This window comes from Nocardiopsis codii (assembly GCF_036327455.1).
Lineage (GTDB): Bacteria > Actinomycetota > Actinomycetes > Streptosporangiales > Streptosporangiaceae > Nocardiopsis > Nocardiopsis codii.
Window position 1 is genome coordinate 1 of the sequence record NZ_JAUZMY010000015.1, and the last position, 115,343, is coordinate 115,343.

The window sequence follows — 115,343 nt, forward strand, 5'->3', positions numbered from 1 at the left end:
CGATTTCGCAGGTCAGTGGTTTGCACTGCTGGTCCTGGTCGCGGGGGTCGTCGGTCTACTCGCCCCTGGGCAGGCCGCCCCGTTGGCCCCGTACACACCGATAATGCTCGGCGTCATCATGTTCGGGATGGGCCTGACGATGCGCCCGGTGGACTTCGCCATCGTCGCGAAGCACCCCAAGGCCGTCCTCCTCGGCGTCCTCGCCCAGTACACGGTCATGCCGCTCCTGGGCTGGGGCATCGCCCACGCGCTCGGCCTGCCGCCCCTCCTCGTCGTCGGCATGGTCCTGGTGGGCTCGTCGCCCGGTGGCACGTCCTCCAACGTCATCGTCTACCTCGCCCGCGGCGACGTGGCCCTCTCCGTGGCGATGACCTCCATCTCCACCATGCTCGCCCCGCTGGTGACCCCGCTCCTCGTGCTGGGACTCGCCGGGTCGTCCCTGCCCGTCTCCGCGTCCGACCTGTTCCTGTCGATCCTCCAGGTGGTCCTGTTCCCGGTCGTGGCGGGCCTGCTGCTGCGCATGGCGGCGAAGAGGTTCGTGGAGAGCATCCTGCCGGTGCTGCCGCTGGTGTCGGTCGTGGGCATCGTCCTCGTCGTCGCCGCGGTGGTCGGGGCCAACGCCGACGCGGTGCTGTCCACCGGACTCCTCGTCGCCCTGGCCGTGGTGCTGCACAACTCCCTCGGCCTGGGCCTGGGATACCTGGTCGGCGTGGTCGGCGGGATGCCCGAGAGCGCCCGGCGCGCGGTCAGCGTCGAGGTGGGCATGCAGAACTCCGGTCTCGCCGCCGCCCTCGCCACCGCGCACTTCGCCCCGCTCGCGGCCCTGCCCGCCGCGCTGTTCTCCGTCTGGCACAACCTGTCCGGCGCGGCCATGGCGACCTACTGGGCCCGCAGCGCCCCCCGGGACGAGACCGGGAGCGAGGCCGGTGCCGCATCCCCGGAGGCCTCCCCCCGGGACTGACCCGCCCCAGGACGGAGATGCCGTCGGCTATCCGGGTCCGAACGCTGTGCCCCGCAGGTCCTCACCTGCGGGGCACAGCGTCGTCAGCGGGTGCGGTGCGCCGGCGGGTGCGCGCCCGAGCCGCACCCGCGTCCCTGTGGGGCCTCGAGGAAGCCGACCGGGCCGCGCGCCGGGGCGGGACTTCCGGCCAGGGCCCTCCGCCCGGGCAGGGCCGCTACGACGCGGCGGCGTGGGCGATGGCCTGGGCGCCGGCCCGCAACATGTTCCGGCTGATCCACCTGAGAGCACGGTTGGCGATCCTGCCCCGCACGGCGTTGGGCCAGTCCATGCGCAGGTGCAGCCCGGCGTGGTCGCCGACCGGCTCGATGACGATCCGCACCGTACGGGAGGCCTCGGAATCCGGGTCCCGCGTCCAGGTGACCTCGCGGTCGGGGACACTGTGCGTGATCGTCTCCCGGACCGTCTCTCCCGACGCCGTGGTCAGCTCCACGACACCGCCGCCGAGCCGCCGCGACGACACGGCGGACGGCTCCCACTCACTCCGGCGCTCCGGGTCGCTGACCAGCTGCCAGACCCGTTGCGCCGACACGGGCGCCTCGAGGTCGTAGGTCGTGTACTCCCGCCCCTCGGGCGGCTGGCCGTCGGCGGGGGAGCCGTTCGCCGGGGACGGCTCGGGGGCCCGGGGAGTTGCCGACGGCTCACCGAGGCCACGCCGGATCTCGTCGGTGTCCACGTCCAGCCGGTCGAGCAGCCGCCGCACCCGACCTCCCTCGTCGTCGATCAGCGCCGCGAGCAGGGCTGCGTCGCCCCCGGCCCACGGGCAGTCGAACTCGATCTCCTCCAGGCGGGGAGTGAGCGGAAGGAACCCCGGCGGCTGCCCGTCGGAGGGAGCCGGCACGGGCGCGTCGATGCCGAGCAGGGAGAGATCCTCCCGGAGGAGCTCGCCGATCGCCGAGCGCACCTCGGACAGACTCACCCCGGCGTTCATGAGCAGACGGGCGCCCGGGCCGCCGTTGACGAGAATCCCCAGGAGCAGGTGCTCGAAGCCGACTTCGTGCCGGCCCGCGCGCGCTGCTTCGCGGCTCGCGGCCCCCTGGATCGCGGCCCGGTCGTATCCCCTGCTGAGCAGGCCCTGCTTCGACGGGTTCGTCATCGTTGTCCTCTTTCGATCGCTTCGACGTGACGCAGCCGTTTTCCGTACTTCTTGTGGACGGCCTGACGGGTCACCCCGAGCGCGGCGGCGATGGAGGTCCACGACTCGCCCGCTCGCAGGGCCTCCTCGACCTGCCGCAGTTCCAGGGAGTCGACCACCGTGCGCAACGAGGCGACGGCACGCAGGCCCTGTACAGGGGTCGACGTGTCCGAGGCGACGGCTGCCAGTTCTACCGCGTCCATGCCGTCAACCTAGGTTGCGCGACCTTCGCTGTCAACCTGGGTTGCGCGTGTGTGTCGGTGCGGGCTCGCGCGGCAGACGGACTCCGCGCCGGTGGCGGGGCATGGTGCTCCGGGTGGCATCGTTTCTGGAAAACACCCATGAGGACGGTTTCGTCGCCTTCGGTGCCTGAGCGCTACCCGTGTGGGGCGAGGTTCATGTGTTGTCCCCATGGCCTGAACCGGTCGCCGCTCTTGCTGTGATCAGTGCGCGACCCAGGGTGATTGTTGGCAGGCTGCTGTGTATGCCTGAGCAACGTCGTCCGCATTCCCTCCCCTGCTCCGGGTTCCTCGCGCTCGCGCTCACAGCGGCCCTGGGAAACCCCCACATGCTCCTCGCACCCTGCGCCCCTCCAGCCCAGATCGCCACCAGCGCCCCCGCGGAGGAGAGGGACACGCCAGCCCGTCGCAAGACCCCCGGCGGGCACGACCGCGTCCGTGCGCGGGGACGCTGTCCGCGGCCCCCGAAGCGGCCCCTGGGGCTGGTCCCGCACCCCCGCTGCCACTTCGACTGACCACTCCCCGATGAGAGGCCGGCGCCCGGGCTTCCAGCCGACCCGGGCGCCGGTCCGTCAGACACCCGGTTCCGGCACCGTGCGGACGTCGCTGATGGCGGCCGTGCCCGGTAGAAGGGGCGGATCTCGCGCCCGAGACCGTTCTCCGCGAGGCGACGTGTACGTCCCCCCGGGGATGTCGAGTTCCGCGGATGCTGAGCGCGTCGGGTATTCGCGCACTGTAAGACGTGGCTCGGGTTGAGTCGCCACACATGGGCCCCGAGGCCACCGCCCGCCCTCTCGTTGTCCGCGCGACGATCGATGACGGGCGGTGGCCGTTGTCGTGAACCTGCTGAGACCGGTGCTTGCCTGAGCGCCGGGTCTGCCGGGGCCGACCGCCCTCGCCGGTGGCTACATCAGGCAGTCCAACGCCGCCAGGGCGTCCTGGCGGCGCAGGAGGTCGTGGAAGTTCTGGTTGCGGTAGTTGCGCAGACATCCGTAACAGGACGTCTCCACCCCGCAGTCGCATTCGTCGACCCGTGCCCGGGCCGCTGTGAGCACGTCCGGGAACGCCGCGGCGATCCGTTCGGCGCCGCCCGCGCCGCCGGGCACCGTGTCGAACAGCACCAGCGCCGTGGTTCCCCCCGCACGCCGGAACATCGCTCCCTCGATGTCGTCCCGACTGATGTCCAGTGCCGAGGAGGCCCCTTCGAGCAGCGCGTACAGCAGTGAGTGGCGGCTCTGCGGTGAGGCCCTGCCGACGTCGAGCCTTCCGCCGAAGGAGATGTCAATGATGTCGGTCTCGTACCGGTGCGCTAGGGAGAGGTGGCTGAGGGGCCCGGCGCACTCCGTCCCCTTCATGGGGTTGATGTGCTCGGTGGGGGGCTTGCCTGCGGCCGTCCCCCTGCCCCAGCCGCACCAGCCGCAGATCCGGTACCCCTGACCGGCCGGACCGTCGGAGATGGCCACGAGCTCTCCCCTGCTGCCCGCACGGCAGTGCACCTCGCCCCCACCCGGCAGCGGCCAGAGGTAGTCCCTGGGCTCGGCGGCCAGCCTGAGAACGTGGGTGGCTCCGTGCCACGAACGCTCGGGTGCTTTCGTCCCGGCGGGCTCCACACGGGCGTCGGCCACGAATCCGAACTCGGGAACGATGTACTTGGTCGGCACACCCCGGGCCATCGCGCCGCAGGAGCGGCACACGGCCTCCAGTGGGTCCTTGGACTCGCTGTAGTAGCCGCACTCCTCACAGGCCCGGTAGTGGTAGGCGTGCAGGTTCCGCCCGGGCAGGCGGTACACGCCCGCCGAGGTCCACTTCTTGCCGCCCGCGATGATGGAACCGCCGGGCGCGTACTCGTAGATGGCCGAACGCCGGTCGCGTGCCAGTTCCAGCTTTCCTCCGACGGCCTCCTTGGAATGGTGGGTCCGCAGTTCGACCGTGTCCACGGGAAAGCCGTACTTGGGCAGGACGTTGCGGGTGGCCAGGAAACCCAGTAGCGAACGCTTCAGGACCGTGTTGATGGTCTCGCCGAAACGCGCGGCCAACCTGTCCTTGCCTGCTTCGAAGGCTTCCAGGCGCCGACGCCTGAAATCGGTCACGTCCTCGACGACCTCCTCCCGTAGGACCTCCAGAAGGTCGCACAGCTCGCCGACCCACCTGCCTTCGTCGACACCCATCTCCCGCGCGACATCCTCGGGCAGGACGCGCCGCAGCGCACCGGTGACGCCCTCCGGAACGGGGGACAGGAAATCCCGTACCCGGGCGACAGGCGCGGGTGCTCCCTCGTCATCGGACAGGAAGAACTCACCGGCGCGCTTCCAGGACTCCCCGGTCTCCTGGAACCAGTGGCGGAAGAACGCCGCCAGGGCCACGGAGTGAGCGTGGCGCCGGTCGATGCGGACGTTGCCGAGCGGTACGTAGGGGGCACGCACCTGACCCGCGATCATCTTCTCCGGCTCCTGGTAGCGGAACAGGTCGTGGGAACGGCGCTGGGCGTAGGTGACGACCAGCGCTGCGGAGTCGCTGCGCCGCCCCGCCCGGCCCGCCCGCTGCACGTAGTTCGCCGTGGTGGGGGGCATGTTGCGCATGAACACCGACTGGAGCTCACCCACGTCCACACCCAACTCGAACGTGGTCGAACAGGACAGGGCGTTCACCCTCCCTCCGATGAAGTCCTGCTGGATCTGAGCGGCGACCTTGCTCCTCCACTGGGCGGTGTGCTCACTGGCGGAGAGGGCGACCGGGTTCAGGGTGCGGTACAGGTGGCGGTAGTGGTCGGTGTCCTTGTCGGGGTCGGGGATGTCGTAGGGACGCAGGGTCCCGGGGCAGTTCATGGTCGGGCACACTCCGCGCACCGACACCGGGTGCAGGCGCCGGCAGCTGTCGCACTGGTGGGGGGCCGTGTCCGGTCCGACCTGTGAGACCTCCAGATCCCGGTGGCTGACCTGGAAGACCGTGCCCAGACCGCGCACGTCCGACGACACCAGCCACCCGTCCGGTGTCGAGCGCAGGAAATCCCAGATCTTCGCGAGCACCGTCCTCGGCTCCTCGGCCGAACCCAACCGCTTCAGGACCCGGTCCAGGTAGTTCAGACGACGGTTCTGCCCCGAGGTGGGCAGCCAGCTGATCACCTTCCTCCTGCGGTCGGCCCCGGTCTGCCGGACGTAGATGGGGCCTCGCCGCGGCGCGAACACCTCGTCGTCGGCGGCCACGTCCTCGGGCATGGTCAGAGCGCCCTGTTGGCGCAGCGTGCGCGCCAGTTCCCCGAACAGGTCCCACACCTCCTGCTCCTCCAGCCCCAGGAGCCTGGTGAAGGCGGGGGGAAGCCTCACCCCGCGGGGGCGCGTCAGCCCGACCCGGAGCAGTCCCCGGCCCTCCAGCGACTGCCGGTCGTCGATGCTGACCAGTTCGCCCATCACCCAGGGGGCGACGGTGGCGGTCCGCTTCAGCTTGGACACCTTGTGGTCGAACTCGCCCGCGCGCTTCGCGGTCCGCGCGGTCGCGTCCACCAGGTCGTCCACCCGCAGCTCGTCGTCGGGGTCGTGAATGGCCGCCATCCCGTCGAGGATGAGGCGGCGGCGCTGGTACAGCCGGTAGCTGCTCTCCAGGTAGGGGGCGAAGAACGCGGCGGACTGGCGGCTGTCACTGAACATCAGCAGTTTGCGGCCGCCCCCGGGACGGTCGGCTACCTGGGCGTCGGTGTCCTCCGGCAGCGCCTGGTACAGGGCCGTGGCCACCACGGCCGGGGAGGCGTCGTGTCCGCTCTCGAACCGGCGCAGGGTACTGCTTCCCAGAGCGCCGCAGTTCAGGCAGCGGTCGGCCCGGTCGCCGCGCGTCCTGATCAGGCGTACCTCGCGCAGGGAGCGGTCGGGGCACGTGACCGCGCACGCCCCGCCCGGCGAGTCCGACAGCGTTCCGCACCCGGCGCACAGGTAGCGGCTCTGAGGGTTGGGCTTGTGTCCGATCTCGAGGGTGTCGTCATCGTCGTCGAGGGTGATGGGCGCGGTCCCCATGTGCAGCCACTCGGGAGTCTTCTGGCGTGAACCGGGCGGCAGCAGCCTCAAGCCGGTCCCCGCAGCCTCGAGGCTGCCGACCAGGTAGAGGTCGCCGCAGCGCTTGCACGCCCCGAACTCGAACGCGGGGGCCGAGCAGTCGGCACAGGTCTCGTGCCGGGCCAGTGACACGTGGGGCCCGCTCTCGGACAGACAGGTGAAAGCTCCGTCGGTGGCCCGGGTGAACAGGTGGTAGCGGGTGGACAGGAGCGGACTGCCGTCCGCGTCGCTGATCGCGCCCGCCAGGGCCACCAGGTCGGCCAGCGCGCGAACCCGGTCGCCCGCGGTCAGGTCCGCGGCCGCGCCGGAGGTGTCCGGCACGGCCGAGAACAGGTCCTCGGCCAGCTCGTCCAGGGGCCTGGGACCGCCGCTGGCCAGCAGGACCCGCAGGTGCTGGAACCGCCTCTCCCCGGCCAGCAGGTGGAACGCGTCGGGTCCGTCCGCACCGTGGAGGGAGGCTGCCTCCCGCAGGGCCTGTCCCGGGTCGGATGCGCGACGCGCGGCGTGGTAGTCGACCGCGGGCAGCGGCCCCCACACGGTGTCGGGCATGGTGTCGCGGCGGGTGGCCCGGATCAGGTCCTGCCGGTCGGGGTCGCCGTCATCCCACGTGAAGGGTGCGTCGAAGAGCCGTTCGGCGAAGGTGGTGACCGCACCTGGGTCGTCGCCCACGGTCGCACTGGTCGCGATGCACTGGAGCTGCTGCTCCGGTGCGACGCGGTCGCGCAGCCTGCGCAGCAACATCGCCAGTTCGGCGGCCTTGGCCCCGTCGTAGACGTGCGCTTCGTCCAGGGCGATGAACCGCCAGTGGCCGGAGTGCTCGCCCTCGAACAGGTCCAGGTCGGCCGGCCGGAGCAGTAGATATTCCAGCATCGCGTAGTTGGTCAGCAGCAGGTGGGGCGGGTCGCGGCGCATCCGCTCCCGGCTGAGCAGTTCGTTGGGAAGCGGAGCCAGGCCCGGGTGCAGGTCGCGGAAGGAGTCCAGGGCCTCCTCCTCGCTCTCCTTTGTCTCGCCCGTGTAGCGGCCGAAGGTGATGTGGGGGCTGCTCGCCAACAGCTCCTCCCGCAGCCGCTTGAGCTGGTCGTTGGCGAGCGCGTTCATCGGGTAGAGCAGGATCGCCCGCACCCCGGGTCCCAGCTCGCCGCGTTCGTGCTCGGCCTGGATCTCGTTGAGGATGGGCAGCAGGAAGCTCTCGGTCTTGCCTGAACCGGTGCCGGTGGCCACCACCAGGTTGCGTCCGGCGCCGGCCTTGCGGACGGCCTCCTCCTGGTGGGTGTAGAGCGGGCGGTCCAGGTGGATCGCGGGTCCGTCGGGCGCGGCGAACCCGGGTGCCAGGACCCCCTCGGCGATGAGCTCGCGCGGGGTGCGGCCTGTCTCGTAGGCGGGGGTTGCCTCCAACAGCGGCCCCTTGCTGAGCAGCGGGCTTTCGGCGATCTGCTCGTGCAGGGCCTCCGCCAGCACCGGGTCCCGGAGGGGGAGGAGCGAACGCAGGTAGCGGCGGTAGGCGCCGCTGATCATCGTGCTGACGTCGATGGGGTCGATCTGGGAGGTCATCGGGTCTGCTCCTTGGCGAGGCGGGCACGTTCGGCTCCGGCGAGAGCCAGTTCGGCCAGGACTATGTCGATGCGGACGAGGTCGGGCGCGGTGCGGGCGAGGTCGCCCCACAGCGTCCGCTGACCCCGGGCGAGCGAGGCGAAGGCGGGCACGCCGCGGGCGGCCAGTCGTGCGGTCAGGGCCATGGCCAGTGAGGCCGCCGGAAGGTTGCGCCAGGGGGAGGCCCCGGCGGTGTGGCGGGGCTCCAACAGCGCGGTGGTCGGACCCCGGTAGGTCTGTGACAGCCCTCTGGCCAGGCGGAGGACGCTGTCGGTGATATCGGTGGCGGCCCGCCGCACCCGGTACAGTTCGGACCGGTTGCGCGCGGTGAACAGCCCGAGCGCCGCCTGGGTGCGTGAGTCCTGGTCCAGCAGGGCTCGGGGCACGACCCGGGCCTCCCTCCAGATCGCGGTGACCTGTTCCTCGGGCATGAGTGCCAGCTGCTCGGCGGTGGCGTCGAACCTCCCCGATCCGCGCGCCGGGTCCGGGTCGCCCCTCAGCAGGTCGGTGGCGATCGGGCCGCACCGCTGCTCCAACTGCTCCAGGAGGTCGGCGTGCTCGGGCGCGGGGGAGGCGGTGTCGACCAGGGGCAGGAGGTCGCTGGTGGCCAGGACGGCCGCGACCGGCAGGCGGTGCCACAGTTCCGCCGCCTGGTCGGCTGGGACACGGCTGCCCGCGGGCACCGTGACGATCCCTCCGGCGACCAGCGCCCACACGCTCTCGTCGGCGTCGGGCCGGGCGGTCCCGTGCGCGAGGAGGGCGGGGACGGGGGAGCGGCCGAGCGCGGTGGCGCAGGCGTCGATCCGGTCGGCGGCCACATCGGTGAGCAGCGAGGCCGAGGCACCCAGCACCCGCCACAGCCGGGCGGCGTTGTCGTGCGTCAGGGGAAGCGTGTCCAGGCCCTCGCCGGTGGCGAAGGCCGAACACAGCAGCTCCTCCTCCGGATCGCCGCCCTCGGGCCGTCCGGAGAGGTCGCAGGTCAGGGAGTTGGGGTCACCCGCTCCGGGCCAGCGCGGCCAGTCGGTGAACGACCACGGGTCGTCCACGGCGAGCAGGATCCGGACCGGTCCGGCGAGCCCGGGTGGCAGGGCGATACGGCCTTGCGCGGAGACGGGCAGGACCGTCGGCGGACGCCACGGGGCACCACACGTGTACACGGCCGCGCTGACCTCGTCGATGCCGGGGAATCCGTCGAGCTCCACGGCGCCCTCACGGAGTTCGGCCCCGTTCGCCAAGCGGCGGGGACGGACGAGGGCGACGGGGACCACCGCGCCGTCGTGGCCGAGGACCAGGCGCAGGTGCCGCCGGGCCGCGGCGGTCTCCACGATCTGGCCGAGGGGGTAGCGATGGGTTCCCGGTCCCACGGCCGAGCCCGCGTCCACGCGCTGAACGACCTCGTCGCCGTGCAGGACGTGCAGGGGGGCGGGGTGGGCGCCGTCCCCGGGAAGCCGGACGAGGAGGTCCCCGTAGTCCGCGACGGTCTCACAGTCCAGCCGCAGCGGCTCGGCACGCCACTGCGGGGCGTGCCCGCCCGTGGTCAGCAGGCGGATGTGCGGAGGACTGACGGTCACGGGCAGGGCCGACGTTCCCGACCGGAGCGTCGCGGGGAGAGCGGATTCGCCAGGGGTGAAGGACAGGCGTTCCGGATCTGCGTCGGCGCCCTCGGGGGAGGACAGGCACGTCTGGGCGGGGACCAGCCCGCGGGCCTCCAGGACACGGACACCGGGGCTGTGCCGAACCCCGAACCCCTCGGCCAGCGTGATCTGGCGGTTGATACCGCGGCCCAGGGGGCCGCGCACGTTCACCGTGAAGGAGCCCACGACAGGGGAGGCGCCCTCGAAGAGGCGCACGTGTTCACCCGAGTGGGCCCGCACGCGGGAGACCAGGCGCCCCTCCTCTGCCGAACGCACCTCCACCTGCCACTCCACCAGGGCGCCTTCCGCGTCGGGGAGCACGACGGTGGGGCGTTCGGCGTGAACGGGGACGCCGTGCGGCGTGTTCACTCCGGGGAGGGGCGCCGACACCTCCAGTCGTGGCCGCTCACGGCCCCGCACCCAGTGCTCGCGGTGGTTCTCCAGGCCCATCCGCGCGTTGCGCTCCAGGCGCAGCCGGAGCAGGGTCCAGCCCTCCCAGCCGTAGGGCACGTCGAACCGGCCGAGTCGTCCGACGCCCTCGGAGAGGTCGAGGGTCTGGGCGGTCGGGTGCAGCACCCACACCGGCCCCGGTGGCAGCGCCGTGTCGGATTCCACCAGGGAGCCGGCGTCGTCGAAGACCAGCAGGGGGTCGTCGGGGTCGATCAGGGTCAGCTGCTCGCGTACACCGAGCCCCTTCGGGGTGACGCTCACCGACCTGGTGGGCCGGGGCAGGGCGAACACGGTCTGTTCGCCCGCCCCCGCACCCCACCGGGGACGGTCGCGCACGGTACGGGTGCCGTCGTCCGTCGTGATCTCCCACAGGACGTCGAGGTTGGCGCTGTCCTCGATCGAGGGCAGGACGAGGTGGACGCCGTGGACGGAGGGGTCCAGCCGCAGGCGGGGCCGGGTCGTGCGCGGTCGGGAGGCCGTGGAGAGGGTGTGCCGGGGAAGCGCCCCTCGGCTCCCGGCGCGTTCCAGGGCCTCCAGCGCGGGTGCGTGGAAGCGTGGGAGCAGTCCCGCCTCGCGGGTCTTCGACGCGGGGTCCTCACGCAGCAGGTCCAGCAGTTGCAGGCACCGCTCGATGGTCTCCAGGGCGTAGTCGCCGCCGGAGGAGAGGAACCTGCGGGCGGGGATGTCCAGGTCCTTGAGCCGGTGACGGCCCGAGACCGCCCACAGGTGGAGTCCGTGCGCGTCCACGCCGGGATCGACGGAGCCGCGGTGCAGCAGCAGGTCGAAGAGGTCGCCCAGGCAGTAGGTGGGGATGCCCGAGTGCATCAGGATCGGGTCGACGTACCGGTGGTTCATGCCGGGGAAGGTGTCGACGCCCAAAATCTCGAGGGACCGCAGGAAGTTGGTCCCCCACGCGTCGCGGTCCTGGCGGGACGCGCTCACCCGGGTGGTCTCCCACAGGGACGGCCAGAAGGTGCCGCTCGCGTAGCGATGGGTGGCGATGCCCACGGTGACCGCAGCCGTGCACGCGGGCCAGCGGTGCAGCTTGGCACGCTGGTACACGTCGAGTTCCTCGGTGAGGACGGAGCCCAGCGCCCGCGCGGCCTGGTCGAGCTGCTGCTGCCGGAAGGGGGCCTCGGAGACGAGGGAGACCGACTCCAGGTGCGGACGCCACTCGGACTCGCGGATGTCGAGCAGCTGCCGGGGCGTGACCTTCTGGGCACGGGCCGGAACGTCCTCCTGTTCGAAGGGCAGGGGAAGGGGCATGGACATGGCCGACTCCAGGGGGGTGTGTCGTTGGCACGGCGTAGGATCACCAATGTCATCAACATAGAGAGTGCGTGAAAACATTGTCAACCAGTATTTGGCTGTGGTGTACTGTCCTCAGTTCTGGAAGGGAGGGCCTCGATGGCGGAACACGCACACGTGACCGCGGCAGACATCGCGCGGATCGCGCGGGTGAGCCGAACCACGGTCAGTAACTGGCGCAGACGCCACAAGGACTTCCCGCAAGCGGTCGGGGGCACGGGCAACCGCTCGCTGTTCGACCGGGACGGGGTCGAGGAGTGGCTTCGACGCGGCGGGCGGCTTCCCGAGCGCGCGCCCCACGAGGACGTCTGGGAGCGGGTGCGCGCACTCGCCTCCGAGGGCGGCGGCCTGGAGGACACGGTCGCCGATGTCCAAGCCCTTCTGCTCGGCCTGGTCCGGGAGGGGGGAGATGAGGATTCCTTCGTCGTAGCGGCGCGGGAGCGCTTGGCCGTGAGCCAGGGGGGGAGCGGGCTGGCCGAGGAACTGCTGCGGTCGGCGCCCACCCAGGCCCTGGCCCGTGAACTCTCCGATCATGTGCATGACGCCTACCAGGACGCTCTGGGTGGCAAGGCCCACGTAACGCCTGGGCCACTGGCGGAGTTGATGGCCGACCTGGCCGGTGTGCGGGGCGCCGACGTACTCGATCCCGCGTGCGGCACCGGAACACTGCTCCGGGCCGCCTCGGCGCGGGGGGCCTCGGACCTGTCCGGCCAGGAGGTGCTCGTGTCCCTGGCGGCCCTGGCCCGCGCGCGCACGGCGATCGTGTCCGGCGACGTACCCGCGGAGATCGTGCCGGGCGACTCGCTGACCCACGACGGATTCCAGGGCCGCCGCTTCGACGCGGTGCTGTGCAACCCGCCCTTCAACCAGCGGGACTGGGGGGCGGAACAACTCGCCTACGACGAGCGCTGGGCCTACGGCGTGCCCCCCCGGGCCGAGTCCGAACTGGCCTGGATCCAGCACTGCCTGGCACACACCCGGCCCGGCGGCCGCGTGGTCGTGCTCATGCCCCCGGCCGCGGCCTCCCGCCCCTCGGGGCGGCGCATCCGCAGCGAACTGCTGCGCCGCGGGGCGCTGCGTGCGGTCATCGGCCTGCCCGTGGGCGCCGCGGCGCCGGTCCACGTGGCCCTGCAGCTGTGGGTGCTGTCCCCACCCGAGGCGGAGGCGGCGCCGACCCCCGTGGTGCTCTTCGTCGAAGCAGCCGCCGGCGCGGTCGCCGGTTCCGACGGGAGCGAGCGCCGCCCCGTCGAGTGGGAGAAGGTCAACCGGGCCGTCACCGACACCTGGCGCGGCTTCCTCAGGACCCCCGGGACGACGGCGGACGTCCCCGGCTTCTGCCGTGCCGTGCCGGCGATCGAGCTGTTGGACGACACCGTGGACCTGACCCCCGACCGCCACCTTCCCGTGGCCGCACCGCAGGCGGATCCCGCCGAGGCCCGCACGCGTGCCGGGAAGGTCCGGCGCAGGCTCCTCCTCGCCCTGGACAGCACCCGCTCGTCGGTTCCCGGAGAGGGATGGGGCGCCCAGGACGGGGAGCGGTGGCAGATGGTCACGATCGCCGACCTGGGCCGGTCCGGTGCCCTGGTCGTGTACCAGGCGGTGTCCTCACCCCTCGTCGAGCCCGACGAGGGGAACGGCCCGAGGGTACTGACACCGGGCGACGTCAACAGGAACGTTGCGCCGAGCAAGCGTCTGCCCGAGCCCGTGGATCCCGAGGAGACGGGCGACCGGACCATCCGGGCCGGCGACGTGATCGTCCCCGCCAACATGGCCAGGGGAAGGCACTCCCGGGTCAGGGTGGCCGCGGACACCGACGCCGGGGCCCTTCTGGGGCACCAGCTGTACCTGCTGCGCTCGGATCCCGCGCACGTCGACCCCTGGTTCCTGGCAGGGTTCCTCGAGGACGAGGACAACCTGCGCCGGGCGGGGCACGGGTCGACGGTCCTGCGCGTGGACTTCCGCCGACTGCGCGTCCCCCTGCTGCCGCTGGAGGACCAGCGGCGCTACGGCGCCGCGTTCCGCGAGCTCCACGAGTTCCGGACCGAACTCGACCGCGCCCGCGAGGCCGCGTCCGATCTGGGGGAGCGCCTCGCAGGCGGGCTCCGGTCCGGGCTTCTCGCGCCTCCCGCCCCTCTCCCGGGAGGGGCCGCGGACGCTCCCTGAACCCGCCAGACTGAGAATCCTCCACCCCACTACGACCCCTCAGCCGCACACCCCTTCGGAAGGACCCCCGGTGAATTCGAGTACCCACCAGGAGCTGGTGAGCTTCATCTGGTCGGTCGCGGACCTGCTCCGCGGCGACTACAGGCAGTCCGAGTACGGCAAGGTGATCCTGCCGTTCGTCGTGCTGCGCCGCCTGGACTGCGTCCTGGAGCCCACGAAGAAGCAGGTCCTGGAGGCACACGAGAAGTTCAAGGACAAGTCCGTCCACCACGAGTTCGTGCTCAGGGCCGCCGGTCACAGCTTCTACAACACCAGCCCGCTGACCTTCGAGCGCATCGCCGCCGACCCCTCCCAGGCGGCGAACAACCTCACCCACTTCATCAACGCCTTCTCCCACAACGCCCACGAGGTACTGGAGAAGTACGAGTTCGAGGGCCAGGTCCGCAAGCTGGACAACTCCGGTCTGCTCTACCAGGTGGTGGGCAGGTTCGCCGACCTGGACCTGTCACCGGACCGGGTCTCCAACGTGCAGATGGGCTATGTCTTCGAGGAGCTCCTCCGCAAGTTCTCGGAGATGTCCAACGAGACCGCGGGTGAGCACTTCACCCCCAGAGAGGTCATCAAGCTGATGGCCAACCTCCTCCTGGCCCCGGACGAGGACGCCCTGCGGGTCCCCGGCATCATCCGCCAGATCCTGGACCCGGCGTGCGGCACCGGCGGCATGCTCACCGAGATGCACGACCACATCAAGGCCCTCAACCCGGACGCCAAGGCGGTCGTGTTCGGCCAGGAGCTCAACCCCGAGTCGTGGGCGATCTCCCGTTCGGACCTGATGATCAAGGGCCAGGACCCCGAGCGCATCAAGTTCGGCAACTCCTTCAGCCACGACCGGCACAAGAGCCGCACGTTCGACTACATGCTCGCCAACCCGCCGTTCGGGGTGGAGTGGAAGAAGGTCAAGGACGACGTGGAGGCCGAGCACGAGCTCGGCTTCTCGGGCCGGTTCGGCGCCGGACTGCCGCGCATCAACGACGGGTCGCTGCTGTTCCTCCAGCACATGGTCTCCAAGATGAAGCCGGTCACCGTCGGCACCGACGGAGAGCGGAGCGGCGGCAGCCGCATCGCGATCGTCTTCAACGGGTCCCCGCTGTTCACCGGCGCCGCCGGGTCCGGCGAGTCCGAGATCCGCCGCTGGATCCTGGAGAACGACTGGCTGGAGGCCATCGTGGCCCTGCCCGACCAGCTGTTCTACAACACCGGCATCTCCACCTACTTCTGGATCCTCACCAACCGCAAGGACCGTGCCCACCGGGGTCGTGTGAAGCTGATCGACGCCCGCGAGCACTGGGTGAAGATGCGCAAGTCCCTGGGGGACAAGCGCAAGCAGATCAGCGACGAGCAGATCACCGAGCTGACGCAGCTGTACGCGGACGCGCACGGTGTCGCGGAGGACCCCGGGCACCCGCTGCACGGCAAGGTGAAGGTGTTCCGCAACGAGGACTTCGGCTACCGGCGCATCACCGTGGAGCGCCCGCTGAAGCTGCGCTTCGAGGTCACCGAGGAGATCCTGGACGGGTTGGCCGCCGCCCTGGACAAGGGAAAGACCACGGCCAAGTACGAGCAGCGCGCTGAGCTGATCGACGCAGTGCGGGCTCTGGAGGGCGGTGAACCGTGCTTCAAGCGGACCGAGTTCGCCGACCGAGTTCAGCAGGCGCTCGCCGAAGGCGGAGTGGACAAACCGCCGACGGCTGTGACCAAGGCCGTGTGGAGCGCGGTGTCGGTACGTGACCCCGAGGGCGAGGTGCAGCTGAAGAAGGGTCAGCCGGAGCCGGACGCGGATCTGCGCGATTTCGAGAACATCCCCTTGGATGCGGACATCGACGCCTACATGGAGCGCGAGGTCCTGCCGCACGTGCCCGATGCCTGGGTGGACCATACGAAGACGAAGATCGGCTACGAGATCCCCTTCACCCGGCACTTCTACGTGTACACGCCCCCACGGCCACTGGAGGAGATCGACGCGGAGTTGAAGGAGCTTGAGGCCGAGATCCAGCGACTCTTGGGAGAGGTGACGAAGTGACCCGGACATCACTTCCTCTGCGCAGGTTGTTCAAGATTTTTAATGGTGGTACGCCGACAGCTTCGGAAGAGAACTGGGGAGGTTCCATCCCATGGGCCACTCCTGTTGATCTTGCCAATGGTGCGATAGGTGTATCAGAAACGCAGCGAACTCTGACCCAAGTTGGTGTGAAAAGTAGTTCGTCTGTAGTTCCCAGAGGATCTATTCTTCTTTCGACCCGTGCTCCGATCGGCTACACGGCCATCGCCGAAATTCCTATTGCCTTCAATCAGGGGTGTCGTGCGCTCGTTCCGCTTGGTGAATCGGATGTGAGGTTTTTCAGGTACCAACTAGAGGCGCGCAAAAATGATCTTCGCGCAGCCGGAATGGGAACTACTTTCTCCGAACTGTCCTCTGGTGCTCTTGCGGATTTTGAGGTGGAATGTCCAAGTTTCTCTGAACAGCGGATCATTGCTGACTTTCTCGATATTGAGGTTTCTCGACTAGAAGCCCTTGTCTCCGCTTCTGAAAGAATCCGTGCACTCTTGAATGATAAGCGCGCGGAGTTGATTTACTCCGAGGCCTTGGGTTCTCGGGTCCGAGGTCGGCATAAAGATGTTGCTCTTGGGTGGGTCTCTGGGGTGCCTGAATCTTGGGAGGTGGTCCCACTTAAGTATATTGCCCGACTGGGGACCGGGCATACGCCAAGTAGAACAAATTCGAAATATTGGGAGAATTGCGATATTCCTTGGATTTCCCTGTTTGATGTTGGGAGGATGAGGGACCCTCGTCAGGAGGTCATAGGTAGTACCACTCAAATGATCAGCCAGTTGGGACTCGATGGTTCTTCCGCAGTCCTGCATCCGGCTGGAACGGTCGTCCTGTCGAGGACTGCCTCGGTGGGTTTTTCTACTATAATGGGCAAAGAAATGGCAGTGAGTCAACACTTTGTCACTTGGACGTGCGGCGATCGCATTAATCCTACTTATCTTCTTTATCTATTGAGGTCGATGAAGCAATATTTTGAGAGCGTTCAAGTTGGCACCACAAACGTGACCGTCTTCATGCCAGACCTTTATTCTATTCGCGTCCCCTTGCCGCCAATTCTTACGCAGGAAGAAATTGTCAATGAAATACAATCGCGAGTTGGAGAAATTGACCATTTGGCGTGTAAGGTGGATCGAAAAATTAGTCTATTGAAGGAGCGCAAGCATGCCCTGATCACTGCAGCTGTCACCGGTCAGATCGACGTCACTACCGCGCGAGGAGCCGACCTGTCATGAGCCCCGTGTACGACGAGAGAACTTTCGAGGACCACATCGTCGCCTCGATGACAGGGCGCGGCTGGACCCAGGGCGACAACTCCGGCTACCGTCGCGAACTCGGCCTGGATACCGCTCAGCTCTTCACCTTCCTCGGCGCAACCCAGATCGACACCTTCAACGAGCTCGTCGCGCGCTGTGGCGGCAGCCAGGACCAGGCGCAGGCCACCTTCGCCAAGACGCTCGCCAAGCGCGTCGACACCGAGGGAACCCTCCACGTCCTGCGTAAGGGCGCCACCGTCGAGGGCCTGAAGTTCGACCTCGCCTACTTCAAGCCCTCGCACACCATCGCCGAGGGCGCCCTCGACGACTACGAGCGCAACCGGCTCACTGTCACCCGCCAGCTCCGCTATGCCGCGAAGGACGACGACCAGGGCAACGCCCTGGACCTGGTGCTGTTCGTCAACGGGCTTCCCGTGGCCACCGCCGAGCTGAAGAACCCGCTCACCGGGCAGAATGTCAACCACGCCAAGCACCAGTACGCCCGCGACCGTGACCCGCGCGAACTCCTTTTCGCCAAACGCGCCCTCGTGCACTTCGCCGTCGACCCCGACCTGGTCTTCCTCACCACCAGGCTCGCCGGCAAGGACACCCGCTTCCTCCCCTTCAACACGGGCTCGAACGGAGCGGGCCGCACCGGCGGGGCGGGCAACCCCCTCCCGGCCTCCGACAGCTCTGGGTACCGCACCGCCTACCTGTGGGAGCAGGTCTGGGACGTCGACAACTGGATGGACCTGCTGGAGAGGTTCGTCCACGTCAAGCGGGACAAGGACGGCAAGGGCCGACGCCGCGACACCGTCGTCTTCCCCCGGTACCACCAGTGGCACGCCGTGCGCCGCATGGTCGACCACGCCTCCCGCCACGGGGCCGGGAACAACTACCTGGTCATGCACTCGGCCGGGTCGGGCAAGTCCAACACCATCGCCTGGCTCGCCCACCGGCTCTCCTCCCTGCACACCCCCGCCGACCGTGCTCTCATGGACCCGGCCGCCGCTGACGCGGGCCTGGAGCCCAACACCCCCGTCTTCGACAAGACCGTGATCATCACCGACCGGTCGGTCCTGGACAAGCAGCTCAAAGACACCGTCGGCGACTTCTCCCAGGTGGCCGGCCTCGTTCGCTGGGTCGGAGGCAAGGGCGGCTCCAAGTCCGCGCAGCTCGCCGAGGCACTGGCCACCTCCAGTGAGCGCATCGTCGTCGTCACTCTCCAGACCTTCCCGGCCCTGCTGGACTACCTGAAACGGGAACCCACCGAGATCCGTGGCGGGCGCTTCGCGATCGTCGTCGACGAGGCCCACTCCTCGCAGAGCGGCGAGGCAGCCAAGGACGTCAAGAAGGCTCTGCGCGAACTGGGCCTGGACACCGACGACGACGGTGAGGACACGGACGACGCCGAGAACACCGGAGGCACCGGCGCCACCAGTGTCCTGGGCCCCGAGTCCACCGAGGAGGCGCTCCTGAAGTCGGCCGCCTACCGGGGACGCAGCGCCAACCTGTCCTACTTCGCCTTCACCGCCACCCCCAAGCACAAGACCCTCAACCTGTTCGGGGTGCGCAACGAGGCCACCGGCGACTTCGAGCCCTTCCACACCTACTCGATGCGCCAGGCCATCGAGGAGGGGTTCATCCTCGACCCGTTGCGCAGCTACATCACCTACGCCACCCAGTACCGGCTGCTCAACGGCAACACCGAGGACTCCGAGGTCGACGCGGGCAAGGCCAAGTCGCAGCTGGCCAGGTTCGCCCTGCTGCACGACTCGACGCTCGCCCAGCACGCCGAGATCATCGTGGAGAACTTCAACGCCGTCACCCGCAAGCAGATGGGCGGACGGGCCAAGGCCATGGTGGTCACCAGCTCCCGTGCCGCGGCCCTGCGGATGTACCTCGCCGTGAAGAGCTACCTGGCGGACAGCGGCGCCCCCGACCCGGGGGCCCTGGTCGCCTTCTCCGGTTCCCTCACGCACCCCATATCAGGTGAGGACGTCACCGAGTCCTCCCTCAACGGCTTCCCCGAGGCGGAACTGCCCAAGCGCTTCGGCTACACCCGGGCCGACGACGCCAACGCGGCAGCGCGCGGCGCCCAGGAGTACCGGCTCCTCATCGTCGCCGACAAGTACCAGACCGGTTTCGACCAGCCGCTGCTCACCACCATGTTCGTGGAGAAGTCCCTCAAGGGCGTGGCCGCCGTGCAGACCCTGTCCCGGCTCAACCGCACACACCCGCTCAAGAGCCAAAGTGACCTGCGGGTCCTGGACTTCGCCAACGACGCGGAGGAGATCCGGCAGTCGTTCCTGCCCTACTACGAGCGAGCCGTCACCAGTGAGGCCGACCCGGACATCCTGCACACCATCCAGTACCGGGTCATGCACGACGTGGACGTCGTCCACGAACCCGACCTCCAGGGGTTCGCGGAGGCCTTCCACGGACTCGACGCCGGGATCGGGGACGAGGCGGTGCGCAACCACCCCGAACTCAACCGGTTCATCGCCTCGGCCGTGGACCGCTACGCCGCCCTCCTGGACAGCGAGGAGGAGGACGACCGCGACGGCGCCGACCGGTTCCGCGCGGACCTGAACGACTACGTCACCAAGTACGCGTTCCTCTCGCAGGTGATGCGCTACCCGGACGCCGCACTCGAACGCCTCTACCTGTACGGCCGGTTCCTGCTGCGCAGGCTGCCCGCCCGCACCGACGGCGGCGTCGACATCGGCGAGGTGGATCTCAGCCACCTGAAGATGTTCCGCACCGGCGAGCACGACCTCAAGCTCAGCCCCGAGGGAGACCAGGAGCTGCCCGGCTTCTCCGACGGCGCCGGCGGGGCCTACGACCCCAAGAAGGAGCTGCTGTCGGAGCTCATCGAGCTCTTCAACGAGCACTTCGGCCACGACCTCAACGAGGCCGACCGGCTCATGATGGAGGAGCGCTTCCAGACGGTCGTCGACAACCCCGACGTGGAGATGGCCGCCGTCCGCAACGACGAGGAGGCCTTCCGCCACGCCTTCGAGCCGGCGATGAAGGACGCCGTCATGGACCGCTACGAGAGCGGGGTGGAGTTCACCGAGCGCTACATCGGTGAGCCGGACTTCCAGAGCTCCATCAACCGGGCGATGAGCCGGGCCGCCTACCGGCTCCTGCGCCAGCGCAACGGCCTCAGCACTGTCTGAGCCACACTCCATCGGTCCGCTAAGACCTCGGCCCCGCCTGCTGACTCACAGCAGGCGGGGCCGAGTGTTCTTCGCTGTGCGTCAGAGCGGAGCGCCCTTAGCGGTGTCGAGGAAGGCCTGCCACTCCTCCGGTTTGAAGAAGAGGGCTCCGAGCTCGCGGTGCTTGGTGTCCCGGACCCCGGTGACCGGCCCCTCGGAGACCTCCACACATTCGCCTCGCTCAACGCTGTAGCTGGCTGTGTGCCATGGGGAAAAGGGAACCGACGTCGCCTCGGTGGCTTCGTGCTCAGTCATCAGGGCTTCTCCAGATCGTCCGCCAAGCGGCGAATGAAGTGTTGCGTGTCGTCCAACGGAAGGGCAGCGGCCTGCATGTACTCGAACCCGTGTTCATGGTCGGCCAGTTCGTGGCCACCCTCGAAGAAGTGTCCGCTCGGAGGGACATCGATGTAGCCCACGCGGTCGGTTTCGCCGAGATGCAGCAGGGTGTAGCCGCAGGATTGCGCCATGCCCTTGGACAGTAGCAGGACCTGAATGTCGATATTCGGCCGGTTGTTCAGCTCTATCAGATGCTGGAACTGGGTCCGCATCACCTCCGGGCCGCCGACGAGGCAGCGGAGCGCCGACTCGTCGATGACCGCCCAGATCCGCGGCGAGGCGTCGCGATCCAGGATGCTGGTGCAGCGTTCGATCCGGGCGGCAATACGCTTCTGGCGCTCTTCCGGATCTGTCAGGAGACCTCGGGACATCAGAGCCTCGATGTAGTCCGGGTGCTGGAGTAGGCCGGGGACAACTCCCATGGCGTACTGCTGGATCTTGGTGGCCTCGTTCTCCAGGCTGTAGAAGGCGTTGCCAGCCACGTCCTCGTGCTGGAACCACCAGGGCTTCTGCTTACGGGCCGCCTTGGCGATCTCCACCAGTTCTTCCCGGAGCGCGTCGCTCGCCCCGTACAGGCGGCAGAGCGCTGCCACAGCCTCCGTCGTAAGTCGGACGAACCGCCCGTTCTCGATTCTGTAGAGCTTGCTGGTGTCCCATCCCAGCTCGTTGGCGACCTGCTCCTGGGACAGCTTGGCCTGGGACCTGAGTCGCTTGAGCTGACTCACCAGGTAGTGCCTGCGTACGGGGGAGCCCTGGGCCACGGAGGCCTCCTTCGTTCGGTCGTCGTCACATCGGATGGCGGAGGCCCACATCATCGCATCGCATCAAAAAGGACATGTGTCAATAATGCAGGCCAGTTTAAATGCAGGCCTTGTAACTTGTAAGGCTGGTCTCTAGCTTAGGGGGTGGGGTGAGATCCCCGCATGGTTCTTCGGAAGAGGGCTTCCTGCCTCGGTGAACTCTGTGCGTAGCACGAGGCGGCGCGGGAAGAGCACCGGGGATCTTGCCAGGCCCTGGCGGGGTTCACTCACCGCCAGGATGGCCGCCTACTGAGGGCAGCTACATGAAAACGGGCTCTGGGGGCGATTGCAGCGCCTCCAGAGCCCAAGCCGACAACCACCCACAGCTTTGAAGAAGAAGGAGCCATCGACATGGCCATTGTGCCGCACCCCTGTGCGCTGATCCACACCCCGACCCCGCCCCTCGCGGAGCGTCGCTGGCCCTCCCGCGTCTACCCCGGTGAGCTCTCCCAGGCCTCCTGGGTCCGGGAGGACCTGTGCGCCGACCTGTTCCGCCTGCAGGGCCTGTGCCCGGATCTGGCCCACACGGTGGTGCTGTGCGCCAGCGAGATGTTCGCGAACGGGGTCGCCCACTCCCGTTCCGGCGAGGAGGGTGGCAGGGTCGTCCGGACCCTTTCCATGCCGACCGCAGCCACCCTGTACCTGGCGGTCGTCGACGACGGGGTTCGGGCCGGGGCTCCGTCCCTCCCGGAGATCCCGCGTCAGCGCACGGCGACCGAGTGGGAGGAGGCCGAGCGCGGCCGGGGGCTGCTGCTCATCGACTCCCTGGCCGCCCGGTGGGGGAGCCAGGCCGTGGTGGACTTCCCGTCCTTCGCGGGGGCGGGCACTGCGGTGTGGGCCGAGTTCACCCTCACCCCAGCTACCCCGACCGCCGCGACCGGGGCCGTGCGATGAGCGCCGAGCCGGTGTCCGCGGGAGTGCGAGCTGTGTTGGGGGCGCCCAGGGGCGGCCGCTTCTCGCGCCCTGGCCATTCGATGTCGCTTACCCGTGAGCAGCGCCTGCTGTCCCAGATGCAGGGCAACCCCCGGGTGGCGTACCGACAGGCTCACGGCGTTCTGCCCGCCTGGATGGAGATCCAGGCAGCCAGGTTGGCCGAACGCGACCCGCGGACTCCCGAGATCCCACGCAAGCCCTCGCCGCCACCACAGCGCTCGCCGGTGCCGGTGGTTCCCGGGCCCCGACCGGCTCCCGACGACGGGCCGCTCCCGCTGCCTCGTCCACAGCGTCCGCCGCTGCCGCGCCGCTCCCGGCGCCCGAACAGTCACCGCAAACCACGCCGCCCGGGTAGGACCGTCTGGCGCCTGGCCGGTTACACCCTGGCCGCCTTCGCGGGCGCACTGGCCCACCACCTCACCGCGGTCCTGTTCTGAGAACCCCGGCCCTCGTACACCGACGGCCCCTGGAAGTCCCGCGGTAGTGCGTCCATGACCACCTCACCGCAACGGCGCCCCTTCCAGACGCCTGCGCTGCGCATCGTGCCCACCTCCCGGAAACCCGCCTTCGCGTAGGCGTTGCGGCCCGCGGTGTTGGGCTCCAACACCTTGAGCCAGACCATCTCCAGGCCGATGACGTGGAAGGCGTAGTCCAGCGTCAACCGCGTCGCCGTGGTGCCCACACCGCGCCCCCGGGCCTCAGGAGCCACGACCAGGATGAACTCGGCGGTACGCACCTGGTGGTCGACGAGCAGGCTGGCCAGCCCGCACGGGGCCGGGTCGGTCCCGCGGACGTCGTAGACGGTGAACCGTGCCTGGTCGGGGGCTCCGCGCAGCTGGTGCTCCAACCCCTCGGCCCGGGACTCGGGGCTCTCGGGAACCTGCCGCCCGTACCCGAGCACGGCGCCGGGATCGCTCTCCCACCGCCAGTACTCCCGGGCCAGGTCGGCTCGCAGCGCCCCCAGGGCGATGCCCTCGGCCTCGGCCCACAGGACCGGTTCGGCGATGTCACTCATCAGGCTCCTCGAAAGGTGTGTAGTCGGTGATGTCGTCGGACTCGGCGACCGGTCGGCCGCCGACCTCGACCCAGGCGTGCAGCCGGACCGGATCGGTGGCCACCCCGTGCCGGAAGTCGGCGCGACAGCCCGCCCAGCGCAGGGCGACGGCGGTCGACGCGGCCTCCTCCCAACATGCCACGCGGAACGGCAGCAGACGGCCCACCCTCCTCACGGAGTACGCGACTCGGGTCGCCGCGGCATGGTCGGCGGTGCCCGCTGATCTCCGCCGTGCGAGGCGCCCGGTACGCGCGAACGCGCCTCCCCGGCCCCTCAGCCCGCAGCCCAGCACAAGGAGGAGCGCGAGGGCTCCGAGGGCGTACCAGCGCAGCGGAACCCGGGGGATCGGCGCGAGCGCGGCAGGGCTGTCCCGCGTGCCCCAGTTCGGAGAGGAGGCGACCCCCGGCCTGACCCTCGCCCATGCACGCGCCTCCTCCCCTCGGATGAGCACCCCCGCGTCCATCAGAGCGACAAGTGCCCGTTTCTGGGCCGGACACGGGGAGAGGGACGAGGTCGCGCCCCCTGTGCCGCGCAGTTGCGTGAGGACCAAGCCTGCTTCCTCGGAGAGCAGCAGAACAGAACCCTTCTCCGCGTCCAGGGCGACGCATGCGGAGGGGAAGCAGACCAACCGCAGGTGCGGGGCGGGGGAGAGCGACGGCGGAAGAGTCATCCCCCCGCCTCCTGCCGCACAGGGGTTCGCGTCCACCGGGGCGGGGGGTGAGCTTCGACCGCGCGCCCCCACACCTCGGCGGCGAGCACCGGCTCCAGCAGCCCCCACGGCGTGTCCCTGCCCGAGGCCGCCATGCGCAGCTCTTCGCGTACCGCCCGAGGGTCGATCAGGCCGTGGCCCGCCAACCAGCCGTCGAGAAGGGCCGACACCTCCGGCAGGTGCGCGCGCAACCCCAGGTGGTGGTCGGCGTCCGTGCCGCCCTTGGTGCGGCGCCGCGCGATCGCCTCGGGCAGGAGGTCGCTCATCGCCTCCGTCAGTTGCGGCTTGTAGCTCCAGGGCGATCCCCGGTCCCCGACGCGGAAGGCCAGGGCGGCCTCCAGCACGGCCCGGTCCAGGAACGGGGACTCCAGGCGGACGCCGAAGGACGCGGCGAACTGCGCGTCCGCGTGCGCGGTGCGTCCGATGCCGTGCAGCCCCAGCAGTTCCGCGTCGCCGCGCAACAGGCCCGCAGCTCCACGGTCGGGGCCCGACGCGGCCATGTCCCGGGCCTTCGGAGTGAGCCAGCGCGGGGAAGGCCCGCGCTCTCCCCGGGCCAGGCGTGACAGCAGGCGTAGCGGACTCCCGCGGTCGAGTTTGGCCCAGCCGTGCAGGTCCCGCAGAGCACGGAGCACACGTCCGCGCGCCGCCAGTCTGGGAACGAGGTCGGGAGACTGCATCAGCAGTGCGTCGCCTCCGTCACCGGTCATGTGGAGTGTGGATCCGGACGAGTGGATCCGCTCGTAGGCGAACACGTGCCGGGCACTGGTGATGGTGGCCGGAGCCGGTTCGTCGGTCGGCGGTACCCGCTCCAGGCCGCCGTAGGGGAGTTCCGCCTCGCCCAGGGGAAGCAGCACGTGGTTCACGTCGGGCCGCTCGCGCACGGCCTCGCGTGCGTGATCCAGGTCCCCGCCGTGGTTCCTGGAGGCGGGGTGGACCGTCCAGGCCGTGAGGGGTCGCTCTCCCGCGACCTGCTTCGAGGCCAGAAGGCACAGTGTGGTCGAGTCCAGGCCTCCACTCAGGTCGCAGGAGAGGTGCTCGGCCTGCGCGTGCCGTACCGCGACGGCCTCTCCCAGGGCTTTCCCGAACAGCCGCACGGCCTCCGCCCGCGGGACGCTCCCGGGCGGTGACCACCACCGGGCAACCGTGGCCCGCCCTCCTGCGCTCACGTCCAGGCGGTGCCCCGGAGGAACGCTGCGCACCCGCTGGAAAGCACTCTGCTCCATCCCGTGTGTTCCCGCCGGATCCATGAGCAGGCTCGACACCCATGCCAGGCCCACCCCGCCACCGATGGCACCCGCCAGGGCACGGCTGGAGGAGGCCCAGACCACCGCGCCCTCCAGTTCACAGAAGTAGAGGGGAAGCGCGTGTGCCGGATCGGCGAACACGGCAGCCCCTCCCGGGCGCGCGACAACGACCGCGTAGGCGCCCGGCCAGACGGGCGGACCGGAGCGCCGACCCGCCGACAGCCACGCCCGCAGACAGTCGGCGGACACCGTGTGGCTGCCGAGTACCGCTCCGCGCACCGGACCGGCCTCGGCGACGGTCACGGCGGACCCGGTGCCTGGCCCCACCCTCCACACCTCCCCGCAGGGAAGCGCCCAGGACCATGAGGGGGACGCGGGCCGCAGGGGGGAAGAACCGGTGGCCGCGACCACCCCGCCGAACCATTCCATGTCTCTCCTGTTCTCCGGGGCGGAGCACGGCCACCGGTCCCGCGTCGGCCTACCGGTACTTGTAGCGCTTGTCCTCGCTACCGCTCCTGCTGCTGGTTCCCTCGGTCAGTTCCACGGCGTCACCGATCTCGACGACGACAGAGTGGGTGGCTTCCGACTCGATCGCGTCTGTCGGTTGGGCGCGGTCCTGCGTTGCCGTTCGGTTCTGCATCGCTGTGCGCTCCTTCTCTCGTGCTGCCTGTGGAGCCACCAGTCTGTCCGTGCCTTCAGGGACGCCTCTACCGCACGAAGGACGCCTCGAAAGACGTCCCGGTGCGGTAGAAACGTCCCCATGCCCCCCAACGAACGGCTTCGAGTTCGCCTGGAACAGTCCGGACACACGGCGGCGTCCCTCGCCGCGCACGTGGGAACCGACCCCAAGACCGTGGCCCGCTGGATCAGCACCGGACGTGTGCCCCACCGCCGCAACGCCCACGCGGTGGCGCGCCTGCTCGGCGCGGACGCCGACGAACTCTGGCCCTCCCGGGAGCGGCCGAGCAGGAGCACGAGAGAAACAGACACGGACGAGGACCTGGTGGCCGTCCACCGCCAACGCTCCGACGTGCCGGTCGAACAGTGGCGGGGCATGTTCGCGGCTGCTGAGAGGTCGATCGACGTCCTGGTCTACGCTGCCGTGTTCCTCCACGAACAGATCCCCGACTGGAACGACCTGCTCAGAGCCAGGGCCGAAGCCGGTGTCCGTGTGCGCGTACTCATCGGGGACCCCGGGTGCGAGGCCGTGCGCGTGCGCGGTGAGGAGGAGAGCTTCGGCCACGGCATCCAGTCCCGATGCCACCTGGCCGCGATGCACTACCGGCCCCTGGCGGCAGCTCCGGGAGTCTCGGTGATGGTGCACTCCACGACGTTGTACAACTCGCTCTACCGGGCCGACGACCACATGTACGTCAACACCCACCTGTACGGGGTCAACGCCTACGGCAATCCGCTGCTGAGGCTCAGACGCACCGCTCCCAAGGGGCTCTTCGACGCCTATGCCGACAGTGTGGACGCCGTATGGCGCACAGCCCGCCCTCTCGAGGAGTGAACCAGCACATGACTCGTACCGAGTACTACGACGATCCGTCGGCTCCCGTTCCCAACAGCCTGGTGGTCGCTGCCGGCGCGGCCGTCGTCGACGACACCGGCCGCCTGTTGTTGCAACGACGGGTGGACAACGGTTTGTGGGCGATGCCGGGCGGGGCGATGGAGATGACCGAGAGTCTGCCCGAGGCCGCCGTCCGCGAGGTATGGGAGGAGACCGGCTACCGGGTGGAAGTGACCGGGCTGGTGGGCACCTACACCGACGCCAGGCACGTGATCGCCTACAGCGACGGGGAGGTGCGCCGCCAGTTCAACGTGTGTTTTCGTGCCAAGGTCGTCGGGGGAGAGCTGTCGATCAGCGACGAGTCCCACGAGGTGCGATGGTTCACACCCTCCGAACTGGTCGATCTGCCGATGCACCACACCCAGCGACTGCGAGTGGAGCACGCGCTGGGGCGCGGTGAACCGTACCCCGGGTAGACGACCGAACCGGTGCCGGTGCGGCCACCCCGGTGGCCACAGCCGGCGCCCTGGCGCACCACCCCGCAGCGGGCATGCTCTGAGCTCCGCCCCGGCGATCACCCCGCCCTCTCCCCGGCCGACCGCCCGCCACCGCCGACACGCCGTCGACGGGCCGCGCACGCCTCCGAGCACCGCCGCTGTCTTCCGGCCTGAGGGCGAGCGCCCCCCGGCCGACGGACAGCAGCGGCCGCACGCGCAGACACCCGGTGCGAGGGTCGGCGGGGTAGGACCTGCTCGCCGGCCAGGGGCCGGCCACACCCCACCAGCAACGAGCCGATCGCCCAGCGGAGGGGGCCGTCCCGCTCGGCGGTGACCGAAATCGGAGGTGTATGCGGCCCGGACCGCGTGCCACCGGCCATCACCCGCTTCCCGTTCGCCACCGACCGGTGGCCACGGACGGACCGGCGCCGCCGAGGGGCAGCCGGTGCCGCGGCGGCGCGCAGCCCGAAACCAGACTGTCCACAGCCGAGTCGGCCTCCGTGACGACGTCCAGGACGGTGACGCCTTGGGTCCGCCCAGTGGTGTGCTTCTGCCCGGCGGACCCTCGCCCTCCACAGGAGAGCACCAGTTCGGAGCCGCCTCCCTGGCCGCGGGGCCATACACGCCTACCATCGGCGTCGGCATGGAGTCACCCAACGGGTGATACCGCGTTCCACCACCACCGTGAACAGTGGGGACGGCCTGCCGCACCGGTAGGCCTTCGACCCCCCGGAGACCACGTGGCGCACAACCTCTCCTGCGCGAACGCCAAGAAGCCCGGATGTGCGTGCTCCGGCTGCGGCGGCAGCCTGCACGGCTGGCCCGGGCACCTCGACCTGGCGGACGGCTCCGCCGAGGAGCGCGCGAGCCGTCGCGAAGACGCCGTACAGGACTGGTACGTCGCCGTGGGATCCGACGAAGAGACCAGGTGCAAGCACCTGTCCGCCCCGACCCCGCAGATGCTCGGCCACGCCATCGACGCCGCCAGGGTCGACCTGGCCGAGTACCTTGCCGCGCACCCGTCCACCGCGGAGAGGATCAGGGAGTTCGGCGGCCTGCTCAACTCCCAGGCGTTCGGCAGGGTCAAGGCCGAGGCGGTTCGCCGCACCGCACGCCACCCCGAACTGGCACACGTCTCCGAGGCCCTGCCCGGCCACTTCTGGTGTTCCCTGTTGGCTGCTCTGGTGGGCGCCGCCGACAGGGTGGAACGGGTCGTCGACAAGATTCCGGCACAGGCCCGCGATCTGCTCGAAGAGGCGCCACCGCCGGACTGGGGCGGGGCCCAGGAACTGATCGCCGACACCGCCGTGGAAGCGGTGTGGGAGTGCGCCGCAGCGTTCCTCCTCCTCTGGCGGCCGGACGAACTCTTCCTGGTCATGCGGATACTCGCGGTCTTCATCTGCCCCGCTCCGGGCCGACACCCGGAAGTCGCCCGCCTGTGCCTGCTCTCCCTGGGCCGCGGCATCCTCCAGGACGCTGCCACCCACATGCTCCGGCAGAGCCTCACCCCGAGGTAGGCCGGTGTTCCAGCGGCCCGTCCGCACCACACGGCCCGATCAGAAGGGCTTCCTGCCCTCGGCCCAGGCCCTCTCCCAGTCCCCGGACACCCCGGTGGCCTCGAGCCCTCCGATGTCGGCCAGCCGCACCCAGATCCGCCTGTCTCCTGCCCCGCCCCGGTGGATCTGCCCCCCGTAAGGCGTGTGCTCGGACCACCACCGGCTCGTGCACTTGAGGATAAACTTCTTCCCGCCTCTCCTCTTCGCCTTTGCGGTCTCCCTCTCGCCCTCCTCTCCCCCACGTGCGCAGAAGGTCGTATGAACCGAGAAGAACGCCGGGATCTGGAAGCCCTCGTCACCAGGGTCGACGCCTGGATCACACAGGCCCGATCCATCCGGTCCCAGCGCGGCACGGCGAGCGACGTGGTGCAGGAATCAGTGGAGCACCTCCAACGCTCCACGCTCGCCCTCCACCGCGGGGGCAGGATCGCCTGGCAGGTCCTGCCCATCAACCCCGAGGCCGATGTCCGACTGGGAGACCTCCTGGCCTGGAGCAGGATGCCAAAGGCCACGAGTGAGGACACGCGCGTCCTGCGTTTCCTGGCCGAGGAGCTGCCCACACAGGTTCGGGCGGCGCGCTCTCTACTGGGGTTGCGGAGGTTCCTCTCATCGAACCGGAGGAAGGAGGGGGCTTTTGCGGCCGCCTCCCACCTCGCGGACTTCCGTGCCCTGTCCGAACGCGGCCAGTTGGCTCCGCGGCTGGAGGCGCTCGACGTCCCCTTCCTCCGGGGCGGGGTGGACGCTTCTCGCAGCCTGGGCCAGGGACTGATCCCCCTTGAGACGTACCTTCCGGAGCTGATAGGCCGTCCCTTCTTCCTCGACCAGCGTCGGGTCAAGGAACTGGACGTGGCAGTCAGCCGGATTCGGCGGGCCCGGGGCCAGGAGGCCTCCTACCGTGACGCCGCGCTGAAAGCCGGAAACGGCGTCCGTGAGGCGGAGGCCCGAAAGCTGCTCGCGGAGATGCCCCTGGACCGCTTGCGGGAGGCCACCCGTGATCGGCTGCGCACGGCCCCGTTGGCGAACGCGGGGGTCACAACCGTGCTCGACGTCCTGAACCTGGGCGGGCGCATCACGAGTCTGCCCGGTATCGGGGAGAAATCGGCTCCCCAGCTCCTGGGGGCGGCGCGGACGCTGTGGCAGACCACGTTCGACGAGACGCCCGCCCGGATCGACATCCGCGGGCGCACCGACGAAGCCACGGCACTCCTGCGGGCCCTGCGTGCCTGGGACGCCGCACGTAGCCTGGCCGGCGGTTCGGCCCTGCTGTCGCGGGCGGACGAACTGGCCCCCCTCGCCGACCGCGCCAGGTCCACCGGCGCCACGTCCATGGCCCTTTACCCCACCGTGCACGCCCCCGACCCCGACATGCTGCGCCAGGACATCAGAACCGTGTGCGACGGAGCCGCGCGTCTGTCCACGACCGCCCCCCGAGGGAGGGGCGGGGGAAACGTGTGGGACGACTTCGCGTCGCGTCCCGCGGACTACTTCTCCCTCCTGTCCGAACTCGGAATCAATCCCGAGGACGAGGCCAAGTCCACCGGGGGCCTGCCCGAGGAGATCGTCCGCGCCATCCGCGACCTCGGTCTGAAAACCGACCACCTCAAGGTCGCGTCCCTGCGCGGCTACCAGAGTTTCGCCGCACGCTTCGCCCTGGTCCGCCGCAAGGTCATCATCGGAGACGAGATGGGGTTGGGCAAGACCGTCGAGGCCCTCGCGGCCCTGGCACATCTGAGCGCGGTCGGGAAGAGCCACTTCCTGGTGATCTGTCCAGCGGCTGTGGTCACCAACTGGACGCGTGAGATCAGCGCCAAGTCCACGCTGATCGCCCACCGTGTGCACGGCCCCGAACGTGACCAGGCGATGCGTTCCTGGATCCGTCGGGGCGGGATCGCCGTGACCACCTTCGAGACGCTCGCCCGCTTCCAGGACCGGTTGTCCAACGTCCAGGACCTGGCGTGCGTGGTGGTCGACGAGGCCCACTACGTCAAGAACCCGGCTGCTCAACGCTCCCGCCGCACCGCGGAGCTGATCGAGCGCTCCCCGCGCGCGATTCTGCTGACCGGCACCCCGCTCGAGAACAGGATCGAGGAGTTCGCCAGCCTGGTGGGCTACTTGCAGCCCGGTCTCCTCGAAGACGTCGCGGAGCGGAACCCGCACCGGTTCCGCAGGCAAGTCGCCCCGGCCTACCTGCGACGCAACCAGGAGGACGTGCTCGACGAACTCCCGGAACTCGTCGAGGTCGACGAGTTCGTCCCTCTGACCGCCGCCGATCGGACCGCCTATCGGAAGGCGGTCGCCGAGGGGAACTTCTCGGCCATGCGCCGGTCCGCAATTGGGGAGGGACGCGGTTCCGGCAAGGTTCAGCGGCTGCTGGAGATCGTGGGGGAGGCCGAGGACAACGGCCGACGCGTGATCGTCTTCTCCCACTTCCTGGATGTTCTGGAGCAGGTGGCCGATGTGCTTCCCGGGGAGGTCATCGGGCCTCTGACCGGTTCCGTGCCCGCAGCGCGCAGGCAAGACATGGTGGACGACTTCTCCGCGGCCCGCGGCGGTGCCGTCCTGGTCTCCCAGATCCAGGCGGGCGGCGTGGGCCTCAACATCCAGGCGGCATCGGTGGTCGTCATCTGCGAGCCCCAGCTGAAGCCCACCGTCGAATGGCAGGCCGTCGCCCGCGCACACCGCATGGGCCAACTCGAATCCGTGCAGGTACACCGGCTCCTGAACGAAGAGGGAGTCGATCAGCGCATCCGGCAGATCCTGCAACGCAAGAAGGCCCTGTTCGACGACTTCGCCCGCCGGTCCGCGACCGCGGAGAGCGCCCCTGAGGCCTTCGACGTGTCCGAGGCGGAGCTCGCACGCGAGATCGTCGCCGAGGAACGCGAGCGCCTGCTCAGCGACCAGCAGGGGACGCCCGGGCCGCCCCCGAAGGAGCGCGCCGGTCCCTGACCCTCCCGTCGGCGCTGCCCTGCGACCGGCGTGTGCTCGTGCCTCCCGCGGGTCGACACAGAGTGCCTCGACAGGTGGCGGGTGTGCGCTACCGAGGGCGAGCACACCGGGCCGGGCGTTGCCGCGACGTTCCCCGGGCGAGGCAGACCACTCGATCGCCGGTGGCGCACCGCCGCGGTGGAGCTCGGCAGACGCTGCTGGACCAGGTGCCGCCGCGTCGGCACCCGTCATGCCCGGAGCCCGGCCCCTGACCGGGTGCCGTGCCTCCTACCCGTCCTCCCGCACCCCGCTGTCACGCAGACGGTTCGCCGGACCGCCCCGACCCGCCAGCTGCGGAGGAGCCCGTCAAGGGACAAAAGTCCTGGCTCATTCCCCGGCCAGGCCCCGTAGGATCGCCCCGCAGAGAAGAGGACCACGACCCGTGCGGGCCCGGGCCACCCCGCCGCCGCCCGTCCGCACCCGACCTAAGGGGCCCGGTGCACGCCACACCCGAGCGGATCGCCGACCGGTACGAACTCGTCAGCACCATCAGCACTGGTGGCATGGGGCGGGTGTGGCGCGGCTACGACACCGTCCTGGACCGCCCGGTCGCCGTCAAGGTGATCCGTCCCGACGCGGTCGCCGACCCCGAGAGGTACGACGAGTACGCGGACCGCTTCAAGCGAGAGGCCCGCGTCACCGCGCGGATCGAGCACCCCGGGGTGCCCGCCGTCTACGACGCCGCCGTCGACAAGGACCTGGGGTCGCTGTACCTGGTGATGCAGCTGGTGCGCGGGGTCTCCCTGGCCGACACCATCGCCGAGGCGGCGCCGCTGACGGTTCCCGCCGCGGCCTCGGTCGCCGCGCAGGTGTGCGCGGTGCTCTCCCAGGCCCATGCTGTGCCCGTGGTCCACCGGGACCTCAAGCCAGGCAACATCATGGTGGCCGACGACGGCACCGTGAAGGTCCTGGACTTCGGGATCGCCGCCGTGCTGCGCACCGACGTCACCCGCCTCACCCACACCGGAAGCATCCTGGGAACCTACGCCTACATGCCGCCGGAGCAGGTCCACGGCCTACCCGCCACCCCCGGCAGCGACCTGTACTCCCTGGGCTGCGTCCTGTACGAGCTGCTCACCCGCAGGACTGTCTTCTCCGGCGACTACAACCACTTCCAGTTGCAGGTCGCGCACGTGCAGGAGCAGCCCGTGCCGCCGTCCGAGCACGTCGCCGACCTGCCCGAGGACCTGGAGCGGCTCGTCCTGGAGCTGCTCGACAAGGACCCCGAGCACCGCCCGGCCTCCGCGCAGGACGTGTACGACCGACTCGTCCCCCACCTGCCCCAGCCCGACCCCTCGGCCCCGGACAGGCCCCTGGCGCCCGGAGCGCTGCCCGACCCCACCCGGCCCTACCGGCGGCCCATGGCACCCAGGCCCAAGGCCCCCGTCCCCGCCCCCACCAAGCCACTGCCGTCCACCCCCGGCGACACCGTCGCCCAGGCGTTCCCGGTGCCCGGGTTGGCCCCCGGAGAACTCGTCGAAGCAGACGAGCACGCCCAGGAACTACTGGCCGAGGGCCGCTTCGCGCAGGCCGTCGGTGTACTGGACGACGTCATCGACCCGGCTGCCGCAGCCCTGGGGGGCGAGTCCGCCCAGGTGGTGGAACTGCGCCTGTTGCGAGCCAACGCGCTGGCCATCAGCGGGGACGCGCGCCGAGCCCTACCGGAGTTCACCGCCCTGGCCGACATTCTCGAACGCCGGGCGGGACACGACGACGAGCGCGCCCTCATCTGCCGCCAGCAGGCCGCGTACTGCATGGCCCAGCTGGGCGAGACCACCCGCGCCCTGAGAGCGGCTGAGGATGTTTTCGACCGGTTCCGCCGGGTCAGCGGGGAACGCTCCGAAGACGCCCTCGACCTGCGCCGTGAGATAGCCATGTGGCGGTTGAGGTCGGGAGAGACCGAACACGCGGCGCGCGAGCTGCACGAACTGTACGCTGACCTGCGCGCGGAGTACGGCCCCGGCGCCCCAGAGGCCATCCAGGTGGCCGAGATCCTGAACCGGTTGCGCCGCGGCCGCGACGCCCGCTGACACACCCTCTCAGATCGACGACAACCCCCTCCGGTTGCAGAAGGAGTCCCTTCCCCATGCCACAGCTCGCCCTGGGAAAACAGTTCTTCGAGAGCGGTGAGTACGACGAACTCCCTCCGGTCGCCCGCAAGAACATTCGGATCGCGATGGAGAAGTTCCGCAACTTCACCTCGGGTGAGCTCAAGGCCGATCGAGGACTCAACTTCAAACCGCCCCAGGGGCGCCGCAGCCGCAACATCTTCACCTTCAAGGTCGACAACTTCTACCGGGGTGTGGTCCTGGCACCGGAGAAGGGCGACAGCTACCTGCTGTTGAAGGTCATGGCACACGACCCCGCCTATGACTGGGCCAACAAGCAGGACGCCGGAGTCAACCGGCTCACGGGTGCGGTGGAGATCTGGGACGCGGACGGGTTGGAGCGCCTGACCCCCGATCTGGAGGAGCGCGCGGCCCCGACCGCACCCGAACAACGGCTCTTCGCCCAGGTCTCCGACGGGGACCTGGCCACCCTGGGCATCGACGACAGGGTCCTGCGTGCCGCGCGCACTGTCGTGGACTCCGATCAGCTCGCGACGCTGGTGCCGTTCCTGCCCGAGGACCAGTGCGAGGTGCTCCAGTACCTCGCCGCCCAGTTCTCCGTGGAGGAGATCTGGCGCGAGGTCGTGGCCCACCGGCCCGTCGGCGCGGTCAAGAACGACCTGGACACCGCCATCCGCAACACCCCGACCCGGGTCAAGCTCGTCTCCGGCCTGGACGAGCTGGAGGAGATCCTCTCCCAGCCCTTCGCCTCCTGGCGGACCTTCCTGCACCCCGCACAGCGCAAGGTCGCCTACAAGGCCAGCTATCCCGGCAGCTACCAGGTCACCGGAGGCCCAGGCACCGGCAAGACCGTGGTGGCCATGCACCGGATCCGACACCTGCTCTCCTACCTGCGCCCGGACGAGCGGGTACTGCTGACCACCTTCACCAACACCCTGGCCTCTGCGCTGCGTGCGGGTATCGGCCAGCTGGTGGAGGACCCGGCCCGTTTGGACCGGTTGGACGTCACCACGGTCAACACCCAGGCCAGCGAGGTGCTCACCGAGGCAGCCGCGGGCACCAAGCCGTCCTACGTCAACGACAGCCAGGAGCTGGAGCGCTGGCGCGACCTCGTGGCAAGGCTCGACCTGCCATGGACCGCGGAGTTCCTGGCCCAGGAGTACCGCCACGTCGTCCTCGCCCAGCGTTTGGACAACCTGGAGGACTACCGAACCGCCACCCGGCGCGGGCGCGGCCACCCGCTGAACGACGGCCAGCGCGCCCGAGTGTGGGAGGCGGTGACCGCGTTCACCGACGAGATGACAGCCGACGGGGTGCGCACCCAGCTACAGGCATGTGACGAGGCAGCACGCATCCTGGAGGAGAAAGGGCCCAGGTACCGTCATGTGGTGGTGGACGAGGCCCAGGACCTGCACCCTGCCCAATGGCGGCTACTGCGAGCCCTCGTCGCCCCGCGCCCGGACGACCTCTTCATCGCGGGTGATCCCCATCAGCGCATCTACGACGCCAGGGTCTCCCTCAAGACGCTCGGCGTGAACGTGGTGGGCCGCTCGCAGCGGTTGCGCCGCAACTACCGCAGTACCCAGCAGATCCTCACCTGGGCCAGCCCGCTGCTGGCGGGGGAGAAGGTCGAGGCCCTCGCAGACGGGGGTACCGAGTCCCTTGCCGGCTACCGTTCGGCGCTCCAGGGGCCCAGGCCCACCACGCACGCCGCCGACGAGACGGGCGGCGAGCTCGATGCGCTCGTGGACAGGGTGCGCGAGTGGATCGACGCGGGGATCGAACCCGCCTCGATCGCTGTCGCCGCGCGGTTCAACTGGGTGGCGAAGAAGGCCGTCAACGCGCTCACCGGGGCCGGGATCGACGCGCGGGCGCTGCGCACGGCCGGTGAGAAGGAATCCGGAGTGCGTGTGGGGACGATGCACTCGCTCAAGGGGCTGGAGTTTCGCTGTGTCGCCGCCATCGGCGTCAACGACGGGGCGCTGCCCTTCACGAAGGCGGTCACACCCGAGGAGGTGGACCCCCTGCAGCACCGGACCGACCTGATTGCCGAGCGGTGCCTGCTCTTCGTTGCCTGTACCCGGGCGCGCGACCACCTGTACGTGTCGTGGACGGGGAAGCCGAGCCCCTTCCTGGCAGAGGCGGGCATCGCCTGACGTTGATCGAAGGGCGCACACGAGAGAGAGGCGAACAGACGTTTCCGAAGCACTCCGTTGGGCTGGAGATGACGCATTAGACCAGTTCGCAGGGGTCGCGGTACGCTTAAATTGCTCTCTGTCGAGCAGTTGTGATCGAGGTGCGCCATGGACGACGGGACGACGGCGGCACCAACCGCCGCGATCGACCTGAGGTCTCGCGTGAAGGGACCCGTGACCGCCCCCGGGGACGAGGGCTACGACGCCGCCCGCAGTGTGTGGAACGGGATCATCGACAAGTATCCCGCCGCGGTGGTGCGGGTGGCGGACGAGAACGACATCGCCGCGGTGATCGCCTACGCGCGTGACCACGACCTCCCACTCGCCGTGCGGGGCGGTGGCCACGGGGTCTCCGGGAACGGCACGGTCGACCGCGGCGTCGTCGTGGACCTGGGTGATATGAGAGCCGTGGAGGTCGACGACGCGCAGACCGTCCGGGTCGGCGGCGGTGCCACACTCGGCGACGTCGACACCGCCACGGCCCCACACGGTCTCGCGGTGCCCCTCGGTGTCGTCTCGCGGACCGGTGTCGGCGGCCTGACGCTCGGCGGCGGCATCGGCTGGCTCACCCGCTCCCACGGTCTCTCGGCTGACAACCTTCTGGCCGCGGACCTGGTGACGGCCACGGGTGAGCGGGTCCGCGCGAGCGACACCGAGAACCCCGACCTGTTGTGGGGCCTGCGGGGAGGCGGCGGCAACTTCGGCGTGGTCACGCAGTTCACCTTTCGGGTCCACCGCCTGCCGGCGGAACTCTGCGCGGTGAACTTCGTCTACGCGGAACCGCGGTGGCCGGAGGCGGTGCGTGCGTGGGAGGAGTGGACCCGCGACCTGCCGGACCCGATGCAGTCGATCATGACGTTCATCGTTCCGCCCGCAGTGCTGGAGGCCGGCGACGAGCCGCTGCTCATACTCTCCGCGTTCTGGTCCGACCCCGACGACCGCGCCACCGGTGAACGGCTCCTGGAGGACCTGCGACGCGCCGTCCCACCCGACGTGGAGATGCCCCAGACCGACTGGACGGCCTGGCAGTCGGCGTTCGACGTGCTGGGACGCAAGGGACTGCGCGGCTACTGGAAGAACACCTCGTTCGACACCCTGGACGACGCGGTGCTCGAGGTCCTGCTGCAGCGGGCGCGCGAGCAGCGCTGGGTGGGGACGGGTATCGACGTTCACCACATGGGCGGGGCGTTCGCCCGCGTCCCCGAGGACGCGACGCCGTTCCCGGTACGCACCTCGCGCTTCTGGCTCAACGTCTACGGGGCCTGGCCCGATCCCGCCGACGACGCGGCCCGCACCGCCTGGGTGCGCGGCTTCGCCCACGACATGGAACCGTTCTCCTCGGGCGGGCTGTACGTGAACTTCCTCGGCCGCGAGGAGGGGACCGACCGGCACGAGGCGGCGCGGGCCGTCTACGGATCCGAGAAGCTCGACCGGCTCGTCGCGCTCAAGCGGCGGTACGACCCGCAGAACCTCTTCCACCTGAACCACAACATCCCGGTGGAGTGACCAGGGCCCGGCCCTCGTCATCAGGGGAGGCCCGGTCCGCAGCGTCAACAGGCCGAGGAAGGGCTGACGACACGCTCCTCCTGATGGCCCCCGTGTGGTGTGTGCTCGGAGGCGTCGTGACCCGGCGACCCGGCTTCGTGCGAGCTCCGACCGGGATCCGGACGAGAGAGCCCGCGTACTCCGAGTCGTCGTCACATCCGCCCGTCTCCTACTCGCCCTTCCTTCACCCGGCGGCGGCATCCTTCACGTACTTCCGCAGCCCCTGCGGGGGGAGGGGAACGCCGGTTTCGCTCTCTCCGACGTCGGATCCGGCTGCGGTCGGGACTCCGGACCACCTGGGCTGATCGCTCCGCGGACGGAGGATCGTGCACCGCGCGGCCCCCAAGGACGTGAAGCCGTCCAAGCGCCTGAGACGGCACCTTCGGCAGATCGAGCGCGCCATGCCTGGCTGCAGGGACGCCGCCGCTACGACACAAGGCCGACCACTTGTCGATCTGGTCCGGTATCGCATGGAAACTGATCCATTTCCACAGAATTACCGAATGAGATGATCTCTGGATCTCGATACTGTGGGCCGGGATCGAAGGGTTCCAGGGATCCCCCTTTCTCCCTTGGGAGGCACAAGTGAGCTTTTTGCCCGACCGTGTTCCGAGTGAATCGCATGACCGGAGGCCCGTACACCGGCACAATCCACAGAACCACGTGGTTCAGCGGTACGAACCGAATGTGCACGCCCCCGGTGAGATGAGCTTCGTCTCCGGGGCCGGCCGCGACGAACAATGGATGCGGATGCCCGAGGCCGCGCGCGAGCGGATGTGGCGGTATGCCGGGGCGAACCCCCTTGTGTGGTGGTCCTCCGCCGAAGCCGGGCGGCGTCCGAGAGCCGTTCTGTTCGGTGATCAGGCCCTGTGCTTCGCCGACCCGCGGTTGAACACCGACCACAGACCGGTGTACTCGATATCCGTCTACCACGTGGACCCCGCTTCGCTGCACCGGACGGAAGTGCGACACCGGCCCAGACCGCACGGTCGGCTCGGCCGGGTGAGAGTCAACGACTCGACGCGGACGGCGGGCCCTCCGGACGCACGCCGCGAGGCCTCCTCGATCCAGTCGCACGTCCTGGAGGTGCTCGGCCATCTGCCTCCGCAGGCCCAGGAGTTCCTGCAGTTTCCGTTCGCCTCCGGGCAGGAGATCCTGCGGCAGGACTACCATTACTTCGGAGAGTCCGGAGGTGACCTGAGTGTCTTCTGCCTGGTCCTCGCGGGCCCACGGGACATCACCGCCGTCGACGGCACCCGTACCATCCCGGTCGGCCACACCGAAGCCGACGCCCACTGGGACCTGCGGTGCTACCGGGCCAAGGTGGTCAAGCGGAGAGGCCGCTGAGAGCTCGTGTCTTCGAGGGGATCATCCCCTGGCACACGTCCGCCCGAAAGCCGTGCGCATCGAGGCGGACGGCACCCTCCAAGTACGCGTCGATGACGCACAGAGCTGTTGCGGCACAGCCTCGGCCCTGCATCCAGCCTCCTCGCCGGTCGAGTCCTCTACCACCCCTCACCGCGAACCTGCAGTCGGTCCCGAGCATCGCAGGCCGCTATGGCTCAGGGGACCGGCGCAACCGGCAGTGCAACTGCCCCGGCAGCCGCCCCACCCCGGTGTGCCCGACTTCGCGGCCCTTCGCCCCCACCGGGCAGAAGGCCAGGTCCGGGCATGGGGCCGCCCCGGGAAACCGCTCATCCTTGGGAGCCTGACACGCGGGGTTTGGTACTGAATATGGTCTGATGGGGTCAGATATCTTTTTCAGGTGCACTGGACCAGGTGAAGGGGTGTCCGGGGTGGACGTCCTCCGTAGGAACAACGTGACGATCACCGGGGCGGACGAGGGACCCACGGTGGTCCTCGCCCACGGGTTCGGCTGCGACCAGAACATGTGGCGCCTGGTCGTGCCGGCCCTCGCCGAGCGGTACAGGGTGGTGCTCTTCGACTACGTCGGCTCCGGCGGGTCGGACCTGTCCTCCTGGAGCGAGGAGAGGTACTCCTCGTTGGAGGGGTACGCCCAGGACGTGGTGGAGGTGTGCCGGGCACTGGGCCTTGAAGGAGCCGTGTTCGTGGGCCACTCGGTCAGCGCCATGGTCGGTGTCCTCGCAGCCCGGGCGGTGCCGGAGCGCATCGGGGCCCTGGTGATGGTGACCCCCTCGCCCCGCTACATCGACGACGCGGGCTACCGCGGGGGCTTCACCACCCAGGACATCCACGAACTGCTGGCCTCGCTGGAGTCCAACTACCTGGGCTGGTCCTCGGCCATGGCGCCGATGATCATGGGCAACCCCGATCGGCCCGAGCTGGGACAGGAGTTGACCGACAGCTTCTGCGCCACCGACCCCGACATCGCCCGGGTCTTCGCCCGCACCACCTTCCTGTCCGACAACCGCGCGGACCTGAAGAGCGTGGACGTCCCGACCCTCGTCCTGGAGTGCTCCCAGGACCTCATCGCCCCCCGCGGGGTCGGCGCCTTCGTCCACGAGTCGATCCCCTCTTCCCGGCTGGTCACGCTGGACGCCACCGGCCACTGCCCGCAGCTGAGCGCACCGCAGGCCACCGCGGAGGCGGTGCTGGACTTCCTGGACACCCTCTGGCGCAGAGCGCGGAGGAACTCTACGATTTCGCGCCCTGCGGGTACCTGTCGACGCTCATGGACGGCACGATCGTCCGGATCAACGCCACACTGCTGCAGTGGCTCGGCCTGGAGCGCGACGCCGTGGTGGACCGTATGCGCTTCAGCGACCTCCTCACCGTGGGCGGCAGGCTCTACCACGAGACGCACTTCTCGCCGCTGCTGTACATGCGGGGCCAGGTCAGCGGTATCGCCCTGGAGATGAGGGCGGCCGAGGGCACCCGTCTCCCCGTGCTGGTCTCCTCCGCCGTCAAGCACGACAGCGGGGGCGAGCCGCTGCTGATCAACACCAACGTCTTCGACGCCACCGAACGACGCGCCTACGAGGAAGAACTGCTGCACCGCCGCAAGGAGGCCGAACGGGCCCGTATCGAGGCCGAGCGGGCGCGTCAGCAGGCCGATACCGACCGGGCCCGCCTGCGGGAGACGCTCGCCGTCCTGCAAAGGGCGCTCCTGCCCGGCAAGCTGCCCACCGTGCCGGGCATGGAAGCGGCCTCCTACTACTACCCGGCCTCTCCCCACCAGTTGAGCGGTGACTTCTACGACCTCGTCCGCCTGGACGAAACGCGCTGGGCGTTCTTCCTCGGCGACGTGCGCGGCAAGGGCCCCGAGGCCGCGACCCTGACCGCCAGGGCGCGGTACGCCCTGCGCGCCGCCGCCCTGCACGCCTCCGATCCCGCCGAGGCCCTGCGTACGCTGAACACCGTCCTCGTGGAGGGCCAGGCCCTCGACGAGGAGCCCCGGCACTGCACCGTCGTCTTCGGCCTCCTCGAACCCGGCGGCGACGGCGGACCCGCCCGGGTCCGGCTGGCCTCGGGAGGCCATCCACCGGCCATGGTCCTGCGCGCCGACGGCCGGGTCGACCTTCTGACCACCCTCGGAGGGATGCTCGTCGGCGTACTGCCCGGGGCCGACTTCGTCTCGGCCGAGACCACCCTGGCCCCCGGTGACACCCTCCTGCTCTACACCGACGGCCTGACGGAGGCCCGCACGGGTCCCCGGCGCGACACCCTCTACGGCGAGGAGGCCCTTCTCGCCTTCGTCGCGGACCACGCTCCTTCCAGCCCTACCAAGGCGATCACGGTTCTGAGCGATCTGCTGAGGAGCTTCGGTGACGGCCTCGACGACGACACCGCGCTCCTCGCGCTCGGTGTTCCCGCATCCCGTGCGTCTGCCGGGAGGGCGGACACCGCATGAGCCCTCGCCGACCACGCCCGTAGCACGCCAGCACCAGGGGGCTTGGTCGCCGGCGGGCGCGCCGCCGCCCGGGCCGTCCGGTCCCGGCTGCGCCGGTGACCGTGCCGGATACTGGTGTCCATGGCGATCATCCACAGGGCTACCCTCACACCGAGCAAACCGACCCTGATCGGGGCCTGGCTGGACACCCGGCCGTGGGCGGGTCGGGGGCCCGACGAGGTGCTGGGCGCGTACCGGTTCGACGATCCGGACGGAGAGGTCGGAGTGGAGGCGTTCCTGGTCCGCCGCGGGAACCGTCTGCTCCACGTGCCGCTGACCTACCGCGCCGCACCCCTCGCCGGACACGAGAGCCATCTCGTCGCGACCCTGGAACACTCCGTCCTCGGACCACGCTGGGTCTACGACGGTGCCGTGGACGAGGTGGCGGTCGCGTGTTTCCGGCGGGCTCTGGAAGGCGAGCAGGAACAGGCGGAGCTGGAGATCTGGGAGGACGGCCGCGTCGTGGGGCACAGGCCGCAGCAGGTTCTGGTCACCAGGGAATCCGGCGAGGAGAAGGCCGGTGACGGCCCGGCTCAGGGCGGGCAGGTGCTGATCCCACATGTGCTGGACGCCGAGCCCGAGGGAAGGTCACGGCTCCGCGCCAGGTGCGGAAACCTGCGGATGGTGGTCGCGGCACTGATCTGACTCCAGGCCTTCCGGCCCTCGGTATCCGCCGTGCGGTCCCTCGGATCCCGCGGCGGATCGCGGATGACGCGGGCGGCTCCGGGAGACCCCGAACCCACCCCTCGGCGGAACGCGACTCGTCCGCCCGTCTCCTGCCGCCCCGGCTCGCCGGGTTCGCCGCGGACAACGTCCACGGACTGCTCGCCCTGATCTACCAGGACGAACGGGGGAGCGGAGCACTGTGAGTCGCCGGCCTCGGCCGTTCCGTCCTCCCGCCCCGGGCGGAGCACCCGAGCGCAACCCGCAGACGCCTCCCGCGAACCGGATCGGACGTCGCAGACTACCGGGACCGTTCTCTCCCCGCCGCTCGGGCGGGGAGAGAACGGTCCCTGCGGCTCAGGCCGGGGAGGGTTCCAGGCCCAGTTCCCCGGTCAGGAACCGGCGCAGGTGGGCGCGGGCCTGCTCGATGCTCAGCGGCGGGGCGCCGCGCAGGCGGCGCAGGGCCAGACCGTCGACCAGGGCGTTGAAGCGGGTCGTGGTCTCGGCGACGTCGGGGCAGCGGAACTCCCCCCGGTCGCGGCCACGGGCGATCAGCTCGGCGACCCGGTCCGACCACTCCTCGTACCGGCGGTGCTGGCGCGAGTCCGGTTCCAGGCTGGCGTCGGCCGCCCAGTTGTCGAACCACAGCCGCCAGTGCCGGTCGGTCTCCGCGCTGAACACGCCCTCGATGAGCGTGGTCATCCCCTCCGCGGCGGTGGGGCAGGCCAGCATCCGCTCGCCGAGCGGGCGGTAGTAGGCGTCGATCTCGATCGACACCGCCTCGCTGAGGATCTCCCGCACACCGCCGAAGTGGTACGTGATCGTGCCGACGGACACCCCCGCCGCGCGGGCGATGTCGCGCACGCCCACCCGGCTCGCCCCGTGCTCGATCACCAGCGGTACCACCGCCTCCAGGATGAGCCGCCGCCGCACCTCGGTGGGTTGGCGGGTCCGCTTGTCCGGCGCGACCGCGCGGCGCCGGGCCCCCGCCGTCCCGGTGGCCGGCGCCCCCTCGTCCGGGCCGGTCATCCCGCGGTCCTGGGGATCTCGCGCTGCCAGCGCCGGGTGGCGACGACCTCGCCGCCGGAGCGGGCCTCCACCGTGCTGTGCACGACGAAGTGGTCCGCGGTGGCGGTCAGCTCGCTCGACGTCCGCACGGAAACGTCCCAGTCCTCCCGGCGCATGGTGATCTCCCACTCGGATCCTGCCATGGCCGACAACGGGTCGTCGACCCGGATCCGGTACCGTTCCCGCGCCTTCTCCGTGTACACGAGCCCGTTCGGGTAGGTGCGCGACCCCCCGTAGTTGGGGTCGACGTCGAGCACCCACTCGCCGGTCCCGACATCGTGCGACACCAGGCGTTCCGGCCGGGCCTCCGACGCGCCCAGTTCCACCGCCAGCGGCGGCGCCTGCTCCGGCTCCTCGAACTCCACCGGCGCACGCCCCTCGTCCGTGCCCGCGGGCCGCACCGGGAGCAGCAGCGCGCTCCGGTCGGGCCACATGGTCAGGGCCGGGTCGTCGGGCTGCGGCCACACCCAGGGCCAGTACGCGGTCGACACCGCCACGCGGATCCGGTGCCCGGCGGGGAACGCGTACCCCGTCCCGGTGAGCTCCACCTCCACGTCCTCGGGGTTTCCGGGCTCCCACGGCACCGACCGGTCCCGGCAGTACCGGCTGCCCAGGTTCAGCACGCCACGGGTGACGAGGGTCGAGGCCCCGTCGGGGGCCACGTCGCACACGCGCACGATCACCGTGCCCCTGGGCCTGTCGGCGTCCAGGCGCAGGCGGACCCGCGCCCGGCCCAGGACCTCGACGCGTTCGGCCAGCGGCTCGCCGTCGAAGCACGTCGACCGGCCGTCCTCCTCCCGCTGGTCGGGTGGCAGGTCGGTGGCGTTGCCGTAGGGGAAGAAGCGGCCCGCGTCGACGCCCGTGTGCTGGGGGCTGTGCACCGTCACCGGCGCGTCGCCCGCCGCGCCGAGGGCCTGTTCGGACCAGCGGGTCGCCGGGGAGGGCCAGGCGTCGTCGGTGGCCCAGCGGCCGGGCCGCTCCGTGTAGGCGGTCGCGGGAGGCACCGGATCCTGGATCCACGACCTGAGCCGCGGGGTGTCCATGGCGCCGTTGTCCGCGTCCTTGAGCCAGTGGTCCCACCAGCGCAGGGTCTCCTGGAGGAAGCCGATGTGCGGGCCGGGCGGCCGTGCGATGTCGGGGTACTGGTGTGCCCAGGGCCCCAGCAGCCCGCGCACCGGGCCGGGCAGGTGCTCCACCAGCCGCAGCACGGTGTCCCGGTAGGGGTCGGCCCAGCCGCCGACGGCCAGTACCGCGGCGTCGATCGCCGAGTAGTCCTCGCACACGCTGCCGTGCCGCCAGTACTCGTCCCGGGTCTGGTGGTCCAGCCAGGTGTGGACGAACGGCTCCAGCGCGTCGAGGCGCTCCTTCCACATCGGCAGCCACGCGTCGCCGACCGTGATCGGGTCCGGAGGCCGGGCCGTGAACGCCAGCATCGTGCCGGACCAGCCGACCATGTCGATGCCCAGCACCGAGCCGCCGATGTAGTGCACGTCGTTGTCGTAGCGGTCGTCGGCCGAGCACACCGTGACGATCGCCTTGAGCGGCTCCGGGCGCCGGGCGGCGATCTGGAGCGAGTTGAACCCGCCCCAGGAGATGCCGAACATCCCCACCCGGCCGGTGCACCAGGGCTGTGCGGCCAGCCACTCCACGACCGCGACCCCGTCGGCGGTCTCCTGCTCGGCGTACTCGTCGAGCATCACGCCCTCGGAGTCCCCGGACCCCCGCAGGTCCACCCGCACCGACGCGTACCCGTGGCCCGCGTAGTACGGGTGGCGCTGGGCGTCGCGCGGCGACGTCCAGTCGCCCTTGCGGTAGGGCAGGTACTCCAGCAGCGCCGGGACGGGGTCCGCCAGGGCGTCCGCCGGCAGCCACACGCGCGCGTGCAGCCGCGTGCCGTCGGCCATCGGGATCCAGTCCTCGCGGACCTCGACCTCGCGCGCGAAGTCCTCTCGGTAGCGCATGCTCCCCCGTTCGTCTCTCGTGTGGGCCCGTGCGTGACGGGACCGTTCGTGTGCCAGGAACCGTGTGTCAGGACCCGCGTTTCAGGAGCGCGGGTCGGAGCCGTCGGCGTCCCACCGGCGGATCCGGTGGCCGCCGCCCAGGTCGATCCACTCCGGGTCGGGAACCTCCGCCAGGTCCTCGGGCGGGGCGGCAGTGACCCCGGTCGGCGCGGAGGCCCGCGCGGTCGCGCCGCCGCCCTCCCCGACCGGCCGCGGTTCCAGGACCGCGTCCAGCAGCCGCCGGGTGTAGGGGTGGTTGGGGCCGGAGAAGACCGCTGCGACCGGGCCCTCCTCCACGACCAGTCCGTCCCGCATCACCGCGACCCGGTCGGCGATCCCGCGCACCACCGCCAGGTCGTGGCTGATGAAGACGAGCGCCAGGTCCCGCTCGGTGCGCAGGTCGTCCAGCAGGGCGAGCACGGCCGCCTGGACCGACACGTCGAGCGCCGTGGTGACCTCGTCGGCGACCACCACGCGCGGGTCCCCGGCCAGGGCGCGGGCGATGCCGACCCGCTGGCGCTGCCCGCCGGAGAGCTGCCCGGGCAGCCGGTCCGACAGCGCCGGGTCCAGGGCGACGTCCGCGATCAGCTCGCGTGCCCGGTCGTCGGCGCGGGCCCGCTCGGCCAGGCCGAAGAACCGCAGCGGCCGGCGCACGGCCTCGCGGACGATCCGTCGAGGGTTGAGGGAGGTGTCGGCGTTCTGGAACACGAGCTGGACGCGGCGGCGGACGCCGGGCGGACGCCGGCGCGCCAGCACGGCCAGGTCGCCGTCGCCGTCCCGGCTTCCGTCCCCGGGGCGGTCGTCGCCTCCGGTGGCCGCGTCGAGCAGCCGCATGGTTCCGGAGGACGGCGCGCGCAGGCCCGCCAGGGACCAGGCCAGCGTCGACTTCCCGCTGCCCGACTCCCCGACCAGGGCCAGCACCTCGCCCCGGCGCAGCCCGAGCGAGACGCCGCCGACGGCCCGGTGCGCGCCGTAGTCGATCGTGACGTCGTGCAGGGACACCACCTCGGGCGCGTCGTCGGGGACCGGCACGCGCTCGCGCACGGTCCGAGCCCCGTCCTCGGCGACCTCGGCCAGCCCCCGGTCGCCGATCCTGGGCACGCTCGCGAGCAGGCGGCGCGTGTACGGGTGGCGCGGCGCGTCGAACAGCTCGGCCGCGCCGGCCGACTCCACGACCTCGCCCTCCCTCATGACCACGACGCGTCCGGCCATCCGGGCGACGACCCCCAGGTCATGGCTGACCAGGACCGACGCCAAGCCGAACTCCTCGCCCAGCCCGGACACCAGGTCCAGGATCCGCGCCTGGGTGACCACGTCCAGAGCGGTCGTGGGCTCGTCCAGCACCAGCACCTTGGGCCGCGCCGCCAGCGCCATGGCGATCGCCACCCGCTGCTGCTGCCCGCCGGAGAGCTGGTGCGGGTACCGGCGCACGATCTCCCCGGGGGCGGGCAGGCCGACCTTCTCCACCAGGGAGCGGACCCGCTCCCGCCGTTGCGCGCGCGTCAGTCCCTGCGAGAGCAGGGACTCCCCGATCTGGGTGCCGACGCGCATCGACGGCGTGAGCGCGTGCCCCGCGTTCTGCCCCACCATCGCGATGTCGCGGGTGCGCAGCTCACGCAGGCCCCGCCGGTCCAGGGACAGCACGTCCTTGCCGTCGACCAGGACCCGGCCGCCGGTGACCCGGGAACCGTGCCGCAGGTGGCCGAGCAGGGCCCCGGCGACGGTGGACTTGCCGCTGCCGGACTCCCCGACCACGGCCACCGTCTCGCCGGCCGCCGCCTCGAAGGACACCTCGCGGGCCACGGTCACGTCGGCGCCGCCGGAACGGTAGGCCACGGACAGCCCCTCGACCCGCACCAGGGGGCCGGACTCGGTGCCGCTCATGAGCTCTCCTTCGCGCGGTCGACGCCCCAGGCCCGGGACAGGCCGTCGGCGGACAGGTTCAGCCCGACGACCAGGGTCGCCAGGGCGATGATCGGGGCGAGCGTCGCCCACGGCACCACGACCATGGCGGTGCGGTTCTCGGAGACCATCAGCCCCCAGTCCGGGGTGGGCGGGTTGGCGCCGAACCCGAGGAAGGACAGCGAGCTGATCAGCAGCACGACCCACGAGGCGCGCATCGCGAACTCCACCGACACCACGTGGGCGATGTTCGGCAGGACCTCGCGGACCAGGATGGAGACGGTGCGCTCACCGCGCGCCCGCGCGGCGGTCACGTAGTCGAGCGGGGCCACGCCCAGCGCCGCGGCGCGCACCACGCGCACCACCTGGGGCGCGTACACCACGGTCACGGCGAGGACGATCACCGCAGGGCCCGCACCGAGCACAGTCACCACGACCAGCAGCGCCAGAATCGGCGGGATGGCCAGGATCGCGTCCAGCACGCGCATCAGCGCGTCGTCCAGCCGTCCGCCCTTGAGCGCGGCCGCGCAACCCACGACGGTTCCCAGCGCCACCGCGCAGGCGGTCGCGGCGAAGGACACCGTCAGCGCGTAGCGGCCGCCGTACAGCACCCGGCTCACCACGTCGCGGCCGTAGGCGTCGGTGCCCGCCCAGTGGTCGGCGCCCGGCCCGAGCAGCGCGCTGCCGGGGTCGTTGGCGGTGGGGGAGTAGGAGGTGAGCAGCGGGGCGAACAGCGCCAGCAGCACGTGCAGGGCGACCAGGGACAGGCCGACCACGGCGGGGGTGGACCGCGCCAGCGAGCGCAGCGTCGTGCGGACCGTTCCGGTCGTTCCGGTCTCTTGGGCGGGCCCGGAGGCCCCGTGCGGGGACCCGGTCATCGGGCGCTCCTCTCTCCGGTGCGCAGGCGCGGGTTGAGCGCCATCGCCCCCAGGTCGGCGGCGAGGTTGCACAGCACGTACACGGCCGCGCTGACCACGGCGATGGCCTGCAGGACCGGCAGGTCGCGGTTGTGCACGGCCTCCAGCAGCATCCGGCCGACGCCCGGGTAGTTGAAGACGTTCTCGACCACGGCCACGCCGCCGACCAGCCACGCCACGTTCATCGCGATCACGTTCAGCGTGGGCAGCAGCGCGCTGGGCAGGGCGTGGCGCACCACGACCCGGCCCGTGCCGAGGCCCTTGAGCCGTGCGGTGGTCACGAACTCGCTCTCCATGACGTCGATGACGCTGGTCCTGGTCATCCGCACGATGTAGGCGGTCATCACCACCGACAGCGCGATGGTGGGCAGGACGATCGCGGGCAGCAGGTCGGCGACCGGCGCGGACGCCTCGTCCAGGACCACGGCGGGCAGGACCGGCACGGTGATGGACAGCGCCAGCACGAGCAGGGTCGCCACGACGAACTCCGGCACGCTCATCCCGATCAGCGTCAGGGTGGAGATCACCGTGTCCGGCCAGCGGTCCCGGTACAGGCCGGCGACGACGCCCAGCACGATCGAGGAGGTGACCGCGACGGCGATGGTGGCGACGGCGATGAGCATGGTGTTGCGCAGGTGCAGCCACAGGGTCGCGGAGACGGGCTCGCCGGAGACCAGGGACACCCCGAAGTCGCCGCGCACCGCACCGGTGATCCAGTCGAGGAACCGCAGGACGGCCGGGCGGTTCAGGCCCATCTGCTCGCGCAGCGCGGCCACGGCGTCGGGGGTGGCGTCCTGGCCGAGCACCTGCGTGGCCACGTCGCCCGGGAGCAGCTGCACGGCGGCGAACACGATCACCGACGCCAGGAGCACGGTGACGACCGCGGACAGCAGCCGCCTGGAGATGTAGACGATCATCAGGGCCTCAATCCGATGTTGAGGTAGTCGAACTCGAAACCGGACTCGTGGTAGTTGAGGACGTCCCGGGACAGGCCCACCAGCCGGTCGGCGAACATCGGGGTCATCGCGCCGCCCTCGTCCACGACCATCCGCTGGGCGTCCTGGTACAGGGTGCGGCGGCGGTCCTCGTCGGCCGTGGCTCGGGCGGCGTCGAGCAGGTCGTCGAAGGCGCCGTCGGACCAGGCGGTCTCGTTGTAGGAGGAGCCGCTGCGGAAGACCTGGTTGAGCAGCTGGTCGGCCGGGCGTCCCGTGTACCAGTACGTCGCCATCAGCGGCTTCTGCATCCAGATCTGGGTGTAGTAGGAGTCCGCCGAGGTGTTGCGGACGGTGATGTCGATCCCCGCCTCGGCCGCGGAGTCGCGGTAGGCCAGCGCCATCGGGGTGAACACCGGGTCGTAGGCGGAGGTGTAGAGCTCCAGGCTCAGCCCCTCGTGCCCGGCCTCCGCGAGCAGGGCACGGGCCCGGTCCGGGTCGCGTTCGACCGCGTAGTCGGTCCAGTAGGGCGTGTCGGGCGGGACCGGGTTGTCGTTGCCCGGTACGCCGGTGCCCTGGAGGGCCACGTCGATGACGTGCCCGGGGTCGTAGGCCAGCTTCATCGCCCGGCGCACGCGCGCGTCGGTGAACGGCTCGGCCGTGGTGAGCATCGGCAGCACGTACCACTGGGCGTTGACCGAGCGCGCGATGGTCGCACGCTCGGAGGCCTCGACGACGCGGGCGGTGGCGAAGTCCAGGTTGGTCTGCGAGATCAGGTCGACCTGGCCTGCCAGCAGCGCGTTGGTCCGCGCCTGGATGTCGGTCATCGAGAACATCTCGATGGCGTCCAGGGCGGGCGGACCCTCCCAGTGGTCGTCGTAGGCGACGATGCGGCCCCTGCCGCCGGGGGAGAAGGAGTCCAGCCGGAAGGGCCCGGTGCCGATGCCGGTCGCGCCGATCGTGTCGCCGTCCCCGTCGGGGACGACGTAGCAGTGGTAGTTGGTGAGCAGCGCCGGGAACTCGAAGTTGGGCGTGGTGAGCTCGACCACCAGCACGCCCGGCTCGGGGGTGTGCACCCGGCCCGGGTCGATCAGCGGGCCCAGCACCGTCCCCTGCGGCGAGGCGAGGCCAGGGTCGACGATCCGGCGGAGCGTGTAGGCGGCGTCCGCGGACGTGAAGCCGCGGCCGTCGTGGAAGCGGACCCCGTCGCGCAGCCGGAAGGTCCACACCAGGCCGGCGTCGTCCGACTCCCACTCCGTGGCCAGGTCGGGCGCGGTCTGTCCCTCCGCGTCCATCCGGACCAGTCGGCTGTACAGGGCCCCGAGGTACTCGTAGGCCGACAGGGAACTGGCCGGGTCCAGGGTCTCGGCCTGCGACGCCGGCGGCCGGGCCATGCGCAGCACGCCGCCGTCGGCGGTGGCGCCCGTGGCGGCGGCCTCGGGGAGCGCCGGCGCCGCCTGCGGTCCGGACGCGGCGCAGCCGGGGAGAAGGACCGCGGCCCCGAGCGCCCCGGCTCCCCCCAGGAGAGCCGTCCTGCGCGGGATCCGCGGCGGGGCGCCCTCGGCCCCCGGTGAACGCGGCATGTCTTCCCCTCCGTGATGTGCTGCGAACGGATCAATCGTTCAGTGAACGATTGATACGACTCATGCACGATAGAGGTCAGAAGTCGATGGTTCAACGGGTGGTAAAGCGGGTAAACGCGAGGGGTCACGTGTGTCCGCCGCGGATCACCGCAGGTCGGGCGTGTCATCGGACGGTCAGCGGTTCCGGGCTTCCTCGAAACCGACACGCCATGCGTCGGCTGCCCGCACCCACACCTGCGGGAACCTACAGTCGGTGACAGTCCGGCCGACGGCCGACGGGTACGGCGAGTGGTCAGGGGCAGGGGAACGCGTGGCCTGTGACAGGAGCGACCAGGAGCGGGCCTACGCCCTGCTCGACCTGGGGGACGAGATCGTCCACGCCCGGGCGCTGCAGATCGCGGCCGAACTGGGCATCGCCGACCTGCTCGTCCCGGGGCCCCGCCCGTTCGAGGACCTGGCTCGGCAGACCGGCTCCGACCCGGGAGCCCTCCACCGCCTGATGCGGCTGCTGGCCTCCCGCGGCCTCTTCCACGAGACCGGGCCCGGCGTCTTCGAGCTCACCGAGAGGGGCGGTCCGCTTCGCTCCGACCACCCGGCCACCGTGCGTTCCGTACTGGCTCTGGCGGGAACGGTGGCCCCTCTCGTCCTGGGGGGAGTCCGACACAGCCTGAGTACGGGTGAGGCCACCTTTCCGGTGGTCGCGGGAGAGCACATCTACGACTACATGGCGCACCACCCCGAACAGGGCCGCCTCTTCGACGAGGCGATGCTGGAGCTGACCCGTGTCATGGTGCCCGCGGTGCTCGACGCCTACGACTTCGCGGGCGCCTCCCGCATCGTCGACGTCGGTGGCGGTTCGGGGACCCTGCTGAGCGCGGTCCTGCACCGCGAGCCCGGTACGGGCGGGGTCCTCTTCGACACCCCCAGGGTCGCGGACTCCGCTCGCGGGAGGATCCGGGACGAGGGTCTGGCCGACCGGTGCTCGGTGGTCGGCGGGGACTTCTTCCGCGAGGTGCCGGAGGGCGGCGACCTCTACGTACTGAAGTGGGTCCTGCACAACTGGTCCGATGAACGCGCGACCGCCATCCTGCGCAGCTGCCGCAGAGCCATGAGAGAGGACGCGAAGCTCCTCGTCATCGAGTCGGTGCTGCCGTCGGACGGCGCCTCCCACCCGGGAAAGGCGATGGACCTGTCCATGCTCGTCCTCACCGGCGGGCGGGAACGCACCGAGGAGCAGTTCACCGAACTGCTGACCGGAGCCGGCCTGCGGCTGGAACGTGTGGTCCCGACCTCTTCGCCGCACAGCCTCGTCGAGGCCGCTCCCCGGTGAACCGCCCCTGGCGCGCCTGCCCCGTCTGGGAGGGCGGGCCGGGGTCAGGGCCCTTCGCCCACCCAGACCGGAGTGATGTCGACCGTGCGGATCAGCCAGGTCGTGTCCACACACCGGTAGGTGTGGTCGTACCGACCACCGACCGACCACCAGTCCGTGGGGTCCGCGCTGCGAAGGTGGACCGCGTACATGGAGGAACGGGATGTGGCACGGTCCCCGTCGACCCGCACCTGGTGGTTGGCGCTCAGATGATGGGTCCGGTGGTAGCGCCCCAGGTCGGCCGCCACGAACTCGGCGAGACCGGCACGGCCCCGGTGCTCCGCTCCCGGCCTCCGGAGAACCCCGTCCTCGGTGAACAGCGCGGCGTATCCGGTGAAGTCCTTGTCATCGAGGCAGTGGACGAACTCGGCCAGCAGGTCGCAGATGGCGGCGCGGTCGAGCAGCCGACGCAGGCGCGGGGCCTCCTCGTGCATGGTCCCTCCTGGATTCCGGTCCGATGGCGCGGTTCAGCCACCCAGCAGCAAGGCGGTGTCGAGGGTCAGGCCGGGACCGAAGGTCATGGCGACCCCGTACTTCCCGGAAGCCAGCGGCGTGGTGTCCTGGAGTTCGGCGATGACGAGCGGCAGCCCGGCGGAGGAGCAGTTCCCGTACTCCTGGAGGACGTGCCGGGAGGCGCGGGTCGCCGAAGGTCCGAGGGCGAGGCTCTCTTCGGCGGCGTCGATGATGCGCCGCCCCCCGGGGTGGACCGCCCACCAGCCGACATCCCCTGGAACCAGTCCGTGCGGGGAGAGCAGACCGGCGACCAGGTCGGGCAGACAGGCAGCGATCAGGTCGGGTATCGCTGCGGAGAGCCCCATCTTGAAGCCGTGGTCTCCCACCTCCCACGTCATGTGCTCCTCGTGTTCGTGGGCGGTGTGGGAGGCCAGACCCAGCACGACCGGTGCGGACCGGACATCCGCCGAACGGCCTGTGTCCCCCTCGACGACCAGGGCCACGGCCGCGTCGCTGAACAGGGAGTTGATGACGAACTGCTCCGTGTCCCACGGCGGGGGCTGCAGGTGCAGCGAGGACAGTTCGAGGCTGAGCAGCACCGCGGGCTCCGGATGGGATCTCGCGAAGTCCACACACGCGGCCAGACCGGGAAGCGCGGCGAAGCACCCCATGTGGCCGATCACGAGTCTGCGTGTGGAGGGGCGCATCCCCAGGTCCCGGATCAGCCGGGAGTCGACCCCGGGGGTCCCGTAGCCGGTCGAGGAGACGAGGCACAGCAGGCCGACCCCGTCTGCCGGCACCCCGGCCCGGTCGAGTGCTCCCCGGACCGCTTCCGTCGCCAGGGGCAGCCCCTCGTCCTGGAACCGGCGCATGCGGGGGGCCGTGGACCAGAGGGAGACGTCCTCGACCCGGGGGTCGATCACCAGATGGCGTTTCCGTATGCCGGAACCAGCCAGGATCCTGCGCAGAAGCCGCTCCCCGGGGTGGTCGGCGGGCAGCAGCCCGGGCAGGTCCGCCTGCTCCAGGGCAGTGGGCGGCAGGGCTGTACTGATACTGCTGATCCGAACCGCTTCCATGCCAGAAGCCCCCTCGCCGCACCGGTGCACGCCCTACCAGCGCGTCCACCGGGCACCCGCCACTCGCCCCGGCCGGGGAGATCACCCCGGTTCTTCCTGCCCGTGTACACCCTTACCCAGAATCACGAAGCGGCCCGCGACCAGGGCAGGGAGTTCGGGAATCGGAGCGCGCCGTGAGGCGCGTTGCGCCGGCGGGCTTTCCGGGACCCTTCCTCCACAGGAACCCCAGCGCGGAGGGGCGGCCGGCTCCTCCCCGGTGGCGTTTCGCGAGACCTACCGGAAGCCCGCGACATCCTCCGGGCGCAGAGTCTGCAACTCCGTCACGCCGGGGGACTCCCCGGCTACGGCGGCTGCCTCGATCCGCCTCGCCTGCCGGGTCACGCTCTCCTCGAACAACTTGCGGACCTCGCGTCCGTTGCCGTCGGCGAACAGCCCAGCCTGTTCGGCCACCAGCGCTCCCAGCGCTTCCCGGGTCCGCTCCGGCACGAGGAAGTCGTTTCCCTCGGCCATCCCGACGAAGATCCGCACCAACTCCTCCGGTGCGTACGGAGCGAAGTCCACCGTTCGCGAGAACCGCGACTCCAGTCCCGGGTTGCTCGACAGGAACTCGCGCATCTCCTCGGTGTAACCGGCGGCGATCACCACCACCTCGTCACGGTGGTCCTCCATCAGTTTCAGGAGCGTGTCGACAGCCTCCTGCCCGTAGTCCGAGTTTCCGCCGGCACGTACGAGTGCGTACGCCTCATCGATGAACAGCACACCGCCACGCGCACGGTCGAACACCTCGCGCGTGCGCTGGGCCGTGTGGCCCACGTAGGAGCCCACCAGGTCGGCGCGGCTGGCCTCCACCACCTGGCCCTGGGAGAGCACCCCCAGAGCGGCCAGCAGCTCCCCGTAGACCCGTGCGACCGTGGTCTTGCCCGTGCCCGGAGCTCCGGCGAAGACCAGGTGCCGGGACGGCAGAGGGGCCGCCAATCCGGCTGCCTGACGCCGACGGCCGGCCGAGATCAGGTTCGTGAGGTCGGTGACTTCCCGCTTCACCGCCGCGAGCCCCACCATGGCGTCCAGGCGCTCCAGCAGCGCCTCGACCTGACCGGCGTCTCTCGGACTCCCCCCGGACCGGGCGGAGAGACTGCTCTCCACGACTCCGGAGAGGTCCTCGGGCAGGATCAGCGACAGGTCCTCCGCCGAGGAGAAGTCCCCGTCGACGATCCGGGTGGCCTGGGCCCGGACGGTCTCCTCGAACATGCGGCGCGCCTCGCGCCCGTTGCCGAACGACTCGTCGCGCTTCTGCGACTGGAAGTGCCGGGTGACCAGGTCCCGCACGCCTTCCCCCAGTGTGTAACCCTGCCTCTCCGCCGCACCCGTGAAGATCGTGGTGAGCTGCCCGGGCGAGTAGTTCTCGAACTCGATGGTCCGGGCGACCCGGGAGCGCAGCCCCGGGTTCGCGTCGAGGAAGCCGCGCATCTCGCTCGAGTACCCGGCGAAGACGATGACGATCTCCTCCCGCAGGTCCTCCATCAGCTTGATGAGGGTGTCGATGGCCTCCTGGCCGAAGTCGGAACCGCTGCCGAACTTGCGTGAGAGCGCGTACGCCTCGTCGACGAACAGGACACCGCCCCGCGCCCGTTCGACCACCTCGGCGACCTTCGCGCTGGTGCCACCCAGGTGCTCGGCCACGAGGTCGGGGCGCGCGGCCTCCACGAACTGCCCGCTCTCCAGCACGCCGAGTGAGCGCAGGATCTGTCCGTAGAGCCGGGCCACGGTGGTCTTGCCTGTTCCGGGCGGCCCCGAGAAGACGAGGTGGCGGCTGACGTTGAACGCGGGCAGCCCCGCCGCCGCACGTTTGACGCTGACCTGTTGGAAGTTGGCGAGGGAGCGAACCTCCTTCTTCACGCCGTCCAGCCCCGTCATCGCGTCCAGTTCGGCCAGCAACTCCTCCAACGGCCGGGCCTGGCCCTCGGGCACGTCCGGTGGGACCGTGTCCGCGCTGCCAGAGACCTGGGCCCTGACCTGTTCCTCACCTCCGTTCCCGGTGATCTCCGTGTCCTCGAGCTGCACGATCGCGGTCGTCGCGGAGTCCACACCGTCGTCCGCGTTTCCGGAGACCGTGCACCTCACCAGGCGCACACGGCTGGTGTCGTGCACGGTCAGACCGGAACTGTCCCCGTTCCGGACGGTGGTGTCCTCCAGCGTGACCACGGCCCTCTCCGTCGCAGCGATCCCGGCCGACGCGCACCCGTTCACCGTCGACGAACGCAGGATCAGCCGCGAATCCCCCTTCACGTAGGCCCCGTGTGACGTGCAGTCCGAGATCCGGGCCGTGTCGACCTCGGCCGCGGACCCGTCCGTGAGGAACAGCGCGTTGCCCCTGCAGTTGGTGACCTCCATGGAGTGCACCGTGACCGTGCTGTCCTCGGTGAGCGCGATACCGCCCTCGACGCCGTCCCCGTTCAGATCGGTCAAGCTGCCCCGCGCGTCCACGATGTACGCCACCGTCGCCGCCTGCGAGGCGCGCAGCCCGGTGATCTCGAACCGTCCCTGGTGTGCGAAGAACACGCCGGCGTTCCTCAGCGCCTCCGGAGGGCTCTCACGCAGTTCGACATCCGACAGGGCGGTCCGGCACCCGTGGAGATAGATCCCGTGTCCCGAGACGCGGGCAAGGGACAGCCTTTCGCCGCTGATCTTCGCTTTCTCCCCGTAGAGGCCGATCTGGTCCGTGTCCTCGACGACCAGGTCGCGGACGGTCAGCGATCCCTCGCGTACCGACAGGGCGTGGCCCCTGGCGTTGGTGATGCGAACGTCGGAGACCGTCATCTCGGAATCGTCCCAGGCGAACACGGAGTCGCCACCGGCACGACCACCGTCCACCCGCAGGCGGGTGAACTCCGCTTTGGAGCGCCCGGTCACCCGCACCGGCCAGCCCCGGTCTCCGGTGACCGTCAGATCCGTGAACCTCGGAGCAGCGGAGTCCTGCACGTGGACGGCATGGGCCGTGTCCCCGCCGCAGTCGGTCAGCGCACAGTTGGTGATCGAGGGGGAGGCATTGGCGATGTACAGGGTGTGCCACGTGTCGTGGCCGCCGGCGAAGGTGCTTCTCGCGACGTCGGGTGCCCCGGGGCCCGTGAGGGTGAGCACTGCCCTGGTGAACCCGCAGTCGTCGATCCTCCCCGTGGACCTGGTCATCTGGACGCCTCCGCCCTCGAACGAGCAGTTGGTGAACTCGACTCTCGCCTCCTCCGTCTCTATCCGGGAGTCCGACGAGAAGGAGCAGTCGACGGCCTTGAGCGAGACCTTCGGGTGTGCGTACACGGGCGGGTACTCGGTTGAGGTGTTGCGTACGCGCACACCGTGCAGTTCCAGCCTCCCCGTGTGCACGTTGAACACGTTCGTGTCACCCGCCGAGACCGTCACGGTGCCGGGTCCGTGGGTGGGCACCACGATGACGTGCTGGTTCACTCCGATCACGGTGGACTCCACGTAGTGGCCCGGCTCGACGTGCAGGTACAGGTCGCGGTTGGCGTACCTCGGGTCCCGCAGTACCGCACCCAGGGTGGAGAAGGTGTGGGGGTTGGTCTGCGAGACCTGGACCGTGTACATCCATCGGCTCCCGGGGGTGTGGCCCGGCGGTGCGGGCTGTGCGGAGGGCGTGCGACATGTACCGTATCGGCCGCTGTGCGCTCCGTCCCGCCAATCACGTTCCCGGGTCCACACGCTCCGGCGGGCGCCGGCGCGGCCTGGACGTGGCGCAGCCACCGCCCTCTCGGGTTCAGTGGTCGGGACGGGAACGATCCCCGTGATGGCTGGGTCGGACGCGAAGGGGCCGTAGAGGGTGCCTCCGCTGCGCGGAAGGGCCTTCTTCGGGACGCGGTGTCGGTGGGATGTGGTTGTCTCACCCCATGGGTGTTGAGATCGAGCGGTTTCTGCGGTTGGTGCGAGCGCTGCCGGGATGCGAGCACAAGGAGTCGGACAGGTACACGACGTTCCGGGTGCGCGGCAAGCCGTTCGGCTACCTGTGGCCGGACACCGCCACCGTGGGGCTGAAGCAGACCCTGCTGGAGCAGGCCGCGCTCGTGGCCATGCGGCCCGAGGTGTTCGAGGTGCAGTTCACCGCGGGCGGGTTCGGCTGGGTGGTCGTCCACCTCGACGGGATCGACCTGGACGAGCTCAGCGAGCTCACCCTGGAGGCCTGGTACCTGACCGCCCCCGAGGAGTTGCTGGCCGTCCCGCCGACCCCCGCGGCCATGGTGGAGGCCTGACCCGGATCACGGGAGCCCCTCGTGTACCCGGAGGCCGCCCGCCTGCGCCTGCTCCCACTGGGCCAGGGCAGCAACCGGGAGACCGCCACCCGCGTGTTCCATGGGCGCACCGGCCCAGCGGGCTGTTCTCCGCCGGGCCGGTCCCGCGAAGGTCAGCAGAGGTAGGGGAGCAGTTCGCGGAGGACATGGGCAGCGTTGCGTGCGGCCAGGTCGTGGCTGTCGTCGTTCTTGGCCTGGTCGGCATTGTCGGAGACCCCCCGGACGACGAGCCAACTCGGGTTGGTGCCGCCGCCCACGGAGTTCTCCTGCCAGTACTGGCTGAGGCCCCCGGACTCCATGTCCACGGCCAGGACCTTGTCGTTGTAGTGCTTCAGGTATCCGCGAACCTCGCTGTCGCGGGCCGCGATCACCGCCTCTCCGGAGCCGATGAGGCCGGGGAGGGCCGCGTAGGGCTCGGTCTCGTACCCGGCTGCCTGACCTCGCAGGGGAGCGGGGGAGCCCCGGTCACTGAAGTAGGCGTTGACCGCGTGGACGATCTCGGCCGGTGCCTCCCTGTCCTCTCCGCGATGCTGCACGGACTCGCCTTCGGTGATCTTGCGCTGGTCGTAGTACACGACGCGGGTGGACACGATGACGTTGCCGATACGGGCGTCGACAGGGTCGAGGCCGCCTCCGATCCCCAGCAGGACCCACCGCCGGGGAGCGAATCGGCGGCACAGGTGCCCGAGGGTCGACATCACCGAGCGCTGCCCGGGACTGTGGGCCTGCATGGCGGCGATGCGCAGGACCTGGTCGCCTTTCCGCACCGTTCCGGTCCTGGAGTAGAGGCCCGTGCTGTCGCGCTCCGAGCGCAGTGCGAAGGTGTCGACCACGGCCCGTGTTTCCACCGGCAGGATCGTCACCACACCCAGGTCCCAGCGGTCCGTCGCTGGGGAGTCGGCATCCTCGGTGGGTGTGAGGAGTGCCGTGGACGGGAGCGTGTTGGTGACGCTGGCCCCGTGGCCCATGGCGCTGTTGCTGATGTGCGCGTTGTCACCGAGGTTGAAGTCTCCGCTGTTCACTGCTCTGCCTCGCCGTTCTGTGGTGCGTGGGGGTGAGGTCCCCCGCCGATGTTGTTCGCGTGAGCTCCGTGGCCCATGGCGCTGTTGCTGATCCGGGCGTTGGGGCCGATGTTGAAGAAACTGTTCTGGATGATGTGGTCAGCGCGTTTCTTGAACTCGGAGATGTCGACGCCCCTTTCTTCGAGGAAGTCCTGGGTGGTGTCGAGCAGGCGCTGCTCGACGATCTTCATGTGACTGAGGATGCGCGTCTTGTCGAACTGGTCCGTGCTCCACGCCTGGGTGTGCTCCTCGCGGATGCTGATCTTGGTGGCGACGCCCAGGTTCCTGATCGGGGTCCGGGTCATGTCGTGCGGCAGGAGGGCCCTGAGCAGGAAGTAGGGGTAGAGGGCGAGGCGCACGCACTCTGCCGCCTCCCTGGGGAGGCCGAGCAGGCCCCGGAACGCCGAGGAGAGGACGGCGCGTTTGCCGTTCTGGCCGTAATCCTCGGCCCGTTGAAACTCCTCTGGGGTTCGTGTGAGGGCGCAAGCGGCGAAGAACAGGCTCAGGGTGTTCCCCTGGGACCTGACGTGCAGGAGCGCGGTGGCCACGAGTTCCGAACCGTAGTCGGGCACACTCACCTCGAGGAAGTGCAGTCCACGGGCCTTGTCGCCGTCGATGATCCGACGCATCTCCGCTGCGGGGATCCCTTCCGGCGACAGGTAGCTCCTGTCCTGGGACACCTCGGTCTCGGCCATGTACACCCGGTCGCGCACCTCGACGGGCAACCGGGTCTGTGTCCTGTCCTTGTTCAGGTCCCCGACCGCTGTCAGCAGCCGTTCCACGAGCTCGTGTGCGTCGAAGGGCGCGTCCTTGTACTCGCGTTCGCCCAGTGGCTTGCCGCTCCCACGTGGACGGCGAAGCCTGATGATCATGGGGTTCCACTCGTGGATGAGCTCGCCCGCTCCGACGAAGGGGGACTCCTTGTCGAACATCCTGGAAGAAGACGGCTCGTACTTGTCGGCGTCGCTGTGCTTGGGCCGCCGGTAGACGACGCAGGGGTGGCTCTGCTGTTCGCTCACTTCCCGTTCGCGTTTGGAGAACCTGCTGGGGGTCAGCGTCACCGCCCGTTGGATGCTGTTGATCCGCGCCTGGCGAGCTGCTCCGGCCAGCATGAACATCGCTGCTGTCGAACCGAGGAGAAGTGCCGCGGCCCGGCCCTGTTCGGGCTGTGCCAGGCCGACGACGAGGAGCACTACGGAGATCCCCGTCATCCACTTCCCTGTGGTCCGCAGGCTCTTCGCCTCGGGGCGCCAGGCCCAGGAACGCACGGGGAACGGCCTCCACCGCTGTTCGCGCTGCATCTGGGGCCTGGTCCGTCGCTCCTGGCGGGCGATGTCGCGAAGGAGAGTGGCGGACAGGTGGAGCAGCGCGAGCAGGGCTCCGGCCCCGCCCAACAGCAGACTTGCCCACGGACTGCCGAGGAACAGGGGCGTGGCGGTGGCTGCGACGGCTGTCAGACGGGTGGCAGCGCTCAGGTGGGTCGCCCACCACGCGTGGCGCATCACGGGGACGAGGTCGAACCCGTAGGAGGGGGCGACCCTGCGGTGGGGGGACGTGCACACCTGTTTCAGAACCAGGTTGCGGAGCTTCTCGTTGGTGTAGACGCCCGCACACAGGTGACGAGTGGCACCGGTCGGGCTGTCCTGTACGGCTTCCCGGTCAGGGGATGTACGGATGGCGCTCATGTGTCTCCCACGGGGCTCGTTGTGGTCGCACTGACCTTAATGGATGAAACTCTTTAAGGTTAAAAAGACCCTAAAGAAGTCTGTCGAATTGGGACAAAAGGGCGCGGGCCTCTCCGCGTCCTGGATGCCGACATCATTGCCACGGGGTGTGACAGTTCAGTGCCTCACCGTGCTGACCTGTGTGCGTTCTGGGGCGGAGATGTCTGCCTCGGTACGTCATACCGGGGGCGGAGGGGGTGCGGGCCTGATCGGGGCGGGCGGCTTCAGCTCGGCCGGGAGGCACGGGGTGTCGTACGCCGGTACCGTTCCCGGCGGCTGCTCCTGGAGTGTCGCTGCTGTGGCTGCTCACAGCGCTGTGGGGGCAGCCTCGCCCCCGAGAGCTCGATTCCGCCCGCCTCGGGGCCGCAACTCTGGAAAGGGAATCTCCCGGGGAATCCGTGCTCCTCCGACACGAACCCGTGTAATCCACCTGGTCGTCCGGAGCGTCGCAGAGGTGTGCGTCTGTCCGGTGGGTACACCTTTCGGTTCGGACGCAGCGCCGTGTTCGCCGTCTCAGGGGGCGCGGCGTCTCCTCAATTCATCCCCCGGAGGTGCGCGTGCTCTCCCAGAGGCGCCTGCGGCAAGACCAGAACTCCGCACCGCCCCGGACATGGTCCGCGGTCCCGGCCGTTGTGAGCGGTGGGGCCGCCGCGGTGGTGTCGGCTCTCGGCTGACGAGGCGCTGCCGCACGTGTGCGGCGGTCCCTGGTTCTTTCTTGTTGTTTCCCTTGTTCGGGATTTCACGAAGGGTGTGTCATGCAGTTCGAAGAGAAGGTGTCGGCGCTCGCCTCCAAGGTGCAGAAGCAGCGTGACATGACCCAGACGGAGGAGGCGGCGAAGAACGCCTTCGTCATGCCCTTCATCGCGACCATTCTCGGCTACGACGTCTTCGATCCGCGTGAGGTGGTTCCCGAATTCACCGCGGACGTCGGTATGAAGAAGGGCGAGAAGGTCGACTACGCCATCGTGCGCGACAACGAGGTGCAGATCCTCATCGAGTGCAAGAAGGCGAACGGCGAGCTGAAGGTGGAACACGCCTCCCAGCTCTACCGCTACTTCTCCGTCACCAACGCCCGGATCGCGGTCCTCACCAACGGTGTGGAGTACCAGTTCTACACCGACCTCGAAGCGCCCAACCGCATGGACTCCAAGCCGTTCATGGTGCTCGATTTCAGTGATATCGACGAGAGCCTGCTTCCCGAACTGCGCAAGCTGACGAGGGAGACCTTCGACCTGAACTCCGTGATCGACGCCGCGGAGAAACTCAAGTACCTCGGTGCGATCAAGCGCACCCTGGCCGAGGAGTTCCAGGACCCGGAGGACGAATGGGTGAAGTTCTTCGCCAGTCGCGTCTACGACAAGTCCTTCACCAAGCGGGCGCGTGAGCAGTTCACCCCGCTTGTTCGGGAGGCCGCGTCGGCATTCCTCGACGACCAGGTCAACCTGCGGTTGAAGAAGGCACTGGAGTCCACCCGCCCGCAGGCGGAGACCGAGGCGGAGGCGGTCAGCGGCCAGGAGGCCGCGACCGAGGACCTGGAGCGCGGCACCGGTATCGAGACCACTCTGGAGGAGCTGGAGGGGTACCAGGTCGTCAAGGCGATCGCGTGCAGCGAGGTCAAGCCGCAGCGGATCGCCCACCGGGACTCCAAGAGCTACTTCGCCATCCTCCTGGACGACAACAACCGCAGGCCGATCGCCCGCCTGCACTTCAACGCGCGGTCGAAGAAGTACCTCGGTGTCTTCGACGCGGACAAGAACGAGACGCGTCACCTGCTCGGGTCGATCGACGACATCTACCTCCACGCGGACAAGATCCGCGAGGTGGTGCGGAGCTACCTGGCCTGACGCCGCACGGACGGCTCCCGCGTCGGCTTCGTACCGCTGTGCCCGCCGGACCGCCAGGGGCGTCCGGCGGTCTTTTCCTGTGCGGATCTGGAGGCCCTGTCCGTCAGGCCCGCAAGGCCGGGGCGGCCTGACGCGGACAGGTACCCCAGGGGTCGACGCCCCGCCCGCCCGGGGCCTGTGCCGTGGCCCGGGGCTGTACTCGTCTGCCGTCGGTGAGCCACAGCCCGGGCGCTCCTCTCCTTTCCCTTCTGTGCCCGAACCGCCCGGCCGATGGAGTCGGAACGGTTTCGAAAACTTTCGGAAAAACGGTCCTGAGTTCCGATTCGATGTGGTGGCAAGCCGTGAGGCCGACTTGGATCTCACCCCATTCACTCTTCTGATCTGGGCTTTTGGAGTTTCTTGGCTCGTCCAGTTTTACGAAACATTTCGGAAACTATTGACAGCCCTGAGGAGGCGGACGAATACTGCCGGTCACGGCAATCCGCCGTTTCCCCCGCGCCGTACGGGACCGACGTGCGGCGACCCCGGTCGCCGCCCTCCCCACCGGTTCGTTCCGCGCCGCCCGGCCCCGCGCCGGCCTCACGAAGAGGAGAGCGACCATGACCGACACCCCCGCCCGCCCGTTCGACCGCAGAAGATTCATCGGCATAGGCGGCGCCGGCGCCCTGGCGATGGTGGCACCCGCGATGACGGCCGGCCCCGCCCACGCCCTGACGACCATCACCGAGAACCAGACCGGCACCCACAACGGGTTCTACTACTCCTTCTGGACCGACGGCGGCGGCTCGGTCTCCATGACGCTGGGGTCAGGCGGCAGCTACAGCACCTCGTGGAGGAACACGGGGAACTTCGTCTGCGGCAAGGGCTGGGGCAACGGCAGCCGCAGGAACGTGAACTACTCGGGCAGCTTCAACCCGTCCGGCAACGGCTACCTCTGCCTGTACGGGTGGACGTCCAACCCGCTGGTGGAGTACTACGTCGTCGACAACTACGGGACGTACCGGCCCACGGGGGAGTACCGGGGCACGGTCACCACCGACGGCGGTACGTACGACCTCTACCGCACGATGCGGTACAACGCCCCCTCCGTCGAGGGCACCCGGACGTTCCCGCAGTACTGGAGCGTGCGGCAGGCCAGGAGGACGGGCGGGACGATCACCAGCGGCAACCACTTCGACGCGTGGAACCGCGCGGGCATGGGGCTGGGCGCCTTCAACTACTACATGATCCTCGCGACGGAGGGGTACCAGAGCAGCGGCAACTCCAACCTCGCGGTCAGCGGCTGAGCCGGCCCGGGGCGCGGCGGCCCCGGCCGCCGTGCCCCACCCGGTGGCGCGGCTCAGCGCGACGCGCCGCCCAGGAGGTTCTTCTGGATCTTGCCCATCGCGTTGCGCGGGAGCGTGTCCACCACCCGCACCTCGCGCGGGCGCTTGTGCACCGACAGCTGGGCGGCTACGTAGTCGATGACGGCCCCCGGGTCGACGCCGTCGCCCACCAGGTAGGCGACGATCCGCTGCCCGAGGTCGTCGTCGGCCTCGCCCACCACGGCTGCTTCACGCACCCCGGGGTGGCCGAGCAGAGCGGACTCGACCTCTCCGGCGCCCACCCGGTAGCCGCCGGTCTTGATCATGTCGACGGACATCCGCCCCACCACCCGGTGCCAGCCGTCCCCGTCGAGGACGGCCGCGTCGCCGGTGCGGAACCAGCCGTCGTCGGTCCAGGCCGCCGCGGTGGCCTCCGGAAGGCCGAGGTAGCGGTCGAACAGGGTGGCGCCGCGGACCTGGAGCTCACCGATGGCCTCCCCGTCCGACGCGACCGTCTCGCCGTGCTCGCCGCGCAGCCGGGACTCCACACCGGGAAGTGCCGTGCCCACCCAGCCGGTGCGGCGGGGGGCGTCGGCGCGCGCGGCCAGGGTGATCAGGGTTTCCGTCATCCCGTACCGTTCCACGGGGCTGTGGCCGCAGGTGGCGCGCAGGCCCTCGGCCACCGGGTCGGGGAGCGCGGCGCTGCCCGACACGAGCAGCCGCGCCCCGGCCATCGCGCGGGCGCACTCCTGGTCGCGGGCGATCCGCGACCACACGGTCGGCACGCCGAAGAACAGGGTTCCGCGCGTGAGTCCTCCCGCACCGTGCCCCGCGAGCGTCCCCGGCCCCCGGTGGCCGCCGCTCGCCGCGGCGGCGTAGGCGGCGGGCGTGGGGCGGACGGTGTGCAGCAGCGGACTGCCCACGCGCAGGGCGCCCAGTACGCCCAGGACCAGGCCGTGCACGTGGAACAGCGGGAGCCCGTGGACCAGGACGTCGTCGGAGGTCCAGTCCCAGGCGTCGGCGAGCGCGTCCACGTCGGCGGCGACGGCCCGCCGCGACAGGACGGCGCCCTTGGGGCGACCGGTGGTCCCGGAGGTGTACATGATCAGCGCCGCGGACTCGGGCGGGGCCTCCGGGGCCGTGTACGAGGAGCGCTCGGCCGGGTCGACGGGGACGACCGGAAGGTCGATCCCGTCCTGCGCGGCGCCCAACCACAGGGCCGCACCGGAGTCGCGCACGATGTGGCGGCGCTCGGCGGTTCCGGCGTCCGCCGGGACGGGGACCACCGGGACACCGGCCAGCAGGCCGCCGACGATCGCGACGACCGTCGACAGGGCGGCCTCACCGTGCACGGCGACGGCGTCGGCCCCGGAGATCCGCTCGGCCACGGCCGCCGCCGCGGACCACAGTCCCTCGCGGTCGAGTTCGGCCTCGCCGACCCGCACCGCGGACCCCTCGCCTGCACTGGGGTTCAGCAGCATGCCCCGCTCCCGTCCGTCGTTCCCGATCCGGTCGCGAGCCAGTACACCACAGGACGTGGCCCCCCACAGCTCCGGTGGGGGATCACGGCCGCGACGGGGCCGTCTGGAGGAGGGGTGTGTGCACGCGGCCCCGGCTACCGGTCGGGCCGGGCGGCCCGACCGCAGTGCCGTGCGACGCCCCGCTCCGGGGCCGCGGAGGCGTGGGGACCCTCACCGCGCCGGGCGGCGGACACCTGTCGGGTGAGGTGGGAGGCCGCTTCTAGCATGGAACCCATGAACGAACTCTCACCCGAGCAGACCGCACGGGTCGTCGCCCTGGCCATGGACCTCGCCCGGGAGGGCGGGACGGAGGAGCTGCTGGAGTTCCTCGACCACGGCCTGCCCGTCGACACCCGCGACGAACAGGGCAACTCCCTGGTGATGCTCGCCGCCTACCACGGCCACGAGACGACGGTCGGCGCCCTCGTCGACCGCGGCGCCGACGTGAACCTGCGCAACGACAAGGACCAGACACCCGTGGCCGGGGCCCTGTTCAAGGGGGAGGAGGGCGTCGTCCGGGCGCTCGTCGCCGCCGGGGCCGACCTCGACGCGGGCACGCCCAGCGCCCGTGCCGCCGCCGAGATGTTCGGCCGCACCGGTCTGCTGCCCTGATCCCCGTCCCGACCCCGCGCACCCCGCGCCTCCGCCCGTGGAGGCCTGACTCCGGCCCCTGGGCCCGGGACCCCTGACACAGGAGCCCGGGCCCAGGGGCCGGATGCCGGAGACCCGCCCTCCGCGCCCCTGCCACGGACCGTGGACCGCGTCCTCATCTCGCCCCCTGCCCGGTCCGGAACCGGGCGGCCCCGGAACGGGCCGAGCCGACGCGGTCTGGACCGCGTCGGCTCGGTGTCCGGGCACCCGGGCGCCCGGGTGCTCAGGCGTGTGGGTCAGGCCGGAGCGTTGTTCGGGTTCGGCTCGGTCTGCGAGACCTTGCCGGCCTGCAGGGCCTCGATGGCCTTGCGCACACCCTCGCCGTAGGCGGCGTCGGCCTGCGTGCAGTTGCCGATGTGACGCTCGATGGTCGCCGCGGAGGCGCCGTCGATCGCACGGGCGGTGTTCTCGAACAGGACCTGCTGCTGCTCCGGCGTCATCTGGCGGAACAGGTCGCCGGGCTGCTCGAAGTAGTTGGCGTCGTCCTCGCGGTAGTCGAACCGGTCGGCGGTCGCGCCCACGGCCAGCGCCGGCTCGGCGAACTGGGGCTGCTCCTGCCAGCGGCCGTAGGAGTTCGGCTCGATGCCGGGAACGCCGCCCTGGTTGCCGTCCACGCGCATGGCGCCGTCACGGTGGTAGGTGTTGACGAGCTTGGCGCCGCGCGGGTAGTTCACCGGGATCTGGTGGTGGTTGACGCCCAGGCGGTAGCGGGCGGCGTCACCGTAGGAGAACAGGCGGCCCTGGAGCATGCGGTCGGGAGAGATGCCGATACCCGGGACGATGTTCGCCGGGGTGAAGGCGGCCTGCTCGACGTCCGCGTGGTAGTTCTCGGGGTTGCGGTTGAGCTCGAACTCGCCGACCTCGATCAGCGGGTAGTCCTTCTTGGACCAGACCTTGGTCAGGTCGAAGGGGTGGAAGCGGTAGTCCGCGGCGTCGGCCTCGGGCATGATCTGGACGTAGAACGTCCACTTGGGGTTGTTGCCCTGCTCGATGGCCTCGAACAGGTCGCGCTGCGAGGACTCGCGGTCCTCGGCGACGACCTTGGCGGCCTCTTCGTCGGTGAGGTTCTTGATGCCCTGCTGGGTGCGGAAGTGGAACTTGGCCCAGAAGCGCTCGCCGGCCTCGTTGACGAACGAGAAGGTGTGCGAGCCGAAGCCGTGCATGTGGCGGTAGCCGTCGGGGATGCCGCGGTCCGACATGACGATGGTGACCTGGTGCAGGGCCTCGGGGAGGTTGGTCCAGAAGTCCCAGTTGTTCTCGGCCGAGCGCATGTTGGTGCGCGGGTCGCGCTTGACGGCGCGGTTGAGGTCGGGGAACTTCAGCGGGTCGCGGAAGAAGAAGACCGGGGTGTTGTTGCCGACGACGTCCCAGTTGCCCTCTTCGGTGTAGAAGCGCAGGGCGAAGCCGCGGATGTCGCGCTCGGCGTCGGCCGCGCCGCGCTCACCGGCGACCGTGGAGAAGCGGGCGAACATCTCGGTCTGCTTGCCGACCTCGGAGAAGATCGAGGCCTTGCTGTACCGGCTGATGTCGTGGGTGACCGTGAAGGTGCCGAAGGCTCCGGAACCCTTGGCGTGCATCCGGCGCTCGGGGATGACCTCGCGGTCGAAGTGGGCGAGCTTCTCCAGGAACCACAGGTCCTGGAGCAGCATCGGGCCGCGCGGACCCGCGGTGAGGCTGTTCTGGTTGTCCGCGACGGGGGCGCCGTTGGCCGTAGTCAGCGGCTGGGTGTTGTCGTGCGACATTGGTTCCTCGGTCCTAAGGTGGGATCTCTTGGTGCTGCGGTGGAGCACCGGTCGTGTGTCAGGCCTCTTGGCAGGCGGGGCAAACGCCCCAGTAGGTGACCTCGACCTCGTCGATGGCGAAGCCGTGGTCCTGCGAACCCGTCATGCAGGGGGCGGCTCCGGTGGCGCAGTCCACGTCGGCGATCTCGCCGCAGCTGCGGCAGACCACATGGTGGTGGTTGTCCCCCACCCTCCGCTCGTAGCGCGCCGCCGACCCCTCCGGCTCGATCCGCCTGACGAGCCCGGCGTCTGTCAGAGCCCTGAGCACGTCGTACACCGCTTGTGTGGACACCGCACCGAGCTGGCCGCGGACCGCCTGGAGGACGGTGCTGGCGTCGGCGTGCGGATGAGCCCCGACGGCCTCCAGAACCGCCACCCGTGGCCGGGTCACGCGTAGCGAGGCCTCCCGGAGGAGAGCCTCCGTCTCCGTCTGGTGCATGCGCCCATTGAAGCACTTTTCTGGAATGATTCCAACAAAGGCGAACCTAAGTGTCCAGGAACACCGAGGCCGTGGTCGGCGCGACAAGGAGCTGCACGACCAGGGCGGAGGCGCTGCCGTAGCGGCGGTCGACCGCGCCACCGGCGGGGCGGAGGCGCCGGTTTGCCCGGGTGAGGCCCCGGCTGGCAGCCCGGTGCCGTGCCCGGCGTCCCGGCGGCCGCGTCGGGGGCGTTCCGGCCGTGTCGCGGACACGGCGCGCGGGCGATGGGTGGAATCACCACGAAGGCAGCCGAGGGCCCCGACAGCGGGTCTCCCGACCCTCGCCGGCGGGGTCCCCGGGCCGGATACGGCTGTATCGGTGGATCGACCGGTCCTGGCGAAGCGCGATTGACATCCGATTTCCGGTGTCGAATATTCGGTGGACAGCGCGCTGGAGACCGTCACCCCTCACCCCCTGAGGAGCCCCGAGATGGAACCACGAGCACCGGGTCGCCGGACGGCCGCCGTCCTCGTCGGACTGCTGGCCGCAGCCCTCGTACCCCTGGCACCCGGAACGGCCGCCGCCGACCGTGTGGAGGCCGCCGGCGGAACAGGGCCCTACGACGCCGGGTACGTCACCACCGTCCGCCTGCGCGACCACACGGTCTACCGTCCCCTCGACCTGCCCGGGAACGAGCTGCTGCCCGTCGTCGCCTGGGGCAACGGCGCCTGCCGCGCGGACGGGACGTGGTTCGAGAACATCCTCACCGAGTTCGCCTCGCACGGCTTCCTGGTCATCGCCAACGGGCGCCCCGGCGGAACGGGGCGCACCGACCCCGAGATGCTCACCGAGGCCGTCGACTGGGCGGTCGAGGAGAACGACCGCCTGTTCAGCGAGTACCGGGGGAGGATCGACACCGACAACATCGCCGTCATGGGCCAGTCGTGCGGCGGCCTGGAGACCTACGAGGTGGCCGACGACCCCCGGATCACCACCACCGTGCTCTGGAACAGCGGACTGCTGGACGACTCCGACAACCACCTCCTCGACGACCTGCACGCCCCGATCGCCTACTTCGCCGGCGGACCGACCGACATCGCCTACGAGAACGCCCTCGACGACTGGGAGCGGATCCCCTCGGACCTGCCCGCGTTCATGGGCAACCTGGACGTCGGACACTTCGGGACCTTCGCCGAACCCGACGGCGGCGAGTACGGCCGGGTGGGCACCGCGTGGCTCAAGTGGCAGCTCAAGGGAGACACGGAGGCGGGCCGGGAGTTCGTCGGTGACGAATGCGGCCTGTGCTCCACCGAGTGGGACGTCCGTCAGCGGAACCTCTCGTAGGGCGTCTCCGGCCCACACACTCGCGCGGCCCCCGAGCCTGTCGGTCGCGCCGCCCGTCGCCGCAGGGGAGGGACCGCGAACGGCCAGGAGCGGCCACAATGGGAGGATGTCGCAGCGAAGCCCACGCACCCGCCCCACGCCGCCCCGACCCGCGGCCGACGCCCCCTGCCCCTGCGGCAGGCCGGAGACCTACGGGGGCTGCTGCGCCCGCCTGCACAGCGGGACGGCGCCCGCCGCCACCGCCGAGCAGCTGATGCGCTCGCGCTACAGCGCGTTCGCCGTCGGCGACCGCGACTACCTCCTGCGGAGCTGGCACCCCCGCACCCGCCCCTCCGAGCTCGACCTCGACGCCCGCACGGAGTGGGTGCGCCTGGAGATCCTCTCCACCACGGAGGGGACGCCCTTCCACAACGAGGGCACGGTCTCCTTCCGCGCCGTCTACCGGGAGAACGGGCGGGAGGGGCAACTCGTCGAGAACAGCCGCTTCCTGCGCCACGACGGCGCCTGGGTCTACCTCGACGCACTTCCCGACTGAGGCCCACCGGGCATCCGCGCCGGACGCACCCTGCGCTGACCCGCGCGAGGCAGGCGGTCCGCGCGCCGCGACACCGGGCCCCGCGCGACCGGTACGGGGGAGCGGGCCGCTCCGACGGTGCCCGCGGGGTCGCCGGGACGGAGCGCGTTGACCGTGCGCGGACAGAACCCACCGGACACGCAGAACCGGGAACGCACACGGAAACCGGGACCGGCGGCAGCCGGCCCCCGAGATGTGCGCGGGCCGTGGCACACCCTGTCCCCGCGACACGGTAGGAAGGGGTGCGCGAACGTCGCCGACCGGACACGGAGAGCACCATGAATCCCTCGACCCCCGGCCCGCTGGAACAGGGCCCCCTCCTCCAGGACCTGGCGGGCCGACTCGTCTCGGCCGCCCCCGAGGGCTGGCAGCAGCTCACCTACCTCACCAGGGTGATCGGCGCCCACACGGACGAGACCCTCGCCGTGCAGGGGGCCGACGGCCAGGTCCGCCAGCTGGAGGTTCCGGACGGGGTCGGTGAAGCGGTCGGCGGACTCAAGCGCACCGGGTTCCAGGAGGGCAAGGGAACCTGGCTCTCCATGATCGTCTCGGTGTACCACACCCACCAGTTCAACGTCGAGTACAACCACGACACCGAACCCGAGCTTGCCCCCGGGACCAGCCCGCTCGTCTACGCCCAGGAACTGGAGCGCTACCCCCGCGACGAGGACGCGATCCCGGACTGGCTCAGGGCCAGGCTCGTGGAGGCGGCCGATCTGCCGACCGGGCAGATCACGGCGGAGTTCGGCGCCGCACTGGTCGAGGCGTGCGCCGACGAGGGGCTGAGCGCCGAGTACCTGCCGCCGACCAGCCTGCGGGTGTCTCTCCCCGGAGGCGAGCCCCTCCTGGACAACGACCTCAAGGAGACGTTCGACCAGGCGGCCGTCCTCCCGGACGAGCAGCGGCCCGGCTTCGCCGCCCACTTCGCCGCCTACATGGCCCGCGCGGCCCGGGAGCGGGGCGCTCCCGACGGCACTTCCGCAGCCGACTCCGGAGAGGGCGACGCGGTGGCCGACGCCCTCCTCGCCGCCTTCCGGGAGCAGGGTGTCCAGGTCTCCTTCGAGGGCGCGGACACACTGGTCATGCCGCTGCCCGACGGCAACCAGGCCAGCACCGACATCAGCGGGTTCCGCTCCACCCTGGCCGGGGCCGCCCCCGACCAGGTCGCGCACCACGCGGCCGGGTTCGCCCGTGCGGCCGTCGACCAGTTGGGCAGGGTCACCCGGCAGGGCGCCGACGCCGACGAGGGCGCGGCCGGTGACACAGGAGCAGGGCAGGCCGGGCAGCTCCGGGTCCGCCTCTACCCCGCCACGGCCTTCCCCGAGGGGGTCCTGGAGGAGCTCGTCGCCCGCGAGATCGCGCCCGGCCTGTGGCAGACCGTCGTCGTCGACAGCCCCGAGAGCCTGCAGCCCCTCTCCCGCAAGGTGCACGAGGGCACCGGCCGTCCCGACGACGAGGTCTTCGCCGAGGCCGTGGCCGGGGCCCTGGAGGAACCCGTCGAGGTGAGTGAACACGACCTCGACGGCACCAAGCTCGTGCACATCGGGGGTCAGCACCCCTATGTGGCCGCGCAGGCGCACACCCTCGGACAGCACCTCGGCGAGGCTCCGCACGGAGCCCTCGTGGCCTTCCCCGTCCCCGAGGTGCTCATCGCCCACCCGATCGGTCAGGGCCACCCCCTCGCGGCGATGGAGCACCTCCAGGAGATCGCCGAGCGGTTCACCGCCGACAGCACCAAACCCCTCAGCGCACAGCTCTACTGGTGGCACCCGGACTCGCGCGCCCGGGGACCGGAGGGGGTACCCGACCTGCGGGCCGTGGGCGTCGAGGTCGACCACGAGTCGAAGTCGGTCTCGTTGTACACCTCCGACGAGGAGTTCGGCCCCCTGCTCGACTCCCTGCTCTAGTGCCGCCGCGGCAGGACCGCGCTCAGGGGTGGTCCTGGCCCTGGGCCCGGTGCCTGCCGCGACCCCGCCGGAACCAGTCCCTGACCCGGAACCGCTCCCGCTGTTCGGGGCGGTCGGCGTCGCTGCCCTCCGCGGTGTTCTCAGGACACCCGGGGGACGCCGGGGCGGATCCCGTGACCTCCGACGGCCGGGGCCGGACCGGGGTGCGCCGGTCCGTGTGACGGGAACCGTGCCGTCCCCGCGCTGGTGCCAGCGCCCTGGCGCGCAGCGCGTCACGAGCCCTGGCGGCGGTCGACGCGTCCGGATGGTGGCGGCTGATCGTGTCCAGCACCGGGAGCGTGTCCGGGTGCTCGGGGCTCCACAGCCGGTCCGGGTCGTCGAGGACGAGCTGTTCGATGTCCGGCGCGCCGTCGGCGGAGAGGAAGGGGGACGGGTCCTCGGGGCTGCGCTCCGCGGCCGCCGCGATCATGTCGATGACGATCCAGTGTCCGCGCCCCGCCATGAGCCGCTCGATGTCCTCGGAGGACAGCATCCCCGAGGTGAGCAGGATGATGGCGGACAGACTGACCACGGACGGGCGGTCGGAGAACAGGAGGGCGCGCAGTTCGGGCTCGATCTCGGAACTGGTCGCGTCCAGCACCTTCGTTCCCGTCCAGCGCCGCAGAGCCTGACCGGGGCCGCCGACGACGGCGACGATCTGGCTGAGCGCCTCGGTCGGGGTCCGCGCGTCCAACCACGGGCCGATCTCGGCGAACAGGCGGTCGGGCGGCAGCGCCTCCAGGGCGTCGAGGAACTCGGCCGCCCCCGCCCCCGCGAGGCTGCCCACGAGCGGGGCGTGGACGCCCTCCGCCTCCAGGAGGCGGCGAACCCCGTACTTGCCCAGGGGGGTCAGCTCGACCGCGGGGAGGCCGTGCCCCGGGCACCGGCGAGGCGCGTCGTCCGCCCTGGACTCGACCGCGGCGCCCGTCGCGTCCACCTCGTCCGCCTCCGCGGCGAGGGCCACGCCACCGGTGCTGTCGAGCAGGCGCAGGACCCGCAGGATCCGACCGGAGAGCCACCGCTGATCCCGCGACGGGAGGGGGTCGTCCGAACCCCGCTCCCCGCCGAGTGCTCCCAGGACCGAGCGGAGAAGCACCGGGAACGGGACGCCGAACCCGTCCGGGGCCTCGTAGAGGAAGCGCAGGACCGTGAGAACGAGACAGGGCCCGTCCACCCCCGGACAGGGGAACCCGGGGCCTGCGGAGTCGTCCCGCGCGCGCCCGACGGAGGCCTCGAACACACCGGACCACCAGATCAGGACCTGCTCCGGATCGCGCACCCGTTCCTCCAGGTCGGGTGCGGGCCCGGCCCAGTCGGCGGTCGCCTCCAGCAGGCCGAGGCGCACGGCGGTTCTCCAGGGAAGCGCGAGGCGCGCGGCGTCGGCGGTGGCCGCGTCGACCTGGTCCGGCCACTCGGCCCATGCGGTGATCTCCGTGTCGAGGCCGTGCGGCCACAGCCCCAGCGCCCCGACCGCCGCGTGGGCCTCGTCCGGGTACGGCAGGCCCTCCGCGGTGAGGGGGGTGGCGGGTGCGCTCCAGCGGGCCAGGCGCAGGGCGTCGCGGAGCAGGGGGGTGGTCAGGGCCGCACACGCGAGGACGTCCGACGGGAGGAGTGACACGGGCCTGGCCGTGAACGGCTCCCGGCCCGGGGCCGGCCGGTCATGAGAGGGCAAGTTCGCTCCCAAGGGTCTCGTGGTGTGCGGACCTCCCCTTGTACTCCTCCGGAGCACTGCCGTGGGGCGGATTGGCGAACACGGTCGGTAACGCTTTCCGCCGACGGGGTTCCGGACTCCGGAGGGCGAGAGCACGGGAAGGGAGGATTGTGCACCTCACCTGCGGTGATCCGAGTTGTCCCCCGTCCTCGGTCCGCGCCCGGGCCGAGGAGGGTCGCGGCTCAGGGGGCCGGCGGAGCCGGTTGCGGTGCCGGGCGGGGCCCGAGGCCCGCGGCGCGGGCGGGAGGCCGGAGCGTCACGACTCGGGAGGGGTTTTCCACAGCGCTTGAGCGGTACCCCGTCCGGTCTGCCACCATGTCCGGGGAGGTGCGGATGGGCACGGACAACAGGGATCGCCCTCAGGCCACGCGCAGGAAGGAACGTGAACACAGGCGCAACCGATCGGCGGCACAGACCGGACCGGGATCCGGGACGCAGGCCGGACCGGGATCAGGACCCCAGGCGGGTCCGCACGCGGGACCGCAGACAGGACCGCCGCCGTCCGGACAGTACCTGCCGGGCGACGCCGAACGGGTCCTCGCGCTGGTCGGGCAGGCCGTCCAGGCCTTCCACCACGGACGCCTCGGCCCCGCCCAACGCGTCGTCGGCCTCCTCGCGGCGGGCACCACCGGATGGCGCACGACGGTCGACCGCGTCCTCTTCGCCGAGCTCCAACAGGCCGTGGCCCAGGTGTGGCCCCGCGGCTGGCAACCCGCCGAACTGGTCCGCGGCGCGCGCCGCGAGACCGGTGAGGTCGGATCCGCCCTCACCGCCGACCTGGTGCTGGTCCAGTACCGGAGCTACGCCGCCGCCCGGGTCGCCCCCGAATGGGCCGACCAGGTCCGCGCCCTGGGCGAACCCTGGTGGGACCGGGACGCCGACCACCCGCAGCTGTTCGCCGAACGCCACCGGCTGCGGCGCGTCGCAGCCGTGGACACCGCCCTGCGGGTCCTCACGTTCCTGTACGCCGTGCCCCCGCTCCAGATCTTCTGCCCCCTGCCGGGCCACGCCCGGACCGCTCCCACCGGGGCCACCACCAGGGCCGACCCCGCCAAACTCGCCCGCATCCGCGCCCTCCTGGCCAAGGCGGAGGCCACGGAGTTCCCCGAGGAGGCGGAGGCGCTCTCCGCACGCGCCCAGGAGATGATGGCCAGGCACAGCATCGACCACGCCGCTCTGGCCGCCCAGGCGGGGACCACGGGGGACACCCGCGGCCGCCGCTTACCGGTGGAGGCGCCCTACGAGCAGCACAAGGCCTCCCTGCTGTCCGTGGTCGCGGAGGCCAACCACTGCCGCTCGGTGTGGCACAAGGATCTGGGCATGTGCACCGTCATGGGCGCCGCCGGGGACGTCGACGCGGTCGAACTCCTCTTCACCTCGCTGCTGCTCCAGGCCACCAGGGCCATGCGCCAGGCCGGGGCCACCCGCGACGCCTACGGCCGCTCCACCACGCGCTCGTTCCGCACCTCGTTCCTCGCGGCCTTCATCACGCGCGTCGGTGAACGCCTGGCGGAGGCCGCCGTCGCCGGACGGGACCGGGCCGTCGACGAGTACGCCGAGTCGGGCACCGACCTGGTGCCGGTCCTGGCCCGCAGGGAGCGCGAGGTGGAGGAGGCGTTCGCGGAGGCCTTCCCCGAGCTGGTGGAGGTGCCCGTGGCCAGCTCCTCCAACGCCGACGGGTGGTCGGCGGGCCGCGCGGCGGCCGACGCCGCCGACTTCGGTGTCCGCAACCCGTTGGACGGGTGACCCTCCCCGGGCAGGCGGGCTCCGAGTCGTGTGCTCGGAACAGGGAGCCGTTCGCCCCCCCCCGGCAGCTGTGCCGGGGGCGGTCGGCTCCCGCACTCAAACGGATCAGGCTGTGCGCCGCCCGGGCACCGGGCGACGGTCAGGGGTCGTCCGGGGGCGCGGGCTCGACCGGTGCGGATACCGGTGCGAGGGCTCCCAGGTGAGGAGAAGCCGGAGGAGACCTGGAAGTGCCCTCCCTCCGTGTCTCGACGGGGCCCGGGCAACAGGCCTCCGTCACAGGCCCACACCGTCCAACTCGGCGAGGAACCGCCGCTTGCGCCGGTGCTCCCTGCGCAGACCGGCCACGAACTCGGCCGCGTCCTCGGCCGTGCCGATGCGCTCGTACAGCCCGTGGGCCTTGCGGGCCAGTTCTGCCGCTCGCGGGTAGAGCGCCGTATCCGCCCGCGCGACCAGCCGGGAGGCCTGCGACACGTACACGCCGAGGGAGTCGCGTGGATGGTCGTCCTCCCTCAGCGCGGCGATTTTCAACCACTGCCCGTCATCACAGCCGTGTTCCACGGCGGCTTCCCAGGCCTCGTCCCCGCTGCCCTCCGAGAGGAGCACCTCCACGAGGGAACACGGGAAGTGCCGGATGCTCCGTCGGGCCGCCGACCTCCGCAGCACGGCCAAGGCCTGGACCCGGACCTGGGGCCACTCCTCCGCGGCGCCGTCCTCGCGCAGGGAACGGTAGGTCTCCACGTCGAGGGAGCGCTCGAACGCCTCCCACCGCACCCGCCGCAGGTCCTCCCACCTCCCCGCGGCGCGGTAGGCGCCCACGACATGGTCCATGAGCCGCTCGTCGGGACGGCCCTCCCTCTCGGCCAGTCCCCGCTCGGCCCACTCCAGGGCCTCGCCCTCGCGCCCGGCGGAGCACAGGGCGTCGACGATCCCCGCGTAGTACACCCCGTCCTGGTCCTGGGAGCAGACGCGTACGAACAGGTCCACGTCACCGCTGACCCGGGCGAACTCGGTCATCAGGAAACGCGAACCCCGGTCGCCGGACGGACTGTCCGCCCTGATGTCGGCCAGCCTGTCCCCGTAGTGTTCCAATCCCGCTTCCCCCAGGGCCTCGACGTAGGACTCCAGCAGGAGCTCGGGGACGCCTGAGCCGTTCAGCTGCCGGTCCAGGAGCCACTCCGCCAGCCCCACCGGATCGGGACCGGCCTTCGCACACGCCTCGACGTGTGCCTCCAGGATGTGCTGGGCGGCATCGCCCACGTGGCCGGCCGAGTCGTCGGTGAGGGGCATGTACTCCCCGAGCCGCCCGATCGCGTACCGGGCGAGCTCCTCGGCTGCGTCGTGCAGGCCGTCCTCCACAAGCCGTTCGAGCTCATCGGCGACGTGGGACACCGTTTCCGCGTACTCCCGGGCCTCGCGGTACTCCACGAAACCGTCGATGCGAAGGGCACGGTCGACGAAGTCGCGCAGGACGGCCATGCGCACACCGCCACCGGAGGCGGTGGCGGCTGCGGAGATCGCGCGAGCCTCCAACCGCAGGCCGAGCGCCTCGTCGGTGTCCGCCGCTGCCAACAGCAGGTCGACCAGCTCGGCGTGCTGGAGCGACTCCAGGAACGCGCGGGTGTCCGGTGACGCCGCGGTGGTGGGGAGGGCCGCCCCGTGCTCCACGGTGGAGAGGTACACCAGGCCGAGCGCCACGCAGTGCTTGCAGAAGTTGCCGTCCTCCGCCCACGGGCAGTCGCACTCCCAGGACATGCCGGACCGGCGAGGTGTGAGTGCCACCTGGTAGGCGTGGGTCCCGGTGACCGTGCCGCGCACGGTCGTCCCGTCGGTGGACAGCCCCTCCACCGCAGGGACGTAGGAAACGCCGCGGTCGAAGGACCTGGGGCCGGCCAGTTCGAGGAGTCCCTCACGGGAGAAGGCACGCATCCGCCCATTGAACACCGGATGCCGACCTGGTCGACTGCGGTTGTGGTGACTCGTCCGGTCAGAGAGGGGCTCTTCGGGCCGGACAGGAGTGCCGTCCGGCCGTTCGGGGCGGGCCCGGGAACCGGGCCCGCCCCTGCCCTCACACGTCGCAGCTCTGGCAGCGGCGGGTGGCGACCCGCTTGGTGTTGCCGTGCGTGGCCTGGGCCGGAGCCCCCTGACTGATGCGCCGCCACAGCTGGGGGTCGGGTTCGGGGATCCACCCCCACAGCGGCGCCGTGACCTCGTTGTCGTTCTGGTGCAGGCAGCCCGGACGGTGGGCCACGCCCCGGGGTGAGACGAGGATGGCGCCAGTGGGGAAGACGGAGCCGGCTGACACGGAACCGGTGCCCCGTGTCCGTGTGGGCCCGCCGTCCGTGCCGAGGGAGCAGGCGCAGCCGCCGCCGATGGGGAGTTCACAGAAATCGCAGCGTTCCATGGTTCTCATCGTGCGCGACCCCTGTGACCATCCGGCTTCGAGGAAACCGCCTGTGCGCGGGCCTGTCGAGGTAGTGGCAGGTCACGGAGGCGGATGGCCGGAAGCGGTCACCTTCGCGGACACGGCCCCTGGGGGTTGGCCGACGTGCCCCGAGCCCGTCGGACCCCTCCTGCTGCCCGACCGGTGCTTCGTGAAGCGTCAGTCCACAGGAACGCTCTGGGAGAGCACACGGGTCCTCAGGAACGGGATGGTCCTGGCCATCACCGCGGACACCACGACGCAGTAGCCGCCCAGAGCGGCCAACTGGGCGGGGTAGGGGACCCCGGCGTCGATGAGCAGCCCCGCCGTACCGGGACCGGCCGCGGAGGCGAACACCATGATCGCCACGATCACCGACCGGATCGAACCCAGGTGCGTGATGCCGTAGATCTCCGGCCACACCGCGCCGAACAGGCTCAGGGACAGGCCGTTGGTGACGCCGTACAGCGCCATGAAGGCGAAGGCGCCCCACTGGCCGGGCACCGCGGCCAGCACGAACAGCCCGACCCCGAGCGGCAGCAGGTAGACGGGGACCAGCCGCATCGCGCTGAACCGGTCCACCAACTGCCCTCCCACCAGGTTGAACACGACCGTGGTCACCGCGTACACGGTGAACGCGGTGGCGAACGCCGCGGGCGCCCACCCGCGCGACTCCACCAGGTACACCTGGTGGAAGAACACCGTGTTGCCGACCAGGGCGGGGGCCGCCATCGCCGCCGCGACCAGGTAGAAGCAGGGGTCCCGCAGCGTCTGGCGGCGTGTCCAGTCCCGCGCCCGCAGGCCCGGGCCCTCCTCGGACACCGGGGCGGGTTCGCGCTCGGCGCGCATGAGCGCCGCGACCGGCCAGGCGAGGACGAGCAGGAGCACCACGGCCGCCCACCACGTCCCGCGCCAGCCGACCAGGGCGACGAGCGACACCACCGCCAGGGGGAGCAGCGCCTCACCGGTGTTCAGCCCCAGCGTCGCCACCGACGTGGCGCGTCCGCGTTCACGGCCGAACCACCGTCCCATGAGCGTGAACGAGGTGTGCGTCATCATCCCCTGCCCGAACAGGCGCAGGAGGAACAGCGCTCCGAAGAGCGCGACGACGTGCGCCGACAGGGCCATCGCCACCGCCCCCGCGGCCAGGAACACGAAGACGCCGAACACGACTCCCGCCGAGCCGGAGCGGTCGACCACCGAGCCGATCTGCGTCAGGGCCAGGGCGCTCGCCAGGGTCGCGAACATGAAGAGCGAACCGAACTCCCCATGGGAGAGGCCGTACTCCGCCCTGATGTCGCCGGCGAACAGCGAGACGAAGAAGGTCTGTCCGAAGGCGGACATGAGGAAGAGCGCGAAACCTCCGACGAGCCAGCGCCGGTTCGAGTGCAGGAAACGCAGGTAGCCGGGCATGCCCACTCTTCGCTTGTCGTGTCCGGGCGTGCCCTCGGGCCGACCGGCCTCGTCGCACGCCGGGCCGCAGGGGCACCCGGACGGGGGAGACGCGGTCGCGGCCGATATTAGCCCTCCGCCCTCGGCCTCCACGCGGCCCACCCCGCTGACGGCCCCACCGGACTCCGCTCGGCGAGGACTCCCGCCAGGAGCCGTCCGTACGCTGCCGTCCGGCTCCGACGGCGCAGCGCGACACGGGGGCGTCCCCCTATCCGCGCACCTCCTCCGCAGTGCTCCCGAGCACCGCGAGGATGTCGCTGTCCCCGCGGTCGGCGAGGTGCTCCCGGGCCTCCTGGAGGGAGGCGCCCGGTTCGAGACCGATCGCCGCGGTCAGGGCGGACACGGAGCCCGGGCCGCCGCCCGTTCCGGTGACCCCGGCCAGGTGCAGTGCCCGGGACAGCGGTGCGGTGTGCGGGCACTCGGCGGGGGACACCCGGCACACGACACGGCCCTCGGAGATCGTGATAAAGGCGTGGTCGCCCTCGGTGGCGTCCGCCTCGAGGAGGAGCGTCCGGACCGAGCTCATCAGCGGCTGGTTCTTCCAGGCCGCCACAGCGTCACGGTCCCCGATCCGCACCGGGGTCCGCGCTCCGGGATACATGCCCGCCCACGACGCGAAACCGATCGGCATGGGGAAACCCGAGCCGCGCAGGTGCTCGGCGTTGAGGTCCAGGCGCAGCCACCAGGTGCCGTCGGTGCGGAAGCAGCGGCGGGTCCTCTCCACGGTGCGCCGGGGCCGGTAGGAATCGGCTGCGGGCGCGGAACCGTCGGGGAGCCCGACCCAGCCGGCACGGGGGCGGGTGAACTCGCTGCCCGCGGCCAGGGCGCGCACGGACCCCTCCGTGACGTCGAACCGGCTGGAGATGAGCTCGGCGAGCTCCGTCACGTGCATCTGACCGCCGGCCCGCCCCAGTTCGCGGCGCATCGTCTCCTCGACCCCCAGGTACTCCTCGCCGCCCCACGCGCGCAGTCCGAACACGCGGCGGTCGCGCCGGATGAGGCGGTCGTCGTTGTGGATCCGGTCGCGGAAACCGGCCTCGTTGAAGCCGCCGCCGATGTGGGAGATGAGCTCGTCGACGTGCAGGGGCCGCTCCAGAGCGGAGAGGACCGCGAACGCCTTGTCCGGAAGACTGCGGCCCCAGCGGACGAGACGGTCGGCCACGACGCGGGTCTGCGGCAGGGTCTCCAGCCACGCCCGCGCGTGTTCGGTGAGGACGCCTGACGCGTGGGCGGTTTCCAGCACTTCGGTGAGCGGCAGGGCGGCCCTGGTCTCCAACAGGGCCGCCACATCCGTGGCGAGGGTGTCGGCGGACTCGGTCACGAGCCAGTCCTCCGCTGTGCGGTGGTGTGCGGGAAGCATGCCGAGGACGACGCGTCCCAGCGGGATGCCCAGCGACGGCACGGTGAGTGTGTGCTCGGGGCGCAGCGCCCAGAAGGCGTCGAGAGGAGCGGCCGTGCCCAGCCGGGCGGAGACGGAGTCCACATGGGCGCGCAGGGTGTCGCCGAACGGGGACTCCGACCAGGAGCGAAGGTCCTGCTCGACCTGTTTGTGGATCTGTCGGATCCGCTCCCGTGTGACTCCGAAGTCGGCGCCGATCGTGTCGAGGGTGTCGGGCGAGTCGGTGAAGATCCGCCGGGAGGCCACCGCGCGGTGCCGCTCGTCGCCCACCGCGAACCAGGAGTCGACCTCGGAGAGCAGGGAAACGGAGGTCAGTTCCGGGCGGACCGCCGGTTCCGGCTCCCGGAGGTGGTCGGCGGCAGGGCGGGGCTCCGGGACGGCACTGACGGGCGCGGGGGTGTCCGGTGTGCCGGCAGGTGGTTCGGCGTGGGCTGGGGAGACCGGGGAGGAGGGGTCGGGATCACCGGTGCTCGCCCCGGCTGCGGCCTTCCCCGCTCCGGCCTCGCGGACCGGCTCGGCCGGCCCGGTCGACTCGGCCGGTCGGGATGCCGGTGCAGCCGCCGGTTCCTCACGTCGGTCGTCCCGGCCCTGTTCCCGGGGCAGCCGTTCGAGGACGGACAGGAAGCCGTCGCGGAGCACCGCCCCGACCCGGCCCTCGTCGGTCTCCGCGGTCAGGCGCCACAGGGGGGTGCTGAGGAGTTGCTCGTGGTCCGGGTTCTCATCGCCTCCCGCTCCCGGTAGGCCGGACACGTACAGCGCCGGCATCACCTCGCCCGGGGTCTGCCCCTCCCAGCGCCGGAGCGCGAGCCGGGCCATCCCGGCCGCGAGGTGGTCCGCCCCGACCCTGCCCAGAACGAGGGGCAGGCGCAGTCGGCGCCACCAGCGTTCCTCGGGAAGGGACGGGTGGCCGAGCGACTCGGTGACGAGGTCGTCGCAGGTGCGGTCGAGAGCGGGTACGAGATCGGTGAGTCGGAAGTCGACAGGCCGGGACAAGGAGGGGCCTCTCACGTCGCGGGACGGCATCGGGCTCACGCTAGAGGCGGCCGCTGACAGTTCCCTTTCGAGCGCCGGCGTCCCGGCCCCGGCGTCCCGGCCACGACGTCCGGCTTCGGCCAGGCCGGGTCCGGACCAGGTGTTCGCTTTGGGGTCATACGAGGCCTTGTAATCGGGCGGCCGTAAACCCCTTGCGTGGAGCGGAGGCGATTGCTGAGGCCTCCCTTTTTTCCGGGGGATCATATTGGGACATGTCCTCCGAGAAGGATTATTCTACGCAAAAGGATTTAAGGCATGGTGTGGCGAATAGTGGTGCCTTTTTGTTGTCTTTGGTGCCCTTAAGTGACGGGTTTGAGCTGGTGTTGAAGGTGGGGATCTGAGTATCCTCGCGGTTTCCTCATGAATGTACGGGCGCGGGCGTCGGATTCCGAGTCTCCTTCGTATAAGCGAAAAAAAGCGATTTCGCTGCCGTGTCCTCAAGCTCTCTCCTATGGTGATCAGCGGTTTACGGGGCGCGGTTCTGGGTCCACCAGCGCTGGGCGGCTCGCGTAGGCGATCAGCCAACCCTCCTTCCCCTCGCCCGTCCCGCGGGTCCCCAGGGGGCACGCGGGACGGGTACAACGACCACCACGAGGAGACACAGCCCGGATGTCGATCGACTCAGCCCCCGAGGTACGGACCAGCGAGCAGCGGAGCCTGGCGACCGCGGCGGCGCGCAACCTCGCCACCACCACCAAGTCCGCGCCGCAGATGCAGGGCATCAGCTCCCGCTGGCTGCTGAAGACGCTCCCGTGGGTCCAGGCCGACGGCGGCGCCTACCGGGTCAACCGGCGCCTGACCTACACCATCGGCGACGGCCGGATCGACTTCGACCAGACCGGTTCCGAGGTCCGCGTCATCCCGGGCGAGCTCGGCGAGCTCTCCCTGCTGCGCGGCTACGAGGACACTGAGGTCCTGGAGGCCCTGGCCGGACGCTTCGTCCAGCGCGAGTTCGAGGCGGGGCAGGTCCTGGCGCAGGAGGGGACCCCCGCCGACACCCTCTACCTCCTGGCGCACGGCCGCGTGCACAAGACCAGCAACGGCCACTACGGCGAGGTCAACCGCCTCGGCATCCTGGCCGACGGCGACAAGTTCGGGGACCGCTACCTCCTCGCGACCGAACCGCTCTGGGACTACACCGTCAAGGCGGCGACCTCCGGAGTCCTGCTGGAGCTGCCCCGCCGGGACTTCATCGCCATCCTCGACGACTCGCCCAGCCTCCAGGCCCAGGTGCAGCAGTTCCTGTCCCTGCCCGAGCACCGGCAGAACAAGCACGGCGAGGCCGAGATCGCCCTGTCCTCCGGCCACGTCGGGGAGATGGAGCTGCCCGGCACCTTCGTGGACTACGAGCTCAAGCCCCGCGAGTACGAGCTGAGCGTCGCCCAGACGGTGCTCCGCGTGCACTCCCGGGTCGCGGACCTCTACAACAAGCCGATGAACCAGACCGAGCAGCAGCTGCGTCTGACCATCGAGGCGCTCCGCGAGCGCCAGGAGTTCGAACTGGTCAACAACCGCGACTTCGGCCTGCTCCACAACGCCGACTTCAAGCAGCGGATCCAGACCCACGAGGGACCGCCCACCCCGGACGACCTCGACGACCTGCTGAGCATGCGCCGCAACACCCAGTTCATGTTCGCCCACCCCCGCGCCATCGCCGCCTTCGGCAAGGAGTGCAACAAGCGCGGCCTCAACATCGGCACGGTCGACGTCAACGGGCACCACCTGCCCGCGTGGCGCGGCGTGCCGCTCCTCCCGTGCGGGAAGATCCCCGTCTCGGAGCACCAGACCTCGTCGATCATCGCCATCCGCACCGGCGAGGACAACGAGGGGGTCATCGGGCTGCACCAGACCGGGCTCCCCGACGAGGTCGAGCCCGGCCTCAACGCGCGGTTCATGGGCATCGACGACAAGGCGATCATCTCCTACCTGGTCAGCACCTACTTCTCCGCCGCGGTGCTCGTCCCCGACGCCATCGGCATCCTGGAGAACGCCGAGGTCCGGCCCCGTGCCTGAGCGCCCGACACTGTCAGGGAAGGAGGACTGAGACGGTGTCACTGCTGACCCGGATGTCCGCCTCCACCGCCACCCACAAGGCGGCGGACCTGGTGGACGCCCTGCTCCGCGACTCCAACCGACCCGGAAGACCGGACCTGCTGGCGCCCCCGGCTGTACCGGCACCGCAGGGGGGCACGCCGGAGGGCCCCTCCGCTCCGCGCCTCCCCGGCGGGCCCACGGGGCTCGGCGTCTCGGCGGCCACGATCCGGCTCCCGGCCCCGCCCGCCCGGCAGCGCGCCGCGGTCCCCCTCGGGGCCCCGGCCCCGAGCCCTGCCGGGGTCGGAGCACGGTCCGTCCCGCGGATCCCCGCGACGCCGCCCGGCGCGGGGAACATCGGCTCCCACGGGGGAGGGAGGTCTCCGGGCACCATCCGCCCGGCGGAGTCCCGACGCCCACCGGCGGACAGCGCGTCCGCCGTGCCCGTGCTGTACTGCCCGCCGGCCCTCCGCGACGACCCGGCCCTGGGCGACGAGGTCGACGACCGGCTCGTCGAGTGGGCGGAGGAGGTGGGGGTCTACCCCGGCCAGCTCGACCGTGTCAGGTCGGCCGGCTTCGGACGCCTCATCATGCTCGCCCACCCCGAGACGGACGATCCCGAACGGCTGCTGGCGGCGGCCAAGTGCGCCCTGGCTGAGTGGTCCGTGGACGACCACTACGTCGACGGCGAGGTCGAGGAGGCGCAGCCGGAACTGCTCGGCCAGCGTCTGGCCATCGCCCACTCGGTGATCGACCAGGCCCACCTCCCGCTGAGCTACGCGCCCCAGCTGGAGGAGGTCGTCCAGGGCGATCCGGTGATGGTCGCCCTGCGCTCCAGCCTGAAGAACCTCGCCCGCTACGGCTCGTCGGCCCAGGTGCGCAGGCTCCGCCACGAGCTGGCCATCATGTTCGTGGCCTACAACCAGGAGGGCGTCTGGGCGGCGACGGGGCAGCGGCCGCCGGTCTGGGAGTTCCTCATGCACCGGCACGAGAACAGCTTCGTGCCCTGCATGGCGCTCATCGACACGGTCGCCGGCTACGAGCTCCCCGCGGAGGAGTTCTCCGACCCCAGGGTGCGTCGCCTGTTCACCATGGCCGGCTCGGCGAGCGTGATCGTGAACGACCTGTACTCGATGGGCAAGGAGGACCCCTCCGACTTCAGCGTCCCACGGTTGATCGCCACCGAGGACGGGTGCTCCGAGCGCGAGGCGATCGAGCGCACCGTCGTGCTCCACGACGAGCTGATGCACACCTACGAGGCGGAGGCCTCCGCCCTGGCCCTCACCGGCTCGCCCGAGCTGCGCCGGTTCCTGGCCGGCGTGTGGGCCTGGTGCGGCGGGAGCCGCGAATGGCACGCCCGCACCGCCCGCTACCACGGGACGGGCGCCACCTGAGGGGGACACGACCCCCTGAACGTCACCACCGCGGCCCGGGCCCTGCCCGGGCCGCGCGGAAACCACCACAAGGAGTACACCCGATGACCACGACCATGCCCTCCTCGGACAACGTGCTGCGCACGGCCTACCAGAAGTCCGTGGCCGAGTACTGGAACGCGGAGAAGGACCCCGTCAACATCCGCCTCGGCGAGGTGGACGGCTTCTTCCACCACCACTACGGGCTGGGAGACTACGACCCGTCCGTCCTGGCGGGCCCGGAGGAGACCCGCGACGAGCGCATCATCGAGGAGCTGCACCGCCTCGAGACGGCCCAGGCGAACGTGCTCATCGACCACCTCGGCAACATCAGGCCCGAGGACCGCATCCAGGACACCGGTTCCGGCCGTGGCGGCACCAGCTTCATGGCCAACCAGCGCTTCGGCTGCTATGTGGACGGTGTGTCCATCTCGCAGCAGCAGGTCGACTTCGCCAACGAGCAGGCGCGCGACCGGGGCGTGGACGACAAGGTGCGCTTCCACTTCCGCAACATGCTGGACACCGGCTTCGAGACGGGGTCCCTGCGTGCCAGCTGGAACAACGAGTCCACCATGTACGTCGACCTGTTCGAGCTGTTCAGCGAGCACTCCCGCCTGCTGCAGCACGGCGGGCGCTACGTCACCATCACCGGCTGCTCCAACGACGTGACCGGCGGCCGCTCCAAGGCGGTCAGCCGCATCGACGAGCAGTACACGTGCAACATCCACCCCCGCAGCGAGTACTTCAAGGCGATGGCGGCCAACAACCTCGTCCCCATCAACGTCATCGACCTCACCGCGGACACGATCCCGTACTGGGAGCTGCGCGCGCAGTCCTCGGTCGCCACCGGCGTCGAGGACCCGTTCCTCACCGCGTACAAGGAGGGCAGCTTCCACTACCTCCTCATCGCCGCCGACAAGGTCTGACCTCCAGGCTGTGCACGCGGGCGCTCCCGGCGGTGACGGTGGGCGCCCGCGCCTCGTTCCCGACCCCGTATCCCCGAGCGCCGTAGGACACAGGCTGTGAGGCCGCGTCTCGGGGGACCGCAACCGCGGACGGGGTGACGGGGCGACTGACCCGCAGCACGGGTGCCGTCCGCCCCTCCCCGTCCGCCGAACCGAAGGACGTTCATGACCACGAGCCCCGCCACCGCACACACCGGAACCGCCGCCACCGCCCCGCCCGCGGACACCGCGGACGGCCGGATCATGCTCGAACTGGTCGACGAGGCGGGAACCACCATCGGCACGGCCGAGAAGCTCTCCGCGCACCTCGCCCCCGGGCGGCTGCACCGGGCCTTCTCGGTCTTCCTCCTCGACGGCCGGGGCCGCCTCCTGCTCCAGCGCCGCGCCCTGGGCAAGTACCACTCGCCCGGCGTCTGGTCGAACACCTGCTGCGGCCACCCGTACCCCGGGGAACCGCCGTTCGCGGCCGCCGCCCGCCGCGTCGGCGAGGAGCTGGGCGTGGCGCCCGCGCTGATGCGCGAGGCCGGCACCGTGCGCTACCACCACCCGGACCCGGACTCCGGGTTGGTCGAGCAGGAGTACAACCACCTGTTCGTGGGCCTGGTGGACGACGGGCTGAGCCCCGACCCGGACGAGATCGCCGAGACGGCCTTCGTCGAACCGGAGGAGCTGGCGAAGCTGGTGCGCGCGGACCCGTTCTCGGTGTGGTTCGCGACGGTGCTTGACGCGGCCCGGCCGGGGCTCCGCGAACTGGCGCCCGCCGCCGGCTGGTAGTCGGCCCTGGACGCGCTTCGGGGTCCGTCGGCGGACCGGATCATCCTGCCGACGGCCCCCGGAACCTCCCGGTGACCGTGCTCAGCCCGCCTTCGAGGTCAGCCCGGTCAGGAACTCCTGCGTCTCGGAGTCCGTCGAGTACAGGACCGTGCCCCGCATCCCACGTGTGAGCAGCACCTTGTAGGTGTTGCGGATGAGCGCCTCGGCCTCGGTGTCGGTCGTCTTCGTCCCCGTAGAGCCGGGTCCCCAGCGTTCGGTTATGCCTTTGAACGGATTCAGGGGTCGGTGCCAGGGCGCACCGTGGCGGTGATCGTCTCGCGCAGACGCTCCGCACCGGGATCGGTGAAGCCCGCGAGGGCGTCCAGGGCTTCGCGCCAGTGCACCTGGGCCTTCCCAGGGTCACCGTTCCGAGTCGCCACGACGGCCAGACGGTTCAGGCTGACCGCCAGGTTCCACCGGGCCCCGTTCCTTCGATAGCCGTTGGCTGCCTGGCGGTAGAACTGTGCCGCCTCTTCGAGGCGGTCGAGGGATGCATAGACCTCGCCCACGCCCTCGAAGGATTCGGACTCGCGGACGTGGTCGCCGATCGAACGGTGCAGGCCCGCAGCCTCGTGGAAGCTGGCCAGGGCCTCCTCCGGTCGCTGAAGCAGCGTGTGGATCCGACCGAGCTCCAGGAGGGCGAATCCTTCGCGATCGGTGTGCTCGAGATCCTGCGCGATCTCCAGTGCCAGCCGTGTCAGTTCCAGGGACCGGTCGGCCTGGTCCAGCTCCCGCAGGGCCGCGCTCAGGGAGGTCAAACAGGCGAACTCGCTCATCCGGTTGCCGGTCTCCCGGTGGATCTCCAGAGCCTGTTCGGCCAGGGCCACCGCGTCTTCACGCAGTCCCAGGTCCAGGAGGCAGCGGACCAGGTTCCCCAGAGCGATTCCTTCCCACAGCCGGTCACCGAGGTCCCGGGCGGCCGCGCCGGCACGTTCGAGATGGTCACGTGCCTCGTCGAGTCGGTGGCCGCGCAGATGGGCCAGGCCGAGGGCGTTCAGGGACATGACCATCCCCGGTTCGTCACCCAGCTCCCGTCGCAGTTCGAGGGCACGCGTGTGGCGCTCGATCCCCTCGACGGGCCGGTTGGACTGCAGGTGGGCTATGCCCAGGTGCTCCCACAGGTCGGACTCTGCCCTGGGACGGTTCTCGTGTCGCACAGCCACCAGCCCGCGATCGAGGGCGCCGATCCACGCCTGGCCGTGCACGGGGAAGTGCCCCAGGACGTAGGGGAGACGCCAGGTGAGGTGGTCGAACCCTTGCACAGCAGCTGTCTCCGCCGCGGCCATCAGGTTCGCCGACTCCAGTTCGAACCATCGGAGCGCGCCGGAGTTGTCGGCCGGCACGGTGTCGAACCGGGCGGCCGACTCCTGTCCCGCGCCGGTGGGTATCTCGTCGGGCTCCGGGCGTCGCAGGTTGGTGTCGACGACCTGGACCGCCGCGTAGGCGGTGCGCAGATACCAGGTCAGGAGCCGCTCCAGCGCCGCACGCCGCAGGTAGGGCTCCTCCTCGTCGCGCACCTGGTCCATCGCGTAGGAGCGGATCAGGTCGTGGAACCGGTAGCGGTCCGCGCCGGTCTGTTCCAGCAGGTGGGCGCCGACGAGGCTGTCCAGGGAGCGCCGGGCGCGACGGACGGGCAGATCCGCGAGGGCGGCCGCAGCCCCGACGTCGAAATCCCGTCCGGGGTGAAGGCCCAGGAGCCGGAACAGCCGCGCGGCGTCCTGGGGAAGGACCCGGTAGGACCAGGCGAAGACGGAGCGAACGGTGTCGGCCTCCTCCTCGTCGTCGGTGGCCAGGGCGTCCCACAGCGCGGACTCGTCACGCAGATCCTGGATGAGGTCGGCGAGCGGCATGTGCGGACGGCTGGCCGCGCGTTCTGCGGCGATGCGCAGGGCCAACGGGAGCTGCCCGCACAGGCGGGCGAGTTCGGCGACTTCCTGGGGGTCGTCCTGGGGCCGGTGGTGGACGGTCACGTACTCCAGGAGTTCCACCGCCTCGGCGGGGTCGAGGGTACGCACGGTGAGGCGCTGTGCCCCGTCCCTGGCGACCAGGCCGGACAGCCGGTCCCTGCTGGTGATGACGACCGCGCACTCGGAGGACCCCGGTAGCAGCGGACGGACCTGGGCGGCGGTCGAGGCGTTGTCCAGCAGGATCAGAACGCGCTTACGCGCCAGGAAGGACCGGTAGAGGGCGGCTCGGCTGTCGGTGTCGGGGGGAATCGATCCGGCGGAGACACCGAACGCCCGCAGGAAACGCTCCAGCACCTGCTCCGGGGCCGCAGGCAGGCCGGGGCCGTAGCCTTGGAGGTCGACATAGAGCTGACCGTCGGGAAAGTGGTCGTGGACCCGGTGAGCCCAGCGCAGAGCGAGCGCGGTCTTGCCCACCCCTGCTGTGCCGACGACGACGTGGATCGTGGCTTCTGAGGGCCCGTCCGCGCCCTGCCCGGTGCCCGGCAGGCGGCTGCTGAGCACCTCGAGTTCCCCGGTACGGTTCACGAACCCGCGTACGTCCCCGGGCAACTGTCTGGGCACGGGGGCACTGAAGCGCTCCGAACGGTCCGCGTGGAAGTGCACCCCGCCGCGGACGTCCCGCGCCTGCACCGCCCGGCCGGAGACATCGGACATGCGTGACCGCGTGTTCGCCGGCGGCTTCTCCTCGGGTTCCTCACCGTGCTGGGGTGTGCGGCTATCGGGCACGGGTGGATTCCGTGTCGGACACCTCGCGGACGAAGTAGTCCTCCAGGACTTCGGCCCGCCTGTGCAGCGCCGCGATCTCGGACCGGCATCCCTCGATGACGGCGGGGTCGGTGAACCGGATCGCGCCTTCGGCCACGCCCTCCGCGTCGTAGAGGACGCTGTAGGCCACCGTGTCTCCGAGGACGACGATCTCCGGAACGGGACGCTCCCGCTCGAAGGCCGCGAGCGGGTCAGGCGAGATGACCCGGATGTCCTCGCCGCACTGGGCACGGACCCGAAGTGAGTGCAGTTCCCACAGCAGGTAGGTTGGGAAGGGTTTCTCCACGACCCGGACCCGCCGAACCGCGCACCCTGCCTGGGTGAGCCGTTCGAACTGCTCGCGCAGGGCGGGACGCCTGGCCTCCAGCAGACGCAAGGACTCCCCGCGCAGGTCTTGGAGGAACGCCATCCAGCTGTCACTCTCCGGCTGATGGAACGCCTGCTGTCGTTCGAGCTTCCAGGCATCGGCATTGCGGAGCGAGGAGAAGCGTTCGTCGAAGTCCTCGTCGTAGTCCGAGAGGTCCAAGTGATCGCCGGGAAGGGAATGTATGGTGTCAAGCATCAGGAATATCCGATTTCGCAGAGATCAGGGTCGACCGCGGGATGATGACCAGCCGCTCGTTCTGCGCGATGGTCACACCCCTGGGAAGTCGTCGGGCGTAGGAATCGGTCAGATCACGACCGATGACCGCGATGTCGCCGTTGTCGAGTTCCCAGATATCCGGACACTTGCCCACGTTGTCCGAATTGCCAAGCTCGGCGGGTGAAGCTCCGAGCCTTCGTGTCATCTCCGCCGTCGCGTCCGCCTCCCAGTGGTGGCGTACCATCGCTTCCCTTCCGCGTTCTCTGATCCAGGGTGAGTGCGTTTTCCGAGAAAAGTAACATGAAACGTTCATTGCTCGGAGGCAGATTTGAGTACCGGAGGGTCACGGCCTGGTTCCCTGTGTCGACAGGGCTTGCGGGCGGCGTTGGACGGAGTCGGGCGGCCGGTCGACCAAGGCGAAGGGCAGTTCACGGGGCTCGTGGGACACGGTGTGTGGGCTGCAGGAGGGTCGTTTCTCATGGGAGCCCTGGCCGTATCCAGGTGAAAAAAGTGGCTGGATCATGCGCTGATGTCGACGCGGTTCCTGAGTATGAAAAGTCGCATTCAATCGTTCTTGTCGACCCTGTGTGTCCAGGACGGTGCTCTGGAGCTGTCGCTTCGGAATGGGTGGGAGCCAAGTGCTTCGGTTTGATCAGGCATGATGCATGATCAACGCAGTGAGGGGCAAAATAGATGTTGCTGGCACAAGGGGCGAAAGGCTCTTTCTTGTGGCCGTTTTCGGTCATCTGAATGAGCGGACTTCTCTTCACCTCCGCCACTAGAGTCGCTGCGCCATCACACCCCCCCACCATGCGAGGAGTACGGTGCCTGCCGAGCGAATCTGGCTGGATGTCCCCTACACGGAGAAGGACCTGGCCAAGGCGGAGGGTGCGAGGTGGGACCCCCAGGCGCGTCGCTGGTTCGCGCCCCGGCCCGGACTCGCAGGGCTGGAGCGCTGGGTGGCCCGTCCTGACATCCCCGACCTGTTGCCAGGCGAGGACCGTTCGCTGGGTTCGGGGTTGTTCGTCGACCTGGTCCCCACCACCTGCTGGTTCACCAATGTGCGTTCGTGTGTGTCACCGCAGGACTGGGAACGGTTGCGCCGCACGGTCGCGAACCGGGCCGGTCAGGTGTGCGAGGTGTGCGGAGCGAGCGCGGATCGGGAAGAGAGGCGCTGGCTGGAGGTACATGAGAGGTGGACCTTCGACGAGCGGACCAGGACACAGACCCTGCGGCGGCTGATCTGCGTCTGTACCCCCTGCCACACTGTCACCCACTTCGGTCTGGCCCAGGTGCGAGGGATGGCCGACCAGGCGATGTCTCACCTGATCGCGGTCACCGGTGCTTCTCCCGCAGCCGCCCGGCGACATGTCAGCGAGGCGTTCGCGCTGTGGGAACGCCGTTCGAGCGTGGTGTGGGAGTTGGACCTGCGCATGTTGACGGGGGTCGGGGTCACCGTCCAGCCTCCGCCCGAAGCATGGCAGCGAGCCGAGGACGCACGGAGAGAGCTGTCGCGGCAGCGGGCACCGTGGTGGTGTGAAGCGGGCGCTCGGGGCGACGGGCTCAAATCGGTCGGGCCGGTGCGGGCAGTCTCCCCGGGGTCGACGTCGAGCACGTGGACGCCCTCGGCAGAGGAGACCACGATCGTGCCGGCGGGGGTGACCAGAAGGTCACACACCTGTGGCGGCACCGACCAGGGGATGACGACCTTCTCCGGGGTGTCCGTGTCCAGGAACAGATGGCACAACCGCGCCGGAAGCTCCTGCGGGTAGTCCTGTTCCTCGACGAGGACGGCGACCGGCCGTCCGCCCCACTCGGTCACCCGCGACACCACCACCCACGGATTTACCTCTGGGAACACCGGCTCCAGATCGGGAAGGGTGACGCTGTCCCCGGTCTCGGCAAGGTAGGTGCGCCCGGCCGCACGAGCGGACCCCGGGGGCGTAGGGGGTATCGGCCGCGAGGTTCGGCGCCGTACCTTCGACGAGGCGATGCCCTGCGGTCGGGCGGCCTCCGCTTCGAGGGTGACCACGGTTCGGCGGGAAGTCGTGCCCTTCCCGTGGTGTCTCAGGCCCTCGCGCACAGCACCATGGACGGTATGAGCCATGCCTCCACATCCCCTTCTGCGGACTCCGACCCCGATACCGCCTCGACGTCCTCCTGCCGGGTCGCGGTCGACACCGCATTCGTCTTCGCGCGGCGCGACACCGGCGACCTGCTGCTCGACCTGTACCGGCCGGCCTCCGCCGAACGTCCCGTGCCGGTCGTGCTCTGGGTGCACGGGGGCGGTTGGTACGCCGGTGACCGCACCCAGGCACCGGACCTCGTACGCCGAGTGCGCGCCAGTGGATACGCCTTCGCGAGCATCGACTACCGGCTCTCCGATCAGGAGTCCTTCCCTGCCCAGCTGCACGATGTGCGGGCCGCGATCCGCTTCCTGCGCAGGCACGCGGAAGGGTTCGGGCTCGATCCGCAGGCGATCGGGGTGTGGGGCGGCTCCGCCGGCGGTCACCTGGCCGCGCTGGCGGGCCTTACCGGCCACATCGGCGCCCTGGTCGACGAGGAGGACACCGGCGGCGACCCGTCGGTGCAGGCCGTCGTCGCCTCCTACGCCCCCGTGGACCTTGCCGTCGTGGTCGCCGAGGCCCAGTCCGGGCACTCTGATGCGGACGCCGCGGCCTCCCCAGAAGGCCGGCTGCTGGGCGGAGCTCCGGCCGAGCTCGTGGACGCGGCGCGGTACGCCTGCCCTCTGACCTGGGTCCACGCCGACGCACCGCCGTTCCAGCTCTCCCACGGGACCGTCGACGACCTGGTCTCGTACAGGCAGAGCGAACTCCTGCACGACGCCCTGGCCGCTGCCGGCGCGTCGAGCGAGCTCTACCTCCTCGACGGCTACAAGCACGGGTTCCTCAACGAGGCGGGCGGTCTCGACGGACAGCCCGCGGCGGTGATGGACGACGGCCGCCTGGAGCTGGAAGGGGCGGCCCGAGCCGCGCGGCGCCGTACGGCCGAGCCCGACGCCGGGGAAGTACGGACCACCTTCGGATTCGCGACCGTGGACGACTTCCTGCGCAGGCACCTCCCAGTGCATCTACGGCAATCAGGTGTCCCTGGGCAGCCTGGGCATCAACATCGTCGGGCGCTCTGCGCGGCTGACCCTCAGCTACCGCACCACTCGCGAGATCCTCGGCTCCGCCCTGGGTCTGCTGGGTGAGGAGACCTGGGACGACCTCGACGAGGGCATCGACACCCTCCGAGGCTATCGCTCGGTCCTGCGCGGACCGTGGCCGTCCTTCCACGGGGCCGACACGTGGGAGGACGAGATCGACGCCCTGGTGGCGCGGATCGGCGCGATCAGGGAGCAGGCGCAGGCCGAGGGGAAGCTCGCGTCCATCGCGGTGGCGGTGCCCCATCGCGACATGGTCGGCGAGCTGGAGCGCGGACTCGTCCGGGCGAGGATCAGCGCCGCGTCCCTGCGCCCCGAAGGGCCGCCTGCCGGCCACGAGGAGTCCGTGCACGTGGGTACTCTGCACCGGTACAAGGGGCTGGAGTACCAGCACATGATGGTCGCCGGCATGACCGACGGGCTGGTGCCCCACTCCAGTGTGGACCGCTACAAGGACAGTGACCCGGCCCGGTATCGCAGTGAACTCCAGATGGCCCGGTCCCTGCTTTTCGTGGCGGCCACGCGTGCGCGCGACTCGCTGCTGGTCTCCTGGCACGGTGAGCCCAGCCGGTTCCTGCCCCCGAACGCCACCGCTCTGGCAGCCGCGCCCGTCCCACCGGCACAGGAGAAAAGGCACAGGCAGAGGAAGCGAACCTGGGAGACGGGCTGTTCAAGCCCCCGAACGCGCTGCTGTAGGACGATCTGACACGGACGGGACCCGGCTTCGGGACGAGGGCGGGTCCCGTCGGGGGATATCAACGGGTCCGCCCGGTGGGGAGCGGCCGTCCCACGGGCCGGGTCGAGGATTTCCGCTGCCGTGGCAGGTGGAGGTATCGCGCACACCACGGATGTTCAATTCACATTGAGCAACAAAAGGAGCAAACTGGTACGAAGTGTACTTTCGTGTATGGAGTGCCGAACTCCGTGCCGGGGGAGGTGTGGTCCGGTGGACACGTCATTACGGGTCCTGGTCGCGGAAGAGGGGTCACCCCCCGACCGTGTGGACGAGATGACACGCCAGCTCAGACGCGAACTGCTCCAGCTCGACGTGGACGACGTCGCACCGGCGCGAGGGGGTGGGGCACCACCCGGGGCACGCGCTTGGGGTGTGGCGGAGACCGGGGCTCTGCTGGTCACCATGGGCCAGTCCGCCAACGCCCTGCGGGCGGTCGTCGACGCCGTCAGGAACTGGCGGGCCCGCTGCCGGGAACGCCCGGCCATCCGGCTGGTGATCGACGGAGACGTCCTGGAGATCTCCGAAGCCACCCCCGACCAGGCCGCACGGTCCTTCGAGCTGTTCGCCGACCGCCACTCATCCGACGGAGCCGGGTCATGAACGGCATCCGGCACGCCCTGATCGTCGCCACCGACACCTACCAGGACGACGGTTTGGAACGTCTGAAGTCACCGGGTCAGGACGCGGTCGCCCTGGCCGACGTACTGCGGGATCCGGAGGTCGGCGGGTTCGAGGTCGAGATCCTGCGCAACGAGCCAGCGCACGTGCTGAACAGGCGCGTGGACGACTTCTTCTCCGACCGGCACCGGGAGGACTCACTTCTCCTGCACTTCTCGTGCCACGGATTGAAGAACGACTCAGGAGAACTCTTCTTCGCCGCCGCTGACACCGTTCCCCGGCGACTGTCCTCGACCGCGGTCTCCGCCGACTTCGTGCGCAGGAGCATGAACGAGGGGAGGGCGCGCAACGTCGTGCTCTTTCTCGACTGCTGCTACGGCGGAGCGTTCGTGACGGGTATGGGCACCCGCGCGTCCGGCAACGCGAACGTGTTCGACTCCTTCTCCGAAGAAGCATTCGACAGCGGGCGCGGGTGGGCGGTGATCACCGCTTCCAGCGCCATGGAGTACTCCTTCGAGGGCACGGAGTTGGCCGACGACCGGCAGGTGCGCCCCTCGGTGTTCACCCGGGCGCTTGCCGCCGGGCTGGCCTCGGGTGAGGCGGACCTAGACGCCGACGGACGTGTGTCGGTCAACGAGCTGTACGACTACGTCTACGACCAGGTCCGCAGGGAGAACCCGCACCAGACGCCCAGCCGCAGCTTCCACCTGCAGGGCGACGTCTACCTGGCCCACAGTAAACGGCGCAGGACCGACACGGAAGGACTGCCGCAGGCGTTGAGGTCCGCGGTGGCGAGTCCTGACGTGTTCACCCGGCGTGGAGCGGTCCCCGAGCTCCGAGACCGTCTGCAGAGCCCGGACCCGGAGATTGCCGAGGTGGCGAGCCAGGCACTCCACGGGCTGGTGCTCAACGACATCCGGTCGATCGCGGACGAGGCGTCCCACGCCCTGGACGAAGTGGCGGTACGCCCCTCACCAAGAGCGCTGGACTTCGGCCGGGTGGTCCAGGACTCTCCCGCGCCGCACCGCAGGGTCCAGCTCCTCGGTCCAGCGCTGGCACACGAGTGCGTTCCGCATCCCAGGGAGCCCTGGATCCACGTGGTGGAGGTAACGGACGGGCTGGACGTGTCCGTCGAAACGGCTCGGACGGGCAGGCTGGAGGGCCCTCTCGTGCTCGAGGGCAGGGCCGGGGGCGCCTCGGTGTCTGTCCGCGTGGAAGTGGTGCCCGCTCCAGTGCCCGCTGAGCCCGCACCGACTCCGGCGCCGCGATCGACCGGGGGCGGCGGGGGGCAGGCCGCCGTGTCGGCGCGCCCCGTGTCTCCTGCCCCGCCACCTGTGCATCGACCAGCGAACGGGACCGCCTCCGGGCCCGTGGTCCCCGGACCGCGGGCACCCGACCCCGGTCTGCGGGGCTCACAGGTCCCGCCCACCGCTCGGTCGCTCGCCGGCTTCGGTCAGCGCTTGGCGGCGCGGACTATCGACTACGTGATGGTGCTGTTCTTCGCCGGAGCCGCGGTCTTCGCCGTCGTGCTGATCGCGTCGGTCCTGTCCGCTCCGAGCAGTTCCATGGACACGCTTGCCGACATCGTCCTGGTCCTGTTCTTCCTCGGGTGGGGAGTGCTGCTCTTCTTCTACGACTGGATCTTCCTCCGGCACCTGGGAGCGACCTTCGGCAAGATGCTCCTGCGGATCAGGGTGGTGGACGCGGCCGACGGCGGAAGGCTGAGCCGGGGACAGGCGGCGGGCAGGGCTGCGGTGTTCGGTCTGCCGCAGACGATCGCGTTCCTGGGGCAGTTCGTGGTCTTCTTCGAGTCGTTCACCGCGAAGGGGGATCCGCTTGGACAGGCCCTGCACGACAGCTGGGCGGGCACCGTGGTGGTGCGGGACCCTCCGGAGGAGGGGCACTGACGGCGATGCCCTTGCCGATGGGTCTTACCGTTCAGGACCGGGTGGAGCAGGTCACACGGACCGCGAGCCGGTGAGGGTTCGGGAGTCGGCATCCCGGTCGGGACAGAGCCAGGAGCCCTCGGCCAGTACCCGCTCGCCCGCATCATCGCACCGCAGGTACCTGGTGGGCGACAGAAGCAGGTCGGCGGGGGCCGCGGTCCACTGTTCCAGGGTCGCTCCGAGACCGGTGCGGAGTGTGCCGACATAGTGCTGCGGTTCTGTGGTGAACAGTTCCTCAGCGGTCACGGAGGAGCCTTCGTAGGACGATGGGTCCAGAACGACCGGACAGGCATGGGTTGTCCCGGCGATGCACTCCTTCGCCCGCTCGCGGGCTTTCCTGCCGGAAAACACTAAGCCCCCCGCGCCGACCGGGACATGGCGCAGGGGCGCGTGTCGGACGTCCTTGACGTGAAGCAGGACACGGCCGCGCACGGCGGCGAGGGGGCGGGTGGTGCGTGGCCGACGGCTGGGAGAGTTCTTCGCCAGCTGGAAGAGGTCGCTCCCCGCGCTCGTCACCGCCGCCACCATCGTGTTCGGTGCCGCAGTGGTCGCCCAGTTCGCGGTCGCCGTGGCCGTCGCCTGAACGACGAGCGTCGGGCGTGATCGGGACGTCGCCCATCGGACCCATGAGGTGATGGGCAGCGCACCAGGACACACACCGCTCAGGAACCGTCGGTGACGCGCTTGCCGTCCCCGTCCTTGACGATGCTGAAGGCGTCCACGGTCGCGCCGTCCGCGGTGCGGGACAGGTACTCCAGGGTGTCGCCGTCCACCGCGACGTGCTGGAAGGTCTGGGTGTCCTCGCGCTGCACCTGGACCCGGGCGCCGTTGTCGGCCCAGTTGTCCTCGCCGGCGTCGTAGGTCTTGGGGCCGACCACCGAGACCACGTAGACCGGGCCGGTGTGCGCACCGGAGCCGCCGTCTTCGCCCTCGGCCAGGATTCCCCGGGCGTAGGAGTGGTCGTGGCCCTGCAGGACCAGGTCCACGTCGTGCTCCTCCAGGACCGGCAGCCACGCCTCGCGCAGCGGCTCGTTGTCACGTTCGGGGTCGCTGGAGAAGACCGGGTGGTGGAAGGTGACCACGGTCCACGGGTGGGGGTTGTCGGCCAGCACCCGGTCCAACCAGTCCCGCTGCGCGTTCAGCCACCGCTCGGGGTCCTCCGGGGCGGCCTCCCGGTAGTTCGAGTTGAGCACCACGAACCGCACCCCCTGGTAGTCGGTGTGGTAGGCCGTCCCGGCCAGGTCCGCTCCCCGGTCGGGGCCGTTGCCGGCGCCGGGGAACTGCGGGCCCCAGTGACGGCTCAGGCCGTCGTCGTACTCGTGGTTGCCCGGCGCGGCCACGTGGTTCATGCTCCCGGCCGCCTGACCGAGGGCGTCGAACCACTCGTCCCACTGGGAGGAGCTGTCGGCGTCGTCGATGAGGTCTCCGGAGTGCACGGCCAGCTCGGCGTCGGGCGCGGCCTCCAACCCGGCCCGGACGACGGGGGCCGCGTCCTCGGTGATGTCGTTCTGGATGTCGCCGAAGTACAGGAAACTGAAGGGCTCCGACCCCTCCGCCGCGGTGGTGAAGGTGCGCCAGTTCCCGATCTCCTCCTCCGAGCCGTCACCGGCACCGCTCGCGCCGATCCGGTAGCGGTAGGCGGTGTCCGGTTCGAGGCCGGTGGGGGTGGCCGCGAAGGTGGAGCCTGGTTCCTCGTCCCCGGTCGGGCTGCCGTCGACCCGGACGGTCTCCTCCGAACCGTCGTCAGGACCGATCTCCAGGAAGGACTCCTCTGCTCCGGACGCGTGCCAGGTCACGGTCTGGGAGGTGTCGGGCTCTGCTGTGGGCGAGAGGAGGACGCGGTCGACGGGGCGTTCGGACGTGGTCTGAGGGGTGCAGGCGCACAGCCCTGCCACGAGAAGGGTTCCGCACAGGGCCGCCGGGGCGCGGGCCGGAGCGGGACGGGGCGGATCGGCGGGCACGGAGGTACCTGTCCTTTCTTCCGGTGGCTCGGGGCCACGGGGCGGAGAGCCGACGGACCGGTTCGGGGGCGTCGTATCCGGCCCCTACCCAGGTGCACGGCGGTGATCCGTCGCGGTGGCCCTCCCGTTGGTACGGCCCCCGGAGCCTCTCGGTGACCCGCCTCTCACGTGGGCAGTGTTCGTCCTCCACCCTCGTGCCTGTGGAGAGTGGCGACGCGCATCCGGGTTCTCTGCCACCATCGGTGGGATGGAACTCGACCCTCGGCACATGAGCGCACTCGGCGGGCCCGTGGACGCGCGGACCGTCGTTCTGTGTACGAGCGGAGTTCCGTTCACAGCCGTCTACCGTCCCGTGGTGGAGCAGTCCCGACTCCGGACGGAAGGCAGAACCATCGGCTCACGGTTGGGTGTCTACCAACTCCTGCAGGCCTTGCCCCTGGGGAAGTGGGTGCCGGTGGGTGCCCTCAGCGCACGCGAAAAGGCCATTCTCCCGGCGCTGCCCACCTGGACCCGGATACGGAGGAACGGGCAGGTCCTGCGGCTGGCGGACACGCCCGTACGGCTCGACCTGCTCGTCACCCGGGGCGAGAAGTGGCTCGACGCCCTCGACCGGGCCTGCGCGCTCGGCGCGGTCGCTCCCCGGACGGCGGTGTGCTCCTCACTCGGTGAGGACCGGGATCGGGCTTGTTGGGAGGCGGACTACTACGGGGTGGGACTGGCCGTGCCGCATGGCAGCGGGCTGCGGGTGCTGGTCCGCCCCCGCCAGGGGGTCTCCGAGTCAGTGGCGGCGCTGCATTGGCGCCTCGCCGAACGTGTTCACCGGGTCGCGGGGGAGCGAGGGTCCTCGTCGTCGGTGTCGGCCCAGTAGCGCAGTGCGTTCGAGGCCCTGAACGTGTCCTCCCGTGGTGAGAACTCCCTGTTGTGCCACTCGTACTCGTTCAGAGCCCGCCGGCACATCCCCTTCCATCGTGACCGGACACTCTCTGGAGAGGATTCGGAAGCGAGTTCCCGCCACCACCGGGACCAGACCGCCATGTTGTGGGCGTGTGCCGCCTTCTTGTCGGCGGAGTCCTGGAAGTCGCTGAGCAGCCTGCCCGCTTCGCCGTTGTTCCTGGCTTCGCCCCATTCGACGCAGGGCGTGCACAGGCACCGCCGGGGGTTCCGCAGGCGTTCGGCGAGGGTGGAGCCGTGGAAGTAGCCCATCAGGGCGGGCAGGACGACGTGAGGGCTGGAATCCGTCCCGGGCCTTCCGCCCCGCATCTCCGGAGGCACCGCGTGGCGGACCGATGCGGTGTCGCCGACGGAGGTGAACGACGCTCCGTACGCCATCGCGTCCAACGCCGCCAGGTCGGTCCTGAGCAGCGCGGTGTCCGGGCAGGAGCGGAGAACCTCCCTCAGGGCTCTCGCCCTCCTCTTCGAATCCAACGGGTTGTTCCGTGCTCCGAGGATCAGTGCCTTGGGCGCACGGACGCGCTGGAGGGAGGTGATGAGGTGCTCACGGCGTTCGGTGAGCCACGTCGCGTCCACAGGTACTGAGAAGACCACGGGCCTTGTGTCCGTCGCGTTCATCTGTCCGACGGCCGCGTCCAGTGCCCGCGCTCCCGCATCGTCGCACCGCAGGTACCGTGTGGGCGTCAGCACCAGGTCGGCGGGGCTTGCCGCCCACTGCTCCAGGGTCGCTCCGAGACCGGTGCGGTGTGTGTCGACGTAGTGCCGAGGCTCTGTTGTGAAAGGTTCCTCGGCGGTCGCGTAGAAGTTCTCGTAGGCTGACGGATCCAGAAGCACGGGGCAGCCGTGATCCGTCCCGGCGATGAACTTCTTCACGCCCTCCCGTGCGTTCTTCCCGGAGAACACCACGCCTCCGGCAACGTCCTGGACGCGACCCAAAGGCGCATACCGAACATCCTTGACATGGAGAAGTACGCGGCCACGTACGGCGGCGAGGGGGTCGGGTGGTGCGTGGCCGGCGAAGGGGGACGGTCCAGGGGTGGTGGGCACCGCTTCACCTCGTGGTTCCGCGTTGATATTCGCCTGTTCTGTGCCCGATGTGTGTGAGCCAGAACCTTCCGTGACCGGTTGAGGTCACGGAGGCGTGAATGCTGTGGCTGCTGATGCTTCGCACGTCTTCGCACGTCTTCGCGCGGCCGCGGATGGGGGGTCAGGTCTCCGAGTCGCCACTGCCAGTCCGATCCGGGGGCGGTCCCGTGGCTGGGGTTCTGCACTCCTGGCGAACAATGAAAAGTTCGGACTTTTCATTCAAGGGCATGATATATCGATATGATATTTGCATCTCTTCCCTTGTCTGGGTGGATTTATGCCATGCACCCCCGTCCGGTGTCGGTCATTCTTGGGGGATGCCTTTGTCTTGTCGGGAATAACGAGCCCCGGCGAGGATCATCCGTATGGCTTACAAGAAGAAGGCACGTAGTCCTCTGCGTTACTGGGGTGTGGTGGTTATCGCCCTTGCTCTTTTCGGATGGTTTGTTCCGGAAGTGGGTCCGATGTGGATCGCTGTCGCCTCCGCGGTCTCGGTCCTCTATGCCTGCTTCCAGATGCCGCTGCCGTGTGGCGCCTGGAACCGGGGCGAGGCGACGCGGTGCCGCAACAACTCCTCGGGGTTGTTGCCGGGGTGTCACATCGAGCAGCACCGGTGGCAGACGGCCAAGCTCATGCTGCGCAGCGGCGGATGGGGAGAGCTCCGCGACAAGATCTTCGCAAGTTGGAGGAGGGCGCTCCCGGCAGTCATCTCCGCTGCCACGATCGTGTCCGGCGTAGCGGCGGTCGCGCAGCTCGCGGTCGCCGTGGCCGTCGCCTGAGAGAGGAGCGGCAGTGGTGATCGGGGACTGCGTTCCGGCACACGACCGGCGACGTATCCGACAGGACAGCCGCATGTGTCCGGAGATGCGGGCTCGGGGCGCAGGAGTAACAAGGGGCGGATGGTCCGGTGTCAGGGCTCGCCGGTACTACGGAACCGGCCGGTGATGGCCTGGCGCAGGCGCAGGCGCAGGCGCAGGGTCCTGGGGTCGGGAAAGTCCTCCAGGACCGTCGGCGCCTCGCGCGACTGCTCACGTGTCCTCTCCGGGGTCCGTCGGCGGTCATCGCAAGAGCAAACCGGTCCAGGCAGGCCGCGAGCCTCCAGCGGTCCCCGTACCTGTGATACCCGCTGGCCGCATGCCATGTAGAGCTGCGCGGCCTCCTCGGGGCGGTCGAGGGTCCGATAGGCCTCTCCCACGCTCTCGAAAGGTCGTTGGTGAGAGCCCGTGCGGGGGCCTCGGGGCATTATGTGTGTCGGATGTGGCGTTCGGAGAAGCGGATGATCTCCCTGAGGACTTCGTGCCAAGTCTGGTAGTCATCTGCCTCCGGCTCGTAGCCGGCGCCCCAGCGGCCGAAGAATATGTCGTCCAGGTGCTGGTTGTCATGTCCTTCTTTCAGGAGGATTTCGGCCTCCTGTCGAATTCCCCTGGAGAGCTCATGGAGGGCCTCATTGCGTTCGAAGACGTCGGAGAGGGTCTCGCCGTCGATGGTCCAGTCCTGGTGCAGATAGTAGTTGAAGAGGTAGGAGAGGTTTCTGTATTTCTCTTCTGGAGTGTCCGTGATCTTCCTCGGAGTTCGTGTCGGGGGAAATGAATCCGGCCGGGGCGCGTGGGAAGGTCGGGTCGGCCCACGAGAATGACAGGGGAACGGGTCTGTCCCGGTGTCCGAGGCGGGGGCGGGACAAGCCCCGGGGCACTCGGGGTGAATGCCCCAGGGGTGGGGTGTGTGGAAGGAAGGGCGGTCAGCGGATGGGCGTCGTCTGGGTGAGGGCGATGCGCCAGTCGTCGCCCTCGCGGACCAGGACGTAGGAGGTGGCGCCCTCCACGGGGGAGGGGTGCTCGGGTTCCGGGCGCTCGTCGAAGACGGTCTTGGTCAGGCTGGCCAGGGCGACGTCGCGCGTGACGAAGCGGATGTCCTCGACCCGCAGGGCCGTCCGGACGTCCTTGAGCGGTGTGGCGAGGGCTTCGGTCATGGCGGAGTCGAAGGCCTCCAGGCCGAGGAGCCGCCGCCCGCCGAAGTTGATGACCACCGTGTCGGAGGTGTGCAGTGCCGGGAGTGCGACGGGGTCGTTCTGCGCCTGCTGTGACCTGGCGACCAGGTCGCGGATGCGCTGCTCGTCGGTGTCGCGGTCGGGGTGGGGTGCGCTCGTGGTGTCCATGGGGAGAACCTAGAAGCTCAACTTATGTTTATGTCAAGGCGCCCGGGCCGCCCCCGCCCCGCCTCACAGCCGCCTCACGGCAGGATCAGGCGGGGTCCCTCGGGGGGCTTCGGTCGGGGCGCCCACTCGCGGGGGTAGCCGAGGGAGACCTCGATGTGGGGGACGCCGTCCACGGTGATGGTGCGCGGGATGTGCAGGTGGCCGTAGACGACGGCGCGGGCGCGGTAGCGGGTGTGCCAGTCGGCGGTGGCCTCGGTGCCGCACCACTGGGCGAACTCGGGGTAGCGCAGGACGCGCGTGGGTTCGCGGACCAGGGGGAAGTGGTTGACCAGGACGGTGGGGGTGTCCGCGGGAAGCGCGTCCAGGCGCTCGCGCGTGTACTCCAGCCGTGCGCGGCACCAGGCGTCGCGGCTCGGGTGCGGGTCGGGGTGCAGCAGGTACTCGTCGGTGCACACGATCCCGGACGTGTGGGCGACGGCGAGCGCCTCTTCCTTGGTCCGGGTGCCCTCGGGGCGGAAGGTGTAGTCGTAGAGGACGAACAGCGGGGCGACGACGACCGGGCCGTCGGGGCCGGGCCACACCGGGTAGGGGTCCTCGGGCGTGTGCACGCCCAGGCCGCGCAGCGACTCGACGAGGTACTGGTAGCGGGCCTCGCCGCGCAGTTGGACCGGGTCGTGCGGGGCGGTCCACAGCTCGTGGTTGCCCGGGGTCCAGACGACGGTGGTGAAGCGCTCGCTCAGCAGTTCCATCGCCCACAGGACGTCGTCCGCGGTCTCGGCCACGTCGCCGACGACCAGGAGCCAGTCGTCGTCGGACGCGGGGCGCAGGGCCTCGGTGAAGGCACGGTTGTCGGCGTGCCGGACGTGCAGGTCACTGATGGCGACCAGGCTCATCGTCCGCGTCCCCCTTCGGTGGTCGTGGATCGCCGACACCCTACACACCCCGGGGGGTCGGGGGAGGGCGTCCCCCGTGGTTCGGGCCTTTCCCCGTATTCCGGGGCGGTGCGGGGGACTGTCGCCGTCCTCTGCTTGACTCCTTCCATGAACGTGCGTGAGGCGCTGCCGGACGAGATGGCGGCGGTCGGGGAACTGAGGGTCGCGGCGTACCGGGCCCTGGGGCTGTTGCAGGAGGGGGACCCGTACACGGACTCCCTGCGCGCGCTGGGCGCCGACGGCCGGGGCGAGGTGCTCGTGGCGGTCGAGGGGGAGCGGGTCGTGGGCACGATCCTGCTCGTCCCGTGGTCCGCGTCCAGCGAGGTCGCGCGAGGCCCCGACGAGGCGGAGGTCCGGGCCTTCGCGGTGGCTCCCGACGCCCAGGGCCGGGGCGTGGGCCGTGCACTGGTGCGCGCGGTGGTCGCGCTGGCCTCGGAGCGGGGTCTGGCCCGGATGGTCCTGTCCACGCAGCCCGCGATGCTCGCGGCGCAGGCCCTCTACCGGGCCCACGGGTTCTCGCGGACCCCCGAACGCGACTGGAGCCCCGTCCCGGGGGTCGACCTGCTGACCTACGCGCTCGCGCTGCCGGAACGGGTGGCGGCCCCGCGCCCCTCCGCGCACGTGCCCGGGGCGGGCTGAACCGCCCCGGCACCGCCCCGCTACCGCCGGTTCGCGTGCTCCGCCCGGCCCGCCCGGCCGACGCGCTCCGCGGCCCGCTCCACGACCCACCCCGCCGAGTCCCCCCGCTCCGCCTCCCGCCCCGACCCGACGTCGAAGGCCCTGTCGCACGCAGCCCGCACCCCGTCGTTGTGGGTGGCGACCACGACCGCGCACCCCTCCCGGCTCAACTGTCGCAGGACGTCCACGACCATCGCCGCGTTGTCCCCGTCCAGGGCGCCCGTCGGCTCGTCGGCCAGCACCAGGGAGGGCTCCTTGACCATCAGGCGGGCCAGGGCGACGCGCTGCTGCTCGCCGCCGGACAGGTGGTGCGCCCTCTCCTCCTCCCGGCCCGCCAGGCCGACCCGCTCCAGGGCCCGGGCGTGGTCGGGGCGGACGCCGCGCCGTCGCGCCACGTCCAGGTTGGCCCTGACGGTGGCGTTCTCGATGAGGGCGTAGTCCTGGAAGAGGTAGCCGAGCCTGTCGCGGCGGAAGCGCCGCCGTCCGCCCGGCCCCAGGCGGGTCAGGTCGGTCCCCTCGAAGAGGATCCGGCCGCCGCTGGGCCGGTCGAGCAGGCCGAGGCAGTTGAGCAGGGTGGTCTTGCCCGAGCCGCTGGCTCCGACGAGGGCGACCATCTCCCCGGCCCCGACGGTCAGGTGGAGGTCCTGCCACAGGACGCGCGACCCGAAGGACTTGGCGAGGTTCTCGGCGGTGATCATGGTGGTTCCCGGTGGTCTCAGGCCTGCGAGGAGCCTTCGCGGACGATGCGGCGGTGGAGGAGGGCGAGGGCGGCGAGGGTCAGGGCGAGCCCGGCCGCCGTGACGGCCGCGGCGTAGAGGGGCTCGAACCCTGTGGTCGGCACCAGTTGCGGGGGCAGGGCGCGGCCGGGGTCGTCGAGCGCCCGCAGCGTGGTGGCGGAGTCCCACGCCGCCCAGCCCACGAAGCCGAGCGCGATCGCGGCCTCCACGGCGAGGAAGCGCCGGTGGGCGGCGGGGAACGTCCACCCGCTGATGTGCCGGGCGAAGACGGTCTGGGCGTGCGTGCGGACGTGGACGAGGCAGGCGGCGACACCGGTCATCAGCAGGACCGCGGCGCCGGCGACCAGGGCGAGCAGTTCGATGCGCAGCAGGGTGAGCTGGGAGGCGTGGTCGGCGGCGGCCTTGTCGCGGATCGGCTGGACCGTGTTGACGTACTCGGCCACCCTCGGGTCGGACCGGGCCTCCCGCACCACGCCGGGGTCGGGGAACAGCACGGCCTCGTGCGTCATGTAGGTGACGTAGGTGCGGTCGGAGAGCGCGGCGCCGTTGGGCAGGGCGACGATCACCGGATCCCGCAGGAAGGGGGCCGCGTCCAGCCCGCGCGGGTCCTTCGACCCGTAGGTGAACACCTGCTGCCCGTCGGCCAGGGGCAGGACCTCGATGTCGGCCGCGGTCCCCGTGCTCCCGGCCTGGAGCCCGTACCAGGCGGGCGCCTCCCCCTCGACGGTGTCCCGGTGGTCGGCGTGCGCCCGCGGCATCAGGATGCGGACCCGGTCCTCGGAGGGGGCGGCGCCGTAGCGCGTGCCGTCGGAGGACAGGACCTCCTGCCGCGCGAGGAAGGTGTCGTTGACCACGAGCACGTCGAAGCCGGGCCGCGGGGCGCCGACGGGCACGAGGGCCTCGGGGGGATGCTGTTCGGCGATGACGATCCGCCCGTCGAGGTCGGCCTCGCGCAGCCAGGGGCCGAGCAGGGACTCGGCGGTCCCGGGGTCCTCGAACCCGGTGCTGCCGTTGAGGGTGGCGTGCGACGTCTCCCCGGTCCGGTCGAACGCCTCCAGTGCGGCGCGCTGCTCCCGTGCGGACTGCGCGAGGTGGACCGTGCCCGCGAGGACGCCGAGCAGGAGGAGCAGGACGGGGACGCGTGCGAGGTGGACGGCGGCCCGGGTGCTCCGGACGGGGAGGCGGCCCCGGAGTGCGGGCAGGATGTCGTCGGTGTGCACGAGGCCGAGCACCGCGGCGTGCGTCGCCAGCGCCGCGGCGGCGAAGACGCCGAGGACGGCCAAGGCGACGGCGGCGTAGAGGCCGAGCTGGTTCCACCCGTTGTAGAGGCCGAGGAGGATCAGGGCGAGGGCGCTGACGGCGGGCAGGGCGATGCCCCACAGCCGTGCGATCCGGCCCAGGTCGCCCCTGAGGATCCGGGCGTAGGAGTGCCCGTGCAGGCGCCGGACCCCGTGGTCCCGGGCGTCGAGCAGGACGCCCGCCCCGACCGAGGTGACGCCCACCAGCAGGGCCATGGCCAGGACGTGGAAGAGGGGGCCGCCGAGGAACGACTCCCACAGGCGTGCCTCGCTCGCGCCGACGCTCGCGCCCAGCCCGTGTTCGGCGAGCGCCCCGGCGAGCACCGGCGCGTTCTCCGGAGGACCGAAGACGAGGTAGTTGCCGCGGAGGCCGCGGCCGGCCAGGTCCTCCACGGGGTGGACGCGCAGTTCCATGGTGCGGCCGAAGGAGGGGTACCCGTCGGTGAGCCAGCCGGCCTCGGCGGAGCGGGGGTCCCCGGCGGCCAGGTACATGTGCCACAGGGAGTCGGGCGTCCGCACGTCCGGCGTGATGAAGCCGATCGCGATGTCGCGCTCCTCGGCGACGCGCTGGACGGTCCGGGCCACCTCCACGCCGTCGGCGGTGCCGTCGTCCTCGACGATCCACACCGCCGCGGAGTGCTGCGCGGTGGGGATCGTCAGCTCCCAGGTCGCGAGAAGCAGCGCGGCGATGAGCGCGGCGAACAGCAGGAACGAGGTGTGGGCGAAGGAGAGCGTGCGGTTGGGCATCGTGTCCTGGTGCGTGGTCGTGGAGCCGGGCGGGCCGGTGTCGGTGCGGTTCCCCGGACCCCGGGGACGCTACCCGCAGTGCCTCCAGTAGGTCTCGTTGTTGTTGACGGCGCGCGGGGCGGAGGCCTCGGACGTCTTGCCCGGCAGCATCGCCGCGGACGTGACGGTGTACGTGCCGACCGCCGTCGACCCGTGGCAGAGCGTCGCGTGGAAGTAGTCCGAGTACACCCTTCCGGTGGTGAGCCCGTGGTACCAGGTGCCGCCGCCGACGTAGCTGATCGCGGCGCCGGCGGCGCCGGCCGTTCCGGCGGTGAGCCCGGCGGTGATCGCCAGGGTCGCCGCGGCACGCTTCAGGGGGTGGTCCATGTGGTTCCCTCTCACGGCCTCCGGCACCGTTGACACCGGGGGCCTTGGTCGTGTGGGGCGGCGCTGCGCGGGGCGTCCTCGGGAAGGCCCTCCCGGCCGCGCGCCGGGGGCTTCCGCCTCGGGGTGGACAACGGGCGGGGTGCGGCGGCGCGTGCGCGGTGCGGGACGTGTCCCTGGTTCTGTCCCGTACATGTCGTGCACATGTCTCCGCGAGGGAAAAGTACCGCAGCGAAGCGCTTTGGTGACTCTTTGTGGCCACTACTGGACAGTGGCACGTCCGTGCCGGACCCGCGGGGCGCTCTGGCCTGCGTATCCGGGAGTCCGCGCCGGGGGGCGGCGCAGACGCCGCGCAAGACGACCGGTGGCGCGTGTGCGGTGACCGGACCGCGGGTAGCGGCGGCGGTCGGAGCCAGATCCGGAGCCGGGCCCCGGGGGAGGAGCGCGGGGCGCCCGACGCACCGGCAGGCCCCCGAGGCCCGGGAACCCGGAAGCCCTGCCACGTACCGGGACCCGGGTCCGAGGGGTCCGGCCGACGCTCGACCGTTCCCCTCCCCGCGGCGCGCGGGAGGCGTCGTCACCCAAACGATGCTTAACGCGGTCGCGGTAAACGTTGCCGCTCACGTGGGTGAACCCCGTCTAACCTGTGGGGGTCCCCGCCGGACACCTCCCCCTGACTTCCCGAAAGGCCTGATTTCGTGATCTCCAATCGCAGCGCAGCCGCCGTCGGCTTGGTGGGTGGCGCCGCCCTGCTCCTGTCCGGGTGCGGAGCCCCCTCGAACGGTGGCGGCGCCTCCTCCGAGCCCGTCACCGGGGGCGAGCTCGTCATCGCCTCCCTGCCCGCCCTGATCGACCCGCACGGCACGACCTCCCGGTCGAACTGGATGGTCGCCGCCTCCGTCTGCGAGGGCCTGTTCGCCAACGCCGCGGACACCTCGATCCACGAGGGCCTGGTCGAGGAGTACGAGTACGACGAGGAAGCAGGGATCTACACGCTCACGCTGCGTGAGGGGGTGCCCTTCCACGGAGGGGGAGAGCTCGCCGCCGCCGACGTGGTCGCCTCCCTGGAGCGCTACGCCGAGTCCGACCCCGGCGAGCTCTTCAACAGCCTGGTCGACGGGATCGAGGAGACAGACCCGCTCACCGTCACGATCACGACCACCGACCCCACCGGCGCGATCCCCGCCCTGCTGTCCACCCCCGACACCGGCGCCTACGTCATGTCCGCCGCCTCCCTGGAGGCCGCGGGCGAGGACGAGCTGGACTCGCTGGACTGTACGGGGCCCTACGAGCTCGACGCGTTCACCGTCGACCGCGAGGCGACCGCCTCGCGCTTCGACGACTACGCCTCCCGTGACGACGCGTCCGACGGCGCGGCCGGGGCCAAGACCGCGCACGCCGACTCCCTGCGCTTCATCCCGTTCAACGAGGCCAACACGCTCAACCAGCTGCGGACCTCGGAGGTGCACGTCGCCCCGCAGTTCCTCGGGGTGGACCAGCTCGCCGTCTACGAGGCCGACCCCGCGCTCGACCCCGTCCTGAGCGAGGACTCGGAGTTCTCCATCCTCCAGTTCAACCTCAGGTCCGAGCTGATGGGCGACGTGGACATGCGCAGGGCCGTCCTCAACGCCCTGGACTTCGCCGAGATCGAGACCCAGCACCTCGGCGACACCGAGCACTTCACCGAGGACTCCAGCTTCTTCCCGCCCGCGTCCCCCTGGTACTCCGAGGCCGGTTCCGAGGCGTACACCGACCGCTCGGTCGAGGAGACCCGGCGCCTGCTGGACGAGGCCGGCTACGACGGCACCCCCGTGCGCATCCTGTACCGCCCCTCGACCGACGCCTACGGGCCGATCCTCCAGCAGCAGCTGGAGAACGCGGGCCTGACCGTCGACCTCCAGGCCATGGACGCCGCGACCTTCGGGTCCACCCGCACCGAGGAGGACACCTGGGAGGTCTTCCTGGGCGGCGGCGCAGCCTACTCCGACCCGCTCACCGTGGTGTTCCTCAACGACGACTTCCCCGGCTGGTGGGCCACCGAGGAGAAGGCCGAGCTGATGGCCGCCGTCACCGAGGGGGTGGACATCGAGAGCCGCAAGCCCGCCTGGGACGACGTCCAGGAGCTGATCTGGGACGAGGTGCCCTTCATCCGCTTCGGCCATGAGCCCCGCCTGGCCGTGACCGCGGCCGGAGTGGGCGGTTTCGAGGCCACCCAGGGCACCGTCCGCGGCTTCTACAACCTGTGGCTGGACCAGTAGGACCGCTGCCGGGAGCCGGCCCCTCACGGGCCGGCTCCCCACGGCCCCCTCCCTGCATGAGAGACAGTTGATGAGAACCACCCTGAAGTCCCTTCTGAGGGATCCCTCCGCGGTGACCGGCGCCGCCATCATCGCCGTCATCGCCCTGCTGGCCGTGTTCGCGCCCCTGCTCGGCGGCGACCCCGACCTCCTCCGCCCCAGCGAGCGGCTGCAGGCACCGCACGCGGGAGCCCTCCTGGGCACCGACGAGCAGGGCCGGGACATGTGGACGGTCCTGCTGTACGGCGCCCGCACCTCCCTCGGCATCGCCACGGCCTGCACCGTCCTCGCCGTCGCCGCCGGCTTCCTGGTCGGCGTCGCCTGCGGGTACTTCAGGTGGGTGGACGCCGTGGTCATGCGGGTCGTCGACGGCCTGATGTCCTTCCCGAACATCATCCTCGTCATGAGCCTGGTCGGCGTGCTCGGCCGGGGCGTGGGCCCGGTCCTGTTCGGCCTCACCGTCGTGCTGGTCCCCCCGATCGCCCGCGTGGTGCGCGCGGCGGCGCTCGGCGCCCGCTCCGCTCCCATGGTGGAGTCGGCCCGGTCGCTCGGCGCCCGCGACTCCTGGCTGCTCTTCCGCTACGTGGCCCCGGAGTCGGTGTCCGTCCTGATCGTCCAGGCCACCATGGGCTTCGCCGCGACGGTGCTCTCCATCGCCGCCCTGAGCTTCCTCGGCATCGGACTGCCGCCGGACGTCCCCAGCTGGGGCGCCAGCCTCTCCGCCGCGCAGCAGTACGCCGCGGTCGCGTGGTGGATCGGGGTGTTCCCCGGCGCGGCCATCCTGCTCACCGTCCTCGGCCTGATCCTCCTCGGCGACGGGCTGCGCGACGCCATGGATCCGCGCGCCCGCCGCCTGGCCGAACTGGCCAGGTCCGCCTCGGCCGCCACGAGGGCGCGAGGGCGGGCCAGGGCCCGCGTAGCCGCCCGCCGCGAAGACGGAAGGGCGTGACCCGTGCTCACCTACGTGTTCAAACGACTGCTGGCGCTGATCCCCACGGTCGCGGTACCGATGGTCCTGCTGTTCGTCCTGCTGCGCCTCACCCCCGGCGACCCGGCCGCGGTGATCCTGGGGGAGAACGCCACCAGTACCGAGATCGCCGAGCTGAGGGTCGAACTGGGCCTGGACGCCCCCCTCTGGCAGCAGTTCCTGGACTGGCTCGGCCGGATGGTCCGCTTCGACTTCGGCGAGTCCGTCTTCCTCCACGCGCCCGTCGGGGAGCTGGTCCTGTCCGCCGCGCTGGTGACCGGGCAGCTGGCCGTGTTCTCCATGCTCATCGCCCTGCTCATCGGGCCGGCGCTCGGCGCGGTCGCGGGGAGCACACGATCGCGGGCCCTGGACCGCACCATGGTGGTCGGATCCGCCGTGGGCGTGGCCATGCCGACGTTCTGGCTGGCCATCCTCCTGGTGATGCTCTTCGGCGTCACCCTCCAGTGGCTCCCCGTCGCGGGTTACACGCCCTTCACCACCGACCCGGTGCAGTACTTCAGGTACATGGCCCTGCCGTGCCTGGCGCTGGGGACCCTGGAGGCCGCCACCCTCTTCCGGTACTCCCGCAACGGGGTCCTGGACGCCAAGCACCAGCCCTTCGTGTCCACCGCCCGCGCCCAGGGGCTCCCGGAGCGGACCATCACGCGGCGGTACGTCTTCCCGGCGGCGCTGGCCCCGCTGGTCACCGTGGTCGGACTCTCCCTGGCCTCGATGCTCGGCGGCGCCGTCGTGACGGAGAACGTCTTCTCCCTCCCCGGTCTCGGCAAGCTCCTGCTCACCGCCGTGGAACGCCGCGACTACCCGCTCATCGAGGGCTGCATCTTCTTCATCGCCGTGGTCTTCGTACTGATCAACCTGGCCGTGGACGTCGTCGCGGCCTCGCTGGACCCGCGCATCCGGCTGGAGGAGGACTAGACATGCATCCGAACGACGACGTCCTGCTGGACGTGACCGGCCTCGACGTCGACATCATGACCGTCGGCGGCTCGCACCGCGTCGTGCACGGCCTCGACCTGACACTGCGCCGGGGCCGCACCCTCGGGGTCGTGGGCGAGTCCGGCTCGGGCAAGTCCATGACCGCCACCGCGGTGGCGGGCATCCTCCCCGACGCCGCGGTCGCCTCGGGCAGTGTCCTCTACCAGGGGCGCGACCTGCTGGCCCTGACCGCCCGGGAGCGCAGGCGGCTCGCCGGGCCCGAGATCGGGTTCGTGTTCCAGGAGCCCATGAGCGCCCTGCACCCCACCATGACGATCGGCCGCCAGATGGCCGCACCCCTGCGCCTGCACCTGGGGCTCACCCGGCGCCTGGCGCGCGAGCGCTCCGCCGAACTGCTGGACCTGGTCGGCATCCCGCCCTCGCGCGGGGTCCTGGACGCCTACGTGCACCAGCTGTCCGGTGGCATGCGCCAGCGCGTGATGATCGCGATGAGCATCTCGTGCGAGCCCTCCCTGCTGATCGCCGACGAGCCCACGACCGCCCTGGACGCCACCGTCCAGAAGCAGATCCTCGACCTGCTCGCGCGGCTGCGGGGCGAGCTGGGCCTGTCGATGATCCTCATCAGCCACGACCTCGGCCTCGTCGCCGAACACACCGACGACGTGACCGTCATGCTCGACGGCCACGTGATGGAGTCCGGCCCCACCGGCCGGGTCGTGTCCTCCCCCGAGTCCGGATACACCCAGGGACTGCTGGAGGCCTCGCCGCGGCTCGGCCGGAGCCCGCGCCGCCTGCCCGTCATCGACAAGAGCCGATTCACGAAGGCGGTGCCCCGATGAGCACACCCACCGGCGACCCGTCCGCGGAACCCGTCCTGCGGATGTCGAACGTCACCAAGGAGTTCCGGCTCGGCGGCATGCTCCGCAGGACCGCGCACACCGCCGTCCGCGACGTGAGCCTGGACGTGCGCCGCGACGAGGTCCTCGGACTGGTCGGCGAGTCCGGGTCGGGCAAGTCCACCCTCGGCCGCATGGCCATCGGCCTCATCCGTCCCACCTCCGGGGGCGTCACCGTGCTGGGCCGCGACATCCTGTCCATGCCCCGCGCGGAACTGCGCGCGTACCGGCGCCGCATGCAGATGGTCTTCCAGGACTCCTCCAACTCGCTCAACCCGCGGATGACCCTGGCCGAACTCCTGGAGGAGCCCTACCGGGTCCAGGGCCTGTACACGCCCGCGGAGCGCTCCGCGCGGGCCAGGGCGGTCGCCGACGAGGTCGGGCTGGCCAGGGAGTGGATGGGGCGGCTGCCCCACGAGTTCTCGGGAGGCCAGCGCCAGCGCGTGTCCATCGCCCGCGCCCTGGCCCTCGAACCGGAGCTGATCGTCGCCGACGAACCCGTCTCCGCGCTGGACGTGTCCGTCCAGGCGCGCGTCCTCAACCTGCTCAAGGACATCCAGCAGGCCCGGAGCCTGTCGATGCTGTTCGTGAGCCACGACATGGCGGTCGTCGAGTTCATGTGCGACCGGGTCGCCGTGCTCGAACAGGGCGCCGTCGTGGAGACCGGCCCCGTCTCCCGGGTGCTCTCCGACCCCGCCCACGACTACACGCGCACCCTCCTGGACGCCGTGCCCCGACTCTGACCACGCCCCGCCCCCCTCCACCCCGCTGTTCCGTTCTGGGAGAAGAGATGACCACCCGACACGCCGTGGCGAAGCATGCCCTCATCACGGGCCCGGTAGCCGAGACGGCCGACGACAGAGCGGTCGTCCTCGAACCGTACGCCGTCGACCGGATCCCGACCTACGACTACGTCCAGGAGGAGTACCTGGTCTCGGGAACCGCCGCCGGGGACCCCTACTCGACCCGCGTCCTCGTCCGCCGCCCCGCCGACATGGCGCTCTACACGGGGCGCGCCCTGGCCGAGGTCAGCCACATCTGGGGCGGCAACTCCGTCTGGCGGGCCTTCAACCGCCAGATCATGCGGGGAGGCTTCATGTGGATCGGCATCGACTCGCAGGCCCCGTCCGCGCTCGACCTGGTCAAGGGCCGCAACGAGCGGCGGTACGCCGACATGACCTTCACCCCGGGCGAGCTGGCCGGCGACTTCGCCGCCTCGATCCCCTTCACCGAGGACCCCACCCCCGAGGTGCTCGCCCGGCAGTACGACGAGTTCAAGGAACGCTGGTGGCGCGCCACCCCGCAGTCCTTCGACATCATCGCGCAGGTGGCCAACACCCTCCGGGAGGGGCTCCCGGGCCTGCCGGAGGCGGCCGTGGAGACCCTGCTGTTCTCGGGGATCTCCCAGACCGGGGGAGTGGTCCGGCGGTTCGTGGAGCGGTACCACGGGCACCTGCGCCGCCCCGGGGGCGGACCGGTCTTCGACGGCTACCTCCCGGGGGCCTCCGGCGGTCCCGCGCTCCCGGACGTCGACGTCCCCGTCATGGAGGTCCTGGGCGAGGCCGAGTTCCAGTCGGTGCGCTGGGCCTGCGGGGTCTCCGGCCAGGTCCGCGGGCTCACCCACCGGCGCCCGGACTCGGCCGTCTTCCGCCTCTACGAGGTGGCGGGAATGGCGCACCGGGAGACGCGCTACATGAGCGACCTCGACCGCGAGCGGCTCCGCGACTGCCCGCTCCCGGAGGGGGCCCGCTGGTCGAGCTTCCCCAACTCGTTCGTCTACAACGCGCTCCTGGAACTGCTCTCCGGGTGGGCCAGGGGCGAGCTCGTGCCGCCCGGCTCCCGCCTGCTGGAGACGGTGGGGGACACCGACACCCTCGCGCGCGACGCCCGGGGCAACGCCCTGGGCGGGCTGCGGACGACCTACACCGACGCGCCCCTGTCGCGCCTGGTCGCCGCCACGCCCGTGGGCCGCCCCTCCTGGTACCACGGCAACGAGACGCCGCTGGCGGAGGACGACCTCGTCCGCCTGTACGGGGACGCCGACGGGTACCGCCGGGTCCACTCGCGGGTGGCCGACAGGATGGTCGGAGAGGGCTTCCTGGTCGCCGAGGACGCCGAGGCGCTGCGCCTGGGCGCGGAACAGGTGACCTTCTAGGGTCCGTGCGCCGCACCCCGTCGGCGCCCTCCGAGCGCCCGCACCGCCCCCGTCCCCGCCTCACGCGCGCGGGGACGGGGGCGGGGGCGGTTCACTGCACCAGGCGGGTGAGGAACTGGTGGCCGACGGAGTAGACGGCGCCGAGCTTGAGCCGGTGCCGGACGAGCCTGCCGTCCCTCGCCGAGTCCAGCAGGCCGACCTCCCGCAGCCTGCGCAGGTGCCGGGAGACCTGCTGCGCCGACATGCCGACGCGGTTCGCCAGCTCACCGGTGGTGCAGTGCTCGTTGACCAGGTGGCGGCACAGCTCCAGCCGCCCGGGATCGGACAGCACCGCCATGCGCATCCGGAGGTCCCTCAGCGGCACGTCCGCCGCCCCCATCTCCGAGACCGGGAACTGCACCACGATCGGCAGACCCGGCGAGCGCTGCGACTCCTCGTACTTCACCACCACGTGGGGCTTCGTGAACACGCTGGGGACCAGGACGAAGTCCCGGCCCGCGCA

At 70.6% G+C, this 115,343-nt stretch carries 86 protein-coding genes and 2 pseudogenes (1 of these 88 running past the window's edge); 45 read left to right on the plus strand and 43 right to left on the minus strand.

The window, feature by feature from the left end; all coding sequences use genetic code 11:
- The coding region (locus Q8791_RS16105) for a bile acid:sodium symporter family protein (protein ID WP_330092530.1) at positions 1-961 on the plus strand (961 nt) is incomplete at its 5' end.
- Positions 962-1,175: 214 nt separating this feature from the next.
- Here Q8791_RS16105 and Q8791_RS16110 read toward each other — a convergent pair.
- The 4 genes from Q8791_RS16110 to Q8791_RS16125 form a co-directional block, all read right to left on the minus strand.
- Entirely contained in the window at positions 1,176-2,114 is a 939-nt protein-coding gene (locus Q8791_RS16110; RefSeq protein WP_330092531.1) for an SRPBCC family protein, read from the minus strand.
- Positions 2,111-2,356 (minus strand): hypothetical protein, encoded by a 246-nt coding sequence (locus tag Q8791_RS16115; protein ID WP_330092532.1) that lies wholly within the window; start codon positions 2,354-2,356, stop codon positions 2,111-2,113. The genes Q8791_RS16110 and Q8791_RS16115 overlap by 4 nt, the downstream gene beginning before the upstream one ends.
- A 941-nt stretch (positions 2,357-3,297) precedes the next feature.
- Positions 3,298-7,986 (minus strand): DEAD/DEAH box helicase, encoded by a 4,689-nt coding sequence (locus Q8791_RS16120; protein WP_330092533.1) that lies wholly within the window; start codon positions 7,984-7,986, stop codon positions 3,298-3,300.
- On the minus strand, positions 7,983-11,381 hold the full coding sequence (locus Q8791_RS16125; protein ID WP_330092534.1) for a hypothetical protein: 3,399 nt from the start codon (positions 11,379-11,381) through the stop codon (positions 7,983-7,985). The genes Q8791_RS16120 and Q8791_RS16125 overlap by 4 nt, the downstream gene beginning before the upstream one ends.
- Before the next feature lie 135 nt (positions 11,382-11,516).
- Between Q8791_RS16125 and Q8791_RS16130 the strand changes: the two genes are divergently transcribed.
- The 4 genes from Q8791_RS16130 (at position 11,517) to Q8791_RS16145 (ending at position 20,125) form a co-directional block, all read left to right on the plus strand.
- A complete protein-coding gene (locus Q8791_RS16130) occupies positions 11,517-13,580 on the plus strand; it encodes an N-6 DNA methylase (protein WP_330092535.1) in 2,064 nt (687 codons plus the stop codon).
- 70 nt (positions 13,581-13,650) lie between these two features.
- On the plus strand, positions 13,651-15,660 hold the full coding sequence (locus tag Q8791_RS16135; protein WP_330092536.1) for a type I restriction-modification system subunit M: 2,010 nt from the start codon (positions 13,651-13,653) through the stop codon (positions 15,658-15,660).
- The gene (locus Q8791_RS16140) at positions 15,657-16,922 is read left to right on the plus strand and encodes a restriction endonuclease subunit S (RefSeq protein ID WP_330092537.1); all 1,266 of its coding nucleotides are present in this window, start codon (positions 15,657-15,659) and stop codon (positions 16,920-16,922) included. Before Q8791_RS16135 ends, Q8791_RS16140 begins: the two co-directional genes overlap by 4 nt.
- Entirely contained in the window at positions 16,919-20,125 is a 3,207-nt protein-coding gene (locus Q8791_RS16145) for a type I restriction endonuclease subunit R (RefSeq protein ID WP_330092538.1), read from the plus strand. The genes Q8791_RS16140 and Q8791_RS16145 overlap by 4 nt, the downstream gene beginning before the upstream one ends.
- Before the next feature lie 81 nt (positions 20,126-20,206).
- Here the strand turns inward: Q8791_RS16145 and Q8791_RS16150 are convergent, their stop codons facing one another.
- The gene (locus tag Q8791_RS16150) at positions 20,207-20,419 is read right to left on the minus strand and encodes a DUF397 domain-containing protein (RefSeq protein WP_330092539.1); all 213 of its coding nucleotides are present in this window, start codon (positions 20,417-20,419) and stop codon (positions 20,207-20,209) included.
- A complete protein-coding gene (locus Q8791_RS16155) occupies positions 20,419-21,225 on the minus strand; it encodes a helix-turn-helix domain-containing protein (protein WP_330092540.1) in 807 nt (268 codons plus the stop codon). Before Q8791_RS16155 ends, Q8791_RS16150 begins: the two co-directional genes overlap by 1 nt.
- A 426-nt stretch (positions 21,226-21,651) precedes the next feature.
- On the opposite strand from Q8791_RS16155, the gene Q8791_RS16160 reads away from it, so the two are divergent.
- Complete coding sequence (locus Q8791_RS16160) at positions 21,652-22,194, plus strand: ATP-binding protein (protein WP_330092541.1); 543 nt, start codon at positions 21,652-21,654, stop codon at positions 22,192-22,194.
- Between the two features lie 415 nt (positions 22,195-22,609).
- Here the strand turns inward: Q8791_RS16160 and Q8791_RS16165 are convergent, their stop codons facing one another.
- The 4 genes from Q8791_RS16165 to Q8791_RS16180 are packed head-to-tail and all read right to left on the minus strand — an operon-like array spanning position 22,610 to position 25,880.
- A complete protein-coding gene (locus Q8791_RS16165) occupies positions 22,610-23,248 on the minus strand; it encodes a GNAT family N-acetyltransferase (RefSeq protein WP_330092542.1) in 639 nt (212 codons plus the stop codon).
- Entirely contained in the window at positions 23,241-23,957 is a 717-nt protein-coding gene (locus tag Q8791_RS16170) for a lasso peptide biosynthesis B2 protein (protein ID WP_330092543.1), read from the minus strand. Before Q8791_RS16170 ends, Q8791_RS16165 begins: the two co-directional genes overlap by 8 nt.
- A complete protein-coding gene (locus Q8791_RS16175) occupies positions 23,954-25,669 on the minus strand; it encodes an albusnodin/ikarugamycin family macrolactam cyclase (RefSeq protein WP_330092544.1) in 1,716 nt (571 codons plus the stop codon). The genes Q8791_RS16170 and Q8791_RS16175 overlap by 4 nt, the downstream gene beginning before the upstream one ends.
- Before the next feature lie 49 nt (positions 25,670-25,718).
- Positions 25,719-25,880, minus strand: coding sequence for an albusnodin family lasso peptide (locus tag Q8791_RS16180; protein WP_330092545.1), 162 nt, complete (start codon positions 25,878-25,880; stop codon positions 25,719-25,721).
- A gap of 120 nt (positions 25,881-26,000) precedes the next feature.
- Between Q8791_RS16180 and Q8791_RS16185 the strand changes: the two genes are divergently transcribed.
- From Q8791_RS16185 to Q8791_RS16235, 11 genes and pseudogenes are all read left to right on the plus strand, one after another.
- Entirely contained in the window at positions 26,001-26,753 is a 753-nt protein-coding gene (locus tag Q8791_RS16185) for a helix-turn-helix domain-containing protein (protein ID WP_330092546.1), read from the plus strand.
- 8 nt (positions 26,754-26,761) lie between these two features.
- Positions 26,762-27,229: an NUDIX hydrolase gene (locus tag Q8791_RS16190; protein ID WP_330092547.1), complete on the plus strand. Its 468-nt coding sequence runs from the start codon at positions 26,762-26,764 to the stop codon at positions 27,227-27,229.
- A gap of 761 nt (positions 27,230-27,990) precedes the next feature.
- Positions 27,991-28,767, plus strand: a complete 777-nt coding sequence (locus Q8791_RS16195) for a hypothetical protein (RefSeq protein ID WP_330092548.1) — start codon at positions 27,991-27,993, stop codon at positions 28,765-28,767.
- Positions 28,768-29,064: 297 nt separating this feature from the next.
- On the plus strand, positions 29,065-31,752 hold the full coding sequence (locus tag Q8791_RS16200; RefSeq protein ID WP_330092549.1) for a DEAD/DEAH box helicase: 2,688 nt from the start codon (positions 29,065-29,067) through the stop codon (positions 31,750-31,752).
- 476 nt (positions 31,753-32,228) lie between these two features.
- On the plus strand, positions 32,229-33,821 hold the full coding sequence (locus tag Q8791_RS16205; RefSeq protein ID WP_330092550.1) for a serine/threonine-protein kinase: 1,593 nt from the start codon (positions 32,229-32,231) through the stop codon (positions 33,819-33,821).
- A gap of 56 nt (positions 33,822-33,877) precedes the next feature.
- A complete protein-coding gene (locus Q8791_RS16210) occupies positions 33,878-36,016 on the plus strand; it encodes a DEAD/DEAH box helicase (RefSeq protein ID WP_330092551.1) in 2,139 nt (712 codons plus the stop codon).
- Between the two features lie 201 nt (positions 36,017-36,217).
- Positions 36,218-37,561 carry an FAD-binding oxidoreductase gene (locus Q8791_RS16215; protein WP_330092552.1) on the plus strand — a complete coding sequence of 448 codons (1,344 nt, stop codon included), beginning with the start codon at positions 36,218-36,220 and terminating at the stop codon, positions 37,559-37,561.
- 1,041 nt (positions 37,562-38,602) lie between these two features.
- Complete coding sequence (locus tag Q8791_RS16220; RefSeq protein WP_330092553.1) at positions 38,603-38,947, plus strand: hypothetical protein; 345 nt, start codon at positions 38,603-38,605, stop codon at positions 38,945-38,947.
- A 395-nt stretch (positions 38,948-39,342) separates the two neighbouring features.
- Positions 39,343-40,158 (plus strand): annotated as a pseudogene (locus Q8791_RS16225) (alpha/beta fold hydrolase); the annotation flags it as partial.
- Between the two features lie 95 nt (positions 40,159-40,253).
- On the plus strand, positions 40,254-41,432 hold the full coding sequence (locus tag Q8791_RS16230; protein WP_330092554.1) for a PP2C family protein-serine/threonine phosphatase: 1,179 nt from the start codon (positions 40,254-40,256) through the stop codon (positions 41,430-41,432).
- Positions 41,433-41,552: 120 nt separating this feature from the next.
- Positions 41,553-42,116, plus strand: a complete 564-nt coding sequence (locus tag Q8791_RS16235) for a maltokinase N-terminal cap-like domain-containing protein (RefSeq protein ID WP_330092555.1) — start codon at positions 41,553-41,555, stop codon at positions 42,114-42,116.
- Positions 42,117-42,491: 375 nt separating this feature from the next.
- On the opposite strand, the gene Q8791_RS16240 is transcribed toward Q8791_RS16235, so the two are convergent.
- The 6 genes from Q8791_RS16240 to Q8791_RS16265 form a co-directional block, all read right to left on the minus strand.
- Positions 42,492-43,163 carry a TetR/AcrR family transcriptional regulator gene (locus tag Q8791_RS16240; RefSeq protein ID WP_330092556.1) on the minus strand — a complete coding sequence of 224 codons (672 nt, stop codon included), beginning with the start codon at positions 43,161-43,163 and terminating at the stop codon, positions 42,492-42,494.
- Positions 43,160-45,163, minus strand: coding sequence for a CocE/NonD family hydrolase (locus tag Q8791_RS16245; RefSeq protein WP_330092557.1), 2,004 nt, complete (start codon positions 45,161-45,163; stop codon positions 43,160-43,162). The genes Q8791_RS16240 and Q8791_RS16245 overlap by 4 nt, the downstream gene beginning before the upstream one ends.
- An 81-nt stretch (positions 45,164-45,244) precedes the next feature.
- Entirely contained in the window at positions 45,245-47,086 is a 1,842-nt protein-coding gene (locus tag Q8791_RS16250) for an ABC transporter ATP-binding protein (protein ID WP_330092558.1), read from the minus strand.
- Complete coding sequence (locus Q8791_RS16255) at positions 47,083-47,982, minus strand: ABC transporter permease (protein ID WP_330092559.1); 900 nt, start codon at positions 47,980-47,982, stop codon at positions 47,083-47,085. The genes Q8791_RS16250 and Q8791_RS16255 overlap by 4 nt, the downstream gene beginning before the upstream one ends.
- Positions 47,979-48,938: an ABC transporter permease gene (locus Q8791_RS16260; protein ID WP_330092560.1), complete on the minus strand. Its 960-nt coding sequence runs from the start codon at positions 48,936-48,938 to the stop codon at positions 47,979-47,981. Before Q8791_RS16260 ends, Q8791_RS16255 begins: the two co-directional genes overlap by 4 nt.
- Entirely contained in the window at positions 48,938-50,536 is a 1,599-nt protein-coding gene (locus Q8791_RS16265) for an ABC transporter substrate-binding protein (RefSeq protein WP_330092561.1), read from the minus strand. The genes Q8791_RS16260 and Q8791_RS16265 overlap by 1 nt, the downstream gene beginning before the upstream one ends.
- 310 nt (positions 50,537-50,846) lie before the next feature.
- Between Q8791_RS16265 and Q8791_RS16270 the strand changes: the two genes are divergently transcribed.
- The gene (locus Q8791_RS16270) at positions 50,847-51,866 is read left to right on the plus strand and encodes a methyltransferase (protein ID WP_330092562.1); all 1,020 of its coding nucleotides are present in this window, start codon (positions 50,847-50,849) and stop codon (positions 51,864-51,866) included.
- Between the two features lie 44 nt (positions 51,867-51,910).
- Here Q8791_RS16270 and Q8791_RS16275 read toward each other — a convergent pair whose 3' ends face one another.
- From Q8791_RS16275 to Q8791_RS16285, 3 genes are all read right to left on the minus strand, one after another.
- On the minus strand, positions 51,911-52,339 hold the full coding sequence (locus Q8791_RS16275) for a nuclear transport factor 2 family protein (RefSeq protein WP_330092563.1): 429 nt from the start codon (positions 52,337-52,339) through the stop codon (positions 51,911-51,913).
- A 33-nt stretch (positions 52,340-52,372) separates the two neighbouring features.
- Positions 52,373-53,434: a type III polyketide synthase gene (locus Q8791_RS16280; RefSeq protein ID WP_330092564.1), complete on the minus strand. Its 1,062-nt coding sequence runs from the start codon at positions 53,432-53,434 to the stop codon at positions 52,373-52,375.
- Positions 53,435-53,707: 273 nt separating this feature from the next.
- Positions 53,708-57,034, minus strand: a complete 3,327-nt coding sequence (locus Q8791_RS16285) for an AAA family ATPase (protein WP_330092565.1) — start codon at positions 57,032-57,034, stop codon at positions 53,708-53,710.
- A gap of 299 nt (positions 57,035-57,333) precedes the next feature.
- Here Q8791_RS16285 and Q8791_RS16290 point away from each other — a divergent pair, with 299 nt between their 5' ends.
- A complete protein-coding gene (locus Q8791_RS16290) occupies positions 57,334-57,693 on the plus strand; it encodes an MmcQ/YjbR family DNA-binding protein (RefSeq protein ID WP_330092566.1) in 360 nt (119 codons plus the stop codon).
- A 152-nt stretch (positions 57,694-57,845) separates the two neighbouring features.
- Here the strand turns inward: Q8791_RS16290 and Q8791_RS16295 are convergent, their stop codons facing one another.
- Both Q8791_RS16295 and Q8791_RS16300 read right to left on the minus strand, forming a co-directional pair.
- Positions 57,846-58,754 carry a 5'-methylthioadenosine/S-adenosylhomocysteine nucleosidase family protein gene (locus Q8791_RS16295; protein ID WP_330092567.1) on the minus strand — a complete coding sequence of 303 codons (909 nt, stop codon included), beginning with the start codon at positions 58,752-58,754 and terminating at the stop codon, positions 57,846-57,848.
- The gene (locus Q8791_RS16300; protein WP_330092568.1) at positions 58,751-60,478 is read right to left on the minus strand and encodes a hypothetical protein; all 1,728 of its coding nucleotides are present in this window, start codon (positions 60,476-60,478) and stop codon (positions 58,751-58,753) included. Before Q8791_RS16300 ends, Q8791_RS16295 begins: the two co-directional genes overlap by 4 nt.
- Before the next feature lie 794 nt (positions 60,479-61,272).
- Between Q8791_RS16300 and Q8791_RS16305 the strand changes: the two genes are divergently transcribed.
- Together Q8791_RS16305 and Q8791_RS16310 are read left to right on the plus strand one after the other, a co-directional pair.
- A complete protein-coding gene (locus tag Q8791_RS16305; protein ID WP_330092569.1) occupies positions 61,273-62,361 on the plus strand; it encodes a type I restriction endonuclease in 1,089 nt (362 codons plus the stop codon).
- Between the two features lie 599 nt (positions 62,362-62,960).
- Positions 62,961-63,647, plus strand: coding sequence for a glycoside hydrolase family 11 protein (locus Q8791_RS16310; RefSeq protein ID WP_330092570.1), 687 nt, complete (start codon positions 62,961-62,963; stop codon positions 63,645-63,647).
- A gap of 53 nt (positions 63,648-63,700) precedes the next feature.
- Here Q8791_RS16310 and Q8791_RS16315 read toward each other — a convergent pair whose 3' ends face one another.
- Entirely contained in the window at positions 63,701-65,146 is a 1,446-nt protein-coding gene (locus Q8791_RS16315) for an acyl-CoA synthetase (RefSeq protein ID WP_330092571.1), read from the minus strand.
- 273 nt (positions 65,147-65,419) lie between these two features.
- On the opposite strand from Q8791_RS16315, the gene Q8791_RS16320 reads away from it, so the two are divergent.
- On the plus strand, positions 65,420-65,797 hold the full coding sequence (locus Q8791_RS16320; RefSeq protein ID WP_330092572.1) for an ankyrin repeat domain-containing protein: 378 nt from the start codon (positions 65,420-65,422) through the stop codon (positions 65,795-65,797).
- 275 nt (positions 65,798-66,072) lie between these two features.
- On the opposite strand, the gene Q8791_RS16325 is transcribed toward Q8791_RS16320, so the two are convergent.
- Both Q8791_RS16325 and Q8791_RS16330 read right to left on the minus strand, forming a co-directional pair.
- Entirely contained in the window at positions 66,073-67,578 is a 1,506-nt protein-coding gene (locus Q8791_RS16325) for a catalase (protein ID WP_330092573.1), read from the minus strand.
- Between the two features lie 58 nt (positions 67,579-67,636).
- The gene (locus tag Q8791_RS16330) at positions 67,637-68,056 is read right to left on the minus strand and encodes a Fur family transcriptional regulator (protein ID WP_330092574.1); all 420 of its coding nucleotides are present in this window, start codon (positions 68,054-68,056) and stop codon (positions 67,637-67,639) included.
- A 469-nt stretch (positions 68,057-68,525) separates the two neighbouring features.
- On the opposite strand from Q8791_RS16330, the gene Q8791_RS16335 reads away from it, so the two are divergent.
- The 3 genes from Q8791_RS16335 to Q8791_RS16345 all read left to right on the plus strand — a co-directional run bounded on the left by Q8791_RS16335 (position 68,526) and on the right by Q8791_RS16345 (position 71,861).
- Entirely contained in the window at positions 68,526-69,380 is an 855-nt protein-coding gene (locus Q8791_RS16335) for an alpha/beta hydrolase (protein WP_330092575.1), read from the plus strand.
- Between the two features lie 106 nt (positions 69,381-69,486).
- Positions 69,487-69,915 (plus strand): YchJ family protein, encoded by a 429-nt coding sequence (locus Q8791_RS16340; protein ID WP_330092576.1) that lies wholly within the window; start codon positions 69,487-69,489, stop codon positions 69,913-69,915.
- A 317-nt stretch (positions 69,916-70,232) separates the two neighbouring features.
- A complete protein-coding gene (locus tag Q8791_RS16345) occupies positions 70,233-71,861 on the plus strand; it encodes a hypothetical protein (RefSeq protein WP_330092577.1) in 1,629 nt (542 codons plus the stop codon).
- A gap of 22 nt (positions 71,862-71,883) precedes the next feature.
- On the opposite strand, the gene Q8791_RS16350 is transcribed toward Q8791_RS16345, so the two are convergent.
- On the minus strand, positions 71,884-73,518 hold the full coding sequence (locus tag Q8791_RS16350; RefSeq protein WP_330092578.1) for a hypothetical protein: 1,635 nt from the start codon (positions 73,516-73,518) through the stop codon (positions 71,884-71,886).
- A 426-nt stretch (positions 73,519-73,944) separates the two neighbouring features.
- Here Q8791_RS16350 and Q8791_RS16355 point away from each other — a divergent pair, with 426 nt between their 5' ends.
- Positions 73,945-75,357 (plus strand): DUF2786 domain-containing protein, encoded by a 1,413-nt coding sequence (locus Q8791_RS16355; RefSeq protein ID WP_330092579.1) that lies wholly within the window; start codon positions 73,945-73,947, stop codon positions 75,355-75,357.
- Positions 75,358-75,630: 273 nt separating this feature from the next.
- On the opposite strand, the gene Q8791_RS16360 is transcribed toward Q8791_RS16355, so the two are convergent.
- The 4 genes from Q8791_RS16360 to Q8791_RS16375 form a co-directional block, all read right to left on the minus strand.
- The gene (locus tag Q8791_RS16360) at positions 75,631-77,283 is read right to left on the minus strand and encodes a DUF6880 family protein (RefSeq protein WP_330092580.1); all 1,653 of its coding nucleotides are present in this window, start codon (positions 77,281-77,283) and stop codon (positions 75,631-75,633) included.
- A gap of 139 nt (positions 77,284-77,422) precedes the next feature.
- Positions 77,423-77,758: a hypothetical protein gene (locus Q8791_RS16365; RefSeq protein WP_330092581.1), complete on the minus strand. Its 336-nt coding sequence runs from the start codon at positions 77,756-77,758 to the stop codon at positions 77,423-77,425.
- A 198-nt stretch (positions 77,759-77,956) separates the two neighbouring features.
- Entirely contained in the window at positions 77,957-79,189 is a 1,233-nt protein-coding gene (locus Q8791_RS16370) for an MFS transporter (protein WP_330092582.1), read from the minus strand.
- Positions 79,190-79,436: 247 nt separating this feature from the next.
- Positions 79,437-81,650, minus strand: coding sequence for a sigma factor-like helix-turn-helix DNA-binding protein (locus Q8791_RS16375; RefSeq protein WP_330092583.1), 2,214 nt, complete (start codon positions 81,648-81,650; stop codon positions 79,437-79,439).
- A gap of 618 nt (positions 81,651-82,268) precedes the next feature.
- On the opposite strand from Q8791_RS16375, the gene Q8791_RS16380 reads away from it, so the two are divergent.
- The 4 genes from Q8791_RS16380 to idi all read left to right on the plus strand — a co-directional run bounded on the left by Q8791_RS16380 (position 82,269) and on the right by idi (position 86,841).
- Entirely contained in the window at positions 82,269-83,672 is a 1,404-nt protein-coding gene (locus tag Q8791_RS16380; protein WP_330092584.1) for a family 2B encapsulin nanocompartment shell protein, read from the plus strand.
- Positions 83,673-83,707: 35 nt separating this feature from the next.
- The gene (locus Q8791_RS16385; RefSeq protein ID WP_330092585.1) at positions 83,708-85,084 is read left to right on the plus strand and encodes a family 2 encapsulin nanocompartment cargo protein terpene cyclase; all 1,377 of its coding nucleotides are present in this window, start codon (positions 83,708-83,710) and stop codon (positions 85,082-85,084) included.
- 83 nt (positions 85,085-85,167) lie between these two features.
- Complete coding sequence (locus tag Q8791_RS16390; protein WP_330092586.1) at positions 85,168-86,028, plus strand: geranyl diphosphate 2-C-methyltransferase; 861 nt, start codon at positions 85,168-85,170, stop codon at positions 86,026-86,028.
- 204 nt (positions 86,029-86,232) lie between these two features.
- The gene (gene idi, locus Q8791_RS16395) at positions 86,233-86,841 is read left to right on the plus strand and encodes an isopentenyl-diphosphate Delta-isomerase (RefSeq protein WP_407942008.1); all 609 of its coding nucleotides are present in this window, start codon (positions 86,233-86,235) and stop codon (positions 86,839-86,841) included.
- Positions 86,842-86,922: 81 nt separating this feature from the next.
- Here idi and Q8791_RS16400 read toward each other — a convergent pair whose 3' ends face one another.
- The 4 genes from Q8791_RS16400 to Q8791_RS16415 form a co-directional block, all read right to left on the minus strand.
- A complete protein-coding gene (locus Q8791_RS16400; RefSeq protein WP_330092646.1) occupies positions 86,923-87,219 on the minus strand; it encodes a DNA/RNA helicase domain-containing protein in 297 nt (98 codons plus the stop codon).
- Positions 87,117-89,408 (minus strand): ATP-binding protein, encoded by a 2,292-nt coding sequence (locus tag Q8791_RS16405; RefSeq protein ID WP_407942009.1) that lies wholly within the window; start codon positions 89,406-89,408, stop codon positions 87,117-87,119. Before Q8791_RS16405 ends, Q8791_RS16400 begins: the two co-directional genes overlap by 103 nt.
- Positions 89,409-89,562: 154 nt before the next feature.
- Complete coding sequence (locus Q8791_RS16410; protein ID WP_330092588.1) at positions 89,563-90,174, minus strand: DUF6879 family protein; 612 nt, start codon at positions 90,172-90,174, stop codon at positions 89,563-89,565.
- Complete coding sequence (locus tag Q8791_RS16415; RefSeq protein WP_330092589.1) at positions 90,167-90,439, minus strand: hypothetical protein; 273 nt, start codon at positions 90,437-90,439, stop codon at positions 90,167-90,169. The genes Q8791_RS16410 and Q8791_RS16415 overlap by 8 nt, the downstream gene beginning before the upstream one ends.
- 580 nt (positions 90,440-91,019) lie before the next feature.
- Here Q8791_RS16415 and Q8791_RS16420 point away from each other — a divergent pair.
- The 5 genes and pseudogenes from Q8791_RS16420 to Q8791_RS16440 form a co-directional block, all read left to right on the plus strand.
- Positions 91,020-91,727: pseudogene (locus Q8791_RS16420) on the plus strand (DUF5710 domain-containing protein); the annotation flags it as partial.
- 566 nt (positions 91,728-92,293) lie between these two features.
- A complete protein-coding gene (locus tag Q8791_RS16425) occupies positions 92,294-93,409 on the plus strand; it encodes an alpha/beta hydrolase (protein WP_330092590.1) in 1,116 nt (371 codons plus the stop codon).
- Positions 93,300-94,067 (plus strand): 3'-5' exonuclease, encoded by a 768-nt coding sequence (locus Q8791_RS16430; RefSeq protein ID WP_330092591.1) that lies wholly within the window; start codon positions 93,300-93,302, stop codon positions 94,065-94,067. Before Q8791_RS16425 ends, Q8791_RS16430 begins: the two co-directional genes overlap by 110 nt.
- A gap of 240 nt (positions 94,068-94,307) precedes the next feature.
- A complete protein-coding gene (locus tag Q8791_RS16435) occupies positions 94,308-94,697 on the plus strand; it encodes a hypothetical protein (protein ID WP_330092592.1) in 390 nt (129 codons plus the stop codon).
- Positions 94,694-96,622 carry a caspase, EACC1-associated type gene (locus Q8791_RS16440; RefSeq protein ID WP_330092593.1) on the plus strand — a complete coding sequence of 643 codons (1,929 nt, stop codon included), beginning with the start codon at positions 94,694-94,696 and terminating at the stop codon, positions 96,620-96,622. The genes Q8791_RS16435 and Q8791_RS16440 overlap by 4 nt, the downstream gene beginning before the upstream one ends.
- Positions 96,623-96,673: 51 nt before the next feature.
- Here Q8791_RS16440 and Q8791_RS16445 read toward each other — a convergent pair whose 3' ends face one another.
- On the minus strand, positions 96,674-96,907 hold the full coding sequence (locus tag Q8791_RS16445) for a hypothetical protein (protein WP_330092594.1): 234 nt from the start codon (positions 96,905-96,907) through the stop codon (positions 96,674-96,676).
- Between the two features lie 205 nt (positions 96,908-97,112).
- On the opposite strand from Q8791_RS16445, the gene Q8791_RS16450 reads away from it, so the two are divergent.
- On the plus strand, positions 97,113-97,244 hold the full coding sequence (locus tag Q8791_RS16450; protein ID WP_330092595.1) for a hypothetical protein: 132 nt from the start codon (positions 97,113-97,115) through the stop codon (positions 97,242-97,244).
- A gap of 79 nt (positions 97,245-97,323) precedes the next feature.
- Here Q8791_RS16450 and Q8791_RS16455 read toward each other — a convergent pair whose 3' ends face one another.
- Positions 97,324-98,622, minus strand: coding sequence for a metallophosphoesterase family protein (locus tag Q8791_RS16455; protein WP_330092596.1), 1,299 nt, complete (start codon positions 98,620-98,622; stop codon positions 97,324-97,326).
- A 247-nt stretch (positions 98,623-98,869) separates the two neighbouring features.
- Here Q8791_RS16455 and Q8791_RS16460 point away from each other — a divergent pair, with 247 nt between their 5' ends.
- Positions 98,870-99,490 (plus strand): hypothetical protein, encoded by a 621-nt coding sequence (locus Q8791_RS16460; protein ID WP_330092597.1) that lies wholly within the window; start codon positions 98,870-98,872, stop codon positions 99,488-99,490.
- Here the strand turns inward: Q8791_RS16460 and Q8791_RS16465 are convergent.
- Positions 99,439-100,509 (minus strand): hypothetical protein, encoded by a 1,071-nt coding sequence (locus tag Q8791_RS16465; protein ID WP_330092598.1) that lies wholly within the window; start codon positions 100,507-100,509, stop codon positions 99,439-99,441. The genes Q8791_RS16460 and Q8791_RS16465 overlap by 52 nt on opposite strands.
- Positions 100,510-101,123: 614 nt before the next feature.
- Between Q8791_RS16465 and Q8791_RS16470 the strand changes: the two genes are divergently transcribed.
- Positions 101,124-101,438 (plus strand): hypothetical protein, encoded by a 315-nt coding sequence (locus tag Q8791_RS16470; RefSeq protein WP_330092599.1) that lies wholly within the window; start codon positions 101,124-101,126, stop codon positions 101,436-101,438.
- A gap of 463 nt (positions 101,439-101,901) precedes the next feature.
- On the opposite strand, the gene Q8791_RS31835 is transcribed toward Q8791_RS16470, so the two are convergent.
- The 3 genes from Q8791_RS31835 to Q8791_RS16485 all read right to left on the minus strand — a co-directional run bounded on the left by Q8791_RS31835 (position 101,902) and on the right by Q8791_RS16485 (position 103,707).
- Positions 101,902-102,363: a contact-dependent growth inhibition system immunity protein gene (locus tag Q8791_RS31835; protein WP_407942010.1), complete on the minus strand. Its 462-nt coding sequence runs from the start codon at positions 102,361-102,363 to the stop codon at positions 101,902-101,904.
- A gap of 34 nt (positions 102,364-102,397) precedes the next feature.
- Complete coding sequence (locus Q8791_RS16480; protein ID WP_330092601.1) at positions 102,398-102,814, minus strand: SgcJ/EcaC family oxidoreductase; 417 nt, start codon at positions 102,812-102,814, stop codon at positions 102,398-102,400.
- 74 nt (positions 102,815-102,888) lie between these two features.
- Positions 102,889-103,707, minus strand: coding sequence for a metallophosphoesterase family protein (locus Q8791_RS16485; RefSeq protein ID WP_330092602.1), 819 nt, complete (start codon positions 103,705-103,707; stop codon positions 102,889-102,891).
- Between the two features lie 147 nt (positions 103,708-103,854).
- Between Q8791_RS16485 and Q8791_RS16490 the strand changes: the two genes are divergently transcribed.
- Entirely contained in the window at positions 103,855-104,385 is a 531-nt protein-coding gene (locus tag Q8791_RS16490) for a GNAT family N-acetyltransferase (protein ID WP_330092603.1), read from the plus strand.
- Positions 104,386-104,405: 20 nt separating this feature from the next.
- On the opposite strand, the gene Q8791_RS16495 is transcribed toward Q8791_RS16490, so the two are convergent.
- The 3 genes from Q8791_RS16495 to Q8791_RS16505 all read right to left on the minus strand — a co-directional run bounded on the left by Q8791_RS16495 (position 104,406) and on the right by Q8791_RS16505 (position 107,572).
- The gene (locus Q8791_RS16495) at positions 104,406-105,122 is read right to left on the minus strand and encodes an ABC transporter ATP-binding protein (RefSeq protein WP_330092604.1); all 717 of its coding nucleotides are present in this window, start codon (positions 105,120-105,122) and stop codon (positions 104,406-104,408) included.
- 17 nt (positions 105,123-105,139) lie between these two features.
- A complete protein-coding gene (locus Q8791_RS16500) occupies positions 105,140-107,206 on the minus strand; it encodes a hypothetical protein (RefSeq protein WP_330092605.1) in 2,067 nt (688 codons plus the stop codon).
- A 69-nt stretch (positions 107,207-107,275) separates the two neighbouring features.
- Entirely contained in the window at positions 107,276-107,572 is a 297-nt protein-coding gene (locus tag Q8791_RS16505) for a lactococcin 972 family bacteriocin (protein WP_330092606.1), read from the minus strand.
- Between the two features lie 695 nt (positions 107,573-108,267).
- Between Q8791_RS16505 and Q8791_RS16510 the strand changes: the two genes are divergently transcribed.
- From Q8791_RS16510 to Q8791_RS16535, 6 genes are all read left to right on the plus strand, one after another.
- The gene (locus Q8791_RS16510) at positions 108,268-109,827 is read left to right on the plus strand and encodes an ABC transporter substrate-binding protein (RefSeq protein ID WP_330092607.1); all 1,560 of its coding nucleotides are present in this window, start codon (positions 108,268-108,270) and stop codon (positions 109,825-109,827) included.
- Positions 109,828-109,897: 70 nt separating this feature from the next.
- The gene (locus Q8791_RS16515) at positions 109,898-110,815 is read left to right on the plus strand and encodes an ABC transporter permease (protein WP_330092608.1); all 918 of its coding nucleotides are present in this window, start codon (positions 109,898-109,900) and stop codon (positions 110,813-110,815) included.
- Between the two features lie 3 nt (positions 110,816-110,818).
- A complete protein-coding gene (locus Q8791_RS16520; RefSeq protein ID WP_330092609.1) occupies positions 110,819-111,769 on the plus strand; it encodes an ABC transporter permease in 951 nt (316 codons plus the stop codon).
- 2 nt (positions 111,770-111,771) lie between these two features.
- On the plus strand, positions 111,772-112,629 hold the full coding sequence (locus tag Q8791_RS16525) for an ABC transporter ATP-binding protein (RefSeq protein WP_330092610.1): 858 nt from the start codon (positions 111,772-111,774) through the stop codon (positions 112,627-112,629).
- A complete protein-coding gene (locus Q8791_RS16530) occupies positions 112,626-113,429 on the plus strand; it encodes an ATP-binding cassette domain-containing protein (RefSeq protein ID WP_330092611.1) in 804 nt (267 codons plus the stop codon). The genes Q8791_RS16525 and Q8791_RS16530 overlap by 4 nt, the downstream gene beginning before the upstream one ends.
- A 47-nt stretch (positions 113,430-113,476) precedes the next feature.
- Positions 113,477-114,841 (plus strand): alpha/beta hydrolase domain-containing protein, encoded by a 1,365-nt coding sequence (locus tag Q8791_RS16535; RefSeq protein ID WP_330092612.1) that lies wholly within the window; start codon positions 113,477-113,479, stop codon positions 114,839-114,841.
- A 91-nt stretch (positions 114,842-114,932) separates the two neighbouring features.
- On the opposite strand, the gene Q8791_RS16540 is transcribed toward Q8791_RS16535, so the two are convergent.
- Positions 114,933-115,343 carry the end of an ArsR/SmtB family transcription factor gene (locus Q8791_RS16540; RefSeq protein ID WP_330092613.1) on the minus strand. 687 nt of this gene lie beyond the right edge of the window, so 411 of the gene's 1,098 nt are visible here — the last part of the coding sequence; its start codon lies off the right edge, out of view; the stop codon is at positions 114,933-114,935.

Coding starts and splice junctions, on each gene's coding strand:
- Q8791_RS16110 (WP_330092531.1), bottom strand. CDS start 2,114: ATGACGAACCCGTCGAAGCAGGGCCTGCTCAGCAGGGGATACGACCGG.
- Q8791_RS16115 (WP_330092532.1), bottom strand. CDS start 2,356: ATGGACGCGGTAGAACTGGCAGCCGTCGCCTCGGACACGTCGACCCCT.
- Q8791_RS16120 (WP_330092533.1), bottom strand. CDS start 7,986: ATGACCTCCCAGATCGACCCCATCGACGTCAGCACGATGATCAGCGGC.
- Q8791_RS16125 (WP_330092534.1), bottom strand. CDS start 11,381: ATGTCCATGCCCCTTCCCCTGCCCTTCGAACAGGAGGACGTTCCGGCC.
- Q8791_RS16130 (WP_330092535.1), top strand. CDS start 11,517: ATGGCGGAACACGCACACGTGACCGCGGCAGACATCGCGCGGATCGCG.
- Q8791_RS16145 (WP_330092538.1), top strand. CDS start 16,919: ATGAGCCCCGTGTACGACGAGAGAACTTTCGAGGACCACATCGTCGCC.
- Q8791_RS16150 (WP_330092539.1), bottom strand. CDS start 20,419: ATGACTGAGCACGAAGCCACCGAGGCGACGTCGGTTCCCTTTTCCCCA.
- Q8791_RS16160 (WP_330092541.1), top strand. CDS start 21,652: ATGGCCATTGTGCCGCACCCCTGTGCGCTGATCCACACCCCGACCCCG.
- Q8791_RS16165 (WP_330092542.1), bottom strand. CDS start 23,248: ATGAGTGACATCGCCGAACCGGTCCTGTGGGCCGAGGCCGAGGGCATC.
- Q8791_RS16170 (WP_330092543.1), bottom strand. CDS start 23,957: ATGACTCTTCCGCCGTCGCTCTCCCCCGCCCCGCACCTGCGGTTGGTC.
- Q8791_RS16175 (WP_330092544.1), bottom strand. CDS start 25,669: ATGGAATGGTTCGGCGGGGTGGTCGCGGCCACCGGTTCTTCCCCCCTG.
- Q8791_RS16180 (WP_330092545.1), bottom strand. CDS start 25,880: ATGCAGAACCGAACGGCAACGCAGGACCGCGCCCAACCGACAGACGCG.
- Q8791_RS16185 (WP_330092546.1), top strand. CDS start 26,001: ATGCCCCCCAACGAACGGCTTCGAGTTCGCCTGGAACAGTCCGGACAC.
- Q8791_RS16190 (WP_330092547.1), top strand. CDS start 26,762: ATGACTCGTACCGAGTACTACGACGATCCGTCGGCTCCCGTTCCCAAC.
- Q8791_RS16200 (WP_330092549.1), top strand. CDS start 29,065: ATGAACCGAGAAGAACGCCGGGATCTGGAAGCCCTCGTCACCAGGGTC.
- Q8791_RS16210 (WP_330092551.1), top strand. CDS start 33,878: ATGCCACAGCTCGCCCTGGGAAAACAGTTCTTCGAGAGCGGTGAGTAC.
- Q8791_RS16230 (WP_330092554.1), top strand. CDS start 40,254: ATGGACGGCACGATCGTCCGGATCAACGCCACACTGCTGCAGTGGCTC.
- Q8791_RS16235 (WP_330092555.1), top strand. CDS start 41,553: ATGGCGATCATCCACAGGGCTACCCTCACACCGAGCAAACCGACCCTG.
- Q8791_RS16240 (WP_330092556.1), bottom strand. CDS start 43,163: ATGACCGGCCCGGACGAGGGGGCGCCGGCCACCGGGACGGCGGGGGCC.
- Q8791_RS16245 (WP_330092557.1), bottom strand. CDS start 45,163: ATGCGCTACCGAGAGGACTTCGCGCGCGAGGTCGAGGTCCGCGAGGAC.
- Q8791_RS16250 (WP_330092558.1), bottom strand. CDS start 47,086: ATGAGCGGCACCGAGTCCGGCCCCCTGGTGCGGGTCGAGGGGCTGTCC.
- Q8791_RS16255 (WP_330092559.1), bottom strand. CDS start 47,982: ATGACCGGGTCCCCGCACGGGGCCTCCGGGCCCGCCCAAGAGACCGGA.
- Q8791_RS16260 (WP_330092560.1), bottom strand. CDS start 48,938: ATGATCGTCTACATCTCCAGGCGGCTGCTGTCCGCGGTCGTCACCGTG.
- Q8791_RS16265 (WP_330092561.1), bottom strand. CDS start 50,536: ATGCCGCGTTCACCGGGGGCCGAGGGCGCCCCGCCGCGGATCCCGCGC.
- Q8791_RS16275 (WP_330092563.1), bottom strand. CDS start 52,339: ATGCACGAGGAGGCCCCGCGCCTGCGTCGGCTGCTCGACCGCGCCGCC.
- Q8791_RS16280 (WP_330092564.1), bottom strand. CDS start 53,434: ATGGAAGCGGTTCGGATCAGCAGTATCAGTACAGCCCTGCCGCCCACT.
- Q8791_RS16285 (WP_330092565.1), bottom strand. CDS start 57,034: ATGTACACGGTCCAGGTCTCGCAGACCAACCCCCACACCTTCTCCACC.
- Q8791_RS16290 (WP_330092566.1), top strand. CDS start 57,334: ATGGGTGTTGAGATCGAGCGGTTTCTGCGGTTGGTGCGAGCGCTGCCG.
- Q8791_RS16300 (WP_330092568.1), bottom strand. CDS start 60,478: ATGAGCGCCATCCGTACATCCCCTGACCGGGAAGCCGTACAGGACAGC.
- Q8791_RS16305 (WP_330092569.1), top strand. CDS start 61,273: ATGCAGTTCGAAGAGAAGGTGTCGGCGCTCGCCTCCAAGGTGCAGAAG.
- Q8791_RS16310 (WP_330092570.1), top strand. CDS start 62,961: ATGACCGACACCCCCGCCCGCCCGTTCGACCGCAGAAGATTCATCGGC.
- Q8791_RS16315 (WP_330092571.1), bottom strand. CDS start 65,146: ATGCTGCTGAACCCCAGTGCAGGCGAGGGGTCCGCGGTGCGGGTCGGC.
- Q8791_RS16320 (WP_330092572.1), top strand. CDS start 65,420: ATGAACGAACTCTCACCCGAGCAGACCGCACGGGTCGTCGCCCTGGCC.
- Q8791_RS16325 (WP_330092573.1), bottom strand. CDS start 67,578: ATGTCGCACGACAACACCCAGCCGCTGACTACGGCCAACGGCGCCCCC.
- Q8791_RS16330 (WP_330092574.1), bottom strand. CDS start 68,056: ATGCACCAGACGGAGACGGAGGCTCTCCTCCGGGAGGCCTCGCTACGC.
- Q8791_RS16335 (WP_330092575.1), top strand. CDS start 68,526: ATGGAACCACGAGCACCGGGTCGCCGGACGGCCGCCGTCCTCGTCGGA.
- Q8791_RS16340 (WP_330092576.1), top strand. CDS start 69,487: ATGTCGCAGCGAAGCCCACGCACCCGCCCCACGCCGCCCCGACCCGCG.
- Q8791_RS16345 (WP_330092577.1), top strand. CDS start 70,233: ATGAATCCCTCGACCCCCGGCCCGCTGGAACAGGGCCCCCTCCTCCAG.
- Q8791_RS16355 (WP_330092579.1), top strand. CDS start 73,945: ATGGGCACGGACAACAGGGATCGCCCTCAGGCCACGCGCAGGAAGGAA.
- Q8791_RS16360 (WP_330092580.1), bottom strand. CDS start 77,283: ATGCGTGCCTTCTCCCGTGAGGGACTCCTCGAACTGGCCGGCCCCAGG.
- Q8791_RS16365 (WP_330092581.1), bottom strand. CDS start 77,758: ATGGAACGCTGCGATTTCTGTGAACTCCCCATCGGCGGCGGCTGCGCC.
- Q8791_RS16370 (WP_330092582.1), bottom strand. CDS start 79,189: ATGCCCGGCTACCTGCGTTTCCTGCACTCGAACCGGCGCTGGCTCGTC.
- Q8791_RS16375 (WP_330092583.1), bottom strand. CDS start 81,650: ATGCCGTCCCGCGACGTGAGAGGCCCCTCCTTGTCCCGGCCTGTCGAC.
- Q8791_RS16380 (WP_330092584.1), top strand. CDS start 82,269: ATGTCGATCGACTCAGCCCCCGAGGTACGGACCAGCGAGCAGCGGAGC.
- Q8791_RS16390 (WP_330092586.1), top strand. CDS start 85,168: ATGACCACGACCATGCCCTCCTCGGACAACGTGCTGCGCACGGCCTAC.
- idi (WP_407942008.1), top strand. CDS start 86,233: ATGACCACGAGCCCCGCCACCGCACACACCGGAACCGCCGCCACCGCC.
- Q8791_RS16410 (WP_330092588.1), bottom strand. CDS start 90,174: ATGCTTGACACCATACATTCCCTTCCCGGCGATCACTTGGACCTCTCG.
- Q8791_RS16415 (WP_330092589.1), bottom strand. CDS start 90,439: ATGGTACGCCACCACTGGGAGGCGGACGCGACGGCGGAGATGACACGA.
- Q8791_RS16425 (WP_330092590.1), top strand. CDS start 92,294: ATGAGCCATGCCTCCACATCCCCTTCTGCGGACTCCGACCCCGATACC.
- Q8791_RS16440 (WP_330092593.1), top strand. CDS start 94,694: ATGAACGGCATCCGGCACGCCCTGATCGTCGCCACCGACACCTACCAG.
- Q8791_RS16460 (WP_330092597.1), top strand. CDS start 98,870: ATGGAACTCGACCCTCGGCACATGAGCGCACTCGGCGGGCCCGTGGAC.
- Q8791_RS16470 (WP_330092599.1), top strand. CDS start 101,124: ATGTGGATCGCTGTCGCCTCCGCGGTCTCGGTCCTCTATGCCTGCTTC.
- Q8791_RS16480 (WP_330092601.1), bottom strand. CDS start 102,814: ATGGACACCACGAGCGCACCCCACCCCGACCGCGACACCGACGAGCAG.
- Q8791_RS16485 (WP_330092602.1), bottom strand. CDS start 103,707: ATGAGCCTGGTCGCCATCAGTGACCTGCACGTCCGGCACGCCGACAAC.
- Q8791_RS16490 (WP_330092603.1), top strand. CDS start 103,855: ATGAACGTGCGTGAGGCGCTGCCGGACGAGATGGCGGCGGTCGGGGAA.
- Q8791_RS16495 (WP_330092604.1), bottom strand. CDS start 105,122: ATGATCACCGCCGAGAACCTCGCCAAGTCCTTCGGGTCGCGCGTCCTG.
- Q8791_RS16500 (WP_330092605.1), bottom strand. CDS start 107,206: ATGCCCAACCGCACGCTCTCCTTCGCCCACACCTCGTTCCTGCTGTTC.
- Q8791_RS16505 (WP_330092606.1), bottom strand. CDS start 107,572: ATGGACCACCCCCTGAAGCGTGCCGCGGCGACCCTGGCGATCACCGCC.
- Q8791_RS16515 (WP_330092608.1), top strand. CDS start 109,898: ATGAGAACCACCCTGAAGTCCCTTCTGAGGGATCCCTCCGCGGTGACC.
- Q8791_RS16525 (WP_330092610.1), top strand. CDS start 111,772: ATGCATCCGAACGACGACGTCCTGCTGGACGTGACCGGCCTCGACGTC.
- Q8791_RS16530 (WP_330092611.1), top strand. CDS start 112,626: ATGAGCACACCCACCGGCGACCCGTCCGCGGAACCCGTCCTGCGGATG.
- Q8791_RS16535 (WP_330092612.1), top strand. CDS start 113,477: ATGACCACCCGACACGCCGTGGCGAAGCATGCCCTCATCACGGGCCCG.